General features: G+C 63.8%; 79 protein-coding genes (2 of these 79 cut by a window edge). 38 read left to right on the forward strand and 41 right to left on the reverse strand.

The genetic code is table 11. From position 1 onward, the window contains the following. Both ACIQH5_RS10255 and ACIQH5_RS10260 read left to right on the forward strand, forming a co-directional pair. A protein-coding gene (locus ACIQH5_RS10255; RefSeq protein WP_400403083.1) for an ATP-binding protein crosses the window boundary here: on the forward strand, positions 1 to 258 show its 3' end. The gene continues 1,443 nt to the left of window position 1, outside the view; the window shows 258 of its 1,701 coding nt (coding positions 1,444–1,701); the start codon falls outside the window, past its left edge; the stop codon is at positions 256 to 258. Next, positions 251 to 910, forward strand: a complete 660-nt coding sequence (locus ACIQH5_RS10260; protein WP_105694288.1) for a response regulator — start codon at positions 251 to 253, stop codon at positions 908 to 910. Before ACIQH5_RS10255 ends, ACIQH5_RS10260 begins: the two co-directional genes overlap by 8 nt. A 21-nt stretch (positions 911 to 931) precedes the next feature. On the opposite strand, the gene ACIQH5_RS10265 is transcribed toward ACIQH5_RS10260, so the two are convergent. Continuing rightward, on the reverse strand, positions 932 to 1,837 hold the full coding sequence (locus tag ACIQH5_RS10265) for a LysR family transcriptional regulator (protein WP_400403085.1): 906 nt from the start codon (positions 1,835 to 1,837) through the stop codon (positions 932 to 934). Between the two features lie 74 nt (positions 1,838 to 1,911). On the opposite strand from ACIQH5_RS10265, the gene ACIQH5_RS10270 reads away from it, so the two are divergent. Together ACIQH5_RS10270 and ACIQH5_RS10275 are read left to right on the forward strand one after the other, a co-directional pair. Further along, on the forward strand, positions 1,912 to 3,444 hold the full coding sequence (locus tag ACIQH5_RS10270; RefSeq protein ID WP_400402708.1) for an aminotransferase class I/II-fold pyridoxal phosphate-dependent enzyme: 1,533 nt from the start codon (positions 1,912 to 1,914) through the stop codon (positions 3,442 to 3,444). A 119-nt stretch (positions 3,445 to 3,563) separates the two neighbouring features. Further along, the gene (locus ACIQH5_RS10275; protein ID WP_400402711.1) at positions 3,564 to 5,012 is read left to right on the forward strand and encodes an amino acid permease; all 1,449 of its coding nucleotides are present in this window, start codon (positions 3,564 to 3,566) and stop codon (positions 5,010 to 5,012) included. 107 nt (positions 5,013 to 5,119) lie between these two features. Here the strand turns inward: ACIQH5_RS10275 and ACIQH5_RS10280 are convergent, their stop codons facing one another. Both ACIQH5_RS10280 and ACIQH5_RS10285 read right to left on the reverse strand, forming a co-directional pair. Then, positions 5,120 to 5,503, reverse strand: a complete 384-nt coding sequence (locus ACIQH5_RS10280) for a RidA family protein (RefSeq protein WP_400402714.1) — start codon at positions 5,501 to 5,503, stop codon at positions 5,120 to 5,122. A 57-nt stretch (positions 5,504 to 5,560) separates the two neighbouring features. After that, positions 5,561 to 6,073, reverse strand: a complete 513-nt coding sequence (locus ACIQH5_RS10285; RefSeq protein ID WP_400402716.1) for a GNAT family N-acetyltransferase — start codon at positions 6,071 to 6,073, stop codon at positions 5,561 to 5,563. 471 nt (positions 6,074 to 6,544) lie between these two features. Here ACIQH5_RS10285 and ACIQH5_RS10290 point away from each other — a divergent pair, with 471 nt between their 5' ends. Genes ACIQH5_RS10290 through ACIQH5_RS10310 form a run of 5 tightly spaced genes read left to right on the forward strand, consistent with a single transcriptional unit; the run spans position 6,545 to position 11,799 of the window. Continuing rightward, positions 6,545 to 7,693 carry an ABC transporter substrate-binding protein gene (locus ACIQH5_RS10290; protein ID WP_400402719.1) on the forward strand — a complete coding sequence of 383 codons (1,149 nt, stop codon included), beginning with the start codon at positions 6,545 to 6,547 and terminating at the stop codon, positions 7,691 to 7,693. Between the two features lie 2 nt (positions 7,694 to 7,695). Then, complete coding sequence (locus tag ACIQH5_RS10295; protein WP_400402722.1) at positions 7,696 to 8,652, forward strand: ABC transporter permease; 957 nt, start codon at positions 7,696 to 7,698, stop codon at positions 8,650 to 8,652. Continuing rightward, the gene (locus ACIQH5_RS10300) at positions 8,628 to 9,350 is read left to right on the forward strand and encodes an ABC transporter ATP-binding protein (RefSeq protein WP_400402725.1); all 723 of its coding nucleotides are present in this window, start codon (positions 8,628 to 8,630) and stop codon (positions 9,348 to 9,350) included. The genes ACIQH5_RS10295 and ACIQH5_RS10300 overlap by 25 nt, the downstream gene beginning before the upstream one ends. A gap of 47 nt (positions 9,351 to 9,397) precedes the next feature. Next, positions 9,398 to 10,765: an LLM class flavin-dependent oxidoreductase gene (locus ACIQH5_RS10305; RefSeq protein ID WP_400402729.1), complete on the forward strand. Its 1,368-nt coding sequence runs from the start codon at positions 9,398 to 9,400 to the stop codon at positions 10,763 to 10,765. Then, positions 10,765 to 11,799 carry an aldo/keto reductase gene (locus ACIQH5_RS10310; RefSeq protein ID WP_400402732.1) on the forward strand — a complete coding sequence of 345 codons (1,035 nt, stop codon included), beginning with the start codon at positions 10,765 to 10,767 and terminating at the stop codon, positions 11,797 to 11,799. Before ACIQH5_RS10305 ends, ACIQH5_RS10310 begins: the two co-directional genes overlap by 1 nt. A gap of 22 nt (positions 11,800 to 11,821) precedes the next feature. Here the strand turns inward: ACIQH5_RS10310 and ACIQH5_RS10315 are convergent, their stop codons facing one another. The 19 genes from ACIQH5_RS10315 to ACIQH5_RS10405 all read right to left on the reverse strand — a co-directional run bounded on the left by ACIQH5_RS10315 (position 11,822) and on the right by ACIQH5_RS10405 (position 49,954). Next, positions 11,822 to 13,030 (reverse strand): AAA family ATPase, encoded by a 1,209-nt coding sequence (locus ACIQH5_RS10315; RefSeq protein ID WP_400402735.1) that lies wholly within the window; start codon positions 13,028 to 13,030, stop codon positions 11,822 to 11,824. A gap of 55 nt (positions 13,031 to 13,085) precedes the next feature. Further along, complete coding sequence (locus ACIQH5_RS10320) at positions 13,086 to 13,910, reverse strand: inositol monophosphatase family protein (RefSeq protein WP_400402737.1); 825 nt, start codon at positions 13,908 to 13,910, stop codon at positions 13,086 to 13,088. After that, positions 13,907 to 16,177: an NAD-dependent DNA ligase LigA gene (gene ligA, locus ACIQH5_RS10325; protein WP_400402739.1), complete on the reverse strand. Its 2,271-nt coding sequence runs from the start codon at positions 16,175 to 16,177 to the stop codon at positions 13,907 to 13,909. The genes ACIQH5_RS10320 and ligA overlap by 4 nt, the downstream gene beginning before the upstream one ends. Positions 16,178 to 16,216: 39 nt before the next feature. Then, on the reverse strand, positions 16,217 to 16,873 hold the full coding sequence (locus ACIQH5_RS10330; protein ID WP_400402742.1) for a hypothetical protein: 657 nt from the start codon (positions 16,871 to 16,873) through the stop codon (positions 16,217 to 16,219). Positions 16,874 to 16,885: 12 nt separating this feature from the next. After that, the gene (locus tag ACIQH5_RS10335; protein WP_400402745.1) at positions 16,886 to 21,340 is read right to left on the reverse strand and encodes an FtsK/SpoIIIE domain-containing protein; all 4,455 of its coding nucleotides are present in this window, start codon (positions 21,338 to 21,340) and stop codon (positions 16,886 to 16,888) included. Further along, the gene (locus ACIQH5_RS10340; RefSeq protein ID WP_166843034.1) at positions 21,337 to 22,041 is read right to left on the reverse strand and encodes a hypothetical protein; all 705 of its coding nucleotides are present in this window, start codon (positions 22,039 to 22,041) and stop codon (positions 21,337 to 21,339) included. The genes ACIQH5_RS10335 and ACIQH5_RS10340 overlap by 4 nt, the downstream gene beginning before the upstream one ends. 44 nt (positions 22,042 to 22,085) lie before the next feature. After that, the gene (locus ACIQH5_RS10345) at positions 22,086 to 23,876 is read right to left on the reverse strand and encodes a protein kinase (protein WP_400402748.1); all 1,791 of its coding nucleotides are present in this window, start codon (positions 23,874 to 23,876) and stop codon (positions 22,086 to 22,088) included. Beyond that, the gene (locus tag ACIQH5_RS10350) at positions 23,873 to 25,858 is read right to left on the reverse strand and encodes an FHA domain-containing protein (protein WP_400402751.1); all 1,986 of its coding nucleotides are present in this window, start codon (positions 25,856 to 25,858) and stop codon (positions 23,873 to 23,875) included. Before ACIQH5_RS10350 ends, ACIQH5_RS10345 begins: the two co-directional genes overlap by 4 nt. After that, complete coding sequence (locus tag ACIQH5_RS10355) at positions 25,845 to 26,771, reverse strand: PP2C family protein-serine/threonine phosphatase (RefSeq protein WP_400402754.1); 927 nt, start codon at positions 26,769 to 26,771, stop codon at positions 25,845 to 25,847. Before ACIQH5_RS10355 ends, ACIQH5_RS10350 begins: the two co-directional genes overlap by 14 nt. After that, complete coding sequence (locus ACIQH5_RS10360) at positions 26,768 to 28,405, reverse strand: RDD family protein (protein ID WP_400402756.1); 1,638 nt, start codon at positions 28,403 to 28,405, stop codon at positions 26,768 to 26,770. The genes ACIQH5_RS10355 and ACIQH5_RS10360 overlap by 4 nt, the downstream gene beginning before the upstream one ends. Continuing rightward, complete coding sequence (locus ACIQH5_RS10365; protein WP_400402759.1) at positions 28,395 to 30,908, reverse strand: transglutaminase domain-containing protein; 2,514 nt, start codon at positions 30,906 to 30,908, stop codon at positions 28,395 to 28,397. Before ACIQH5_RS10365 ends, ACIQH5_RS10360 begins: the two co-directional genes overlap by 11 nt. Continuing rightward, positions 30,905 to 32,323 carry a DUF58 domain-containing protein gene (locus tag ACIQH5_RS10370; RefSeq protein ID WP_400402761.1) on the reverse strand — a complete coding sequence of 473 codons (1,419 nt, stop codon included), beginning with the start codon at positions 32,321 to 32,323 and terminating at the stop codon, positions 30,905 to 30,907. Before ACIQH5_RS10370 ends, ACIQH5_RS10365 begins: the two co-directional genes overlap by 4 nt. A 130-nt stretch (positions 32,324 to 32,453) precedes the next feature. Beyond that, positions 32,454 to 33,425 carry an AAA family ATPase gene (locus ACIQH5_RS10375; protein WP_400402764.1) on the reverse strand — a complete coding sequence of 324 codons (972 nt, stop codon included), beginning with the start codon at positions 33,423 to 33,425 and terminating at the stop codon, positions 32,454 to 32,456. Between the two features lie 67 nt (positions 33,426 to 33,492). After that, on the reverse strand, positions 33,493 to 39,579 hold the full coding sequence (locus tag ACIQH5_RS10380; RefSeq protein ID WP_400402766.1) for an Ig-like domain-containing protein: 6,087 nt from the start codon (positions 39,577 to 39,579) through the stop codon (positions 33,493 to 33,495). A gap of 241 nt (positions 39,580 to 39,820) precedes the next feature. Then, positions 39,821 to 45,964, reverse strand: coding sequence for an Ig-like domain-containing protein (locus ACIQH5_RS10385; RefSeq protein ID WP_400402768.1), 6,144 nt, complete (start codon positions 45,962 to 45,964; stop codon positions 39,821 to 39,823). A 310-nt stretch (positions 45,965 to 46,274) separates the two neighbouring features. Beyond that, positions 46,275 to 47,453: an adenylate/guanylate cyclase domain-containing protein gene (locus ACIQH5_RS10390; RefSeq protein ID WP_400402771.1), complete on the reverse strand. Its 1,179-nt coding sequence runs from the start codon at positions 47,451 to 47,453 to the stop codon at positions 46,275 to 46,277. Then, a complete protein-coding gene (locus ACIQH5_RS10395; RefSeq protein ID WP_400402774.1) occupies positions 47,443 to 48,036 on the reverse strand; it encodes a PH domain-containing protein in 594 nt (197 codons plus the stop codon). The genes ACIQH5_RS10390 and ACIQH5_RS10395 overlap by 11 nt, the downstream gene beginning before the upstream one ends. Further along, complete coding sequence (locus ACIQH5_RS10400; RefSeq protein WP_400402776.1) at positions 48,029 to 48,982, reverse strand: biotin--[acetyl-CoA-carboxylase] ligase; 954 nt, start codon at positions 48,980 to 48,982, stop codon at positions 48,029 to 48,031. The genes ACIQH5_RS10395 and ACIQH5_RS10400 overlap by 8 nt, the downstream gene beginning before the upstream one ends. 81 nt (positions 48,983 to 49,063) lie before the next feature. Continuing rightward, positions 49,064 to 49,954: an SDR family oxidoreductase gene (locus ACIQH5_RS10405; RefSeq protein WP_400402778.1), complete on the reverse strand. Its 891-nt coding sequence runs from the start codon at positions 49,952 to 49,954 to the stop codon at positions 49,064 to 49,066. A 217-nt stretch (positions 49,955 to 50,171) separates the two neighbouring features. On the opposite strand from ACIQH5_RS10405, the gene ACIQH5_RS10410 reads away from it, so the two are divergent. The 9 genes from ACIQH5_RS10410 (at position 50,172) to ACIQH5_RS10450 (ending at position 62,167) form a co-directional block, all read left to right on the forward strand. Next, the gene (locus ACIQH5_RS10410; protein ID WP_400402781.1) at positions 50,172 to 51,755 is read left to right on the forward strand and encodes an acyl-CoA carboxylase subunit beta; all 1,584 of its coding nucleotides are present in this window, start codon (positions 50,172 to 50,174) and stop codon (positions 51,753 to 51,755) included. Then, on the forward strand, positions 51,752 to 51,997 hold the full coding sequence (locus tag ACIQH5_RS10415) for an acyl-CoA carboxylase epsilon subunit (RefSeq protein ID WP_400402784.1): 246 nt from the start codon (positions 51,752 to 51,754) through the stop codon (positions 51,995 to 51,997). The genes ACIQH5_RS10410 and ACIQH5_RS10415 overlap by 4 nt, the downstream gene beginning before the upstream one ends. 66 nt (positions 51,998 to 52,063) lie before the next feature. Beyond that, on the forward strand, positions 52,064 to 53,746 hold the full coding sequence (locus ACIQH5_RS10420) for a DUF885 domain-containing protein (RefSeq protein WP_400402787.1): 1,683 nt from the start codon (positions 52,064 to 52,066) through the stop codon (positions 53,744 to 53,746). A 306-nt stretch (positions 53,747 to 54,052) separates the two neighbouring features. Next, on the forward strand, positions 54,053 to 55,486 hold the full coding sequence (locus ACIQH5_RS10425; protein WP_090819561.1) for a dicarboxylate/amino acid:cation symporter: 1,434 nt from the start codon (positions 54,053 to 54,055) through the stop codon (positions 55,484 to 55,486). A gap of 93 nt (positions 55,487 to 55,579) precedes the next feature. Continuing rightward, positions 55,580 to 56,071, forward strand: coding sequence for a YbjQ family protein (locus ACIQH5_RS10430; RefSeq protein WP_400402791.1), 492 nt, complete (start codon positions 55,580 to 55,582; stop codon positions 56,069 to 56,071). Positions 56,072 to 56,208: 137 nt separating this feature from the next. Then, complete coding sequence (locus ACIQH5_RS10435; RefSeq protein WP_400402794.1) at positions 56,209 to 56,934, forward strand: TetR/AcrR family transcriptional regulator; 726 nt, start codon at positions 56,209 to 56,211, stop codon at positions 56,932 to 56,934. Between the two features lies 1 nt (position 56,935). After that, positions 56,936 to 59,461: an MMPL family transporter gene (locus ACIQH5_RS10440; RefSeq protein WP_400402797.1), complete on the forward strand. Its 2,526-nt coding sequence runs from the start codon at positions 56,936 to 56,938 to the stop codon at positions 59,459 to 59,461. Positions 59,462 to 59,580: 119 nt separating this feature from the next. Continuing rightward, entirely contained in the window at positions 59,581 to 60,237 is a 657-nt protein-coding gene (locus tag ACIQH5_RS10445) for a Maf family protein (protein WP_400402801.1), read from the forward strand. A gap of 118 nt (positions 60,238 to 60,355) precedes the next feature. Then, positions 60,356 to 62,167: an acetyl/propionyl/methylcrotonyl-CoA carboxylase subunit alpha gene (locus ACIQH5_RS10450; protein WP_400402804.1), complete on the forward strand. Its 1,812-nt coding sequence runs from the start codon at positions 60,356 to 60,358 to the stop codon at positions 62,165 to 62,167. 69 nt (positions 62,168 to 62,236) lie between these two features. Here ACIQH5_RS10450 and ACIQH5_RS10455 read toward each other — a convergent pair whose 3' ends face one another. After that, positions 62,237 to 63,646, reverse strand: coding sequence for an MFS transporter (locus ACIQH5_RS10455; protein ID WP_062067194.1), 1,410 nt, complete (start codon positions 63,644 to 63,646; stop codon positions 62,237 to 62,239). Between the two features lie 295 nt (positions 63,647 to 63,941). On the opposite strand from ACIQH5_RS10455, the gene ACIQH5_RS10460 reads away from it, so the two are divergent. From ACIQH5_RS10460 to ACIQH5_RS10475, 4 genes are all read left to right on the forward strand, one after another. After that, on the forward strand, positions 63,942 to 65,348 hold the full coding sequence (locus ACIQH5_RS10460) for an MFS transporter (protein ID WP_400402807.1): 1,407 nt from the start codon (positions 63,942 to 63,944) through the stop codon (positions 65,346 to 65,348). Further along, positions 65,349 to 67,562: a molybdopterin oxidoreductase family protein gene (locus ACIQH5_RS10465; protein ID WP_400402810.1), complete on the forward strand. Its 2,214-nt coding sequence runs from the start codon at positions 65,349 to 65,351 to the stop codon at positions 67,560 to 67,562. Beyond that, complete coding sequence (locus tag ACIQH5_RS10470) at positions 67,559 to 69,121, forward strand: FAD-dependent oxidoreductase (protein ID WP_400402813.1); 1,563 nt, start codon at positions 67,559 to 67,561, stop codon at positions 69,119 to 69,121. The genes ACIQH5_RS10465 and ACIQH5_RS10470 overlap by 4 nt, the downstream gene beginning before the upstream one ends. 120 nt (positions 69,122 to 69,241) lie before the next feature. Then, positions 69,242 to 69,982: an MBL fold metallo-hydrolase gene (locus tag ACIQH5_RS10475; protein WP_400402816.1), complete on the forward strand. Its 741-nt coding sequence runs from the start codon at positions 69,242 to 69,244 to the stop codon at positions 69,980 to 69,982. A gap of 104 nt (positions 69,983 to 70,086) precedes the next feature. Here ACIQH5_RS10475 and ACIQH5_RS10480 read toward each other — a convergent pair whose 3' ends face one another. After that, on the reverse strand, positions 70,087 to 71,496 hold the full coding sequence (locus ACIQH5_RS10480) for an NAD(P)H-quinone dehydrogenase (protein WP_062068590.1): 1,410 nt from the start codon (positions 71,494 to 71,496) through the stop codon (positions 70,087 to 70,089). A gap of 121 nt (positions 71,497 to 71,617) precedes the next feature. Between ACIQH5_RS10480 and ACIQH5_RS10485 the strand changes: the two genes are divergently transcribed. From ACIQH5_RS10485 to ACIQH5_RS10500, 4 genes are all read left to right on the forward strand, one after another. Next, complete coding sequence (locus tag ACIQH5_RS10485) at positions 71,618 to 72,418, forward strand: purine-nucleoside phosphorylase (RefSeq protein ID WP_400402820.1); 801 nt, start codon at positions 71,618 to 71,620, stop codon at positions 72,416 to 72,418. A gap of 546 nt (positions 72,419 to 72,964) precedes the next feature. Further along, positions 72,965 to 74,563, forward strand: a complete 1,599-nt coding sequence (locus ACIQH5_RS10490; protein ID WP_400402823.1) for a glycoside hydrolase family 68 protein — start codon at positions 72,965 to 72,967, stop codon at positions 74,561 to 74,563. A 92-nt stretch (positions 74,564 to 74,655) separates the two neighbouring features. Continuing rightward, positions 74,656 to 76,275 (forward strand): glycoside hydrolase family 32 protein, encoded by a 1,620-nt coding sequence (locus ACIQH5_RS10495; RefSeq protein WP_400402826.1) that lies wholly within the window; start codon positions 74,656 to 74,658, stop codon positions 76,273 to 76,275. 102 nt (positions 76,276 to 76,377) lie between these two features. After that, positions 76,378 to 78,123, forward strand: a complete 1,746-nt coding sequence (locus ACIQH5_RS10500; RefSeq protein WP_400402829.1) for a phospho-sugar mutase — start codon at positions 76,378 to 76,380, stop codon at positions 78,121 to 78,123. A gap of 5 nt (positions 78,124 to 78,128) precedes the next feature. Here the strand turns inward: ACIQH5_RS10500 and nirD are convergent, their stop codons facing one another. Continuing rightward, a complete protein-coding gene (gene nirD, locus ACIQH5_RS10505) occupies positions 78,129 to 78,497 on the reverse strand; it encodes a nitrite reductase small subunit NirD (RefSeq protein ID WP_400402832.1) in 369 nt (122 codons plus the stop codon). 281 nt (positions 78,498 to 78,778) lie between these two features. Between nirD and nirB the strand changes: the two genes are divergently transcribed. Genes nirB through ACIQH5_RS10520 form a run of 3 tightly spaced genes read left to right on the forward strand, consistent with a single transcriptional unit; the run spans position 78,779 to position 83,623 of the window. Beyond that, positions 78,779 to 81,409 (forward strand): nitrite reductase large subunit NirB, encoded by a 2,631-nt coding sequence (gene nirB, locus ACIQH5_RS10510; RefSeq protein ID WP_400402835.1) that lies wholly within the window; start codon positions 78,779 to 78,781, stop codon positions 81,407 to 81,409. A gap of 9 nt (positions 81,410 to 81,418) precedes the next feature. Next, the gene (gene cobA, locus ACIQH5_RS10515) at positions 81,419 to 82,453 is read left to right on the forward strand and encodes a uroporphyrinogen-III C-methyltransferase (protein WP_400402838.1); all 1,035 of its coding nucleotides are present in this window, start codon (positions 81,419 to 81,421) and stop codon (positions 82,451 to 82,453) included. Between the two features lie 12 nt (positions 82,454 to 82,465). Then, positions 82,466 to 83,623, forward strand: a complete 1,158-nt coding sequence (locus ACIQH5_RS10520) for a uroporphyrinogen-III synthase (protein ID WP_400402841.1) — start codon at positions 82,466 to 82,468, stop codon at positions 83,621 to 83,623. 28 nt (positions 83,624 to 83,651) lie between these two features. Here ACIQH5_RS10520 and ACIQH5_RS10525 read toward each other — a convergent pair whose 3' ends face one another. From ACIQH5_RS10525 to ACIQH5_RS10545, 5 genes are all read right to left on the reverse strand, one after another. Further along, entirely contained in the window at positions 83,652 to 84,950 is a 1,299-nt protein-coding gene (locus tag ACIQH5_RS10525) for a Y-family DNA polymerase (RefSeq protein ID WP_400402844.1), read from the reverse strand. A gap of 167 nt (positions 84,951 to 85,117) precedes the next feature. Beyond that, positions 85,118 to 86,158: a hemolysin family protein gene (locus tag ACIQH5_RS10530; RefSeq protein ID WP_400402847.1), complete on the reverse strand. Its 1,041-nt coding sequence runs from the start codon at positions 86,156 to 86,158 to the stop codon at positions 85,118 to 85,120. Further along, positions 86,151 to 87,512, reverse strand: a complete 1,362-nt coding sequence (locus tag ACIQH5_RS10535; RefSeq protein ID WP_400402850.1) for a hemolysin family protein — start codon at positions 87,510 to 87,512, stop codon at positions 86,151 to 86,153. The genes ACIQH5_RS10530 and ACIQH5_RS10535 overlap by 8 nt, the downstream gene beginning before the upstream one ends. A 196-nt stretch (positions 87,513 to 87,708) precedes the next feature. Further along, positions 87,709 to 88,140: a LexA family protein gene (locus ACIQH5_RS10540; RefSeq protein WP_400402853.1), complete on the reverse strand. Its 432-nt coding sequence runs from the start codon at positions 88,138 to 88,140 to the stop codon at positions 87,709 to 87,711. Positions 88,141 to 88,218: 78 nt separating this feature from the next. Then, positions 88,219 to 88,821 carry a dihydrofolate reductase family protein gene (locus tag ACIQH5_RS10545; RefSeq protein ID WP_400402856.1) on the reverse strand — a complete coding sequence of 201 codons (603 nt, stop codon included), beginning with the start codon at positions 88,819 to 88,821 and terminating at the stop codon, positions 88,219 to 88,221. 117 nt (positions 88,822 to 88,938) lie between these two features. Between ACIQH5_RS10545 and ACIQH5_RS10550 the strand changes: the two genes are divergently transcribed. The 5 genes from ACIQH5_RS10550 (at position 88,939) to ACIQH5_RS10570 (ending at position 92,632) form a co-directional block, all read left to right on the forward strand. Next, the gene (locus tag ACIQH5_RS10550; RefSeq protein ID WP_400402859.1) at positions 88,939 to 89,370 is read left to right on the forward strand and encodes a hypothetical protein; all 432 of its coding nucleotides are present in this window, start codon (positions 88,939 to 88,941) and stop codon (positions 89,368 to 89,370) included. A gap of 139 nt (positions 89,371 to 89,509) precedes the next feature. Further along, the gene (locus tag ACIQH5_RS10555; protein WP_400402861.1) at positions 89,510 to 90,397 is read left to right on the forward strand and encodes an FAD-dependent oxidoreductase; all 888 of its coding nucleotides are present in this window, start codon (positions 89,510 to 89,512) and stop codon (positions 90,395 to 90,397) included. 115 nt (positions 90,398 to 90,512) lie between these two features. Further along, a complete protein-coding gene (gene deoC, locus ACIQH5_RS10560; RefSeq protein ID WP_400402864.1) occupies positions 90,513 to 91,205 on the forward strand; it encodes a deoxyribose-phosphate aldolase in 693 nt (230 codons plus the stop codon). Between the two features lie 53 nt (positions 91,206 to 91,258). Then, a complete protein-coding gene (locus ACIQH5_RS10565) occupies positions 91,259 to 91,486 on the forward strand; it encodes a hypothetical protein (RefSeq protein ID WP_179019162.1) in 228 nt (75 codons plus the stop codon). Positions 91,487 to 91,495: 9 nt separating this feature from the next. Continuing rightward, a complete protein-coding gene (locus ACIQH5_RS10570) occupies positions 91,496 to 92,632 on the forward strand; it encodes a right-handed parallel beta-helix repeat-containing protein (protein ID WP_400402866.1) in 1,137 nt (378 codons plus the stop codon). 12 nt (positions 92,633 to 92,644) lie between these two features. Here ACIQH5_RS10570 and ACIQH5_RS10575 read toward each other — a convergent pair whose 3' ends face one another. Then, positions 92,645 to 93,454: a metal-dependent hydrolase gene (locus tag ACIQH5_RS10575; RefSeq protein WP_024820162.1), complete on the reverse strand. Its 810-nt coding sequence runs from the start codon at positions 93,452 to 93,454 to the stop codon at positions 92,645 to 92,647. A gap of 4 nt (positions 93,455 to 93,458) precedes the next feature. Continuing rightward, the gene (gene mfd / locus ACIQH5_RS10580; RefSeq protein ID WP_400402869.1) at positions 93,459 to 97,091 is read right to left on the reverse strand and encodes a transcription-repair coupling factor; all 3,633 of its coding nucleotides are present in this window, start codon (positions 97,089 to 97,091) and stop codon (positions 93,459 to 93,461) included. Positions 97,092 to 97,200: 109 nt separating this feature from the next. On the opposite strand from mfd, the gene ACIQH5_RS10585 reads away from it, so the two are divergent. The 4 genes from ACIQH5_RS10585 to nhaA all read left to right on the forward strand — a co-directional run bounded on the left by ACIQH5_RS10585 (position 97,201) and on the right by nhaA (position 100,964). Continuing rightward, complete coding sequence (locus tag ACIQH5_RS10585; protein ID WP_400402872.1) at positions 97,201 to 98,727, forward strand: SDR family oxidoreductase; 1,527 nt, start codon at positions 97,201 to 97,203, stop codon at positions 98,725 to 98,727. Between the two features lie 47 nt (positions 98,728 to 98,774). Further along, positions 98,775 to 99,272, forward strand: a complete 498-nt coding sequence (locus ACIQH5_RS10590; RefSeq protein ID WP_105692840.1) for a DUF2505 domain-containing protein — start codon at positions 98,775 to 98,777, stop codon at positions 99,270 to 99,272. A gap of 1 nt (position 99,273) precedes the next feature. Further along, the gene (locus ACIQH5_RS10595) at positions 99,274 to 99,495 is read left to right on the forward strand and encodes an SCO4848 family membrane protein (protein ID WP_024820158.1); all 222 of its coding nucleotides are present in this window, start codon (positions 99,274 to 99,276) and stop codon (positions 99,493 to 99,495) included. Positions 99,496 to 99,644: 149 nt separating this feature from the next. Continuing rightward, entirely contained in the window at positions 99,645 to 100,964 is a 1,320-nt protein-coding gene (gene nhaA / locus ACIQH5_RS10600) for a Na+/H+ antiporter NhaA (RefSeq protein ID WP_400402877.1), read from the forward strand. A 22-nt stretch (positions 100,965 to 100,986) separates the two neighbouring features. On the opposite strand, the gene sufU is transcribed toward nhaA, so the two are convergent. From sufU to glmU, 9 genes are all read right to left on the reverse strand, one after another. Further along, positions 100,987 to 101,439 (reverse strand): Fe-S cluster assembly sulfur transfer protein SufU, encoded by a 453-nt coding sequence (gene sufU, locus ACIQH5_RS10605; RefSeq protein ID WP_062067093.1) that lies wholly within the window; start codon positions 101,437 to 101,439, stop codon positions 100,987 to 100,989. Positions 101,440 to 101,506: 67 nt separating this feature from the next. After that, positions 101,507 to 102,832 carry a SufS family cysteine desulfurase gene (locus tag ACIQH5_RS10610; RefSeq protein WP_400402880.1) on the reverse strand — a complete coding sequence of 442 codons (1,326 nt, stop codon included), beginning with the start codon at positions 102,830 to 102,832 and terminating at the stop codon, positions 101,507 to 101,509. A gap of 89 nt (positions 102,833 to 102,921) precedes the next feature. Further along, positions 102,922 to 105,483, reverse strand: coding sequence for an ATP-binding protein (locus ACIQH5_RS10615; RefSeq protein ID WP_400402883.1), 2,562 nt, complete (start codon positions 105,481 to 105,483; stop codon positions 102,922 to 102,924). Between the two features lie 471 nt (positions 105,484 to 105,954). Beyond that, positions 105,955 to 108,615: an AAA family ATPase gene (locus ACIQH5_RS10620; RefSeq protein ID WP_400402886.1), complete on the reverse strand. Its 2,661-nt coding sequence runs from the start codon at positions 108,613 to 108,615 to the stop codon at positions 105,955 to 105,957. A gap of 41 nt (positions 108,616 to 108,656) precedes the next feature. Continuing rightward, entirely contained in the window at positions 108,657 to 111,389 is a 2,733-nt protein-coding gene (locus tag ACIQH5_RS10625; protein ID WP_400402888.1) for a LuxR C-terminal-related transcriptional regulator, read from the reverse strand. Positions 111,390 to 111,530: 141 nt separating this feature from the next. Next, positions 111,531 to 112,115: an aminoacyl-tRNA hydrolase gene (gene pth, locus ACIQH5_RS10630; protein WP_400402891.1), complete on the reverse strand. Its 585-nt coding sequence runs from the start codon at positions 112,113 to 112,115 to the stop codon at positions 111,531 to 111,533. 120 nt (positions 112,116 to 112,235) lie between these two features. Next, positions 112,236 to 112,811 carry a 50S ribosomal protein L25/general stress protein Ctc gene (locus tag ACIQH5_RS10635; RefSeq protein ID WP_400402893.1) on the reverse strand — a complete coding sequence of 192 codons (576 nt, stop codon included), beginning with the start codon at positions 112,809 to 112,811 and terminating at the stop codon, positions 112,236 to 112,238. Between the two features lie 319 nt (positions 112,812 to 113,130). Continuing rightward, positions 113,131 to 114,111, reverse strand: coding sequence for a ribose-phosphate diphosphokinase (locus ACIQH5_RS10640; protein ID WP_011774071.1), 981 nt, complete (start codon positions 114,109 to 114,111; stop codon positions 113,131 to 113,133). 2 nt (positions 114,112 to 114,113) lie between these two features. Further along, a protein-coding gene (glmU, locus tag ACIQH5_RS10645) for a bifunctional UDP-N-acetylglucosamine diphosphorylase/glucosamine-1-phosphate N-acetyltransferase GlmU (RefSeq protein WP_400402895.1) crosses the window boundary here: on the reverse strand, positions 114,114 to 115,343 show its 3' portion. Its footprint extends 264 nt past the window's final position; 1,230 of the gene's 1,494 nt are visible here — the last part of the coding sequence; its start codon lies off the right edge, out of view — the gene reads right to left on this strand; the stop codon is at positions 114,114 to 114,116.

Below are 115,343 nucleotides of genomic sequence, written 5' to 3' on the forward strand. Positions count from 1 at the left end.
CTGGAACCGGAAGAGGTTTTCGCGGAAGGATTTACGACGTCGGAACAACCGGTACGCTCGGGGGCTGGACAAGGTTTGGGGTTGGCGCTGGTGCGGCAGCTTGCGCGGCGGCGTGGCGGAGACGTCCGCGTCCTGGAGCCCGGGACCAGGGGTGGTCCGGGCGCCGTGTTCATGGCCACTATCCCTGGCGTCATGGATTCCGTGGAACCCACCGGAGTAAAGACCGACTCAACGTTGAGGGAGGACAGCAATGGCTGAGGATTTGCGGGTGCTGATTGTGGACGACGACTTCCACGTGGCAAGACTCCACGCAGCTTATGTGGATTCCGTGGCCGGTTTCATGGCGTTGGCGCCGGCGGGCTCCGTTTCCCAAGCACTGCAGGCCATCCATAGCCTGCGACCCGATCTGGTGCTGCTGGATGTGTATCTGCCGGACGGCTCGGGCTTGGACCTGTTGGGTCAGCTGGATGTGGATGCGGTGATGCTGACGGCTGCCTCTGATGCCCAATCCATCAAAGTTGCCCTGCGGCGCGGTGCCCTGGGGTACATGTTGAAACCCTTCACCGCCGAGTCCTTGTCTCAACAGCTCAGATCCTACGCACGGTATCGCCGCATTCTCGGTCAGCAAACAGCGGTTGACCAGATCACCATTGAGCGCGCCAAACGGTCTCTGATTCCGGGCGATGTCACACCGTCAGCGAAGCCCCGTTCAGCTACGGAAGCCGCAGTGCTGGAATCCTTGCTTCCCGGCGAACAGTATTCAGCAGCCGAGGTGGCCGAAAGGGTTGGCGTCTCCCGGGCCACGGCGCAAAGGTACCTGTCCTCGCTCGCGGACGATGGCGCCGTCGACATTCAACTGCGCTACGGAAGCACAGGCCGCCCGGAACACCGTTACGGCATCCCCGCCTAACCCGGACACGGAGGGGGTGCCTTAGGCTGAGACAGTTCCGGATGTCCGTTCCCGGAGCAGCTGTTCAAGCAGGGTGACCGCCCGCGGCACCCCACGGTTCAGGGTAATGAACGAGACCCGTCGCTTTCCGAGGTCCTGAACGGTGGGGCGCAACGTCACATCGAAACGTGTGTCAACAGCGGTCTCGGTGCTCAGCGCGAGCCCCAGTCCCTGCGCCACGAGCCCGTGGATCATATTGAGATCGTCCGTGCGCATCAGCTCACGCGGCCGATGGCCCACCAGGCTGCATGCTCTTTTCAAGACCCGGTCCGAGGCCTCATTGTCGTTCCTGCTGTGAATCCAGGCTTCGCCGTCCAACTGCGCGAAGTCCAGCACCTCATGCGCAGCCAAGACGCTGTTCCGCGACAGCATCACCCTGTAGGGCTCCAGCAGCAGCGGCACCACTGCGAGATCCGCGGAGCCGAAGGCGGGATCGTCCGCTGCTTCGTAGATGAGCCCGGCATGGACATCCCCGGCAAGGAGCATCCTCACCACCTCCGTGGGCTCGGCCTCAATGACCTCAACGCGCACCCTCAGGCGTTCCTGCAGTTCCGCGATGGCCGAGGGCAGCAGCCTGGATCCAATGGAGGCGAAAGTTCCCACGCGAAGGGTGACCAGGCCGGCCTCCCGCTGTTCTGCGACGAGCCGCTCCGCTTGGCCCACCTTTTGCAGGATCTGCGCAGCCTCTTCCGCGAAGGCCGTCCCCAGCGGCGTCAGATTGGCGCCGCGCCGGTCGCGTTCCACAAGGCGCACATTGAGATGGCGCTCCAGGGTATTGAGGTGGTGGGTCACGGTGGGAACCCCGTAGCGCATGGCTTCGGCGGCCTTGGTGAGACTTCCATGCTCCTGGATGGCTAGCAGGACGCTGAGTTGCTGGAGATTGATCATCACATACTCACTATGTTAGGAGGTACTAAAACATGATATTCCCTAGATGATGTGAACTGACTAACGTTCAAGTCATGCTCTTGATTTCCCCTCCCAGCGCCCGCGACGCAGCCGGCGCATCCGAATCACTTTCCCCGCTGCAGTCCACCACCCCGTACGCCGACGCCCTGCGTTCCTTGGCCAGTCACGACTGGCAACGCCTGCATGTCCCCGCCCACCAAGGGCGGGACCACAACGCCCCGGGCGTCGCATCCTTGGTAGGTCCGGAGGCCCTGGCGCTGGACTTCCCGATGCTGTTCAGCGGCATCGATCAGCATGACTGGCGGCTCGTGTCCTCCGGGCGCGAGACTCCCCTTGTCCAGGCCCAAGCCCTCGCCGCCGAAACCTGGGGGGCATCCAGGACCTGGTTCCTCACCAACGGCGCTTCCGGCGGAAACCACATCGCCACAACCGTAGTCCGCGCCCTCGGCAGGGAGTTCGTGGTGCAGCGCAGTGTCCACTCCAGCGTGATCGACGGCATCACCCATGTGGACCTGGAGCCGCATTTCGTACAGGGAGCTGTCGACGCCGGGCTCGGCTCCGCGCACGGAGTCACCGCTGAACAGGTCGAGGAAGCCCTGGCAGCCCATCCGGACAGCGCTGCCGTGTACGTGGTCAGTCCCAGCTATTTCGGTGCGGTGGCAGACATCACCGGGATCAGCGCTGTGGCGCACCGGTATGAGGTTCCGTTGATCGTCGATGAGGCCTGGGGGTCGCACTTCGGCTTGCACCCTGCCCTGCCCGTCAATGCCGTCCGTGCCGGCGCAGACCTTGTCATTTCCAGTACCCACAAAGGCGCAGGCTCCCTCACCCAGTCCGCAATGCTGCACTTGGGCCACGGACCGTATGCCCGGAAACTGGAATCCCTGGTGGACCGCGTGGTGCGGTCCTTTCAATCCACCAGCTGCAGCGCGCTGCTGCTGGCGTCGTTGGACGAGGCCCGTCGCCACTTGGTCATGGATGGCCCGGAGATGATCGGCAAAGCTCTGGAATCCGCCGAAGCCATCCGCGCCGCAGTGCGCGCCAGCCCCCGTTTCCGGGACGCCACCCCGGACATCCTGGCCAGCCGCGACGCCGTAGCCAACGACCCCTTCAAGATCGTGATCGACACCCGCGGCGCCGGGATCACCGGCACCGATGCGCAGTACCGGCTGATCCGGGACCACCGTATTTACTGCGAGCTTGCCACGCCCGCCGCGCTCCTGCTGTTGGTGGGCGCCACGGCGCCGGCCGACGTTGAACGCGTCCTGACGGCGCTGCACTCACTTCCCCAGGCGGAGAGCGAGCCGGAGCGGATGCGTGCGCTTCCTCCCGCCGGCGAACGCCGCATGGGCCTTCAGGCGGCTTTCTTCAGCACAGTGGAGACCGTCCCGTGGCAGGAGGCGGAAGGCCGCATCTCCGTGGATTCACTAGCCGCCTACCCGCCTGGCATCCCCAACGTGCTACCCGGTGAAGTGCTGGGTTCGGGGTCGATCACGTTCCTGCGCGGCACCGCAGCAGCCCCGTCCGGCTACGTCCGCGGAGCGCACGATCCCGCGCTGGACTACTTCCGGGTCGTCGCCCGCTAAGCGCGCCCGGCGCTCCTTCGAAGCACACCACAGCTGAATCCCGATCGTCACGGCGCGCACCTGCGTGCCGCGATCCGGCCTGCCCGGAAACAAGGAAATCCCCACCACAGGAGGACACTATGTCCGCATCAACCATCGCCCATGCCCCCCGCGACGAACTCGAACGGGGTTTGAAGAACCGGCACCTCCAGCTCATGGCCATCGGCGGCGCCATCGGCACCGGCCTATTCATGGGCTCAGGGAAGATGATCAGTGTCACCGGACCGGCGGTAATCTTCGTCTACCTGGTCATTGGCTTCATGATCTTCTTCGTCATGCGCGCCCTTGGCGAGCTGCTCCTTTCCAACCTGCATTACAAGACCTTCGGAGATATCGCCAAGGACCTGATCGGGCCGTGGGCTGGGTTCTTTGTCTCCTGGACGTACTGGTTCTCCTGGGTTGTGGCGTGCGTGGCCGACATTGTGGCCATCACCGGATACGTGGCCTACCTGGACCCCGGCATCCCCACGTGGGTTCCTGCGCTCATCGCCGCCCTGGTGCTGATCGTGCTTAATTTCCAGCCCGTGAAGTTCTTCGGCGAAACTGAATTCTGGTTCGCCGTGGTGAAGATTGTGGCCATTGTGGGGCTGATCGCCACCGGGGTGGTGCTGCTTTTCACCGGTTTCCAGAACCCTGATACCGGCACCCACGCGTCCCTCTCCCACCTTTGGGAGCACGGCGGCATGTTTCCCTTCGGCCTCAGCGGTTTCATCCTGGGCTTCCAGATGGGAATCTTCTCCTTCATCGGCGTCGAGCTGGTGGGCACGGCCGCGGCAGAGACGGAGTCGCCCAGGAAGAACCTGCCGCGGGCGATCAATTCCATCGTGGCACGGATCTTGGTCTTCTATGTCGGTGCACTGACCATCATCATGACCATCACCCCGTGGGACCAGATTGAACCGGGCAAGAGCCCCTTCGTGACTACTCTCGCCTACGCGGGCTTAGGGATCGCCGCCCTCGCCATCAATCTTGTGGTGCTCACATCCGCCGCCTCCAGCGCCAATTCCGGGCTCTACTCCGGCACGCGCATGCTCTACGGGCTGGCCAAGGATGGCCACGCCCCAAGGGGATTCGCATGGACCAACAGCCGGGGCGTGCCCGCCAAGGCGGTCTTCTTCACCAGCGTTTTCCTGTTCGCAGCCATCCCCCTGCTGTTCGCCGGGGACAACGTGGTGGCGGCTTTCACCTTCGTCTCCTCCGTCTGCGCAACATTGGTTCTGTTTACCTGGGGCTCGATCGTTGTGAGCTTCATCCTCTACCGCCGACGGTTCCCGGAACGCCATGCGGCCTCCGGGTTCCGGATGCCCCTGGCACGCGTGGCACCGTGGACGGTTCTGCTCTTTTTCGCCTTCATCGCAGCAACGCTTTTCGTCGGGGAGGACACCCGACTGCCGTTCTTGGCCACGCCGCTTTGGTTCGTGCTGCTGGCCGTATTGTGGCAGGTGAAAAAGCGCCGCCTCCAGCGCGCCGGGCTGCCCCTGACGTCACCGGTGCCCGTGGTACCCCACCCGCTCGATGACGAGCGATGAGCCGTTCCATTCCTCAAGCCCGGACATAGAGCTGAGGCCCTGGAATCGCCACGCTATTCCAGGGCCTCAGCTGTACATACGCAGTCCGATGCGGGCGTCGACGGAAGTTAGTCGGCGCTCTTCTGCGCCACGAGCTCGATCTCCACGAGCATTTCGGGGTCGAGGAACGGCAGCACGTGCACCAGGGCCAGCGTGGGGCGAATCTCGCCGAACACCTCGCCGTGTGCGCGGCCGGCGTCTTCCCACTTGCTGATGTCCGTCAGGTACAGCTTGGACTGGACCACGTCCTGGTAGGAGAATCCGGCCTCTTCCAAGACAGCGCCGAGCTTCTCGAGGATGTACTTGGTCTGGGAGTAGAAGTCGTCGCCAACGATGCCCTCCGGTCCTGATGCGGCCGTTGCGGAAATAAAGAGCGTGTTGTCCACCTGGACCGCGCGGGAGTAGCCAAGCGTCTGTTCCCAGACCGAACCCGTGCCGAATGTCCTGCGCATGCCGCGCCTTTCCTGTCGTTTCGTCCGGCCCGGTGACCGGCGTTTACGAAGGAAACTTTATGACTGCCCGAGCTCGAGCCTGTAAACGAACAGTTTTATGTCGGTGCCGGGAACGAACCAGTCCCGGTGCGGGGCACGGTCGAAGCCGGTCCGCGAGTAGAGGGCGTTGGCACTTTCCCAGGTTGCACCGGTGGTCAGGGACACAGCGTTGATCCCTTCCATGGCCTTGGCTTGGTCGACGACGGCCTGCACCAAAGCACGGCCCGCGCCGGAGCGCTGCACGGACGGGTCCACCACCAGGGTGCGCAGTTCCAGTTCGTCATCCAAGCCGATGTCAGAGAAGCCGCCGCCTGCCGGAGCGGCCGTCACGGAGCCGATGACTTCACCGTTGCGCTCTGCCACCAGGATCTCGGCGTGCTCCGCGCGGCCGGCCACGTCCTGGAGCTTCTGCAGGTACGGGTGATCGGCGTCGCCGTAGTACCCCGCGGTGACGTACGACTCCTGCGTAATGCGGGCAACGGCGTCGTAGTCTTCGGGCAGGGCGGGACGGACGGTAATCGGCGAAAGCACCTACCAATGGTAGTCGGGTTGCACATGCGCACCCTGCCAAACGGCCCTTTCCGTGATGGAACTATCAGTCACGTTGGAAACGCACGACGCCGCGTGGCCGGGTTGCGATGCTCCAGTAACTGGCCGCCGGGCTGCTTTTGTATTGCCTCCTGTGGCGTCCAATTGAGCCGCGTTGCGTGCCGTGAACCCCGGTTTCGCGCTGTTGCGGGCACATGTCGAAACGCTGGCGCGGGGCCTTGCGGGCGTGCTTGAGTTGCCACACGGCGAATGACTGATGCCATCACGCCATGGACAACCTCGTTGATAAGAACAGGAGGAACGATGCCCACGTCCGGTCTCTCTGCACACGCTACGCAGGCTCACCCCTGCTGTCCGTCCTGCCTTCAGTACTAAGCGATCTGCTCCGCTGTCACCCGTCTGATGCCCTCGGCTCCGGGTCTGCAGCGACCCCCGCACCCTGAAAGGCTTTTCATGTTTCCCGCGTTCCTTCGCGCCCAAAAACTCCCCACAACCCCTAACCGCCGCCGGGTCCTTGGCACCCTCCTGGCAGTTCCTGCCCTCGGCCTGTTGACAGCTTGCGGCGGACCAGCAGCCGCCGGCGGAGTAGCCACACAGGCCGCACAGGTCACCACACCTCTGGCCACCACCGTCCCGGAAGGCACCACGCTGGTAGTGGGCGACCCCACGGTCCAGGCCGCCCTGGAACTTTCCGGCCTGGACAAAGAGCTCAGCTTCCCCGTGAAGTTCGCCAACATCTCCGGCGGTCCCGCCACCACTGAAGCGTTCCGGGCCAACGCCCTGGACGTCGGCTCAGTGGCGGACATTCCGCCCATCCATGCAACATGGACCGGGTTGGAAGTCCGCATCATCGCCAGCACCTACCGCCAAGACGCGGTGAACCACCCGTTGTACGAACTGGGTGTGGCGCCCGGCGCGGGGATCACGGATCTCCAAGGCCTCCGCGGCAAGAAGATTGCCTACAGTCCGGGCCAGGCACAGGGTGCACTGGTGTTGCGGATCCTGGAAAAGGCCGGCCTCCAGCAGAGCGATGTTCAGCTCGTGGAACTGCCCAGCACCGGTGACACCTACTCCACAGCCCTGTCCAGCAAACAGGTTGATGCGGCACCGCTGGGCGGCGTCCAGATCAAGCGCTACCTGGCCAAGTACGGCGCCGACGGCGGAACAACGCTGCGACACGGTCTCCGGGACGATCCCGGCCACCTCTACTCCCCCGCCAAAGTGTTGGATGACCCGGCCAAGGCCGCGGCCCTTGCCGAATATGTGGAGCGGTGGGGACAGGCCCAACGCTGGATCCAGGACCACCCCAAGGAGTGGCTTGAGGGCTACTACGTCAAAAACCAAGGGCTTTCCGCCGAGGACGGACAGTACTTGATCGACGCCGCCGGCGAGCGCGACCTCCCTACCTCGTGGACCGAAGCCATTGCCCGGCACCAGGAGACCATCAACCTGTTGGCCCGCGAACAAAAGAAGCCGGAGCTGGACGCTGCCAAGCTGTACGACCTCCGTTTTGAGGCCATCGGCGGCACGGCGTACGCAGCCGCTGCCTCAGGCTCAGGCTCAGGCTCAGGCTCAGGCTCAGGCTCAGGGAAGGGAGCGTAACCATGACCACCACTGCTTCCCGGCGCGCGACGGCCGTCAACGCTCCCCCTTTTAGGGGCGCCACCAAGGGTGACGCCCTGAAGGAAGACACCATGAGGGGCGACGCCGGCACTCACCCGGGTGCCGGCGTCGAACCTCACCTTGACCCGGCCCTCACGGGAAGGCCGGATGTCCGCCCCACCAGCCGCCGCCTGGGCCCGGGCCAACGCCGGCGCTTTGCCGGGCTGGTGGGACCGGCCGCGCTGATCCTGTTGTGGGTTGTTGCCTCGGCCACTGGCCTGTTGGACCCGCGGATCCTGTCCGAGCCGTGGACCGTGGTGTCCACCGCGGGTGAATTGATCGCCGACGGCCGGCTTCAGGAGAACCTGGCCATCTCGGCCCAACGAGCGGGACTTGGCTTGTTCTTCGGGATTGTGGTGGGCGCCGTCCTGGCTGTCCTGTCCGGGCTGAGCAGGGTGGGTGAATCGCTGATCGACGGTCCTGTGCAGATCAAGCGCGCCATCCCGGGCCTGGCCCTGATCCCGTTGCTGATCCTGTGGTTCGGCATCGACGAGACCATGAAAGTCCTCACCATCACGCTGGGCGTCTTCGTCCCGATCTACCTCCAAACACATGCCGGGCTGCGGGGAATCGACCTTCGCTACGTGGAGTTGGCGCAAACCGTGGGCTTGAGCCGGGCCGGGTTCATCCGCCGGGTAGTGCTGCCAGGGGCGCTGCCAGGGTTCTTCCTGGGACTCCGCTTCGCCGTCACCGGCGCCTGGGTCTCCTTGGTGGTGGTGGAGCAGATCAACTCCACCAGCGGCATCGGCTACATGATGGAGCTCGCCCGCACCTACGGCCAAACCAACATCATCGTCCTGGGCCTGGCCGTCTATGGCGTCCTTGGCCTGCTCTCCGATGCGGCCGTCCGGCTCTTGGAACGAAAGGCATTGTCATGGCAACGCACACTAGCGGGCTGAAGGCGGCGGGCCCCTCAAACGAGGTCTCCGTCCGCAACCTCATCCGCAGCTTTGGCCCCAAAGGCGTCCTCAACGGCGTGGATCTCGATATCGCGCCGGGTGAGTTCGTGGCCCTCCTCGGCCCGAGCGGCTGTGGCAAGAGCACGCTGCTCCGCGCCCTCGCCGGCCTCGACCGTGACGTCCGGGGAAGCGGCGTGGTGAAGGTACCGGAGCAGGTCTCGGTGGTGTTCCAGGACTCCCGGCTCCTGCCCTGGGACACCGTGCTGGGCAACGTCACCCTGGGCCTCCGGGAGCACGACGCCGACGCCCGCGGCCGACGCGCACTGGCCGAGGTGGGGCTCGCCGGCCGCGAAAAGGCGTGGCCCCACGAGCTGTCCGGCGGCGAACAACAGCGCGTGGCACTGGCGAGGTCGCTGGTCCGTGAGCCGCGGCTGCTCCTTGCCGACGAACCCTTCGGCGCCTTGGACGCTCTGACCCGCCTGAAAATGCATGTCCTGTTGAAGGACCTCGTGGCCGCGCATCGTCCGGCAGTCCTGCTGGTGACCCACGACGTCGACGAAGCCATCACCCTGGCTGACCGCGTCATAGTCCTCCAGGACGGTCGGGTCGCTGTGGAGCGCGAGGCCGGAACCGCCGTCGACCTTTCATCGCTAAGGGGTGAGCTCCTCGCCGCCCTCGGCGTCCACGCTGCTGCCTGAACCCAACCTCGTCAACTGAACCCCTGACTGAATCAAGGAGAATCCCCATGTCTGAACCACAGCGCCACCTGCACCTCAACGCCTTCCTCATGAGCACAGGCCACCACGAAGCCTCGTGGCGGCTGCCAGAAAGCGATCCCCTATCCTCCACCAAGGTGGAGCATTACCAGCATCTGGCACGCACGGCCGAGCGCGGAAAGCTGGACTCCATCTTCTTCGCAGACTCACCGGTCCTTTTCGGCGAGGTAGGCCGCCGTCCCGCCGGAAAGCTGGAGCCCACCGTGCTGCTGACCGCCATCGCGGCGGTCACCCGGAACATCGGCCTGATCGCCACCGCCTCAACCACTTACAACGATCCCTTCAACCTGGCTCGCCGCTTCGCGTCGGTGGACTGGGTCAGCGGCGGCCGCGCCGGTTGGAACGTGGTGACGACGGCGGGACCGGACGCCGCGCGCAACTTTGGCGTGGACGACCAGCCCGCACACGCCGTCCGCTACGAGCGGGCCGCTGAGTTCATTGAGGTGGCCCAGAAGCTTTGGGACAGCTGGGAAGACGATGCAGTGCTGGCGGACAAGGCCGAAGGCGTGTGGGGTGATGACAACAAGATCCGCGCCATTGAACACGAGGGCAAGCACTTCCGTGTGCGCGGCCCGCTGAATGTCCCCCGCTCACCGCAGGGCCACCCGCTGATCGTCCAGGCCGGGTCCTCCGAAGACGGCAAGAAGTTGGCGGCCCAGTACGCGGAAGCCGTTTTCACCGCGCACCAGACCCTGGGCGACGCACAGGCCTTCTATACGGACCTGAAGGCCCGCACCGCCGCCGTGGGTCGTGATCCGGAGAGCATCAAGATCCTGCCTGGCATCGTTCCGGTGATCGGATCAACGGAGGCCGAGGCACTGAGGCTTGAGCGCGAACTCGACGAACTGATCAAGCCGGAATACGCCCGTGAACAGCTCGCCAAGACGCTGCGTTTGAAGCCGGAAGACCTCCCCCTGGACCGTCAACTCCCCGCGGACCTGCCATCCGAAGATGAGATTGAGGGAGCTAAGAGCCGCTACACGCTGATCGTGGAACTGGCCCGCCGCGAGCAGCTCACCGTCCGGCAGCTGATCGGACGCCTGGGTGGCGGGCGCGGCCACCGCACCTTCTCCGGGACGCCCGAGCAGGTTGCCGATGCCATCCAGGACTGGTTCTTCGCCGGCGCGGCCGACGGCTTCAACATCATGCCGCCGGTTCTCCCATCGGGCCTGGAGATCTTCGTGGACCAGGTGGTTCCGATCCTCCAGCAGCGCGGCCTGTTCCGCACCGAGTACACCGCCTCCACCCTGCGCGGACACTATGGGCTTGCCCGGCCGGAGAATCGCTTCTCCGGTTCCACGGCACAGCAGCTCACGTCCATCGGATCGGCGTTCTAATGACCGAATACCGCAATCTGGGACGGACGGGGGTCAAGGTCAGTCAGCTGACCCTGGGAACCATGATGTTCGGGGCCATCGGCAATCCGGACCAAGACGACAGCATCCGGATCATCCACCGGGCGCTGGACGCGGGGATCAACCTGGTGGACACGGCCGATGTGTACTCCCAGGGCGAGTCCGAGGAAATCGTGGGCAAGGCCCTGTTGGGTCGACGCGATCAGGTTGTCCTGGCCACCAAAGTCCACGGGCGGCTCGGCGACGACGTAAACCAGGCCGGCAATTCGCGCCGCTGGATCATCCGCGAAGTCGAGGACAGCCTCCGCCGCCTGCAGACCGATTGGATCGACCTCTACCAAGTCCACCGGCCGGAGCCTGATACGGACATCGACGAAACGCTGGGAGCACTGAGCGACCTCGTCACCCAAGGCAAGATCCGCTACATCGGTACGTCCACGTTCCTGCCCGGCCAGATCGTCGAAGCCCAGTACGTGGCCCGCGAACGCCATCGCGAGCGGCCCGTCACCGAACAGCCGCCGTACTCCATCCTGGCCCGGGGCGCTGAACGGGAAGTGCTGCCGCTGGCGCAGCAGCACGGCTTGGGAATCCTGCCGTGGAGCCCGCTCGCTGGCGGCTGGCTGTCAGGACGGGTCAAGCCCGACGGCGGCCATCTTCCGTCGAGCCGCGCAGGCCGCCAACCCGCCCGGCATGATCCGGATCTCCCCGAGAACGCCCTCAAGACGAAAGCTGTGCTCGAGCTGACCGAACTGGCCGAGCAAGCGGGGTTATCACTGATCCACCTCGCCTTGGCCTTCGTGCTGGAACACCCGGCAGTGACTTCTGCGATCATCGGTCCCCGCACGCTGGAACACCTCGAGGCAGCCCTCGGGGCGGACAAGCTCACCCTGTCCCCCGACGTCCTGGACAGGATCGATGAGATCGTGCCGCCAGGGACCACTCTGAATGCCGCCGACGCGGGGTACGAGCCGGTGTGGCTGACGGAGCCGGCCCGCCGTCGTCGTTCCTCGCGGTAAGTACCCCGGCGGAAAGCGTGTTTCAGCGCTTGGGCCAACTCCACACAGGACCTTCCAGCGAACCCAGGCCCTTGATCCTGGTTTCGCCCAGATCCTTATAGAGCTCATGCTCATGCGCGGCACCGCTCTCCCGCAGCGCCTTGAGCAGGGCTTCGGAGTGAGTCACCACAATCATCTGGCTGCTGGCACTGGCTTGGACAATCAGTCCAGCCAGTGCCGGCATCAGGTCAACGTGGAGGCTGGTCTCCGGTTCGTTCAGGACCATCAATTCCGGCGGTCGCGGTGTCAGGAGGGCAGCTGTCAGCAGAAGGAAACGCAACGTCCCATCGGACAGTTCTGCCGCCTTCATGGTCCTCAGCATGCCGGGTTGCCGTAACTCGACGCTGAAGCGGCCGTCGTTGACCGCGATCTCCAGCCGGCTTCCGGGAAAGGCATGATCGACGGCGGCATCCAATTCCCGCTCGAAGCCCACCTCCCGCAATGTCTGGAGCGCAGCCGCCAAATCCCTGCCGCTGTGGTGCAGCACAGGAGTGCGGGTGCCGATTTGAGCCTGCCTGGCCGGCGCCTCGGCATCTGTGCGGAAGTGATCGTAAAACCGCCAGGAACGCACCGAATCCCTGACGCGCAGGACTTCCGGGGCCCGGTCCTGGTCCGAAACTTCGGTCAGCATGCTCTGAAAAGTATCCAAACGCCGGGAGAGCTCGGCCCATTCGCCATCCGGTCCACGCAACTTTGCGAGGCTCCCTTTGCGGTCAACCAGCAATGAGCCCGGCCTTGCCACCGGTCCGGAGAAAATCTGCTCCCGCTTGATCTCAGGGTCCAGGCTGAAAGCGGACGGCCTCGGCCTTCCTGTCTCTTCATCAAAACCCGAGCCGCTGGGCACCGGCATGCCCAGATCCACCAGATACCCGAACTCATCACCGGAGTAGCCCAATTTCAAATTCACGGACTCCCGCCGAACCGTTCCCTGAACGGGAACGTCACCACGGCGCATGGCGTCGCTGATGGACTCCGGCCCGGCCCAGAGAGTGGACGACAATCCACCGTCCCTGGCCAGCGAACCCACCACGTTTCCCGAGTCGCCGCCGGCACACTCGGCCAGCAGGCGCAGCGCGCGGTAGAGCGAGGACTTACCGCTGCCGTTGGCCCCGGTCACGACGTCCAGGCCGTGCAACTCCATGGCAAGGTCCCGGATGGACCGGTAGTTCGCGATGGCGAGTGTTGTGATCACTGGCTGAAGGTCCCAGGTTTGACGGACACAGGTTTGACGGTCACAGGTTTGGGGGTCACAGGGGGAATTTGCCGGACAGTTCCAGGGCCCCGGCACACATCCACGCCGCCAACCGGTCCTCCGTGCTGGGACCGCCATCAAGGGGGCTTTCCAAGCGAGGACGGCGAACCCAGCAGCCTGCTTCTTCCGCGATCAGGGCACCCGCAGCGAAGTCGTGCTCGTTGAGGCCGCGTTCCCCGTAGGCATCAAAGGTACCGTCAGCCACGAGGCAGAGGTCCAAGGCAGCCGAGCCGAGGCGCCGAACGTCGGCAAACCCCTCCATGAGTGCGGCGAGGCCTTCCGATTGGCTGGCTCGGGTAGCGGGATCGTAGCTGAAGCCCGTGGCCAGAATGAGTCCTGTGCGCCCGGGAACGGGACCAGCCAGTGTGGTGGTCTCTCCCCCGGCGTCCATCCACGCACCAAGCCCGCGGGCTGCGGAATAGATCCGGCCCAGCGCCGGTGCGTGAACCACGCCGGCCTGCCATACGCCGTCGGAGTCCGCCACCGCAACAGAGGTGGCGTAGTAGACGATGTTGCGGATGAAGTTGGTGGTCCCGTCAAGGGGATCTATGGACCAGCGATATCCCGAGGGCTGCTCAGGCCGCGTAGTGCCATGCTCCTCCCCCGTGATGGCGTCGTTGGGCCGCTCGGACATGATGGCTTCGCGGACCGCGTTTTCGGCCGCGACATCGAAAGCCGTGACCCAGTCTCCGGCCTCGCCCTTATTGCTGGTTTCCAGGCCGTGGCCGCCAGTGCCGGTGGCAGAGCGTTGCGCGAGGACAGCAGCGCCCGCAGCCGCGGCGCGTTTGGCGACCTCCAGCAGCTCCTTAGCGTCCGTCATTCCGAGGCCTCTTCCACAGATGCTTCGTCCGTCCCGGTTTGCGCCGGCCCGTTGGCCAGGAGCTCGCGGAAGCCGTCCTCGTCCAGCACCGGAACGCCGAGTTGTTCGGCCTTGTCCAGCTTGGTTCCGGCGCTTTCGCCCGCCACCAAATAACTGGTGTTCTTGGAGACGGAGCCGGAGGCCTTGCCGCCACGGATGATGATGGCTTCCTTGGCTTCGTCGCGGCTGAAGTTGGGCAAGGTGCCGGTTACTACGACGGTGAGCCCTTCGAGGGTCCGCGGCATTGAGGTGTCCCGCTCGTCCGCCATGCGCACACCGGCAGCGGCCCAGGTGTCCACGATCTCGTTGTGCCAGTCCACGGCGAACCATTCCTTGAGGGCCACAGCAATGGTGGGACCCACGCCATCAACGTGCGCCATTTGCTCTTCCGTGGCATTGCGGATGGCATCCATGCTGCCGAACGCGGTGGCCAGTGCCCGTGAGGCCGTGGGGCCCACATGCCGGATGGACAGAGCCACCAGTACGCGCCACAAGGGCTGCTTCTTGGCTTTCTCCAGCTCCACAAACAGCTTCTCCGTGGTTGCCGTGGGCTTGGACGGAGATTTCGCTGTTCCCTTGGTGTAGAAGTACGGCACCAGCTCGTATTCGCCCGTACCCACACCCTTGGAACGCTTTTCCCGGCGGATCAGGACATCTGCCAGGTCCTCGCGCGTCAGGCTGAACAGTCGGGCCTCGCTGGTGAGCGGCGGCGTCTCCGGCTCTGCCGGCTGGGTGAGCGCAACGGCGGCCTCCCACCCGAGCGCTTCAATATCGAACCCACCACGGCCCGCGAGGTGGAACACCCGCTCCCGCAGTTGCGATGGGCAGGACTTGGCGTTGGGGCAACGAATGTCCACATCGCCTTCCTTCGACGGCGCCAGCGGCGTGCCACATGAAGGGCATTCGGTAGGCATCACGAATTCCCGGACCGGCGGATCCTGTTTGTCACGCAGCGCCAGCACGGGCCCAACGATCTCGGGAATGACGTCACCGGCTTTGCGGAGAATAACGATGTCGCCGATCATGACGCCCTTGGCCTTGACCACGTCCTGGTTGTGCAGGGTGGCCATTCCAACTGTGGAACCGGCAACCTTCACTGGCTCCATCAGGCCAAAGGGAGTGACACGCCCTGTGCGGCCCACATTGACCGCGATGTCCAGGAGTTTGGTGTGGACTTCTTCGGGCGGGTACTTGTAGGCAGCAGCCCAGCGGGGGACGCGGGACGTGTAACCCAGCGCCCGCTGCGTGGCGAAGTCGTCAATCTTGACCACGATGCCATCGATCTCGTGCAGGAGCTTATGCCGTCGCTCACCGTAATCGGCAATGTACTTCAGGACAGCGTCGAAGGTATCCAGCACCTTGAGGTAGGGGCTGACAGGGAGGCCCCATTCTTCGAGGAGCCTGTACGTTTCGGACTGGCTCTTGGCCTCCAGCCCTTCACGGGCGCCGATGCCGTGGACAAACATGCTGAGAGGGCGCTTGGCCGTTTCGGCCGGGTCCTTCTGGCGGAGCGACCCTGCGGCCGCGTTGCGGGGGTTGGCGAGCGGTGCCTTGCCGGCAGCCACCAGCGTTTCATTGAACGCCACGAATGCCTTGGAAGGGATGAACACCTCGCCACGAATTTCCACTTCCGAGGGGTATCCAGAGCCACTGAGCTGACGTGGGATCTCCTTGATGGTCAGGACGTTGTGGGTGATGTCCTCACCTGTGGTGCCGTCGCCCCGGGTTGCGGCACGGACCAGTTTCCCGTCCCGATACAGCAGATTGACGGCCAGGCCATCGATTTTCAGTTCAGTCAGCCACGCGATGGGCGGAACGGAATCACCGAGCTTCGCCACGGATGCTTCGGCCTTGCGCACCCAGGCTTCGAGCTCGTCCAAGGAGAAGACGTCGTCCAGACTGTACATCCGCTGCAAGTGCTCCACCGCTGCGAAAGCGGACGACACCTCGCCGCCAACCTCCTGGGTGGGCGAGTCATTGGAAACAAGTTCCGGGTGAAGTGCTTCCAGTTCTTCCAGCCGGCGGTAGAGTTCATCGAACTCAGCATCAGAAACCGTTGGCGAGTCTTCCTGATAATAGGCATAACGGTACTTGCGGACGAGGTCCGCTAATTGCTCGTACTCGTCCCGCAGGGTCTCCGACGGCGGAGTCCCCTCCTCAGCAACGATCGCCTCGACGGCGTCCTGACGTGTGGTCTCTACCGGATCCGGATTCTCTGGTGTGCTCACAGGACTATCTTGCCGTAACCCGCCGACATTAAAGAGCCGTTAGTGCGACGAGAGCCTGTTCTTGCTCCACAGTGCAAAGGCCAGCCCTCCGAGGCCCACCACCAGAACGGCGCCCAGAAGCCCGAACAGGCCCAGCATGTTGGGACCTGTGAATGAGCTGGAGGCCAGCGCTGCGGCCTGCGTCTCCTTGTTCTTGTCTCTCTCCCTGTCTTTGTCCACGGGCAGGTTCCAGTTGGAGGATGAGCTCGGGCTCGCACTTGCGGAGCTTGGACGCACCGATGCCGAAGCCGAAGCGGACGGCGTTGCTGACGCCGAGGCTGACCCCACGCTTGCGGTGGGAACGGAAGGGTCCGACGGCGGGGCGCTCACCTGGGGTGCCGCGGTGACGATCTGGGTCACTGCGGGCTGGGGTGGAACCTGGACAGGCGGCTGCTCGGCCTGAACCGGAGGCGCTTGCACGGGTAGTGCAGGGGCAGGAGCCTGTTGCGTTTCCCGGTCCTTGCCCGGCTCCGGATTGGGCAAGGGCTTCTTGCCCTCCTCCGGAGCCAGCTCGGGCTGCGTGGGCGTTGGATCCTCGGTTCCCTCACTGGGTGCGCAGGAGAATTTTCCCTCGCACGGCGCCGCTTGAGCGGTGGCAACGGGTGCGATCAGCAGGCCTACCGCAAGCACGGCAGCCGGAATGAGCGAGCGTCGCATCTAGGTAGCCTCCTAGCTACGGTTTTCAGGCGGCATGGCGATTTGGAGCTTGCGTACCTTTCCACGTCCCACAATGTAGCCGCGGCCCGGTATGAAGTCCTTGCTGATCCGGCCCAGGGAAGTATTGAGGAGGGTGTCGCCTTCCACATCCCCGGGGTTGAGCAGGAGCCCGCGGCGTCCCGACTTGAACGGCTGGGCAAGGGACCAGGCCTGGGACCAAGTGGAGGTCTCGGACTCGCCCACCACCCATTGATCGGCCTTGATGGCGGCCGTCACCAACCGTCCCACTCCGGACTCCGCCAAGGTGTCAGTGAACTCGGTGAGGCCCTCGATGAAGATGGCCATGGTGCCAGGGTTGTCCGTGGCTTTGTCGATCAGGTCATCCACAACGTCCGAGACCTCGTCCGGCCCCACCAATGACCTGCTCCAGATGTTGAGTGAGGCCACCGCAGAACGCCGGGATCCAATGTAGATCAGGTCAGTTCGCGGGTTCGAACGCCGCAGGGCGTAGGCCAAGGTGACCAGGGCAACTGTCCGTCCAGCACCTGGGGGGCCGGCGAGCAGCAGGGATCCCTTGGCGGCGATGGCCGCGGAACCCAGCGTTTCGTCGTCCACACCAATAACGGGATTGTCCGGGGCGCCGGTGGGCAGGATGTCCAGGTCCACCAGCTCCGGGAGCCGTTGGATCTGAGGAGCCTGCTCCAGGCCCTGGCGCAGCATCGCCTGGCTGAGTTTCGCCACTTCACGGGCCTGCAGCGCGAGGTTCGAGTTGCCCCCAAGCACGGCGAGCTGAACTTCGAGCCCGTCCAACAAGCCACGTCCCGGAGGCGAAGCTGCGTTGAGGACATCCTTGGGGACGTCCAGGGTCATGTAGTCGTCTTCGGAACTCAGGCGCAGGACCAGCCGCTTCTGGATGGAAGCAAGGAGCGACGCCGGAACGGAGTTGGTGCGGTCACCGCTGACTACCAGATGGATGCCCAAAGGACGACCGTCAGTTGCCAGCGTCAGGAAGATGTCCCACAGCGCGGACAGGTTGCTGTACTCGTAGGATTCACGGAAGGAGGACATGCCATCCACCAGGATGAAGATGCGCTTCTCTTCGGGCCGGTTGGCCAGTTGACGGTATTCGACGATGGTGGAGGCCCGGACCTCGGCAAACCGTGCGGCCCGGTCATCCGCCACTTCCTTGAGCCAGCGCAGCAGTCGCCCAACGCGCTCCACGTCATCCCCGTTGATGATTTCACCAACATGGGGAAGGCCATCAAGCATCTTGAGTCCCGAGGAACCACAGTCCACGCCGTAGACGTGCACGGGCCCACCACGCGGCGTGACAGCCGCTGCGATGGCAATCCCGCGCAGGGCCGCCGACTTGCCGGATCCACCCGTGCCGTAGACGGCCATGTTGCCATCCTTATCCGGCTCGTAGAACACGGTGGGCTGGTCCTGGTGGGCGGGGTCGTCCGCCACACCCAGCAGGAGCCGTTCGTCGGTCCTCGGGTTGGGAAGCTTGGAGAAATCGTAGGTGGTGGCGAGTTCGTTGAGCCAAGGCTTCCGGGGAGGTTCGATGGACAGGACGTCAGCTGCCCGGATGATGTTTCCGGTCATCCTCGCAATGTCATTGGGCCCGGCCGGTTCTTCTTCCACCTGTGACACCAGGGGCGGTTCCCAGGTGGGGCCGGATCCGAACGCCATCTCCACAATGTCAATCCTGGGACGCTGCGGCTTTTCGGTGGTCCAGCCACCTGCATAGCCGGTTTGGAAGCCCTGGATTCGGCCCGGACCGGTCTTGGCAGCACCACGGCCCGGAATGGACGGATCAAAGTAGGCCGCGGTGGGAACGCCCAGGATGTCGGTTGCGTCCACTTCGTCGGCCATGCGCAAGGCGACGCGGAGGTTGGTGTTGGCACGCAGGTTGTCTTTGATGACGCCGGCGGGCCGTTGCGTGGCCAGGATCAGGTGCAGGCCCAAGGACCGGCCACGGGCGGCGACGTCCACCACGCCATCAACGAATTCGGGAACTTCAGTTGCGAGGGCGGCGAATTCGTCCACGATGATGATGAGGTAAGGGGGCGCCTCAGGATCGGCTTCGCGTTGCAGGGCCAAAAGGTCCTTGGCTTTCTTACGGTTCAAAAGCCGCTCGCGGTAGTGAAGCTCAGCGCGCAGCGAGGTCAGTGCACGGCGCACCAAGTGCGGTGACAAGTCAGTTACCAGTCCAACGGTGTGAGGCAGATGCAGGCAGTCGGCAAAGGCAGCACCGCCCTTGTAGTCCACGAACAGGAAGCTGACGCGGTCCGGGCTGTACGCCGCGGCCATTCCCATCACCCAGGACTGCAGGAACTCGGACTTACCGGCACCCGTGGTTCCGCCCACCAGTGCGTGCGGACCTTCGTTCTTGAGGTCCAGGTAGAACGGTTCCACACCTTTGGAACCAACCAGCGCACGGAGGCTGCCGTTGTCCTTGCGGTTGGGCACGGCCGTGGCGTGGACGGAGTTGTTCTCCTGCCAGCGCTCGGCCACGGCCTGCGGGTTGTCCATCAGTTCTTTGCCGATCAACGTGGCGTAGGAAACGGCGCGCGGGAGGTCGGAGTCGTCGTCGAGCGGGTTTCCAACATCCACCAGCGGCGACATCATGCGCGCCAGTTGGGTGGCGAGTTCGGCATCGAGACTTTCGCAGCTCACCGGGTACGTGTGGCGGCCCAAGCGGACCTGGCCGGTGGTGGTGCCGTGATCGCCGTCGACGGAGAGGAAGTCACGGCAGGCGGCAGGAAGGGACTGCACGTTGGCGGCCACCCACATGATGTGCACCCCGTAGTCGGGGCCGCGTTCCACCAAGCGTGTGAGGCGTCCGCGGTCCACCGGGGCGTCGTCCTCAACGATTACCAGGACGGCAGGAACCACCGGACCTGGAATGTCCTCGTGCTCATTCTTGAGTCCGGGACGAGGGTGCGGTCCAGGCTCCTTGGCCATGGACTCGCGCTCTTCCACGAGGCTTTCGAGCTTGGACAACAAGGCGGCGCCAGCGCCGGGGCCGGCAGCCAGATGATCGCCGGAGATGGGGCTGTGGCCCGAACCAACGTGCGGGAGCCACTGCAACCAGTCCCAACGCTCACGCGAGCGTGCGGAGGTCAGAGACGTGAGGACAACTTCGGCCGGCGAGTGGAGCCCCACCAACTGGAGCACCATGCCGCGGGCCACGTCATCCACCACGCTGCGGTCCCCTGCCACGCCAAAGGAGCCCGAGGTGCGCAGCTGCGAGACGATCGGAACCCCTTCTATGACGCGGACCTGCTGCAGGCACTCCTGGATTTCCCGCATGTACTGCGGTTCCGTTTCGTTGGCGCTTGGCTCATCGAACTGGATGCGCGACGGCGCCGAGCCCAGCCCGAAGCGAACCCCCAGGAAGTGCTGGTGTTCGGGCCTGTGGGTCCAGAGCAAGGGCCCAAGTTTGTAAATGGCGTCAACAGTATCGCTGACGGACGACGCTTCCTGGAGCCTGACAGCGCGCTCAATGTTTTGCTGCTTGTCAATGTCCTCGCGGAAAGCCAGCATGGCGGCTTTGAACTGTTTGTGGCCTTCCTTGGCCTGCCGCTTGCTCTGCATCTTGTGATCCACATAGTGCCCCACGATGAACAGCGGCATCATGGCCATGAAGAGCACGGACAGCAGGTTCTGGGTGACGGCGAAGAGCACGCCACCCATCAGGAGCGGCGCCACCAGCATGATGTATGGGAAGGGCTGGTGTTCCGGGCGCTTGGGGCCGGCGGGCGGCACGCGCTTGGGCGACTCGAACCTGGGCAGTACCCGCGGCGACCGGTTGAAATCCACCAGCGGCGACGACGGACCGCCGCCATGGTTCCGGGACAACGCGACAACGCCCACGGAAGTGTCGCCCAAGGTAACGGTGTCCGAGGACTCGAGCGTCGCACGGGTTACCGGCAACCCGTCCATGAGGAGGCCGTTGGCGGAGTTCGTATCCACTATTTCCACGGTCTCGCCCACCGTGATGCGCGCATGGCGCTTGGAGGTCAGCGGGTCCGACAAGCGGATGTCGGCGTCCCGGTCCCGGCCGATGTAGCTGGTGCCGAACGGCAGCGAAAATTCGCGTCCGACGTCGGGCCCTGACATCACGCGCAACGTCGCCGCTGCGGGTCCCCGGCTATTGCCGTTGGCGTGGCCGTTGGACGCGAACTGCTCGCTGACCTGCGCGAGGGAAACCTTGGACCCGGGCCGCAACCCGGACTCCAGCAGGTTGTCCGTAGGCCGCAGCACGTGCCCGGAGAGCCCGCCGCCGACGAAAGCTTCGTCCACGCTGATGGACAGGTTCGACGGCGGCTCGGTTCCCTTTCGTGCGGGGTCGGCCGCCCACAGCTCGGTGGCAATATCGGCCACGGTGGCACGACCATCCACCGTTACGGCGAGGTCCTTTGCTTCCGCAGGGTCACGCCGCAAGGTCAGGCGGAACTTCATCCTTCGTCGACTCCACTCATTTTTTCAAGAAGGTGCAGGTCAGCCGGGGTCACCAGGTGCGAGGTCACGGCGTGTTCCACCAAGCGCGCCCGGCGGTTGGTGGCAAGTTTTCCCACCCCGCCGCGCAGGCCAACGACGCCTACCCGGTCCAGTTTGTCGCAGACGTTGTCCAGTTTGCGGTTGAAACGGGTAAGTGCCCAGCCCAGTCGCTTCGCGGCCTCGGCGGATGAGGGAATAGCACTAAAACCGGTGCCGTCCCGCCGCAACATGGGCTCGGCCAAGGCAACAATGAGCGCCTTTTGCGAATCAGTGAAGACCACGGGACCGATGGTGGTGTCCCCCGCCTGGTCATCGTCGCGGGCTTCATGCCGGAAAGACGGCGTCTTCAAGTGCACGGCAAACTCATAGGTTGTAGGTCCGGCAGTGAAAATCACGTTGGTGTGGCTGAACACCAGCGGGATCCGTGCGCCGGGCGCCAACCAGGCCTGCATACCGCCGGAACCGTCAGCCACAGTGGCGGATAGCATGCTGCCCACGTTGCTGAGCCACCACATGCCGTCGTAACGGGCTATCTGCAGGAAGCGTCGGTGCAGGTACGGGTTGTCATCAACTTCCAAGTCACCTTCGCGTCCAATGTCGAAGATGTCCTCGTCGGATGGTTCGTACCATTCACCACAGAAATCTATTGCTAGATCCCCCATGATCTGTGCCTCCTAGGTCGGCGGTAAGTAAATCGCATGTGCCGCTACTCCTCCAGGCAGGCGATGGAATCCGGCCCGCCCGGTGACGCGGAACCGTCGGCGCGAACAATGATGGCCTGCACGCAGATGGGCGGTTCATCAAACGCGGAGAGGAACGCTTTCCCAATGGTGGTGTTCTCGTAGACGCCTTCAGATTTGGCCGACTTAATACGCCACTTGAACGTGTCCCCGGCCATCGGCTGAGGGTTGGTCCAGGAAAAGATGATGATATTCCGGTCCTTGGTATCGCGCGCTGCAGCCAACCCCGCAACCTCAGGAACGCTGCCGTCGCTCAAAGCGTCGGCCGGCGGCTTGCTGGACGATTCCGTCGGCGCCACCTTGGGCTGAGCTTGAGCACCCAGGACCACGCCAACCACAATGGCCACTACCAGCACCGCCGCACCCGTTGCCGCAAGCCAAAGGTTTCGTTTGCTGTGATCTGCCGGCGGAGCGTCGTCCTGTGCTACCGCAGAGGTGCCCGTGGCAGATCGGCTGACCGTTGCCCCGAGATCGTCCTGTGGTTGCGAGGGCTGCCAGCCGCGAAGGACCGTGGACTCTGCCGTGTCAGGCTCGGCAGGCGCATACTGTGCGCCGGGCGGCGTGTATCCGGGCGCCGGGGCATGAAACTGGGGCGGGGCCGAGGGCCCGGCCTGCGACTGGACAGGTTGCGAAGGGTTGGTGAGTTGAGAAGGATTGGTGAGTTGCGAAGCGTCGGGGGTTTGCGGATCGCCGGCTGGCCGGATGAACGGCGGTGCCGGCCGCTGGGTACCGCCCGGAACCGTGGACGGGAAGGTCCGTGCCGGGAACGTGGGTGCCGATCCCGTCGTGGCTGTTCCAGAAGCGTCGGGATCGATCGAGGCGATGCTCCGGACCCGGGTTTCCTCGAAGTTGTCGTCCGGATGCTGATCGTCCCCGTGCCCGGGTTCTTCCAGCACCTCAAAAGGCGTCACGGACAGGTTCAGTTCAGCCTGGATCCGTTGAAGTGCCAACGCGAAGGCGTGCGCTGAGGAATACCGCGATTCCGGTGACTTGGCCATGGACGTGGCCAACACAAGCTCCAGGGACTCCGGAACGTCGGCACGGCCCAGCCTGGGCAGCGGCGAGTTGGTGATGCGGGAGATCAGTTCCCGCTGGGAGTTGTCCTGTCCCGGAAGGACAAAGGGAGAGCGACCCGCCAGGAGCGTGTACAGCGTTGCGCCCAGAGCCCAGATATCCACGGGAACACCGTCCACGGCCCCGCCGCGGAACTGCTCGGGCGGAGACCACGGGATGGACATTCCGGCGTCGTCCTCGGTGTCTGCGCCGATGGTGCCTGAGATGCCAAAGTCCGTCAGGGCAGGCCTGTTGTAATCGGTGACCAGGATGTTGGCGGGCTTGATGTCCCGGTGCACAATGCCGGCCCGGTGGGCGGTTTCGACGGCGGACGCCACCTGGATGCCGACGGCCAGTACCTCGTCCACACTGAATCGCTGGCGACGGTAGCGGACGTCCAAGCTTGGCCTGGAGCAGTACTCCATGGCCAGGTACGAGTGGCCGTTTTCGGTGATCTCGGCTTCGAAGATCGTCACGATGTAAGGATGCGATGACAACTGGGCCATCAGGTTCGCTTCGGACTCGAAGCGGCGGCGTGCCCCTTCGGTCTTCAGATCGGACAACAGCACCTTGACCGCTACTTTTCGGCGCGGGCGATCCTGCTCATATAGGTAAACATCCGAGAAGCCACCAGAACCGAGCAGGCTGATGTACTTGAAACCCGGGATGGGTGGAGGCGGCGCAGGGGGCCTCTTGGAACTCAAAGAATCTCCTCGAAACGCAGTGAAATGTTGTCACCCAGCTCGGCAATATCGCCGTCCAGCAGGATCGCCATTTCGTTTTGGGCAAGCCTGCGTGGTGCCTGGCCTTCCCGAATGAGCACTGTTCCGTTGGTTGCCTTCAGGTCGCACAGCATGACGTGCCAACCTTCCAGCCGGACTTCCACGTGGGAGCGGGAGATGTCCCCTCCCGGGCTGTCCACTTGGATCAGCCGGGGCATGGTGCCGCCTTGAACACGGGAGACCGACGGCTGCCGGCCAATGATGAGCGACTGGTCCAGGTCAATCAGCTCACCGGTGGAAAGCCGCATCCTGCCCAGACGGGGTCGCGGCACATGCACGGCGTCTCCTGTGACAGGAACCCCGCAGACCGAGCACTGCGGATACGTGGGCGGGTTGGCGTGGCCCTGGGAGCACATGCGTGCCAAAACGCTGGGCCCTGCGACGGCTGGGGTCTCTGGGCCACCCACAGCAGCCTTCGCGCCCCCGTCACCAACAGTGGGAAGGCTGCTCTTCATGATGGTCTGGCCATCATGATCCGAATCCTCGTCCACGGGGCCGTCCTGGGGAGCCGATAGCCAAGCCGCCGGTACCTGGGGTGAAGGAACGGCAGCAGGCCTCGGCGGCGCAACTTGCTGGTCGCTACCAGACTCAGGGGTGGAGGAGCCGTTGCGGAGCCACGGAACCGAGTCAATCAGTCCCGTGGACGGCGCTGCTGCAGACGCGTCTTCCGCCTGAACCTGCGGGGCAGAAGCAGGCGGGGCGGAAACGGGCGCGGCGGAAGCAAGCGCCGGCGTCGGAGGTGTTTGGTCTTCCGGTGCGGTCGAAGCAGGTGAGTCGTGGTCTTCAGAAGCATCGTCCGAACGGACAGCGGCATCCTCAATGTTCCGCATCACGGTTTTGTCCCACAAATGGTCGTAGCTGGTGGTGTTTTCCAGCGACGGAAGGATGGGATCGGTGCTGCTCGTGTGCACAGGTACACCGGAAGCGTCCGCATCAATCCCAGCAGCTGTTTCCTGCTCTGAGGCCGGTTCATCAGACTCTGCTGATTCGAAGAATTCTGCGGGTGCGTCGGATGCTTTAGGCTCTTCGGACTCCGCCGGTTTCTCATCAGCCGTTTCCTCTTCAGCGGGGGCCTTTTGGGCTACCGAATCCACGGGCGCTGCCGCCGCCGGCCGCACCTCCGCTTCATCGAGCACCTCCGCTTGCTCAGGAGCAGCCGGGCGGGCCGTGCCATGTACTTCGGCGGTCCCCGGCCCTTCGGCACCTGCATTCTCCGGGGTGGTGGACGAACCTATGGAGCTGATCATGTGGCCGGGCGCGATGGTCAGGCCAAGGTCCGCCTCCGTGTAGCCGATCATGGTCTCGTCGGATACTGCTGCGGAGCGGACTGCTTTCCCGGTATCAGATGCTTCGGGTGCACTCTCAGTGTGGCTGGCAGTTCCGGCCGAGGCGTCGAGCGAGGCAAGGAGGACCACGCCTTCTCCCAAGGGAAGGCTGTTCAGCGGCGAGCTGTTGAGTGGGAGGCTTCCACCCGCCGTCGGAACTCCCGTGGACACGGCAGTGCCGTCTCCGATTGTGACGCTGTAGGACGTGACATCTGCGAGGCGGCGTTCGGTCCACGTGGTGACGTCACGCCCCGTCAGGCGTTCCTCGCCACCACCTAGCTTGGATCCTCCACTCAGTTGGACCGCCAGTTCAAGATCTCCCCGGAGGAACACACGGAGGGCGTCTTTCGAGTCGATGATCCCGAAGGGCGGGATACGGCTGAGGGAAACGCCAAAGGCCTCCGTCACCTCATGGAGGACTTCGTGGGCCTCAGGTGCGGATGCCAGCAACTCCCAGACAGTATCGATCAGCGCGTGCGGGGTGTCGGGGCCAAGCAGAACCACGGTTCCGTTCCGCACAACGCCAAACCATTCACCGTGCTGGTAGCGGGTCAGCGAAAGGTGGTTACTGCTTCCCATCAACGCCTTCCTCCTGGTCAGCCCCGGCGGCCTCATCCGTGCCATTTACCCAAGCCCGGGGAAGGGTGTCTTCTTCAACCTCGGACGCTACCTCAGGACGAGGCGCAGTGATGGCGATTCCGGCATCGTTCAAGACGTTTTTGGCATCCACCACTATGACTGTGACGTTGTCCCTGCCACCGCTTCTCAAGGCGGCCTGAATCAGCGCATCCACGGCATCCTGCGGATGGGCGACGGTGCTCAAGACGCGGAACATGTGGTCATCGCCCAGTTCGCCGTTGAGACCATCCGAGCAGACCATGATCCGGTCCCCCTCCTGAATGGGAAGAAGCCAGAAATCGGCCTCGGTCTCATCGCCGGTTCCCAAGGCACGGGTAACAACATGACGGCGGGGGTGAACCGTTGCCTGCTCGGCAGTGATATCACCGGAATCCACCAGTTCCTGGACCTCGGAGTGGTCAACGCTTACCTGGGTAAACTCCCCTTGGCTGAGCCGATACGTCCTGGAATCGCCAATGTTCATCACCAGCCAGTAAGGCAAGCCCATCTGTTCCACCACCACCACACCGGACAGGGTGGTCCCTGCGCGGGCGCCGGTCGCGTCGCGGATGGCGGCGTCGGCCTTCAACAGGCAGGACTGAAGATCCGCTGCAGTTGCAGTGCGCACGCCAGTGGACAATTCAGGGGCACTGCCCAGGGCCCGGACACACATGCCGCTGGCGATTTCTCCCGCCTCGTGCCCGCCCATGCCGTCGGCAACGGCGAACACCGGGTCTGAGGCGATGAACGAGTCCTCGTTCAGTTCACGCCGCAGCCCACGGTCCGTACCGTATCCGTAGCTGAGGCGAAAAGCCGATCCGCCTGCAGCGGGACCCGCTTCGGCGTTGACGGGAGTAGCCGGCTGTGAGTTCATGCTTGTCCTAGGTGGAAGGAACGGTCCCCAAAGTGAACGGTGGAACCGGGACGGACAAAACTTGCTTCTCCCGGGTTGAGCCGGGTCTGCAAACCGTCCGGCGTGGTGACAGCGCTGCCGTTGGTGGAATGACGGTCAGTGACCCAGACACCGTCGCCATCGACGCGCAGATGTAGATGCGTTTTGGAAATGGACCGGCCGGGATCCGTCACGGGCAGCAATTGCTCCACGGCTTCCCCGGGCTGAGGTGCCGGATTGCGGCCGAGGAGTACTGACCCGCCCAACTGGATGTCCTGGCCGTCGTCTACCCGGATTCGCAGTACGGCCTGGGCGCGGGCAGCGCCCGGGCGCATCTGGGTGAGCTCCACGTCGTCGTCCGGGTGGGCGGTGACCGCAAGAGTGTCTTGGGGCGTGATCGTCACTGCCTGCGGCGCGGGAGCCTGCGGTGCAGGGGCCTGCGGTGCTGGCTCTTGCGGAGCTGTCGCCGTGCGGGGTGCCGGCGCGAAAGGCATCGACGGCGGACGCCACTGGTTTGGATCGTGGGAAGGCTGAACGGCAGGCGGCGCGGGAGCCGTGTGCAGCGGAGATGCCTGCGTTGGAGATGCTTGGACTGGAGTGGCCGGCGTGGATTGGGCGGTCTGGGTCGGAGGGGTCTGCCCGGAAGCCACCTGCACGCTGCCGTGTGGCCGGGAACCCGACGCCGGGCCTGACGGCACCGGGGAGGCCACGGGTTGAACCGGCGGGAGATCCATGGGGGCGAAACTGTACGGACCTTGAATGCCTCCGGTGGTCACCGGATTGCGGCCCGCATTGACATCAAAGACCAACGACTTTGCTGCTTTGTCCTGCCAGCCCCGCAGCTTGCCGTTCTTGTCCCAGGCGTTGGAGATGACCACCAGGACAGCCCAAACAACACCAAGGAACATCAGTGGCAAGGCGATCCAGAGGACCAGCCCGATCAATCCGAGCGCGGACAGGATGACGGCGACAATGGACCCGAGCAGCAAGAGACCGCCAGTGAGGATCCCGCGAACAAAAACAACACCAGCGCCCGGCGCATAGCCGTCGGAATCCGCACTGCGGATGCCCATGAGCTGGTTGCCGACGGTGTTTCCCGACTTCGCCTCGAGCCCGAGGATGACGAAGGTGTACACCACGGTCACACCCAGACCGATGCTCCCCAAGAGAACCAACAGGCCCGTGTCATAGACAATGAAGCCGTTCCTGCGGGTCTGCGTGATGCCGGCGATGCCAATAGCGAACGTGGTGGCAAGTACGGCAAAGGGTCCCAGCCAGTCCAGCACAGCGGCTCCCAGGCGTTTCCCGGCAGAGGCGGGCGCCAATTCGAGCTTGGTGGTCATTGTGGTCCCTCCCCCTGGCCCAGGCATACGGTCCGGCATGGTTTTTTGGCCGTGCTGCATCGGCGACGCCGGCGCCGACACTACCGAGATACTACCGGGATCGGAGAAACCCTGCCGGTTGGCGAACTCCAACGCCGCCTTCTGGGCGTGATTGATGTTGCCTTCCTTGCGGGCACCACGGTTATTCAGAGGTGAACCGCACTGCGTGCAAAACGTCGCGCCCGGACGGACCCCGTGCCGGCAAGCCGGGCAAAGTTCTGTCTCATTGCTCATCGGTGGTGTCCTTCTTGAACGGCAACGTAAAGCGGCGTTTCGCAGGCTCGGTGATGCTTTGTTGCCGGCGACGAAGGGCCGCGCGGCCATCGGAGAGCAACGAACGCGGCGAGAACCGTGCCTGCTGCCGTTTCCAGAAACCAACGCTGCCCGTGATGTCCGTCAATGACGTATCAACAATCTCCCAGTACTCCTTGACCTGGTCCTCACTGGGCTGACCAGCACCGAACACGGCGGCGTCGGCTCGGTGGGCAAGCAGGGTGGTGGTAGCTCCCGTGGTGGGGAATGCATCGGCGATGACCGTGGCCGATTCGCGCCTGGTGGACTTCGTGTCAATCGAGGCACCCATATCGGTGACCAGGCTGAGCACTTCGTTCCAACCAGCGCCAACCCGCTGGGCGGGGTGGCCATCACGGAAACGCGCCTTCCGGCGTCGTGATTTCAGCAGCAGAATCAACAACAACGGCAAGGCGAGGATCCCCAACGGAATCAGTGCCACACCAATGGCCGCGAGAAGCGGGCCCCAGAAGAGCCACGGGTTGTTCTTCTTCTCGTCAGCATCCAGGGCGTCCGGGGTGGAATCCGGCGGCAGGTCCGCGGGTTCCTGCGGCGGGGGCGGCGGCTGCAGCACCTGCGGCTTGGGTTTGGACTTGTTCTCGGGGTCCGGCGGGATGGGAACGTTGTCCTTGGGCGGGGTGGGATCGAAGGAAACCCATCCCACACGGTCGAATGCCACTTCAACCCAGGCGTGGACGTCCTTACCCGTGATCTTGATGTCGCCGGCGCCGTTCTCGGGGCTCTTGGGGTCCGGATAGAACCCCATGACCACACGGGACGGAATGCCAAGATGGCGGAGCATGAGGGACATGGACACGGCGTACTGTTCGTCATCGCCGAGCATCTGCTTGGCGGTCAGCATGTTGCGGACGCGCGCAGCGCTGTGACCGGGAAGGCTGGGGAGCTGTCCCTCGGCCACCAGGCCGTTGCTGAAAGCGCCACTTTTCTGGAAGTGCGCCTCGATCTGCCGCACGCGGTCAATGGCCGTGGGTGCATCCGCGGACAACTGATTCGCCTGCGACGCCACGATCGGCGGCACTTCCTCCGCCTCCGGCAGCGTGAGCTTCGCAAAGTCGTACTGGGTGAGTTGTCCGTGCTCCAGCGTCCCGGGGTCAGAAACCTGCACCGTATAGTTCTCGCCCTTGGACAGTCCCTTGGTGGTGACGGCCGTGTCCGTGCCGGCGTTGAAGTAAAGCCCGGAAGCTGCGCCGGAAGTATCAGCGAAACTCATCCCCGTGGTGTGCCGGCCGCCCGGTACAAAGTAGCCCTGATAGTCCTCCACGGTGATGTCCAGCGTGTAGTTGGTGCCCTGAACCGGGCTCCCGGAATCAGCCAGCGTGTTCAGCGAACGGGCGTCGCCCACCTTGCTGAAGTTGCCGGAGCTGTTGGGGTCCATGGTGTAGTTCAGGCCGTTGAAGGCGTCCAGAGCAGCCAGCCGGACGCGGGCATCCTTGGGCAAGCCCTTTACCGTGAACAGCGTGCTGTCCTTCTCGTCCTTGACGAAGCTGCGGAAACTCGCCAGCGGGGTGATGTAATCCCGGGGATCGAAGGGCGGGACGATCGTGTTGCGCAGAACCTTGCGGTCATCGCTGGCAGTGACCAAGGGCGAGGCGATAGCGGTGACGCCCACCGCAACGGCGATCACGGCTGCAGCAGTACCCAGGCGACGGAGCTGACCGCGCCGGGCGGTGGCGGCGTCGGAATTTGGCCTGTTGGCCGAAACGGCTTTGGTGCTGTTCCGGCGGAGCACGTCGCGGCGGAACGTCGCCCACACAATGGACACGATGGTCAGAGAGACGCCGCGCTCCACGTTGAGGAAGCCTGCGCTGGTACTGAAGGCGATTCCGGTGACGAACAGGACCAGCACAGGCAGCAACGGCCAGTACGGGCTCTTCAGACGCCATGTGAGCAGACCCGCGGCCAGCGCCGTCACCAGCGAGCTCAGGAACGGCACAATGAGCATGCCGTTCGCGGTCCCCACGGGAACGCCGACAGTCAGCATGTCCTTCCAGGCAAAGACGACGCCAAGCAGCAACGTGCGCAAGGAGTCAAGGCTGGGCAGGAATCCCACAACTGCCGAGTCCGGCACTGCAAGCGCCGATCCGAAGACCATATAGGCACCGAACGTCACCGCAGTGGTAATCAGCAGCCCCAAGCGGAGGTGCGCGTTGAGGACTGCGATCCCCAGCCCCAGCAGCACACCGCCCAGACCTGCAATGAGGTAATGGGGGTCTCCCCCGAAGCTCAGGGTGAACCCGAGGACGCCAAGGAACAGCAGCACCAGAAGCGCGCCGCAGTCGATGGCAAAATGCCACAGGGGCCGGCCGTCACTGAAGATCGATGCACCCGTGGCACGGGCCGCGGACCTGGCCCCTTGGGCAGCGCGGGTGCCCTTGGCTGCGCGGGTTTCCTTGGCGCGGGGACGAAGATTGGGCGCGGTGCTCATGCTGCCGCCTTTCGAAGAACAATGGCGAGATCGTCCAAGTCACCGACGGTCAGGACCGTCAAGTCCGCGATGTTGGCCCTCGACGGCGCCGCGCCGGGTTGAACCCGCACCGCCAGGCTCCGCACGCCGGGAGGAACGGAGGCAGCGCAGGTGCGCAGCTGGGTTGCCGTCACGTGGCTGCCTACGACGAAGAACACCACGGAGGCATTCGGGACGGCGTCTGACAGGTTCCGTGCGAGGTCGACGGCGGTCTTCCGCATGGGTGCCCCGACAACCCGGGTCATGTCGTCCAGCATGTTACGGCCCGTCTCGCAGCGGAGCGGCCCCTTCTGGGTCAGGACGTCCAGGTCACGTTGTTCACTGATCGCTTGGCGTCCGATGGATGCGGCCACGGAGACGGCCATTTCGAACTCTGCCTCGGAGTCGTACTCGTCGGTGTTGATGGACAAGGAGATGGCAAGGTGCGCGCGTCGGGTTTCCTCGAACTGGCGGACCATGAGCTTGTTGGTGCGGGCCGTGGTCTTCCAGTGGATGTGGCGCCGGTCATCGCCCGGGACGTAATCGCGCAAAGCGTGGAAGGACACATCCGCACTGGAGAGTTCCGTGGTGGGCATGCCCTCAAGGTCACGGATAAAGCCTGCCGCGGAGCTGCCCAAGGAAACGGTGCGGGGATGCACGAACAGGTCCACCGGATCGGTCCACATGACGCGACGACGCAACAAGTGGAGGGGGTCGGCGCGCACAGAGCGGACCGGGCCCACCACAATCACTGCACGCCGGGCCGTGGGAATGGTGAAAAGGTCCTCGTGAACCTGCGCCGGCTTCATGCGGGGCAAATGGAACACAGCAGTATTGGAACCCACGGGGAGCTCCAATGCAGCAGGCAACAAAGGCCTCGTGGAAACGTTGGACACAGCAATGCTGCCCACCGCGTCATCCCCTACTGCCACGCGGGTGCGGGCAAGGTCCAGGACCACACCATACGCCGAGCGTCCCACAATGAAGCCGATGGCCAGGAGGAACAGCAGGAACGCCACCATCGCAGCCGACTTGGCTTCCTGCCAACCCCACGCCTGCCCTGCCCACCAGAGCCCGACTGCCGCAGCCAACACAACCCAGCCCAACAGGCTCACCACAGCCAGGACAGGCCAGACAAACCTCAGCCACACAGCCCGGACCCTGCCCCACGCCGGCGAGAGGAAATCGCCCGCGGTTCCCGCAGCTTCGGACCATACCGCGGCGGGGTGGAGCTTACTTGACTGTCCGCGCTTGCTGGACGGGCCGCGCTTGCTGGACGGGCCGCGCTTGCCTGGCTCGCTGCCAGGAGAACGCAGGGAGCGCATCTTGTCGCCAAGCGCGGACGCACCGCGCTTGAGCGAATCAGCAGCCCTGTTCAGGGGTGTGCTGGAGGACATGTGGGGGCCTTTGTTTGAGCTGGTGCGATTGAGCAGGGTGCGGTGTGGAGGCGGGGTGCCAGTCGCTGGCGCCGGTCTAGGCGCTGGCGCCGGTCTAGGCGCTGGCGCCGGTCTAGGCGCTGGCGCCGGTCTAGGCGCTGGCGCGTTGCTGCGGTGCAGCCACGTCGGCGAGGACGCGGCTGAGTACCACCTCGGGCGTAGCCCCGGAGAATTCAGCCTCGGGGTCCATCACCAAACGGTGCGTCCACACCACGGGAGCGAGTTCCTTGATGTCATCCGGCAGCACGAAGTTCCGGCCCTGGCTGGCTGCCCACACCTTCGCGGCGCGGACCATGGCGAGGGCGCCACGGACGGATACGCCAAGCCTGGTTTCGCCGGCGCTGCGGGTCTCTTCGCACAAGCGGGAAATGTATTCCAGCACCGCAGTGTCCACGTGGGTTGTGGCTGCCAGGTCCGCCATGTCAGCCACGGCCTGGGTGGTGATCAACGGCACGAGGTCCTTCGAACGATCCTTCAAGTTGGCCCCGCCCAGCAGCCGGACGGTGGAAGCGTGGTCCGGGTAGCCGATGGAGGTCTTGATGAGGAAGCGGTCCAACTGGGCCTCGGGCAGGCGGTAGGTGCCAGCTTGCTCAATGGGGTTCTGGGTGGCCAGGACCATGAACGGGCGGCCTGCCTCGTACGTGGTGCCGTCCACGGTCACCCGGGATTCTTCCATGACCTCCAGCAACGCGGACTGCGTCTTCGGAGAGGCACGGTTGATTTCGTCAGCCAGGACGATGTTGTTGAATACCGGGCCCTTGTGGAACTCGAACTTCTGCGTCTTCTGATCGTAAATGGTCACACCCGTCACGTCAGAAGGCAGAAGGTCAGGCGTGAACTGAATACGGTTGTGCGAACCCTGGACCGTCGCGGCCAAGGCACGCGCCAGGGAGGTCTTACCCGTGCCCGGTGCGTCTTCAAACAAAACGTGACCTTCGGCCATCATGGCGGTGAAGGTCAGCCGGATGACGTGTTCTTTGCCCAACACGGCCTTGCCCACGTTGGCAACGAGCTTCTCGAACGTCTCTGCAAACCAGGCGGCCTGCTCGTTTGTCATGGTCATCGGTAGATCCTGTTCCTTGGGTATGGAGGTGTTGGTTTGTAGTTGCTGTTTGTAATCCGGCGATGGCTCAGCAGGGTGGCGGCACGCCGTTGCGGACGTTTACGGTGGTTGACTTCACGAACCAGCCATCCTTCGGGGAGCCACTGAGCTTGTACCAAGGCGTCCCGTTGCGGTAGATGTCCTGCCTGCAAGTGACATCAATCCAGCCCCAGCTGTTTTCCACCCAGCCGACTCCACATGTGGGCCCGCTCGGGTTGTACGAGTCTGTTTGACCGGGCTTGCCAGGGCAGGTGCTGTTGTGAGCCTGGATCTGCGATGGCGCGGGTGGAGGTGGCGGAGTGGGGTCGTCGCCGCTTGTCGCGTTGACCTGGCCGCTCTGGGCGCCAGCCACTATGGTGAAGGCCCGGACGTTGAGTTTCCTCGTCTTGTCCCACCCGCCCCCTGCGGCGTCGAAGCTCGTTGCCTTGCCCACGCTGGTCCAGCCACCGCCGTCGAGATTGACCTCGTAGTGGTCAAGGGCGCGGCCGTTCATGTTCGGTGGGTTCCAGTTCCAGTGCACCTGGCCGTCTCCCTTGGCGGACTTACCGCCAGAGACGTTCGGCGCGTTCGGGGGAGCATACGGATTGCCCGTGCCGATTGCCTTCGCATCACCGGCCACGCCATTCTTCACCGATGTGGCGATGATGTTGACCACCACGTCCGTTCCGTTCGGCTGCCCACCGATGGTTCCGCCGCCGCGGGCAATCGCGCCCGAGCCGTAGGCGGTCTGCCAGCGGTACGTGATTTCGTTGTCCTGTGAACCGTTGCGCTCTGCGGCGGTCAGCGGAGTAAAGGCGACTTGCAGCTGCCCGCTCGCTCCCGTTGCAGTCACAGAGCCACTACCCACCATTCCAGGCTTGCCAGCAGCACGGATGGGGGCCGACTGTTGGCTGACACCACTGACGCCGGCTTTGTTAGTAGCCGAGACGGTGAAGGTGTAATCCGCTTCGGAGTTCGCCACGGTGACATTCTGCGAGGTCGCTGCCACGGACTGGGTGCCCACGACGGCGCCGCCCATGTAGGTGGTCAGAGTGTAGGCGGACACGGCGTCGCCATTATTGTTCGGCGCTGACCAGCTGACCTGCAACTGGCTCTGCGTACCCACGGATCCGGCACCCGCAACTGAAGGAGCGGCAGGTGTTGCCGGCACGCCGGCCGGAACCTCGGCTGCGGAGTAAGTGCTCCACTCGGACGGTTCCTTGGCGTCGTTACGTGCCAGGACGCGCACCTTATAGGCCACGCCGTTGGTCAGTCCGGTCCACACATGGCTGTTGCCCGTGAGGTTCTGGATCTGCGGGTTCTGGCCTGCCGGAGCAGGCGAGATCTCAAGATCGTAGGACTTGATGGGCGAGCCCTTGCTGGCAGGAGCAATCCACGCCACGGAAAGCTGCTTGTCACCGAACTTCAGCGTCGGTGCCACCGGGGTGTCCGGCTTGACGTCCGGACGGACCTCGGCGGACACCGGGGAGCGCTCGGATTCATCAATCGCATTGGTTGCGGTGACGGCGAAGTGATACTTCACGTTGTTGGTCAACCCGGTCAACGTACATGTGTTCGCGGGGCAGTCCTGCGTGAAGCCGTTCTCCCCGTACACCGTGTACTTGGTGATGGGCGAGCCACGATCAGGCGGCGCATTCCACGTCAGCAACGCTGTCTGGTCCCCCACGCTTTGGGCCAAAGGCGTGGTGGGCGCGGCAGGCTTGTCCTTGACGGTCAAACGAATGCGGGCAGTGGCATACCGGGAGATCTCGCCGGTCTTGTCCTGCACGGTGTAGGCCACCACCATGGTGCCGGTGAAGCCGCCTGCAGGCGTGACGGTGACACTGTCTCCCCCGACGTCAGCCGTTCCCTGGCCCGTTTCGGTGATTGCTGAGACGATCTTCAGCGCAGTGTCCGGGAACGGATTGGAGTCATTTGCCAACACGTTGACGGTCACTGGTTTCCCGGATTGAGCATCCGGCTCAGCATCGTCGTTGGCCACGGGTTTGGGCCTGTTGGAGGCCGACAAGGACAGCTTGTAGGTTGCCACGGCTTCCAGACCGCGCCGGTCCTTGGCCTTTACCTGGACTGTGCCCGTCTGCCCGATCTGTACGGAATCGTCCGCGGAGACTTTGAGCGTCTTGCCATCCACGTTCACCTTGAAGCCGCCCGGGGCGTCACCCACCAGCTCGTAGCCCATGTTCTGCACGTCATCCGAGTCCGGATCCGAGGTCAGCTTCTCCAGGTCCAGGCTTGCAGAGTCTCCCTTGGGAACTTCCACGTCACTGCCCAAGAGGACGGGAGGGTTGTTCTTGTTGGGGTCGGGCAGCACCTTAGTACGGATGCTCAGCGTCGACTTCAGTCCGTTGGGGTCATCCGGGCCTGTCCCGTCAGTGACTTCAAAGCTGATGGAACCTGGGCCAACGTACTCCGCGCCGGCGGTGTACTTCAACGCTGTACCACCGTTGGCTATGGGATCGCTGCCGTCGGAACCGATGAGCTTGATGCGGTCAGTCTGGGTCAGGCGCGGCGAGCGTCCTTCCCTGACCTTGACCCACTCGGAGAGGCTCACCGTGACTGACTGGCCTGAGACAAGTTCCACCACCTCGTCCTTGGCGAGCGTGGGAACCTGCTGGCCAATCCCGGGAACCCAGATGATGGCCGTGGACTTCTGTCCATCCACGTCTTCCACCGTGTAGGGCACCAGTTGCGGCTGCTCGGTGAGGTCAACAATGACGTTGCCTTCAGGGCCGGGACGTGCGGTGTCCAAACCGGTGGCGACCTTGAGGTTCTCCCCCACGCCGTCCGGATCCTCATCGTTCTTCAGGACAGGAACGTCCACGGCTGTCTTGCCGAGTGTCTGTGCCGAGGTCACGCGGTCGTCGCGGGCAATCGGCGCCTGCAAGGGCAGGTCATTCTGAACTTCCACGCGGATACTGGCCTGACCCACCGCGTCGCGGTCATCAGCCACCGAGTAACGTACGTTGACGGTGCCCTCCGCTGCCGGGGCTGTTACCAGGATCCGGCCGCTGGTTTGGCTGACCTTGGCATCAAGTCCGGCATCAGCCTCGATGCTGTCAGTCAGGATACGGATGAGGTCGCCATCGGGGTCTGTGTCGTTGGCAATCGCGTCGATGGCGATCTGGCGGCCCGGACGGACCTTGACCTCGTCATCCACAGGAGCGGGTTTCTGGTTGTCCTCGCCACGCGGCGCAACGCCCACCGTCACCGTTCCGGTGTTGACCGCACCCTGGCGGTCGATCACCTTGTACCGGAAAGAATCCGTGCCCGCGCCATCACCGGCGGCGACGAAGTCGATGAAGCTGCTGCCCGTCGTCGCAGTACCCATGGTGGGTGTGCTGTCGATGCCGGTGAGCTGCACCGAGTCGCCGTCGGGGTCTATGCCGTCCAACGGGACCGGTATCCGGACGCTGCCGCCGGCCACGACCCGTGCCGTCAGGTTTTGCGGCTGCGGACGCGAGTTCTGGGTGCCTTCCAGCGGAAGGATGTGGATGGTGACCGCTGCGGCGCTCTTCTGGCCCTGCGGATCAACCGCGTTGTAGATGGCGCGCACGGTTTTTGGCGTGGGTCCGGCGATGAAGCGAAGGGTCTTCTCGGAAATAAACGCTTTGCCGTCCTCTTCCGGAATGCTCTGCGCCAGGACCGGATCAACGGACAGTTCCTCACCCTGCGGGTGGGTGTCATTGTCCAGGACCGGAATGGTCACGACGTCGTTCACGCGGACGTTGACTTCGTCGGGTTTGGGCTGGGGAGCCTCGACGACGGCGGGAGCCGGCACCGGGACGACGCCCACTGTGCCTGTGGCCGAGGCGCGGCCGTTGGACATGGTGTAGCTGAAGACGAAGGGTTCCTTGGCGCCGAGGACGTCCGTGACGCGAAGGACGCTGTGGTCGATCACGCTCACCGAGGCGGACGAGCCGTCGGGCACGGTCACGGACTGGAGGACCAGCACCCCGCCGGAAGGATCGGAATCGTTAGCCAGTGGATCGACCAGAACGCTGCCACCCACGGGAAGCAGAGCCACGTCATGAACAGCGACGGGAGCCCCGGGATCTTTACCGGACTCCACGTCCACGCGGATCAGTCCTTGGCTGCTCTGGGGGCCGTTGCTGGCAATGTACGTCAGGTAGATCGGACCTGGCGTGGTGCTCCGGAAGGTAAAGGTACCGCCGTCGGTCACCGGGCCCAGCTCAGCAGGGCCTGCGGCCTCAACGTGAGCCACACGAAGGGCTCCCCCGTTGGGGTCCACATCGTTTTTCAAAGGAGCGATGACCAGGTCCTGGCCAACCACAGCCGTGACGTGGTCAGCGTTGACCACGGGCGCTAGGGCACCCGGCGGTTGCACATTGACCACGATGCGGCCGGTGGTGGTGGCCCGGCCGTCCCACACGGTGATGGTGACGTTCTTCTTGCCCGGTGCTGCACCCGAATCCTGGTACGTCAGCAGGCCATCGCGGCGAACCTTCACCTGGTCCTGGTCGTTGTCCGACTTCGCATCCAACAGGACGAGGTCATCACCGTCAGGGTCCATCCAGTCAGTCAGAATGTTCTGGCTGACGGACTTGCCCTGCTCCACCAGCATGGTGGTGGGCTCGCCTCGTTTGAAGAGAGGGGGTTTGTTCTCTTCAGGAGCTACTACCCGCAAGGTGACCTTGCCTCCGGCGGACAAGTCACGGCCATCAGCGGCGTTGTAGTCAAAGACTTCCGTTCCCGGTTTGGCATCAGCCGGGACCTTGATCTGGAAGGCAGAGCCTCCGTAGATGTTTTCCAGCGCGCCCATCTTGGGGCCATTCGCGCCCACCGAGGCGGTGAGGACATCGCCGTCGGGGTCTGAGTCGTTATCCAACACGCTCAGGATGGAGGTCCGGCCGGGCCGGACACCGAACTCGTCCGGTTTGGTTTCCGGCGGCCGGTTGGGTTTGGTGCGGTCCGGGAGGACGTTGATGGTGTTGTTGTCCGCGGACTCCTGGTCCTGGTCATCGGACTGGTTCTTGGGCGGGACAACATCGTCCCAGTTGTTCACCAGCTGCATGTTCTGGTTGACCAGCCACACACTGCCTGAGTTGACGTCGTTAAGGACCACAAGGTCCCTGTTTACCCGGAAAACGTAGCTCGGAGAGGCACTGGCTTTGGGGACGTCGTTCTTCTTGTCGTCTGCGTCGTTGTCGCAGTCGCGGACGTACTTGTTGGCACCGGACCATGCCGAGTGCACACACTTGCTGACCTGCACGGGCGCCGCGGGGACGCCTTCGCCGTCAGCACTGACAGTTGCTGCCGTGGACCCGTCAAGGGGCTGTTTCAGCAGGTCCTTCTTCGTGGCAATGGCCACGTAATTGCTGTCTTCGCTGCTCTGCTGCAGCTTTGCTTCGCGGGCATCGGCCAGTTGGAGCTTCCGGCCGCCCGGGAGGAAGAGGTTTCCGGAAGCGGCGTCCAAGACCACCGGCTTATCGCCCACCACAGTCAGTTGAAGATCGCCGGCGCCCTTGAGCTCATCCACCTTGGTGATCTGGGAATCGGTCCGTTCACCGTTGGGATCCACAGTGGTGACAGTGATTTCGCCCTTGCCGGGGTCCGCCGTGTAGATCCGGTTGTCAGATCCCACTGCCGACACCATGCCCGGGGAACCGGTCAGAACGGGCTCGGTTCCTTCTTCGTCGAAGCCGTTAACGGTGGAGGGAGACAACGCCCAGACTTTGCCGCGGGCAGGATCGGTCACCGAAAGCACGGTGGAGCCATAGCTGACTTGCGACGATGACGGCAGCTGCTTGTCGCCGCCCAGCTTCAGATTCGCGGCAGAGACCTGGTTGATAGTGGAGCCGGACTCATCGTCCACGAAGACGTTGCCGTCATGCTGCAGCACATCAAAGGTGGTGGTAGCGGGGGTCACGGCACCATCAAGGACGCGGGACGGATAGTTCAACCGGCCCACGGCGTTCTTGGTTTTGCTCACCACCCACACACCGCCGTCGTTCAAGTCCACCTCGGTGGTCTTGAACCCCGGGTACAGAATCGCCCCGGTGATCAGCAAGGCGCCCGCTGCGGTGACAGCAGTTCCCGCTAGTATTTTTTTGTTTTGACGCTTACTCAGCCCCAGCTTGCCGAAGAAATTTCTCACAGCCCCAAAATTCCCTTTGTGTCCAGCCGCTCCCCAGTGGCTTCCGGGCCAACCGGCAGATGCCGACGGCCGTACATTCCGCAGTTCCCCCGTACGGCGGCGGAATTTTCAGTCCCTAAGACTATCCCACGCGCCCAGCGGTCAACCAAGGAAACCCGAGATCGGGCTATCCATTGGCTTTGACAGCGTACTGTCTCCCTGGCCCGGGGCGCGATGGGGACAACTGCCCGGCGCCCCGGCTTCACATGCCTAAACATTGCGGGATCTGGTGCGGTCCGGGCTCGCCCAGCGACGTGTTGCCTCGCGCCACGTAGCGGCCAGCGTTCGGACCGCTGGTCATGTGATACCAAGGTCCGAGGTTCTGGTACGGCGTACTTCGGTTGATGTAACAGTTGACCGTGAAGACGCCGTCAGTTTCGTAGAGCCAAGGGACGCCTCGGATACGACCATCGCAGGTGTGCTCGGACGGATTAGGGTTCCAGGATGTCTGCCCTGACGGTGCCGTGTCCGTGCAGGTTCGGTATCCGCCTGCTCGCACCGTCGCATCCCAGGACGTTTTCTGCGGCCCGCTCTGTGCACTCGCAGAGGCAACGCCACCGCCTGTGCCCACGGAGTTGAACGTCTGGACCTCAATGGTGCGCGGCTGGTTGTAGCCACCGGTGTTGACCACGCGGCTGCCGGACGCGGATTCGTTGATCCAGCCGGTATCAGTTCCACCGCCGGTGATCCTGATCTTGGTCACTGCGACGTCGTTGCTGCCCGTGGATGGCGAGGACCAGTTCAGCGTCAGCGTGGTCTGGTTTTGCCCGCCGTTGGCGCCCGAAGCAGATGGTGTACCGGGGGAACCGTACGGGGTGGTGGTTGCCGGTGCACTGGCATTCGAACTCGGCGCCACTGAGGACACTGCGGTCACCGTAATGGACGTAGCCTGCCCGTTGGCAAAACCAATGACCGTCTGACCAGGCGTGATGGGGCCGGACTGGCCGGTACTGGCCAGGTAGCGGTAGCTGACCTCATTTTGAGCAGAACCATTGCGTTGCTCTTGGCTGAGAGCCGCAAAGTTGATGGTGACCGCCTTGCCCGCTCCCCCGGTGTTGGCCGGTGTGGCAGAGACGTTCTCTACGGCACCCAGCTTGCCGGTGGCGCGACGCGGCGCCGAAGGTGCGCTGACGCCGCCCTTCCCAGCCTTATTTTCCGCTTGGACAGTGAAGGTGTAGCCGGTCTCGTTGTTCTGCGCGGTGAAGGTTGCTGATCGGACGTTTCCGGGGATGGTCTGCGTCTGCGGAACGCCGTTTCCGCCGCTCATGGTGACGTAGTACATCTTGATCGGGTCACCGTTGATATCCGGCTCAGCCCAGTCCGCACGGATCTGGTTGTTGGTTCCCACAGACTGCACCACAGCCGTGGTGGGGGCAGCCGGGGCTTCCGGAAGTCCAGCAGGGTTGTCCTCCAGGGAGTACATGCCCCAGTCCGATGGGCCGAGTTCATTGACGGCCTGGGCCCGGACCTTGTACTTCACGCCATTTGTCAGTCCCGGCCAGGTGTAACTCAGGCCGGTGACCTCGTTCTTCACGGCAATGCCGTTGGCTGGCGGCGGAGAAATCTCCAAGTTGTAGTGCTTTACCGGAGAGCCCTCGGTCTTGGCGGGGGTCCAGGTGATGGCCATGTTCTTGTCGCCGGCTTTAACGGTGGGGGCGTCCGGCGGCGACGGCTTCTCATCCGGCCGGATCTCGTTCGATGCGATGGACGCCGGTGAGTCCCCTACCTCGTTGGTGGCGAACACGGTGAAAACGTACTTCACATTGTTCGTCAGCCCGGACAAGGTGCACGTTGTTGTGGGGCACACCTGCTCAAAGCCTGCAGCCTTGACCGTGTACTTGGTGATGGCTGCGCCATTGTCCGACGGCGGCGCCCACTTGAGCACTGCGGTGCGGCTGCGGACGTCGGTAGCTACAGGTGCGGACGGGGCGTCGGGCTTGTCCCGGACCGTGATCCTGACGCGCCCCACCGCCTGCCGTGAGGGGTCCTTGGTCTTGTCCAGCACCGTGTACCGAACCACCATGACGCCCTTGAAGCCATCCGCCGGAGTGACCGTGATGGAGTCACCTGACACGGTGGGCTGCCCGACGGCGGAACCGGTTTCCACTGCGGCGCCTTCGATGGTGAGCGGCGAGTCATTGAACGGGTTGAAGTCGTTGGCCAGCACGTTGATGGTCTCGGAACGTCCGGCGTTGGCTTTGTCGACGGAGTCATCGTTGGCTACAGGCTTGGGCCTGTTGGACGAGACCACCGTAGCCGTCACCGTCGCCCGGACAGCGTCAGAGCGTCCGTCCGTGACCTTCAACGGGAAGGTGCCCACAGCACCCGGAGTGACTGAGAGGTCCGGAGTGACCCTCAGGACCGTTCCCTCCACCTTGGTTTGGAAGCCAGCAGGCTGCTGTCCGTCCAGCTCGAACTTCAGGTTTCCCTGGTCCCGCTCGTCCACGTCCTTGGCAAGGTTGGCCAACTCGAGCTCGGTGGTTTCACCCTTGGGTGCTTCGATGGACGCGCCGCTGAATGTAGGCGCATGGTTCGCATTGGGATCGGGGATCACCTTGGTAATGATGGTCAGCGTGGACTTCAGCCCTTGCGAGTCGTCCGGGCCGGATCCGTCGGTCACCTCGAAGGTGATGGATCCCGGACCAACGTAGTCTGTCTGCGCTGCATACCGCAGCGCATTTCCATCTCCGGCTATGACGTTGTTGGGATCTGCTCCCTGAACTCGGACCTTATCCGCAACCGTAGGGCGTGGTTGGCGGCCTTCCCGCACTCGGACGTATTCCTGGAGCGAGAGCGTGACTTCCTTGCCGGACATGACCTCAACGGGTTCGGTCTTGGCAAGGGTGGGGTACTGCAGGCCTTGGCCGGGTATCCACATCACGGCCGTGGCTGACTGCCCGTCCATGTCCGTCACGGTGTACGGGATCAGCTGGTCCTGGGGAGCGAGAGTCACCACAACGTTTCCAGCGGTACCTACGCGTGCGTTCGGATTCGCGTCGGGCAAGGTGATGGTCAGATCTTCGGCCACGCCGTCGGGATCGGAGTCGTTCTTCAACACCGGAACGTCAACTGCGGTTTTGCCGAGCGTCTCCGCCAGCGTGATGCGGTCATCCACCGCAATGGGAACGTGGAGGGCCGCCGTCGGGCTGGTTTGAACCCTGATGACGGCGCTGGCTTCGGCCTTTTTGTCGTCTTGGATCCGGTAGCTGATGCTTTCGTTTACGGTCACGCCCGGGGCGGTCAGGAGGACCTTGCCGCTGGCGGCTTCCACCTGCAGTTCCGGGTTGGCCTCGAAGGAATTCACCAAGGCAAGGGGATCGCCGTCGGGGTCTGAGTCGTTCTTGAGGGCATCCACCGCAATGCGACGCCCTGGCCGGACCTCAATGGCATCATCCACGGCGATCGGCTTTTGGTTGTTTGCCTCTGCCGGCGCAATGCCCACAATGACGGTGCCGGTGTTCTCCGCTCCGATCCGGTCCCGTACGCGATAGCTGAACGTGTCAGTACCCGCAGACGTAGCGGCAGCAGTGAACTCCATGTAACCGTCCCGGATTACGGCGGTCCCGAGCGCGGGTGCTTTGTCCACTCCGATGAGTTGGACGGAGTCGCCGTCGGCGTCAATGCCATCCAACGGAACGGGGATCTTGACGGTCATGCCGGCTACTACCCGGGCGGTCAGGTTTCGCGGCTCGGGCCGGGTGTTGGTGGCGTCATCGCGGGCACGGATGCGGATAGTGACTTGCTGGGAGTCGGTCTGGCCGGACGCATTGCTGACCTTATAGATGGCATAAACAGTTTTGGGAACTTCACCTGCGATGAAGCGCAGGGTATTGCCCGCGATGAACATCCTGCCGTCAGCGGCGTCGGGCTGCTGCGCGAGCTCGGGATCGAGGGTCAGTTCGCCGCCGTTGGGGTCCGAATCGTTGTCCAGGACAGGAATGGTCACCACGTCTCCGACGCGTACCGACACTTCGTCCGGCTTGGCCTGTGGTGCCTGCAGCTTGCTGGGCGCCGGTACTACCTGTACCGAGATGTCTCCCGTGGCGGACGCTTTGCCGTTAGAGATGGTGTACTTCAGGGAAAGTTGCCCGGTGGCGTGGATGTCGGTGACCTTGACTACCGAATGGTCCAGAACCGCTACCGTGACCGGGAGTCCATCCTCGGCCGTGACGGACTGGACCACCAAGACGCCTCCGGCCGGGTCCGAGTCATTGCCGAGCACGTCCACCACGGTGCTGCCACCACTGGGCAGAAGTGCGATGTCGCGGACAGCCACAGGGGTGCCGTCATTGTTGCCGGACACGACGTCTACGCGCACCAGCTGCTGCGCACTCGCCGGGCCGTTGGTGACCATGTAGGTGACGTAGTGGGGGCCCGTGGACGTCGAGTTGAAAGTAAACGTTTGCTGGTCCGGACCTATCACGGCCGTGGACTGCTCATCCGGTTGGGCCTGTGCCAGCCGGAGCGTGCCGCTTTGCGGATCAGTGTCGTTCTTGAGCGGTGCGATCACCGTGTCCTGGCCCGCTACGGCAACCACGTGATCGGCGTTCGCAATGGGCGGCAAGGCGCCGGGAGCGCGAACGTCCACACTGATGCGCCCTTCGGTGCTCAAGGTACCGTCGGAGACCGAAACGGCGATGGTCTTCTTTCCGGGTCCGGCCCCTGAGTCCTGGAACGTCAAGAGCCCGTCCGGCCTGATGCGGACTTGATCGGCAGGATCGCTGCTGACGGCAGCCACAGCAAAGATGTCGTCTCCGTCGGGATCAATCCAGTCGTTGAGGATGTACTGGTTGGCGATCTTCCCCGTCTGCACCACCAGGGCATTGTTCCTGTTGGGCTTCTGCTGGGGTGCGTTGTTCTCACCGGGAGGGACAATCCGGAGGTCGACGTTGGCCGCTGCGGTTCCACCGCGGCCATCATCCACGGAGTACTTGAACGTCTCCGCCCCGGTCTGGTCCGCAGGCACGGAAATTTGGAAGCCCGTCCCGCCATAAACAGGAGCCAACGCGCCCGATCTCACGGTTTGGTCGGCGGCAACCGTCAGGACGTCGCCGTCGGAATCGGCGTCGTTGTCCAAGACCGGCAGGAGGGTCGTCTTGCCGGCCCGCACTCCAAACGAGTCCGGTTTGGCCACTGGCGGCGTGTTCGGTTTGCTTCGGTCCGGGAGGACAGTCTGCTGGACTTCGTCCGCAGAGTCCTTGTCGGCGTCGTCCGATGTCTGTTGGGGCGGGATGACGTCATCCCAGTTGTTGACCAACTGCATGTTCTGGTTGACCATCCAGACGTTGCCGGAGTTGACGTCGTTCAGAACCACAAGATCGCGGTTGACCCGGAAAACGTACGACGGCGACGCACTCGCCTTGGGAACATCGGCGCGGCGGTTATCAGCCTCGTTGTTGCATTCACGGATGTACTTGTTGGCACCGGACCATGCCGCGTAGGTGCATGTTCCCAGCTGAACGGGCGCTGCGGGAATGCCTTCCCCGTCGGCTCGGACGGTCTTGGCTGTTCCACCGTCCAACGGCTGAAGGAGGAGCGCTTTGGTAGTGGCGATGGCTACGAAGTCCGCAGCCGGTCCCGGTTGCTGCAGCTTGGCATCGCGGGCGTCGTCAAGGTGAACGGTTGAGCCGCCCGGAAGAACGATGTTTCCCGAGGCTTCATTGAGGACCACTGCTTTGTCCCCCACCGCCGTCAGCTGAATGTCCCCGGCACCCTTAAGGGCATCGTCGGTGCGGACCTGCGAATCCACTGATTTGCCGTTGGCGTCCACCTTGGTGGCGGTGACGCTGCCGGACTCGGGATCCACGGTGTGGATGGTGTCGTCCACGCCTACCACAGAAACAATTCCGGGCGATTGCTCGAAGAGTGGTTCGGACTCATCACTGAACCCACCCACGGATCCTGCGGAAAGTGCCCAGACCTTGCCTTTGGACGGATCGGTGACTGCCAATACTTTGTGGCCGAAGCTCACATCCGCTGAGCCGGGCAGCTTTTGGTCCCCGCCCAAACGCATGTTCGCAGCACTGACAGGGTTGATGGTGGCGCCCTCGGGGTCATCAATGAAAACGTCGCCGGCCTGCTGGAGGACGTCGAAATCCTTACTCGCCGGAGTCACCGCCCCGTCCAGGGACTTGGAGGGGTAGTTGAGCCTTCCGGCGGCATTCTTGGACTTGCTGACTACCCAGACGCCGCCATCATTGAGGTCCACTTCGGTGGTTTTGAACCCCGGGTAGAGGATGGCACCGGTCACCAGGACCGCGGCAGCAACGGAAAATGCGGTTGCCGCCATGACCTTCCGCCGGCGATTCCTGGCACGGCGGTTTCCGGACCCGTCAGGCAGAGCCATCCACATTCCCCCACAATTTAGGCAGCACAAGGCAGCCGAAGCCGCACCCCACGGCCATACACGACACACAAACAACGCTAAGACTACCGGGTTAATCCAACGTTTTGCTAAGTCGTGACGCAGTTCTCAGCAACCGCAGACATTCCCAACGCTCTCTCATATAACAGCCCTTAACGCCGATCGCTCTCTCACTCTGGTGAAGAGAGTGAGGGAGCGAACGGCTGAAGCCCGAGGGACGTGAGAGAGCGAACGGCTGAAGCCCGAGGGACGTGAGAGAGCGTGCGGCCCAGACGGGCCGTCAGCAGGTTGCCTAGTCCAGCACCAAACCCTTGCCCCGGCCGCGGGCAAGCATCACAGGATGGATCTCACCGAAACCGCGGACGTTCTCCGACTTCTGGGGAACCAGGACGAAGCGATCGTCCTGGCCCAAAGCAGCAGCGGTCATAGCGTCCACAAGGACCGTTCCGGGCTGCGCCAGCGTGGTGAGCCGTGCGGCAAGGTTGACTGTAGGTCCGTAGATATCGCCGAGCCTGGACAGGATGCGGCCCCACACCATGGACACCCGGCACTGCGGGAGGATCTCGTCTTCAGTGAAGGCCTGCGCCAAGGCCAGGGAAATTTCGGCTCCGGCCGCCGGGGTCTCAGCGATGTACAGGACTTCGTCGCCGACGGTTTTGACCAGCCTGCCGCCGCCCACCGAGATGATTTCGGCGCACTTGTTTTCAAAACGCTGCACCAGTTGGGCGAGCGTTTTCTCGTTCATGCGCCGGGACAGGCTGGTGTACGAGACAAGGTCAGCGAATCCCACGGCCCGGGCGAGAGGCAACGGCGAATCGTCTTCGTCACCCTCCCGGCCCTCCTCGCTGGCCTGCAACCCGGCTTCGGCCCGAACGGCGAGGCGTTGGACCCCTGCGTTGAGCTGGCGGCGGTAGGAGTACACCAGGATTTCTTCGAGGGAATCCACCAGCGCGGGCAGCTGCCCCACCAGTTGCTTGCGGGCCACGGCATCAGGGATGCCCTGCTCGGACACCATGTCCTCAACCAAAGCCTCGATCTGCCAAACCACCATGCGGTCCGTCATTTGACCGATGGAACGGGTCACGGAGATAGCCGCTTCCTCGGTCAGGAGGCCGGCCCGGACCAGATCCAGGATGCTGGACAGAGCAGCCTGGTCACGTTCAGTGAACGCAACGTCCTCGTCACCAAAGTTGGGGAATCCCAGCGCGCGCCAGATCTTCCGTGCGGACAGGATGGATACGCCCGCGCCGGCGGCAACTTCACGACGCCGGAGCTTGCGTTCTCCGCCAAGGAGCTTCGCCTCAAGCGCTTTGATGGCCAGGCGCTCCGCGGACATCACACCAGTGGGCGGACCAGTGGGCACCGGTGCCGGAGCAGGCCCGGCTTCAGTGTCCTCGTCCACGGAAGGCTCCGGTACGGCGTCGAACTCCTGGTCCAGGTCCTCGCCGGACTGCTGATCCTCAACGCTCATCTCTTCCACCTTCTCTCAACTCCCACGGCAATTCTTCAAAATCCCTCAGTACTTCACCCTCAAAAACTTCACCTTGCGGGAGTTCGTCCATCGCGTCAAGAATGAAACCCCGGAACTTTCCCACTTCAGGAACATCGGTCAGGACGGCTGTTCCGGAGTGCCCGGTATCCAAGGATATATTCCCCGAGTGCAATGTCCGTTGGAGCATGCCCTGATGGACGCCCACGTTCCGGATGGCCATCAGCGATACCTGCCAATCATTGCGCCGAAACATTCCGTTCCTGGCAAGTACACGCCTGCTCGTCAGGATGTACTTGACCGAACGCCACCGCAACACCCGTTTGAGGCTGTACCCGGCAAGGAACCACCCCGCGAGGACAAGCACCGTGCCCACGAGCCACGGCGTCCATTCCACCGTAATGAATGGCGCAAGCCGCTGCGGGTTTTCCCTCACGATCCAAGCACAGGCAAAGCCTGCAACGGCAGGAACGGCGATGAAGGCCAGCAGTGGAAAGAAGAGAGAGCGGGCCTGTTGGCGCGTGATCGTGATGACCTGCTCCCCCGGGAGTAACTCTTTACGCATAACCGCTCTCTGTGGCGCGCAAGTGCACCACATCGCCGGCTGTCACAACGTGCTCCCTGCCACCGTGATCCACCACCAGCAACGAGCCGTGCTCGTCCAGGCGTGAGGCATGCCCCACCAGCTCGTGATCCCCTGGCAGGTGCGCCCGCACCTCGCGGCCCAACGTCACCATTGCCGACTCAACACGCTTATGCAGGGATGGGCCACCCACCAAACCGGCGGCGGGGTCCCCTTCGGAGTTGCAGAAGCTGCGGTAAAGCCGGGCGAAGCGTGACAGGTAGCTCTTCAGCAGCGCGGTGCGGTCCGTCGTCGTTGCACCTTCCAAGGCGAGCGAGGTTGCCGTGGGAACCGGAAGCTCTTCCTCGGCCAAGGACACGTTGAGTCCAACGCCGAGGATGACCGCAGGAACGGAACCGTCGCCCAAAGGAGTCATCTGCGCCAGGATGCCGGCCACCTTCCGGCCGTTGACCAGGACGTCGTTGGGCCACTTGATCTCAGCGGTGATGCCTGCCGTTTCCTGCAGGGCTTCCCGCAGGGCAACAGCAGCAAGCAGTGAAAGCCAGGAGTAGCTCTGCGTCGGGACCGGCATGCCCTCAGCCGTGACCGGCCGCAGCACCATGGAGACCGAAACCGCCGACTGCTCGGGTGATTCCCAATGGCGGTCGAGCCGTCCACGCGCAGCTGTCTGGTGTTCGGCGGTCAAGACGGAAAGGTCAGCCCACTTTTTGGGCTCTACCGTCACAGCACGCACGAGGTCCTGGTTGGTGGAGCCCGTGGATTGGACAATGTTCAGCTGGGAGATGCCCGTGGCCGACAGGAAGTCCGGCTGCAGCAAGGCTTCACGGTCCAGAGCTTCGCGACCTGGGGCAGTCCGCTCCGGACCGGAGGTGGGGACCATTCCGGACAAGGCTTGGGGTTCGCTGTTGTCTGGCTGTTGGGCATCCATAGCTGAATCCTATCCAGTTGCAGCGTCCCCGGGATGATGACTGCCCTGAAATGCGTCTGGGAATCCGCCCAGAGAATCTACTCAGAGGAAGATGTCCGGCACCAAACGGTCTTCGGACGCGCCGAGGCTATAGGGAGTGAAGTCCTGCACGCCGGCAGCCCGCAGCACCTCCTCGTCCGTGTAGAAGTTCCCTGTGGAGGCCGGGCCGGTCAGCACAGCGTGGGCCGCGTCAGCCATGATTTCCGGTCCGCGTGCCGCCTGCACCATCTGCTGACCACCGGGCATGTTCCGGATCGCGGCGGTGTCGATCAACGTGCAGGGCCAGAGTGAGTTGACGGAGACGCCGTCGTTCTTCAGCTCTTCGGCGAGTCCCAGGGTGGTGAGGCTCATCCCGTACTTGGCCATGGTGTAGGCAAGGTGCATCCCGGCCCATTTGGGATCCAGGTTCAGCGGCGGGGACAGGGTGAGGATGTGACCATGGCTGGACTCCCGCAGGGCGGGCAGGGCCAGTTTGGAGAGCAGGAAAGTGCCGCGGACGTTGATGTCCTGCATGAGGTCGTAGCGCTTCATGTCCACGGCGTCGGTGCGGGACAGGTCGATCGCCGAGGCGTTATTGACAACTGCGTCAATCCCCCCGAAACGCTCGACGGCGGCGGCAACTGCTGCGGCGACGTCGTCATCGTTGCGGACGTCCCCGACGAGCGGCAGGGCCTGGCCCCCTGCTTCCACCAGTTGTTCCGCGGCGGTAAAGACAGTGCCCTCGAGTTTGGGATGAGGATCGCCGGTCTTCGCCATGATCACAATGTTGGCGCCATCGCGGGCTGCGCGGGTGGCGATGGCCAGGCCAATGCCACGGCTGCCGCCGGACATGAGGATGGTCCTGCCCTTGAGGGAAGCTGTTGCCACGTAGGGGCTGGTGCGTTGCGTTTGACCCTCTGTGGAGGCGGAGGAAGCGCCGTTGCTTGAAGTCATGCAGACACTCTAACCCAACTATGTTACTGACGGGTAACATAGTGATGGCTTTGGCTTGGACGCGGAAAATTGTAGGGTTTCTACAGCGGTTCGCGGCAAAGGCGTCACTAGACTGGCCTGCGGGGCCTGTTCTTTGTACGGAAGCTACTTAAGTCAGCTTCTTGTCCGTACCCGGGATTGCGCCAGCGAATATCAGCTACAGAGCCGGAGACACTTGATGAGCCACGATCTGACAACGACAGCGGGAAAGATTGCCGACTTCCGCGACCGCCAGGCCCGTGCAGAGCAACCTTCCGGCCCGGAAGCGATTGAGAAGCAGCACGCACGCGGCAAGAACACAGCCCGCGAACGCATCGACCTCCTGGTTGACCCGGGATCCTTCGTGGAGTTCGACGCGCTGGCAGTCCACCGTTCCACGGCCTTCGGCATGGAGAAGAAGAAGCCGCTCGGCGATGGCGTTGTCTCCGGATACGGCACAGTGGATGGCCGACTGATCGCCATCTACAGCCAGGACTTCAGCGTCTACGGTGGCTCGCTGAGCCAGGTCAACGGCGAGAAAATCGTCAAGGTCCAGGAATTTGCCCTGCGCAACGGTTGCCCGGTTGTGGGCATCAACGACGGCGGCGGCGCACGAATCCAGGAAGGCGTTGCCTCCCTGGCCATGTTCGCGGATATCTTCCGGAACAACGTCCACGCCTCCGGCGTAGTCCCCCAGATCTCCCTCATCATGGGCCCGTGCGCCGGCGGCGCCGCCTACTCCCCCGCCCTGACCGACTACGTGGTCATGGTGGACAAGACGTCCCACATGTTCATCACCGGCCCGGACGTCATCAAGACCGTCACCGGCGAAGACGTGGATATGGAAACCCTCGGTGGGGCGCGGCAGCACAATGCCACCACCGGCACCTCCACCTACCTTGCTTCCGACGAAGCCGACGCCATCGAATTCGTCCGCGAACTCCTGGACTTCCTCCCCTCCAACAACCTGTCCGAAGCCCCGGTAGTGGAGCACGATCAGGAACTGGAACTCAACGAGGACGACCACGCACTGGATGCGCTGATTCCCGATTCAGCCAACCAGCCGTACGACATGCGCAAGGTCATCGAGCAGATTGTGGACGACGCACACTTCCTCGAAATGCAGTCCTTGTATGCACCCAACGTCATGATCGGCTACGGCCGCGTTGAGGGACACACCGTGGGCATCGTGGCCAACCAGCCCATGCAGTTCGCGGGAACACTGGACATCTCGGCATCCGAGAAAGCCGCCCGGTTCGTCCGCCATTGCGACGCCTTCAACATCCCCATCATCACGCTGGTGGACGTCCCCGGCTTCCTGCCCGGCAAAGACCAGGAGTTCCAGGGCATCATCCGCCGCGGCGCCAAGCTCCTCTACGCCTACGCCGAAGCAACTGTTCCCAAGCTCACCGTCATCACCCGCAAGGCCTATGGTGGCGCGTACATCGTGATGGGTTCCAAGAAGTTGGGCGCAGACCTGAACCTTGCATGGCCCACCGCCCAGATCGGCGTCATGGGCGCCCAGGGTGCCGTCAATATCCTGTACCGCCGCGATCTCGCTGCCGTCGCCGAAGCCGGAGGTGACGTGGAGGCCAAGCGCGCCGAGATCATCAAGGCCTACGAAGAAGAACTCCTCAACCCTTACCAGGCAGCGGAGCTGGGCTACGTTGACGCAGTCATTGCTCCCTCGGAGACCCGCCTGCAGATCATCCGCGGACTCCGCGCCCTCCGCGACAAGCGCGCGAGCCTGCCCACCAAGAAGCACGGAAACATCCCGCTGTGAGCGCGCCTAAGCATCGCGCCGACTCTGTGCCTGACCAGGAACCAGCCATTCCCCTGTTCTCGGTGGTTAAAGGAGAGCCGACGGCCGAAGAGCTCGCGGCGCTTGCCGCCGTCGTGGTTTCTCTTGGTGGCCAGCCGGAGGCGGCCTCGTCCACACCGAACGTCCGGCACTGGGTGCGTCGCCAGCAACTGCGCCTGGACCCCACTCCGGGTCCTGGCGCCTGGAAGCGCAGCCGGGGCTAATTCCCACGCTCGTAGAAAAGTTCAACAACCCTTTCACGTAAGCGGTCTCGCGGCTAGGCTCTGTGGGTGACTACTGCAAACACCCCCGTACGCCCGAAGTCCGCCATCGATGCCGTCGCTGACGCGTACACAGAAAAGCTGATCGAACTCAATCCCAGCTTCGCCACCACGCTGGGCCTGCCGGGACACGAAACCGAATACCAGGACTACTCGCCTGCCGGCCTTGATTCCCATGCGGAGGCAACCAAACTGGCCTTGGACGCTTTGGCGGGGCTTGAGCCTTCCGATGACGTTGACGCCGTCACCCTGGACGCCATGCGCGAGCGGCTCGGGCTGGACCTGGAGATCCACGAGTCAGGCTGGAATGCAGCCGACCTCAACAACATCGCCTCCCCCGCGCAGGACATCCGCGCCATCTTCGACCTCATGCCCACGGACACGACTGAACAGTGGGAGCACATTGCAGGCCGCGCCGCCAACGTTCCCGGCGCCATTGAGGGCTACATCGCGTCCTTACGCTCGGCTGCTGCCGCCGGAAAAGTATCCGCCGCGCGCCAGGTCCGGATCGTCATCGAGCAGACCGGCCGGTACGCCGCAGAGGACGGCTTCTTCGCGAAGATGGCCGCCAACGCTGCGGTTGATGGCTCGCCGCTGCCCGCAGATCTTCAATCCAAGCTCGACGCCGGGACTGCGGCCGCGCGTTCGGCGTACAGCGCCCTGGGCGACTTCCTCCGGGACGAGCTCCTCCCCGTAGCCCCGGAAAAGGACGCCGTGGGCCGCGAACGCTACGCGCTGGCCTCCCGTTCATTTGTAGGCGCGGAAATCGATCTGGAAGAGACCTATGCCTGGGGCGTGCAGGAGCTCGAGCGTCTCATCAGCGAGCAGGAGAAGGTTGCCAACCAGATCAAGCCCGGAGCATCCATCGAGGAAGCCAAGAGCATCCTCAATAGCGATCCCGCACGCCAGATCAACGGCACCGGAGCCCTCCAGGCCTGGATGCAGGAGCTCTCCGACCGCGCCGTCGCCGAGCTGGCCGACGTCCACTTCGACATCCCGGACGTCATGAAAACCCTTGAGTGCATGATCGCTCCCACCGACGAGGGCGGCATCTACTACACCGGCCCCTCTGACGACTTCTCCCGTCCCGGCCGCATGTGGTGGTCCGTACCGGCCGGTGAGGACACCTTCACCACCTGGTCCGAAACCACCACCGTGTTCCACGAAGGCGTCCCCGGCCACCACCTCCAAGTCGCCACGGCAACTTATCGCCGTGAACTACTTAACAACTGGCGCCGGAATGTCTGCTGGGTCTCCGGCCATGGCGAAGGCTGGGCACTCTACGCCGAGCAACTCATGTTGGAACTGGGCTACCTCAAGGACCCGGGCGACCACATGGGCATGTTGGATGGCCAGCGCATGCGGGCCGCCCGGGTGGTGTTTGACATCGGCGTGCACCTGGAACTTCCAGTCCCCGAACGCTGGGGCACCGGGACCTGGACACCGGAGAAGGGCTTCGACTTCCTCAAAGCCAACCTGGATATCAGCGAAGGCCAGCTCCAGTTCGAATTCACCCGCTACCTCGGCTGGCCGGGCCAAGCGCCGTCCTACAAGGTGGGGCAGCGCCTCTGGGAGCAGATCCGGGCCGAGCTCGAATCCCGCGAAGGCTTCGACCTGAAGTCGTTCCACAGCAAAGCATTGAACGTCGGCTCCGTGGGCTTGGACGTGCTGCGGCGGGCGCTGCTGGGCTAGAAAGTTGCTGCGCGCGGCGGGCTCCAGTTCCCTCCTCGCGCACCCCTTCGGGCCCTGGGGTCGCACCCGTTCCCGCGCTTCGCACCCGAGGTTACGGGTGCGATCCGCGGGAAAGGGTGCGCCAGCGGGTGAAGGGATCGCAGCGCACTCGGAGATCATCGCCACACTGTTTCCGGGAATAACTTCACAAAAACCCGCGCCGGGCCCGCAAAGTAGCGGCTCACGATCGAGGGCAGCACAGGGGGCGACGTAACATTTCTCAACGTTCGTTCGCTATGTTATTTGCGATGCACCTAACGTGTTCCGGTGAGCACCTCAACCAACACTTCCCCAGCAGCTGGCAAGACCGGCTTCCGGCTCCCCAAGTGGGCCGGTTCCTTCGGCGTCCAGATCATCGCAGCCCTCATCATCGGCCTGGTCCTCGGCCTCATCGCCAAGTACACGGGCAGCACCAAGACAGCCCCCAACGGCCTCGGCGCTACTCTTCAGACGATCGGTTCCAGCTACGTCTCGTTGCTGCAGACCGCCGTCGTTCCTTTGATTTTCACCGCCGTGGTGAGCTCCATCGCGAACCTGCGCCAGGTCTCCAACGCCGCGCGCCTGGCATGGAACACGCTGCTGTGGTTCGCCATCACTTCTCTGGTCTCGGTTCTGATCGGCATCGGCCTGGGCGTGCTCCTGCAGCCCGGCGCAGCAACCGGCATCACCGAGGAAGCGAAGTACGCCGGTAAGACCGGCGACTGGTGGGCCTTCCTGATCGGCCTGTTCCCCAAGAACTTCCTGGGTCTTGGCGCCAGCTCCACCGTTACTGAGAGCGCCAATGCTGCCACCACCGTCAGCACCGCCGTCAACTTCAACGTGCTGCAGATTCTGGTGATCGCCATCGCCATCGGCGTTGCGGCCCTCAAAGTGGGCAAGCAGGCGGAAGCCTTCCTGACGTTCAACGCTTCCGCGCTTGCAGTCATCCAGAAGGTCCTGTGGTGGATCATCCGCATCGCCCCGCTGGGCACCATCGGCCTCATCGGCAACGCTGTTGCGATCTACGGCTGGGACACCATCGGATCCCTGGGCAAGTTCACGGCTGCCATCTACATCGGCCTGGCCTTGGTGCTCTTCGTCCTCTACCCGATCCTGGTCCGCGTCCACGGCCTGTCCGTCAAGCAGTACTTCTCCGGTGTTTGGCCGGCAGTGCAGCTTGCCTTCGTTTCCCGCTCCTCCATTGGCACGCTGCCGCTCACGCAGCGCGTCACTGAACGGAACCTGGGCGTCCCCTCCGGCTACGCTTCCTTCGCCGTGCCGCTGGGCGCTACCACCAAGATGGACGGCTGCGCAGCCATCTACCCGGCCATCGCAGCGATCTTCGTGGCCCAGTTCTTCGGCATCAACTTGGACTTCAGCCAGTACCTGCTGATCGTGCTGGTCTCCGTCCTCGGTTCCGCAGCCACGGCGGGCACCACCGGTGCCGTGGTCATGCTCACCCTGACGCTGTCCACGCTGGGACTTCCGCTTGCCGGCGTCGGGCTCCTGCTGGCGATCGACCCCATCCTGGACATGGGCCGCACGGCCGTCAACGTGGCAGGCCAGGCTCTGGTCCCCGCCATTGTGGCGAAGCGCCAGGGCATCCTGGACGAGTCGTTGTACAACGCGCCCCGCAACGGTGCTGCGTTCGCTGACGAGTACGCAGCCGACAAGGCAGCAGCAGAAAGCAACGAGCGCGAACTGGCTGATTCGAAGGCCTAGCGACCGCCCCCTTGTGAACAGGCGCAAATCCCCCGGGGAGTTCTCCCCGGGGGATTTCCCCGATTAAGGGCCAAGTCTGGATAGGCTCTGACCATGTTGATCGTCACCTCCAACGAAATCCCGGGCCACCGGATTGACGCCGTCTTCGGCGAAGTCATGGGCCTCACTGTCCGTTCACGCGATATCGGCTCCCAGATGCTGGCCGGTTTCCGCTCCCTCGGTGGCGGCGAGCTGCCTGAAATGACCAAGGCACTCTACGAAAGCCGCCAGGAAGTCATGGCACGCATGGTCAACGAAGCGCAGCAGCGTGGCGCGAACGCCGTTGTGGCCATGCGCTTCGACACCTCGGAAATGGGCACCAACTGGACCGAGGTGTGCGCCTACGGCACCGCCGTATACGTCCTTCCGCTGGGTGAGGGCGAGCCGGGTGCCACAGGCCAATCGGTCTACCTGACCAAGACTGCCGCTCAGCAGCCGGCACAACCACAGCAGCCCACTCCACCGCAGCAGCCCACTCCGCAGCAACCCGAGCAGCCGCAGCAGTTCACCCCGCCCACTCCCCCGGCCCAGCCCCACCAGTTCTAATCTGAGGTTCCATGTCCCGCCCTGCTTGGGCACCCTCGCCGTTCATAGGCGGGAGTGCCCAACCAGGGCGGGACTTTTTTGCGTGCGCACAACTGGTCAAATTGCGCAGAGTGCAAACTTGCACTTAGTGTAAGTATGTGACCCAAACCAGTAGCCAAGAAGCCGCTGCGGAGTCGTCCCACACAGCTGAGCACTCAACGCCTTCACGGCGTGAGCTCAACAAGGCGGCCACCCGCAGCTCTATCGCGTCCGCAGCCTTGGACCTCCTGCGCAGCAACGGGCCCGGTAACTTCACCGTGGAAGACATCGCAGCCACGGCGGGTGTCTCGCGGCGAACTTTCTTCAATTACTTCCCCAGCCTCGAAGCAGCGCTGGCCTCCGTAGCCGATGGCTTCATGGACCACGCACTGGAGCAGTTCCGGCTGCGCCCTGCAGAGGAGTCAATCCTCGAATCCGCCCAGGCAGCCCTCATGGCGCTGGCCGATCCAATGTCCGTGGCACCCATGGCCGAGCTGTTCAGCCTGACGCAGGACAACCGCCAGCTTGCACGCTCCGAGCTCGAAGCCTGGGAGCACTGCACAGCGCAGATCATTGACGCCGCCCGCAGCAGGCTCGGCGCCGGGATCAGCGAGCTCTACCTCCACGCCTTGGCTGGATCCGTGATCTCCTGCGGCAAAGCGGCAATGACCGTCTGGTTCATCGAACGCGGCCCCGACCTCTCCGCCGAATCCCTCGCGGTCCTTCGCCAGCACCTCATCGATGCGATGGGCCTTCTCGGCGCCGGCTTCGCGCCGCCGTCGAACGCTCTCTCCACAGCGACAACAGCCTCCCCCTCCGTTCCAACCACCAAAGATCGGTTCTGACATGGCCTCGTTCCTCTACCGTCTCGGCAAGTTTTCGTATCGCCGCCGCTGGCTCGTCATCTCCATATGGCTGGCCGTCATGGTGGCAGTAGGCGGCTCGGCCGCAGCATTCCACGGCACCATGTCCAACAACTTCACCATCCCGGGCACCGAAACCCAGCAGATGGCGGACAAGCTCAAGGAAGCCCTTCCTGATTCATCGGGCGGCTCGGCCAGCGTGGTTTTCGACGCCGGAGATGCCGGTTTCGATCAAGCCAAGAAGGACGCGGTTGCGGCCGCGCTCACTAAACTGGAAGCCATGCCTGACGTTCAGGGCACGGTGAACCCGTTCACCACGCAGGAGCAACTGGACACGTCCGCTGGCGAGATCGCCGCCGGCGAAGCGAAAGCCGCAGAAGGCAAGGCCCAGCTGGACGCCTCCCGGGCGCAGCTGGAAGCGGGCGAGGCACAACTCGCCGGGGTTGAACAGCAGCTCGCCGCCTCAGGCCTCACCCCCGCCCAGATTGAAGCCCAGCTCGCACCGCAGCGCGCCGAACTTGCCGCCAATAAGGAAAAGCTCGACGCCGGAGCCAAGGAGGCCGCCGATGGCGCCGCCACGCTGGCACTTGGCAAGCGACAGCTCGAAGCATCACAGGGGCTCCGTTTCGTTTCCAGTGACAACAAAGCCGCTGTAGCGCAGGTCCAGTTCAAGACCTCCATCAACGCCGTTGACCCCGCTGTCCGCGAGGAAGTCCAGGAGATCGTCCACGGAGTCTCCTCCGCCGGCGTCACTGCCTACGCCAGTAAGGAAATCACCGAGGACGTCTCGGAGATCTTCGGCATCGCTGAAATTGTGGGTGTTGCTGTTGCGGCTCTGGTCCTGATTCTGATGCTCGGAACGTTGATCGCTGCCGGTCTGCCGCTGGTCATGGCGCTGATCGGTGTTGCCGTGGGTGTGGGCGGAACGTTCGCGCTCACCAGCGTGATCGACATGAGTTCCATCTCCCCCATGCTTGCCCTGATGCTCGGGCTCGCGGTCGGCATTGACTACTCTCTCTTCATCGTGAACCGCCACCGGACACAGCTCCTGGCCGGTATGGACGCCGAAGAATCTGCAGCACTGGCCACCGGCACCTCCGGCAACGCCGTGCTGTTCGCCGGCCTGACGGTCATCATTGCCTTGGCGGCCCTGGTCGTTCCGGGACTCCCCTTCCTCGCCGTCATGGGTGTTGCTGCCGCAGCGACAGTGGGTGTTGCCGTCGTCGTCGCATTGACCCTGACGCCCGCAGTCCTGGCGCTGATCGGCCGCCGGCTCATCTCCAAGCGCGCCTGGGCCAAAGCCGCGAAGCACAACGCCGAGCCCGGCCACGAAGCTGCCGATCGCGAACGCGAAGAGAAGCGCAGCAGCGGTGGCTGGGGCGGCATGGTCACGCGTCATCCGTGGGTTGCCCTGGTGGCAAGCGTGGTGCTGTTGGGCGCCTTGGCACTCCCGGCTTCACAGTTGCGGCTGGCACTTCCCGACGGCGGCTCCGAGCCGGTGGATTCGCAAGCCTTCAAGGCCTACGACCTCACGCGCAGCAGCTTTGGTGAAGGCGTGACCGGACCGATCGTCGTCGTGGGCGAGTTCCCCGAGGGCCTCAGCGAGAACGATGCCAAGAACAAGCAGTTCGACGTCGCGGACCAGCTCCGCAGCGTAGAGAACGTCATCGCTGCGGTTCCGATTGCCCTGAGTGAAGACCGCCGCACTGCAGTCTTCCAGGTCATCCCGAAGGAAGGCCCGGCCAGTGCCGGCACCGTGCAGGTGGTGTCCGATCTCCGCGCCAAGGGCACAGCTATTCAGGACGACCTGGACGTGCAGATCGGCCTCACCGGACAAACCGCCGGCAACATCGACGTCTCCAACAAGCTCGGCGCCGCCTTGCCGCCCTACTTGGCGATTGTGGTGGGACTCTCGCTGCTGCTGTTGCTTCTGGTATTCCGCTCCATTGTGGTGCCGCTGCTGGCTACCGGCGGCTTCCTGCTCTCGCTTGCCGCTGCTTTCGGTGCCGTGGTTGCCGTCTACCAGTGGGGCTGGCTGGGAGGCATCTTCGACGTCGCCAACCCCGGCGCTGTCCTGAGCTTCCTGCCCATCATCCTCATCGGCGTGCTGTTCGGACTCGCCATGGACTACCAGGTGTTCATCACCTCCGGCATGCGTGAATCGTTCATGCACGGCGAATCTGCCAAGCATGCCGTCCGCTCCGGGTTCAGCCACGCCGCAGCCGTGGTCACCGCGGCCGCGATCATCATGGTGAGCGTATTCTCCGGCTTCATCTTCAGCCATCTCACCATGGTCCGTCCGCTCGGCTTTGCCATGGCTTTCGGTGTGCTGATTGACGCCTTCGTAGTGCGCATGACCATTGTTCCCGCGGTCATGTATCTCCTGGGCGAGAAGGCGTGGTGGCTCCCCAAGTGGCTGGAACGCATTCTCCCTGACGTGGATGTTGAAGGCGCCAAGTTGGATCGGAGCGATCGTTCAAAGGCAGGATCCGAGGAACTCGTCCACTAACGCTCTCTCACATCACAGCTGATATATCCGAACGCTCGCTCACTTGCTTCAGGGAAGTGAGCGAGCGTTTGGTTTAAGCACGGGGGATGTGAGAGAGCGTCCGTATTAGGCTGGGGGACGTGACCCGATTGATTCTCGCCTCCCAGTCCCCCGCCCGCACCAAGCTGCTCACCGAGGCCGGGATCCGGCACGACGTCCTGGTCTCGGACGTGGACGAGGACGCGGTCCAGGCGAAATACGGCGTGACCGATGCCCATGACACCGCCCTGCTCCTCGCCCGGGCCAAGGCCGAAGCCGTTGCTTCCCTCCCTGAAGCTGAGGGCGCGCTGGTGATCGGTTGCGACTCCGTCTTCGAGTTCGACGGCGAGTCCCATGGCAAGCCCTACACCGCCGAGGTGGCGCGGGAGCGGATGCTTCGCATGAGCGGCTCCCAGGGTGTTCTTCACACAGGACACTGGTTGGTTGACTGCCGGGACACCGCCGCTGACGCGGACGACGAAGCAGCAGACGGCACGGGCGCCACCGTTGGAGCAGTATCCAGTGCCGAGGTCCACTTCGCCCGGATGAGCACCAGCGACATCGACGCCTACATCGCCACCGGAGAACCCCTTCACTGCGCCGGCTCCTTCACTATCGACGGCTTGGGTGGGGCCTTCATCCGCAAGGTGGACGGCGACCCGCACGCCGTCGTCGGGCTTTCCATCTCCACGCTGAGGGACCTGCTGGTCCACGCAAACGTGGGAATCACGGAGCTGTGGGCCGCGAACACACAGTAGAAGCGTTTTGTAGCAACCCTACAAAGGAACATCGCCTCACACACGGAATCCCCCATCAATATGGGCGGAACCCTCACAATCACGCTAGGCTCCCTGAAGGACAGAAGGAGTCAACAACTTGTCAGCTAACCCGGCGCAGCCCATTTCCAGCCCTCTTACCAAGGTCTTGATTGCCAACCGCGGCGAAATCGCGGTCCGCATCATCCGAGCCGCCCGGGACGAAGGCATTGCCTCCGTAGCCGTTTACGCCGACCCTGACCGTGAGGCCCTCCACGTCCGCCTTGCCGACGAAGCCTACGCCCTGGGCGGCAACACGGCCGCTGAGTCGTACCTCGTGATGGACAAGATCATCGACGTCGCCAAGCAGTCCGGCGCGGATGCCATCCACCCCGGTTACGGCTTCCTTGCGGAGAACGCCGAGTTCGCTGCCAAGGTCATCGACGCCGGCATCACCTGGATCGGCCCCTCACCGGCAGCCATCTCCGCCTTGGGTGACAAGGTGCAGGCCCGCCACATTGCCGAAAAGGTAGGCGCTCCCCTGGTTCCGGGCACGGCTGACCCGGTCCAGAACGCGGACGAGATCCTGAAGTTTGCCGAGGAATTCGGGCTTCCTGTCGCTATTAAGGCTGCCTTCGGTGGCGGCGGACGCGGCATCAAGGTGGCCCGCTCCATGGACGAAATCCCTGAGCTGTACGAATCGGCAGTCCGCGAAGCCGTAGCAGCTTTCGGCCGCGGCGAGTGCTTCATCGAGCGGTTCCTTGACGCACCGCGCCACGTGGAAACACAGTGCCTGGCCGATGCTTTCGGCAACGTGGTAGTTGTTTCCACCCGCGACTGCTCGCTGCAGCGCCGCAACCAGAAGCTTGTTGAGGAAGCCCCCGCTCCGTACCTCAGCGAAGAGCAGAACAAGCGTCTCTACGAATCCTCCAAGGCCATCCTGAAGGAAGCCAACTACCTCGGCGCCGGCACCTGTGAGTTCCTGGTGGGCCAGGACGGCACCATTTCCTTCCTCGAGGTCAACACCCGCCTCCAGGTGGAGCACTGCGTGTCCGAGGAAGTCACGGGGATCGACCTGGTCCGCGAGCAGTTCCGCATTGCACGCGGCGAAGCACTTGGCTATGACGACCCCGAAGTCCGCGGCCACTCCTTCGAGTTCCGCATCACCGGCGAGGACCCGGGCCGCAACTTCATGCCCGCCCCCGGCACCATCACCACGCTGAAAAACCCGACGGGACCCGGCGTCCGGATCGACTCCGGCGTGGAGCAGGGCGACGTCATCAGCGGCAACTTCGACTCCATGCTCTCCAAGCTGATCATCACCGGAGCAACCCGCGAGCAAGCGCTTCAGCGTTCACGCCGCGCCTTGGAGGAGATGGTGGTTGAGGGCATCCCCACCGTCATCCCCTTCGACCTCGCCGTGGTGACCGACCCCGCTTTCGCCCCGACGGAAGGCCCGTTCACAGTCCACACACGCTGGATCGAGACGGAGTTCGTCAACAGCATCCCGGCATGGTCGGCGGCAGGCTCCGCTGAAACGCCCGACGCCGGTGAGCGCCAGCGCGTCGTGGTCGAGGTTGGCGGCAAGCGCCTTGAGGTGGTCCTGCCGTCCGGCCTGGGTGGCAGCATCGCCGCGGTTTCCAGCGGTTCGGGCGCCAAGTCCGGCAAGTCCAAGAAGCGCTCCCGTTCGGCTGGTGCCACGGCTGCAGCTGCTGGCGGCAACGCACTGACCTCCCCCATGCAGGGCACCATCGTGAAGGTGGCAGCCTCTGATGGTGACGTTGTGGCTGAGGGAGACCTGATCGTGGTTCTCGAAGCCATGAAAATGGAGCAGCCGCTCACAGCCCACAAGGCCGGTACAGTACGTGGCCTCTCCGCCACCGCTGGTGAGACCGTTGCCGCCGGCGCGGTCATCGCCACCATCGAGGACTAACGTAAAGAACCTCTTAACGACGTCGGCCCCGCACCGTTTGGTGCGGGGCCGACGTCGTACTCGAACTACTTAGGCGACGTTGTTTTCGTAGTCCATGTCCTTGGTTTCGCGAGTCAACCAGAGGGCGATGAACGTCACCACAGCGGCGGCGGCCATGTAGGCGCCCACCAGCCAGGTGCTGCCGTTGGCTGCAGACCAGAGCGCAATGGCCACGAACGAAGCAGGTGCTGCACCGATCATCGAGGACAGGTTGTAAGCAACCGCCGACCCCGTGTAGCGGACGTTGGCCGGGAACAGCTCGGGAAGGATGGCAGCCATGGGTCCGAAGGTGAGGCCCATGAGCGTGAAGCCCACAATGAGGCCAACCATGGCTGCTGCCTGGCCGGGTCCGAACATGGTGAACCAGAGCGCACCGAACACGAAGATGCCAGCCGTTACGCCCAGCAGGAACTTGCGTCGGCCCCACTTCTCGGCGAGCGGTCCGGAGACCACGGTGAAGATGCCGAAGAAGACGACGCCGATGATCAGCATCCAGAGGAAATCGGAGCGCGTGATCCCCAGGCCGGGGACAAACGCGGCGATCTGGTCTGCCGTCATGGGCTTTCCGGCCTTCTCAGCGGCGGCCTGAGCGCCGGCCAGCGTGGGCTTGGTGCCGTAGGACAGGGTGAACGTGGTCATGATGTAGAAGAGCACGTAGGTGGCGAACATGATGAAGGTGCCCGCAACCACGGGGCGCCAGTGGCTCTTGAGGGTTGCCGCGAGGGGAACCTTCTGGACCTTTTCCTGCTCGATGACCTTGGTGAAGGAGGCGCTCTCCACCAGCTTCAGGCGTACGTAAAGTCCCACGATGACCAGTACGGCGCTGAGGATGAAGGGAACCCTCCAGCCCCAGGCCAGGAATTCTTCGGCACTCAGGGAGACGTTCATCCAGATGAAGATGACGTTGGCGATGATGAAGCCGATGGGAGCACCCAGCTGCGGGAACGTTCCGTAGATGGCGCGCTTGCCTTCGGGGGCGTTCTCGGTGGCGAGCAATGCCGCGCCGGACCATTCTCCACCCAAGGCCAGGCCTTGGAAGAAGCGCAGGATCACCAGCATGATCGGGGCGAGGATGGCCCACCCCGGCATGGAGGCCGTGGGTAGGAGGCCGATGAGGAAGGTTGCAATACCCATGGTCAGCAGCGATGCCACCAGGGTACCCTTGCGGCCGATCTTGTCACCAAAGTGTCCGAAGACCACGGCGCCAATGGGCCGCGCGAAGAAGGCAACACCGAAGATGGCGAACGCACTGAGCAGCGCATTGATGTCTGTGGCGTCCGGGAAGAAAAGCTTCGGGAAGACGAGTACCGACGCGGTGGCATAGGCGTAGAAGTCGTAGAACTCGATCGTCGTGCCGATCAGGCTCGCGAAGATCACCTTGCCCCGCGAGTTCACTGGCTTAGTGGACTCGCCTTCCTTGGATGGTGCGGTGGAAGACATGTGTTTGCAGCTTTCTTTCACGCCGGCCGAAGCCCCGAGAGCCTACCCGGCGAAGGATTATTCGAGAGTTCAATAATAGTTCCCGCTGTCCATTGACTGGACAACCAAGTCCAACATGCGGACCCACAAGAAAATCTCACCCTGTGGTCCGCGCCACATTACCTCACCACGGCCTCACGCGCCGGTGACCCCGCCGATAGGGAAATGTCACAGGGCGTTTACAAACGGCGACCGTCCACGAAATGCGCCAAACCTACCTTGGAAGAACAACGTCCCCCACCAAGGAGGCACTTCCGTGACTGTTGACCGCACCGCAGATGCACTGGCTCCCGCCCAGTCCACTGCCACTTCCACCCTTGAGCACCGCCCCGGCCGCTGGATCGCCAACTGGGATGCCGAAGACAAGGGCCAATGGGAGTCCGAAGGCCGGTCCATCGCCAAGCGCAATCTCAATTGGTCCATCTTCGCCGAATTCCTCGGCTTCGTCGTATGGCAGCTGTGGTCCATCGTGGTGGTCCAACTCCCCGCAGCAGGCTTCCAGTTCGACACCAACCAGATCTTCTGGCTCATCTCCATCCCCAGCCTCGTGGGCGCCACGCTCCGTATCCCCTACACCTTCATGGTTCCCAAGTTCGGCGGCCGGAACTGGACCATCGTCTCCGCGCTGCTCCTGCTGATCCCCACCACCGGGTTAGCGCTGTGCGTCTCCAACCCGGAGACGCCCTTCGGTGTCATGCTCCTCATGGCCGCACTCGCCGGCTTCGGTGGCGGCAACTTCGCCAGTTCCATGGCCAACATCACCTTCTTCTACCCCGCCCGTGAAAAGGGTTGGGCGCTGGGCCTGAACGCAGCCGGCGGAAACCTCGGTGCCGCCGTCGCCCAGCTTGTTGTGCCCATCGCCATCACGCTCCTGGCAGCCGGGACCGTCAACCTGCCGATGGCTGGCATCATCTGGATCCCGCTGATCATCATCGCCGCCTTCGGCGCCTACAAGTACATGAACAACCTCACCAGCGCCAAGGGTGATGTGGCCGGTTCCCTGGCCGCCCTCAAGGAACCGCACCTGTGGATCATGGCGTTCCTCTACATTGGAACGTTCGGTTCGTTCATCGGCTTCGCAGGCGTCTTCCCCAAGCTGATCAAGGACTACTTCCCGGACTTCTCCTCCATCCACGTCGGCGCCGTGGCACTGTCCTTGGCCTTCCTCGGCCCGCTGATCGGCTCCCTGGCCCGCCCCTACGGCGGACGAATGGCCGATCGCATGGGCGGCGCCCGCATGACCATCGCCTCCTTCGCCTCCATGGCCGTCATCACCTTGACCATGATCTGGACGCTGCCCCTGAAGAACTTCTGGCTCTTCCTCACCCTGTTCCTGCTGCTCTTCCTGGCCAGCGGCTTCGGAAACGGCGCAACGTACCGCATGATCCCGGTCATCTTCGCAACCTCCAGCCGGGCAGCCCGTTCAGGTGCCCCGAGTGCCACCACTGCACGGCTCGCTTCTTCCTCGCTGGGCCTGATCTCCGCGATCGGCGCCTACGGCGGCTTCGTGATCCCGCAGGTACTCAACGCCTCAAACTCGGCCAGCGGCTCCTACACCCCGGCTTTCTACGGATTCGTCGGAGCCTATGTCCTCATGCTCACCGTGTGCTGGGTGGTCTACATTCGCCCCGCACAGAAGCGCAACACGATCGGACACATCTAGATGCCCAACGGCGCCGATACCCACTGCCCCTACTGCGCACTCCAGTGCGCCATGACGCTGACCCCGGCTGCACCTGCCGTGGAAAAGACAGCGGCAGTGCCAGTAACTGACGCAGCACCGGCCGCACCCCTGGAGGTTTCCGGACGCGACTTCCCCACCAACCGGGGCGGGCTGTGCCGCAAAGGCTGGACATCGGCGTCGTTGTTGCGTCACAGCGGCCGGGTCACCGAGCCGATGCTCAAAGGGTCCGACGGCGTCCACCAGCCGATCTCCTGGGACCAGGCCCTCATGCTGATCACCTCAGCGGTGAAGGACACCCAACAGCAGTACGGGAACGACGCCGTGGGAGTGTTCGGCGGCGGCGGCCTCACCAACGAGAAGGCGTACCTGCTGGGGAAGTTCGCCCGCCTCGCACTGCGCACCTCGCGGATCGACTACAACGGCCGCTTCTGCATGTCGTCGGCTGCAGCTGCCGGCAACCGGGCTTTCGGCGTCGACAGGGGGCTCCCCTTCCCTGTCACGGACCTAAACACCGCGTCCGTGATCCTCATGCTCGGATCCAACGTTGCAGAAACCATGCCGCCGTTCGTCCAGCACCTGCAGGGTGCCCGCGACGCCGGTGGGCTGATCGTGGTGGACCCCCGCCGCTCGGCTACTGCTGCGTTCACGTCCGACGGCGGCGGCCTCCACCTGCAGCCGACGCCCGGCACCGATTTGGCGCTTCTTTTGGGGATCAGCCATGTGGTGGTGCACGAAGGCTTGGCCGACGCCTCCTACATCGAGAAGAACACGTCCGGATATGCCGCGGTGGTGCGCAGCCTGTCATCGTTCTGGCCCGAGCGTGTCCAGTCCATCACGGGCGTCCCGGCCAACCTCATCCGGGAAACCGCCCGCCGCTTGGCCCAAGGTGCCCGTAACGGTGGCAGCTATATCCTCAGTGGCCGGGGTGTGGAGCAGCACGTTGACGGCACGGACACCGCCACCGCGGCCATCAATCTCAGCCTCCTCCTGGGCCTGCCCGGCTCCGCGCGCAGCGGCTACGGCACGCTCACAGGACAAGGCAACGGCCAAGGCGGCCGTGAACACGGACAAAAGGCCGATCAGCTCCCGGGCTACCGCAAGATCACCGACCCCGCTGCCCGCGCCCACATGGCGCGTGTGTGGGGCATCGACGAGTCGCTGATCCCCGGACCCGGCCTCCCCGCCGTCGAACTTCTCAAGTCCCTCGGACAACCCGACGGCGTACGTTGCCTCTTCGTCCACGGCGCCAATGTGGTGGTGTCGGCGCCCGATACCAACGCAGTGATCCTAGGACTCCGCAGCCTGGACTTCCTGGTGGTTTGCGACTTCTTCATGTCCGAGACAGCGGCTGAAGCGGACCTGGTTTTGCCGGTGACGCAATGGGCCGAAGAGGAAGGTACGCTCACCAATCTTGAGGGCCGCGTGATCCGTCGCCGACGTGCACTCACTCCTCCCCCTGGCGTGCGCAGCGAGCTGTGGCTCATGGCCCGGCTGGCTGAGCTCCTTGAAGCTCCCTCCACGTTCAGCGATGATCCCGAGACGGTTTTCGAAGAGCTGCGACTGGCCTCTGCCGGTGGTTTGGCCGATTACTCGGGCATCGACTACGCCATGCTGGACCGCGGTGAAGCTGCTTACTGGCCGTACCCTGTGGGCAGCAGCGGCACCCCTCGGCTCTTCGCTGACGGCTTCGCCCATGCTGATGGCCGGGCCGCGATGATTCCGGTGACTCCGTCCAAGCGGGCCGTCCGTTCCTTTGCTGACGATTCGTTGGCCCTGGCAACCGGCAGGCTTCTGGAGCACTACCAATCCGGCGCACAGACCCGGCGCGTGAGCGAACTCCTCGCATCGCAGCCACAGGCCCGGCTGCTCATTCACCCCGGCACAGCGACTACCCGCGGCATTGCCGATGGCGACTACGCCACTGTGACGAACGAACGCGGCGAGGTGCTCTGCCGTGCCGAGCTCAGCACGTCGGTCCGCCCGGACACCGTCTTCCTGCCGTTCCACTTCCCCGGCCAGGAAAACGCGAACCGACTCACGGAAGCGGCTACAGATCCCATTTCCGGCATGCCGGAGTTCAAGACCAGCCGGGTGTGGGTCCGGAAGGCAGTTGCTGCGCAGGACGCTCCCTCGGTTTCTTCGAGAAATCCGGCTATGGCCGGGCTGCCAGTGCACGTCAAGGAGGCATCATGAGCGAGCGCATTGTTGTTGTTGGATTCGGCCCCGTGGCTGCCCGCCTGGTGGACGAACTCCTGCCCGCCGTCCGCACCGGACTGGTGCAGCTACTGGTAGTTGGACAGGAAACCGAGGCCGCGTATAACCGTGTGATGGTTGCCGAGCTTGGCGTCGGGCGCACCACGGCCGGGGCTTTGGCCATGGCTGATGCCGCCGAACTGGAAGCCGACGGCGTGAAAGTGCGCTTGGGCGTCAAGGTCAAGAGAATCGACCGCGCCCGCCAACATGTAGTCCTCTCCGACGGCACCACTGAACACTATGACCGGCTGGTGTTCGCCACCGGATCCCGTCCCGTGATCCCCAACCTGACCGGGCTCAACCCCGACCCCGCCGGGCCTGTCCTCCCTGCTGGCGTCACAACACTGCGTGATCTCAAAGATGCCGCAGTACTCCGTTCAGCCGTAGCTGATGGAAAGCGCGTGGTGGTGTTGGGTGGCGGCGTGCTGGGCCTGGAGACCGCCCTCGCCGCGGCCGAAGAAGGCGCACAGGCCACCGTGGTCCACAACGGGCCGTTCCCTCTGGGGCGCAGCATCGACCGCGGCAGCGGCGCTGTCCTCACCAACAGTTTGAGGGCGGGCGGGGTCCGGATGGCCGGCAACGCGCGTTCCACCGGCGTTGAAACTGCCGGACCTGGCGGCAGCTTCTCAGCCTTGCTGCTGGATGACGGCTCCGCGATCGACGGCGACCTGCTGGTGCTGTCCTGTGGTGTCCGCCCCCGCATTGAACTGGCCGAGGGATGTGGACTTCCCGTTGCTTCCGGCATTCTGGTGGATCATCATCTCCGCACGTATCACGAGCCCCACATGTTCGCGATCGGCGACTGTGCTGAAGTGCGCTGCCCTGACGCTGCATGCGTTGACTGCCGGAATGCCACCGGTCCTTCCGGTCTGGTCGGTCCGGGCTGGCGACAGGCCGAGTGGCTGGCCGAATACCTCGTGGTCCTGGCGCGGGATGGGCAGGACGCCGCAGACGCATGTGACCCCCTGCCTCAGGAGAAGCCGGGCGTCGTGGTTCTGAAGGCCCGCGGCATCAACCTGGCCGTGGCAGGCGACAACCAAGCCGATCCCTGGGACGAGGAGCTGTTGGAAGCCGGCGCCGTTTCCGGGCGACCCCGCCGGCAAATCTCCCAGTGGGCCGACCCCGAACACGGACGCTACGTGAAGATGACCACCCGTGGCGGAGTACTGGAAGGCCTCGTAGCCGTGGGCATGCCACGGACTGCTGCTGAACTGGTGGTGCTCTTTGAACGGTCCTCCGAGCTGCCCGCAGACCGTTCACTGCTCCTGCGGTTGGATGGCCCGGACCAACTCGACGCCGGGGCCACCAGCAACGATCCCCATCGGACCGTGTGCCGATGCGCCGGCGTGAGTGCGGCCAGCATTGAAGATTCCGTGGTTGAGGGCTGCAGCACCGTGGGTGAAGTCTCCAAGGCCACCCGCGCCGGGACGGGCTGCGGAGGGTGCCATGAGGACATCAAGGGGATCATCGAGAAGCACTTCCAAGCGGCCGCCGCGTAGCTCGGGCAGCGGGTGGGGCTCCCGCTCCGGGCAGCCCGGCACGGGGGTTCCCTGCCGGGGGTGCCGTGCGCACGGCATGATCCGCAGGGAACCATCGAATCGGGCCCTTAGACTGCTCGGATGAACGTATCCGAACCCGCGTCCGGCGTCTTTTTCGTGGAGGGACCGGCGTCCAACTGGCTCGTTGTCCGTGACGAGTCAGGATTCTTCCTGATCGACGGCGGCTATCCTGCGGACCGTGATCTGGTGTTGGAATCCGTCCGGGTGCTCGGGCTGGACCCGGCTGATGCGAAAGCCATGCTCATCACCCACGGGCACGTGGACCACACAGGATCAGCCGCCTGCTTCTCGCAGACTTTCGGCACGCCCATCCTCTGCTCTCCCGAAGAACTCGCGCACGTTCAGGGCAAGGAGAAGCATCAGGTGACCATCGGGCAGGTTCTGCTCCGGGCGTGGCGGCCCAGGGTGTTTCGCTGGATGGTCCACGTCATCAAGGCCAAGGCCCTCCAAGCGGAACCGGCTACGCGTGCCGAGGCGTGGACGTCGGCAAAACTCCAGGCCCTCCCGGGGCAACCGCAAGCCATCCTGTTGCCCGGACACACCCCTGGGAACGTGGCCTTACTGCTCCCCGGTGCGGGAGCCATCGCCGTGGGTGACACGTTGGTGAGCGGTCATCCGATCAGCCGGACATCAGGTCCGCAAATGCTGCACAGGATGTACCACTCGGACCCTGCTGCGGCGCTCGCCTCTGCAGGCTCCCTCGTTACAGTCCAAGCCAACGTGATCCTGCCGGGCCATGGCCCTGCCTTGCACATGCCACTGGCCGAGGCCCTCTCCACGATGCAAGCTTGGTCAGCCTGACGCATCCAGGCAGCCCTATACGGGGGTTCCCTGCTAGGAATGCCGTGCGCACGGCACGATCGGCAGGGAACCCCCGAAACGGGCGTCTGTGCTGGGTGGGGAAGCTACATGTGCACGTGCAGGCGCCGCGCAGCCTCCGAGATGGAGCCAGTGAGCGACGGGTACACCGTGAAGGCGCTGGCTACGTCGTCCACGTGGAGCTTCTGGGTCACGGCCACGGAGATCGGGAAGATGAGCTCTGAGGCGTTCGGCCCAACCACCACGCCACCGATCACGGTGCCGGATCCCTTGCGGGCGATGATCTTCACGAAGCCGTCCTTGGTGTTACGCATCTTGGCGCGGGCGTTGCTGAGCAAGGACAGCATCACCACGTCACCCTGGTACTTGCCGGACGCGAGGTCAGCCTCGGAGACGCCCACTGAGGCGATCTCGGGGGACGTGAAGATGTTGGAAGCCACTTGGTTGAGCTTCAGCGGCTTCACGCCATCGCCCATGAAGTGTGCGATCGCGATGCGGCCCTGCATGGCTGCAACGGATGCCAGGGCGAAGACGCCCGTGCAGTCGCCGGCAGCGTAAATGTTGGGGGCCGTGGTGCGGGAAACACCGTCCACCTTGATGTGCCCGGACTCCGTGAGAGTCACCCCGGCTTCTTCAAGGCCGATGCCGGCAGTGTTGGGGATGGAACCAACACACACAAGGCAGTGCGAACCTGTCACGACGGAACCGTCACCCAAGGTGACCTTCACGCCGTCGTCCGTTCGCTCCACTGCGTTGGCGCGGGACTTGGACAAAACGTTGACTCCGCGACGCTCGAAAACGCCTTCCAGCAGCTTGGCGGCGTCCGTGTCCTCGCCAGGGAGGACCTGGTCACGGCTGGAGATCAGGGTGACCTTGGAGCCCAAGCCGTTGTACGCGGATGCGAACTCAGCACCAGTGACGCCCGAACCAACAACAATGAGTTCCTCGGGAAGTTCGTCCAGGTTGTAGATCTGGGCCCAGTTGAGGATGCGTTCACCGTCCGGCTTGGCCGTGGGGAGTTCACGCGGGTGGGCACCGACGGCCAGAAGGATGGCGTCGGCGTCGATGGTGCGGGTGCCATCAATGGTGAGGACTTCGATGGTGTTGTTGTCCAGAAGTTTGCCCGAACCGATGACGATCTCCACGCCCAGGCGCTCAAGACCGGCCCGGATGTCCTCGGACTGTCCGTGGGCGAGGTTCAGGACGCGATCGTTGATGTGCTTGAGGTCGGCACGGGGCTTGGAGGCCGTGCCGTCGCCGTCGAACTTCACGCCGAGCTCGTCCGCCTCACCGACGCGCGTCATGAGGTCGGCGGTGGCAATAAGGGTTTTGGAAGGCACGACGTCGGTCAGAACCGCGGAGCCGCCGAGGCCTGCCCGCTCGATGATCGTGACGTGCGCGCCGAGTGAGGCGGCCACCATGGCAGCTTCATATCCGCCGGGACCACCTCCCAGGATCGCGATACGGGGGGCACTGAAGTCAACTTGGGTGGTCACAATCCTCAATTCTCACTCATTGCCACGCTGGTTGCCACCCAGCCGAACCTCACTCCGGCGCCATCCCTACCAAAGTCCAGCAGGTGCAGGGTAGCTTGTACCAGTGAGTAACACTGAGCTGATGAACACTGACCCTTTCGAGGCCGCGAAGGCCGCCGCAGACTTCATCGCCGCGGAGACCGGCGTCGAGTCCCATGACGTAGCACTGGTGCTCGGATCCGGGTGGGCGGAAGCCGCCGATCTGATCGGGGAAACCACCGCCACCCTCAACGCATCCGAGGTTCCCGGTTTCCACAAGCCAGCAGTGGTGGGCCACGTGGGCACCATCCGCTCCGTCCTCACCAAAGAGGGCAAGCGGGCCCTGGTCCTCGGCGCCCGGACGCACTACTACGAAGGCCGGGGAGTCCGCTCGGTTGTCCACGGCGTGCGCACCGCCGCGGCCGCCGGATGCAAGACACTGGTCCTCACCAACGGCTGCGGCGGACTCAATGAGGACTGGACCCCGGGCACCCCCGTGCTCATCAGCGACCACATCAACCTCACTGCTACCTCGCCTCTTGAAGGCGCAACGTTCGTTGACCTCACCGACCTCTACTCCTCACGGATCCGAGACCTCGCCCGCGAAGTGGATCCGTCGCTGCAGGAAGGCGTGTACGCGCAGTTCACGGGCCCTCACTACGAGACACCGGCAGAGGTTCAGTACGCCCAGCGGATCGGGGCCGACCTGGTGGGCATGTCCACGGCGCTGGAGGCAATCGCCGGCCGCCATGCAGGGATGGAAGTTTTCGGCATCTCTTTGGTAACCAACCTGGCAGCCGGCATCAGCCCGGTTCCTTTGAGCCACGCGGAAGTCCTGGAAGCCGGACATGCAGCGGGCAAGCGGATCTCCAAGCTTCTGGCCGAAATCATCGCCAAGCTTTAGTCGATTTCACCAACGCGGCACTTTCCCAGCTGCGCTGCTGCCCATTTGCACTGTCTCCCAACTTCACTGTTTCCCATCTCACTGCGGGGCCACCCTCACCGGCGGCCCCGCAGTGTCGTTTAAGTGGCCCCGCAGCACCGCTTGAAAGGTGCGCGCTAATAACCGCGTCCGGGAATTAAACGCACAGTAAATTCTCAGGATAAATCTGATGTGTGTCGAAACATTTGACCCGTCCTGCCCAAGAATGTCACGCGCGCACGTTGGCAATGTAAGCGCTTGCGCACTTACTGGGGAGTAGCCCCGGAGGCCCACGAAACTCCCTTTGATCTGAGACCTAACACGTGTCAGCGTGGAGAGTGCCCCGGTAAGTCGACGTGCCGGAGCCACCGCGGCGGAAAGCTGAAAAGCTCCCCCGCACCTCGAAAACGATGGCGTCCCTCGGTGACGCCTCGAGCGGATCGATGGACGCCTGAGTAGAGAACCCCCAACAAGGGTTCAGGGCATGCGCCCCACTCCACGAAGTCCAACTCCGCGAGAAGAGCAAGCATGAACACGCACTTACCCCCTCAACGGCCGCGCCGCCGGCTGCGACAGGCAGTAGCCCTCGCAGCAGCGGCCGGTGTGGCCGGCAGCATCCTGATGGTGACGCCAGCCGCGCAGGCCAACCTGCCGGCCGACCCGCCGTCGAGCACCATGCCGGCACCCACGCCCGGCTTCCCGCTGCCAACCACCCACACGCAGCAGGCCTATGATCCGGCGGCAGACTTCACGTCCAAGTGGACGCGAGCCGACGCCAAGCAGATCATGGCCCAGAGCAACCCCAACGTTGCCCCTGGACAGAACTCCATGAGCCCCGACGTCACCATGCCGGAAATCCCCAAGGACTTTCCTGCCATGAACGACGACGTCTGGGTTTGGGACACGTGGTCCCTGACGGACGAGAACGCCAACCAGATCAGCTACAAGGGCTGGGATGTCATCTTCTCCTTGGTTGCCGACCGGAACGCCGGCTATGGCTTCGACCAGCGCCACTGGAACGCAAGGATCGGCTACTTCTTCCGCAAGACCAACGCCGATCCCGCCAAGGACAAATGGAACTACGGCGGACACCTGTTCCTGGACAACACGTCCATCGGGAACACGGAGTGGTCGGGTTCCACGCGCCTCATGCAAGGCAACAAGATCAACGTGTTTTACACGGCCACCACGTTCTACGACGTCGCCGAGCGGAACGCGGGCGGCGGCGGCATCGCTCCGGACGCCGCGATAGCCAAGGCACTGGGCACCATCCACGCCACCAAGGACGGCGTGACCTTCGACGGCTTCCAGCACACCAAACTGCTGGAACCGGACGGAAAGCTGTACCAGAACAAAGCGCAGAACCCCGGCTTCGCTTTCCGTGACCCGTACACCTTCGCGGACCCCGCCCACCCGGGCAAGACCTTTATGGTCTTCGAAGGCAACACCGGCGGCACCCGCGGCTCCTACAAGTGCAAGCAGGAAGACCTTGGCTACGCCCCGGGCGATCCCAATGCCGAAACCGTGGCCCAGGTCAACAACACCGGGGCCTGGTACCAGACCGCCAACGTGGGACTCGCCGTTGCGGACAACAAGGACCTCACCAGGTGGAGCTTCCTGCCTCCGATCCTCTCCGCCAATTGCGTGAACGATCAGACTGAGCGTCCGCAGATCTTCATCCAGAACGAGAACGGCAAGAACAAGTACTATCTGTTCACCATCAGCCACCAGTTCACGTACGCAGATGGAATGCGCGGCCCGGACGGCGTCTACGGCTTCGTCGGCAACGGTGTCCGCTCCGACTACCAGCCGGTCAACAACAGCGGCCTGGCCCTGGGCTCCCCCACGGACCTGAACATGCCGGCCAACGCACCGGAGGGTCCGGACCCGCGCCAGAACGGCCGGCAGTTCCAGGCCTACTCGCACTACGTCCAGCCCGGCGGGCTCGTCCAGTCGTTCATTGACAACGTGGACGGCGTCCGCGGCGGCTCACTCTCCCCCACCGTGAAGATGAACTTCCAGGGCGGTGTGACCCAGGTGGACCGCAGCTTCGGCCAGAACGGCCTTGGGCCGTTCGGCTACCTTCCCACCAACGTCCGTGTTGGCGGCGAAGGCCTCTACAAGTAAGCAGTAACACCCCGGCCGTCAGGCCACGGCAGGGGTGCCTGGTCCAGCGAGGACCGGCACCCCTGCCACCCCCAACCCCCAGGATCTTCCCCATGACTTATCCCAGCCCCCACCTTTCGCGCCGCCAGATGCTGGCCGCAAGTGCCGCCGTCGTGGTCGCCTTCTCCGCAGCGTCCTGCACACAGGCTGAAAGCCCGACGCCGGTCCCCGCCCCGGGCGGCCACCGGCCGACGCCTTCAGACCCATGGCGGCCCGCTGCTCACCTGACGGCTGAGAAGAACTGGCTCAATGATCCCAACGGCCTCGTCTATCACGACGGCACCTATCACGCCTTCTACCAGTACAACCCCCGTGGGAACTCGTGGGGCAACATGTCCTGGGGCCACTCCACCAGCCAGGATTTGATCCACTGGGAGCAGCAGCCAGTGGCCATGGAAGCCAGCCCGGAGGAAGAAATTTTCTCCGGCTGCATCGTGGTGGACAAGAACAACGCATCAGGTCTCGGCTCTGCGGAAAACCCGCCCATGGTGGCCCTCTACACCAGCGCGTACGGGAAGAACGGCAGGCTGCCCCAAGGCTCGCAAGCCCAATCTGTGGCTTTCAGCGTGGACGGAGGTGCCTCGTGGCAGAAGTACCATGCCAACCCGGTTCTGAACCTCGCGCCCACTAACAACAACTTCCGCGACCCCAAAGTGACCTGGTACGGGCCCGGCCGCTACTGGGTGATGACCACCGTGGTGGCCGACGCCCAGGTGGTCAAGTTGTTCAAGTCCACGGACCTCCTCCGCTGGGAATTCCTGAGCGATTTCTCCGGCGTTGGCGCCCAGGGCGGGCTCTGGGAAGTGCCGGAACTCATTCACATGGACGTGGAGGACTCCACCGCGAAGAAGTGGGTGATGCTCCTGAGCATTAACCCCGGCGGCATTGCGGGCGGTTCGGGCATGCAATACTTCGTGGGCGAATTCGACGGAACGCACTTCACTGCCGAAAACGCTGCCGCTCCCGACGCGCCCCTTAGCGAATCCCAGTGGCTGGACCACGGAGCCGACTATTACGCCGCGAACTCCATCTCCAGCGCGCCCGGGGACAAACCCGTGCTCCTGGGGTGGATGGGCAACTGGGACTACGCCCAGGATGTGCCCACAACGCCGTGGCGCGGCTCCATGGCAATTCCCCGTGAACTCACCCTGGTCAAGGGTGGGGAGCGGTATGAGTTGCGCTCGGCGATAGCCGGCGTGGCACGGGAGACGCTGGAACGCTCCGGTGAGTTGAGGAGCAAAAATCTCACCGTCGGCTCCTCATCCATGGATTTGGGGCAGGACTTCCGGGGACGCACCCAGCTGATCGAGCTGGACATGGACCTCACGTCGGCGCGCGAAGCAGGCGTGCTGCTCCGTCAACCCTCCGGCTCCGGCCCCGGACTGCGCATCTCCTATACCAAGAAATCAGGCATCGTCAGGGTGGACCGTTCACAGGCCGGAACCCGTAACTTCTCCGCGAAGTTCAGCCCCTTTCATGAGGTGGCCCTGCCCTCTCCCGGGCGCAAGGTCCATCTGACTGTTCTCTTGGATTCGTCCTCTGTGGATGTCTTCGCCGGGGATGGAGCTGCGGTACTTTCGGAGACGTTCTTCCCGGACTGGGACCATGTGGGGACCTCTGCGTTCAGCACTGACGGCGACACGGACTTCAGTGTTACTTCCCGCACTCTTTAAGGCCCCCTGAGGGGCGGGATCTCACCCTTTACGACCACTCAAAGGGGCGGGATCCCGCCCCTCGTTGCCCGCGGAGGTCTCATTGAGGATAGTTTTGTCCCTATGACATCCAGCGATGCCGCATTTGAACAGCTGATCACCGACGCCCGCCAATGGGCTTCCCAGGACCCGGACCCGGCGACGGCGGCTGCTCTCGTCGAGCTGACCGAGCTCGCCGAAAACGGTGATGCGGGAGCAACACAGGAATTGGGCGACAGCTTCAACGGCACCCTGCAATTCGGCACAGCCGGCCTTCGTGCGGCACTCGGTCCAGGCCCCAACCGGATGAACCGCGTCGTCGTGCGCCGGGCGGCGGCAGGACTCGCCGCGTTCCTCACCGAGACCGTAGCCGCAGCTGCGCCCGGAACCCGGCCGCGCGCCGTCGTCGGCTTCGACGCCCGCTACAACTCGGACATCTTCGCGCAGGAAACCGCGGCGATCTTTACGGCAGCGGGCATCGACACCTTCCTGATGCCGGCAGCACTTCCGACGCCGTTGCTCGCCTTTGCGGTCCGGTCACTGGACTGCGACGGCGGCGTGATGGTCACCGCGAGTCACAACCCGCCGCAAGACAACGGGTACAAGGTTTACCTCGGACGGCATGCAGTTTCCGAAAGCGGACGTGGTTCGCAAATCGTGGCGCCGTACGACGCGGAAATCGCAGCCAAAATCGAGGCTGTAGGTACGTTGGATTCGATCGTGCTGGCAGAGGACGGGTGGACCGTACTGCCCACCTCCATCGCGGCCGATTATGAAGGCGCCATGGCGGGCTTGGTGGATAGGGAACATTTCCCGGCCCGGGACCTCAAGATCGTCCTGACACCCATGCACGGTGTCGGTGGCGAAACGGCTGTCTCGGTCCTGAACGCCGCAGGTTTCACGGATGTCACCCTGGTGGCCGAACAGGCCGAGCCGGACCCGGACTTCCCCACCGTCGCGTTCCCCAATCCGGAAGAACCCGGCGCGCTGGACCTGGCCCTCGCGGCCGCCGCCGACTCGGACGCGGACATCGTTGTGGCCAATGATCCCGACGCCGATCGTGCTGCGGTTGCTGCCTTGGACCCCGCCACGGGAGCCTGGCGGATGCTGCGCGGCGACGAAGTAGGAGCGCTCCTGGGTGCGCACGTCGTGGCGCGCATCGCTGCCGCCGCCGGGGATGAGCCGCAAACGGGCGTCTTCGCCAACTCGATCGTTTCCTCACGCCTGCTGTCCCGGATTGCCGCTGCAGCAGGATACGCCCATGAGGAGACCCTCACCGGGTTCAAATGGATTTCACGGGTTCCCGGCCTCACCTACGGGTATGAGGAAGCCTTGGGATACTGCGTGGCACCGGATCTGGTGCGGGACAAGGACGGAATTTCAGCGGCAGTGCTGATCGCGGAACTTGCAGCAACAGCCAAGGCCGACGGTAAGACCATCTTTGACACCCTTGATGACCTCTATTTGGTACACGGGTTGCATGCGAGCGACCAGCTCAGTATCCGCGTAGCCGATTTGGGCTTGTTGGATGCCATGATGAACCGCCTCCGGGTCAACCCGCCGGAAGCGTTCGGAGGTTCCGCCGTCGAGATTTTCACCGATCTTGCCGAGGGAAGCGAAGCCCTGCCTCCCACGGACGGTCTGCTGTACCTGACGCGGGACCAGAGCCGCGTCATCATTCGTCCCAGCGGCACGGAGCCCAAGCTCAAGTGCTATCTGGAAGTCATCCAGGCCGTGGAATCCGCGGCGGAGCTTGACGCTGCGCGCCAAACAGCGCGAACGTCCCTGGATGATGTTCTCAGGGACGTCCGCGAAGCGTTGGGTTTGTAAAACTCTTAGAGCTCAACCTCAATGAAGCCATCCACCAAACGGGTGGCAAAGGCTTCGAGCCTGAGTTCGGGGTTGGTGAAGCATTCACCGGTTTCGAGGTCGTAGACCTCTTTGTGCAGCGGCGACGCGATGGTGGGCCTGCTTCCGCGGGAGCCGATGATTCCGCGAGCCATCACGTTGGCGAGCGTCGCCGGATCCTGCTGAGCCACAGCGAAAACCTCGGTGGGCGCCGTGCGGAACAGCGCAACCTGGCGACCGGCGATGAGCGCAGCTTCGCCCCAGGCAACTTCGAGTTCGTCCACCGGGCAAACGCGCTGCCACGTTGCGGTGGCGGTGGCGGTCAGATTTTCGGCACGGTCCAGAATTACGGTCATTTCAGCCCCTCTCACTGTGTCCGGGTGCTGGCAATGTCACCGTCACTCCCCCGGACCGGGCCACGCTTGCGGCCACTCCTCCACGCTAGGACCGGGGTGTTTCAACAGGGGTGCGCGTTTGTGTCCAACGCGTAAAAGAGACCTCACGCCCCGGGAAATGCGTTCGTGATGCAGAAGTTAAGATCACGAAACATAAGGGAAACTGAAGCGAAACTGCCCGTCCCTAGGCTGGAACCACAAGTTGCGGAGATCCGTCTGCAACATCTGCGAAAGGCCCACCAGTGACCGGACACACTTCAAGTACAGAGAACCTGCGCCGCGTTGTCGTCGTCGGCGGCGGCCCTGCTGCCCACCGCTTCGCCGATGCCATGGTCAACCGCGGACTTGAAGGTTGGCAGGTTACGGTGCTGACCGAAGAAGCGCACCTCCCCTATGACCGCGTGGCCCTGAGCAAGGCGCTGACGGAAACCGGCGTGGACCTCACCCTGGGCGACGCGTCCATGTGGGACCACGAAGCCCTCACCCTCAAGACCGGCGAGCGCGCCGTCAAAATCGACTCCGTTGCCAAGAGCGTCCTCACGGCTGCCGGCAACAAGTACGAATACGACCACCTGGTGGTTGCCTCGGGTTCGGATGCAGCCCGACTCCCTATCCCCGGCGCGGAACATACCCACGTTTACCGGACGCTCGAAGACGTATGGGCCATCAACAAGGCCATTGCCGGGCTGACGGAGAAGCTGGGCCGCAAGGTCAACGCCGTCACCATCGGTGGTGGCCTTCTGGGCCTCGAGTCTGCGGCCGGAACCGAGCAGCTGGGTGCTACCCCGATCGTGATCAACGGCTCGCCCTGGCTCATGAACACCCAGTTGGACGAAGGCGCGGGGCAGGCCTTGGGTCGGCTGATCGAGGCCAAGGGCTTCGAAGTCCACGGCGGCGTCTTCCCCTCCGAGGTTGTTACTGACGACGACGGCAATGTCACCGGAGTCCTCATGGCTGATGGCCGCACCATCGACGCCGACCTCGTGATCGTTGCCATCGGCGTCAAGCCCCGCGACGACCTCTTCCGGGCAGGTGAAGGCGAGGAACAGCTCTTCAGCCTGGGCCAGCGCGGTGGCGTGGTCATCAATGACTTCTGTGCCACGGAAGTGGATGGCATCTGGGCCATCGGCGAAGTGGCTAACTTTGAAGGCATGTGCCTGGGCCTGGTGGCTCCGGCCAACACCATGGCCGAGATCGTTGCCGACCGCCTGCACGGCGGAGAAGCCACGTTCCCGGGCTTTGACACTGCCACCAAGCTCAAGTTGTCCGGTGTTGATGTTGCCAGCTTTGGTGACGCCTTTGCCCGGACGGAGCATTCCCTGGAGATCGTCTACGCCGACCCCGCTCGTGGCGTATACCAGAAGATTGTCACCACCGATGATGCCAAGACCCTTCTGGGTGGCATCTTCGTGGGTGATGCTTCCCCTTACATGAGCCTCCGTCCGCTCCTTGGCCGCGAACTGTCCGCCGAACCGGGCGCCTACCTGAGTGCTGCCGGTGGTGGGGAGGCTCCTGAGACTGAGCTTCCGGACGATGCCATCCTGTGCTCCTGCAACAACGTAGCTGCCGGCACCATCCGCGACGCCATCAATGGTTGCGGCGCCTGCGAAGGAAACGCTCCAGTGCAGGAGCTCGGGGAGCTGAAGGGCTGCACCCGCGCCGGCACTCAATGTGGTTCGTGTGTACCCATGCTCAAGAAGCTGATGGAAGGCGAGCTGAAAAAGTCCGGCATCGAGGTCTCCAAGGCACTGTGTGAGCACATCAGCTTGTCCCGTCAGGAACTCTTCGACGCTATCCGCGTCCTTGAACTGACCTCCTTTGAAGAGATCATGGCCAAGTACGGCACGGGGGCGGGCTGCGATATCTGCAAGCCGACCATTGCCTCCATCCTGGCCAGCCAGCACTCCGCCTATGTGCTGGACGCCGGACGTGGCTCGCTGCAGGACACCAACGACCGCGCTTTGGCGAACATGCAGAAGGATGGCACCTACTCGGTGGTCCCCCGCATCGCCGGCGGTGAGATCACGCCCAAGGGCCTCGGAGTCATCGCGGCCGTGGCTGAGAAGTACAACCTCTACACAAAGATCACCGGTGGCCAGCGCATTGATATGTTTGGGGCCCGCCTGGAGCAGCTCCCGGACATCTGGAAGGAACTGGTGGACGCGGGCTTTGAATCCGGCCAGGCCTACGGAAAGAGCCTCCGCACGGTGAAGTCCTGTGTAGGCTCCACGTGGTGCCGGTTCGGCGTGCAGGATTCTGTGGCCATGGCCATCGCCCTGGAGCTTCGATACCGCGGCCTCCGCAGCCCGCACAAGCTGAAGATGGGTGTCTCCGGTTGCGCCCGCGAATGTGCCGAGGCACGCGGTAAGGACGTGGGCGTCATTGCCACGGCTGATGGTTGGAACCTGTACGTGGGCGGCAATGGTGGCGCCACCCCGGCCCACGCAAAGCTCCTCGCCAAGGATCTGGACGACGAAACCCTGCTGAAGTACATCGACCGTTACCTCATGTACTACATCCGCACCGCTGACCGTCTGCAGCGCACCGCACGCTGGCAGGAAGAGCTTGATGGCGACATCAAGCACGTCGAGGACGTAGTGGTCAACGACTCCCTGGGCATCGCCGAAGAGCTTGAGGCGGCCATGGCCAAGCACATCGACACCTACGAGGACGAGTGGGCCGAGACCCTGAAGGACCCGGAGCGCCTCCGCCGTTTCCGTTCCTTCGTCAACGCCCCCAACCAGAAGGACGAGTCCATCTCCTTCGTTCCGGAGCGCGGCCAGATCCGTCCGGCCACCAACGAGGAAAAGGGCGGCGTGCTCATCGCGTCCACCATCCCGGTCCGCAGCGAAACCGTCGGCGTAGAAAACTAGGGGTTCACCATGCAGCTCACCATTGATCTCACCGGCCGCGACGTCCTTGTCACCGGATCCGAAAAGTCTGCCCGCCAAGCAGTCCGCCGTTACCAGCGGGCCGGCGCCAAGGTGTACCGGCTCAGCACGCCGGAGGGCGTGCCGGGCGACGGCCAGCTGCCGGAGCGCCCCTTTCTGGTGGCGGTGGTGGACGACGGCGAGGCCGGCTGGTCGCCGCTGGTGGAACGCTGCCGGGAGGCAGGGATCCCCGTTGCCTTTGAACCTGCACCCGGAGCCGAGGGCCATGTGACCCTGGTGGGTGGAGGTCCGGGAGCCTTGGACCTGCTCACCGTGGGTGCCGTGGACGCCCTGCGGGATGCCGACGTCGTGTTGTATGACCGCCTCGCCCCCTACCAGGAGCTGGCCGGGCTGACATCTGCAGAGCTCGTGGATGTTGGAAAGCAGCCCGGGCTCCACAAGGTAACTCAGCGGGACATCGAGAAGCTCATGGTGGAGGCTGCACTGCTGGGCAAGAACGTGGTCCGGCTCAAGGGCGGCGATCCGTATGTGTTCGGGCGCGGCGGGGAAGAAGTGGCTGCCTGTGTTGCTGCCGGTATCCCGGTGAGGGTCATCTCCGGCGTCACCAGTGCCATCTCCGTACCCGCGGCGGCCGGAATCCCCGTGACGCACCGCGAGGTAAGCCACATGTTCACCGTTGTTTCCGGCCACGCCCCTTTGACGGAGAAGGAACACACCCACCTCGCAGGCCTGGGCGGGACGATCGTGGTGCTCATGGGCATCGGCACCCTGCCCCAGCTGGCGGCAGGCCTGCGCCGCGCTGGAATGAAGGCGGATATGCCCATGGCCGTGGTGGAACGCGGATACCGCCCGGGACAGCGCACCACCATCGCTGACCTCGGTACCATCGAAACAGCAGCCTCCGGCTGCAGCAACCCGGCCGTACTGGTCATCGGCGAGGTGGTGAGGGTTGCTGAAGCCAACCGGAACCATGCCGAAGCATCCGCTGAACTGAGCCGACTCGCGGCTTCGCTCCTTGAAGCCTGAAGGTAAGAACACATGACTGTTACACGTGCCATCGAAGTCCCGGACGCTGCTGCCGCGCCGGAAATTTCCGAAGCTGTGGAAGCGCCACTGGATGGTTTCCGCATTGGCGTCACTTCGCACCGCCGTTCCCGCGACCTCATCGAGGCACTGGAGCGCCGCGGTGCGAGCGTGTTGCACGCCCCTGCATTGAAGATTGCCCCGGTGCAGGAGGACATGGTCCTCATCGAGGACACCCGCACCATCATCGCGGCCAAACCGGACATCTGCATCGCCACCACTGCGTACGGGATGCGCCGCTGGTGTGAGGCTGCGGATTCCTTCGGTATTGGCGAGCAACTCCTGGACACGCTGTCCGCATGCCGCATGTTCGTGCGTGGGCCCAAAGCCCGTGGTGCCGTACGGGCGGCAGGTCTCGCCGACGTCGGAATCAGTAGTGACGAAACCACCGCCACCCTGGTGGACATGCTGCTGGCCGAAGGCGTGCGCGGTAAGACCGTGGCCGTGCAGCTGCACGGGTACACGGACGTCCGCCAACTTGAACGGCTCCGCATGTCCGGCGCCACTGTCCTGACCGTCACGCCGTACCGCTGGGTCAAACCCGACGGCGAAGACAAACTGCCGCGGCTGATCGAGGCAGTGGTGGGCGGGAATCTGGACGTCCTGACGTTCACCAGTGCACCCGCTGTGGACGCAATGTGGAGCACCGCCCACGAAATGGGCCTTTACCGTCAACTCATCGAAGCGCTCAAGGGTCCGGTGACGGTTGCCGCTGTTGGGCCAGTCACTGCGCAGCCCTTGGTTGACGCCGGACTGAGTCCGCTGATCCCGGACCGCTACCGCATGGGTGCGCTGATCAGGCTGGTCACCGAACATCTCTCGCTGAACCATGTGCGCAGGCTGGAGACCAAGAGCGCCACCATTGAGCTCCGAGGACGCTGCCTGCGGATCAACGGTGAGGTGGTTGACCTTGCACCGGCGCCACTGCTTCTGCTGCGAGCGCTGCTCGGAGCGGGTGGGGCCGTCCTGTCCAGGGAAGCTCTGTCTGACCTGTTGGACTTGCGCGGTTCTGTGCACGCGCTGGACATGACGGTGAGCCGGCTTCGGTCTGCGCTTCCAGATGGCAAGCTCGTGGAAACCGTGGTGAAGAGGGGTTACCGGCTGCGGGCCTAAGTTCTCCCGTAAGTAGTTTCCTGCCACGCTAGGCCGCCTTCACCAGGGGAAGTTCGTCCCAGTTGGTGGTGTAGCGGGGGCTGAGCATGTCCCGTTTCATGGACCAGTCCGGGCCGCCCTTGATGCCGGCGTGGCCCAGGCCGATGGAGCCGCGGCCATATCGCTTGCTGACTTGCTCCAGCAGGGGGCCGATCCCGCGTTCCTCGTGCCGGTTCTCGAAGATTTCCAAGGGTTTCTGGTTGCCGCTGGGGCGAAGGTCAGTGACCATGATCCCTGCTTTGGCGTATTTCACTCCTTCCTGGATTTTGGGGACCAGCGCGTGCGCGGCCTTGGTCAGCAGCACCGGGTCCGAGGTGGGCATGGGCAACTTGACGTTGACAGTGGGGAACGACTTGTCGTTGGGGTTGTAGACCGAAGTTGCGGCAAAGGCAGTCAGCAGTTTGGCCTGAAGATCATGCTTGGCCAGCCTGGCACTGGCCATTTGGCCATAAACGCTCAGCACCTGACGTAACTCCGCGGACGTGGTGATCGGCGTGGAGAAGGACCGGGAGAAGATCAATTGGTCCCGCCCGATCCGTTCCTCCTCCATGGGGATGCAGGGCGTGCCTTGTAGTTCCAGGACAGTGCGCATCATGACAATGGAGAATTTGTCCCTCAACGCCACGGGGTCCGCACTGACCAGGTCCAGGATCGAGAAGATCCCCATCGCATTCAGGCGTTTGGTGAGCCGGCTGGCTACGCCCCATATCTCGATCACGGAGAGCCGCGCCATGAGCGCTTCGCGCTGGCCCTCGGGGATGGAGTCCCAGCGGCACACCCCGTTGAAGGCCGGATTATGCTTGGCCCACTTATTGGCCAGTTTGGCGAGAGTCTTGGTGCGCGCAATTCCTACGCAAACGGGGACGCCCACATGCCGTTGGCAGGCAACCTTGATGGTACGGCCCAATTCCAGCAGGTCTTCCGGTTGCCCCTTCACTCCCAGGAACGCCTCATCAATGGAGTACACCTCCTGCCAGGCTGAGTACCGGGCCAGGAGCTCCATGACACGCGAGCTGATGTCTCCATACAGTTCGTAGTTGCTCGATAGGGCTATCAATCCCCATTCCTTGGCCCGTGGAGCGAGTTTGAACCATGGCTCGCCCAGCCCGATTCCCAGCTTCTTTGCCTCGGGCGACCGGGTCACGGCACAACCGTCATTGTTGGACAGCACTATCAAAGGCTTGCCCTCCAGCGCAGGGTTGAAGGCCCTCTCCGCCGAGGCGTAGAAGCAGTTGATGTCCACGTGGGCGATTTCCTGCATCCGATGCATGAGCGCTGGCTTGGACATTCCACTCCTTGGCTCGGCACTAGCACGCGAACCCCCATTCAGGTGCGGGACACGCCGTGCATTCGAACATATATTCGAATACCTCTACTGTACTGCCGAGGTCCGACAAGAAAGCATCCCGCCCGCCGTATGTGGAAAAGTCCGGCGGACGGGATGCAGCCACGTGGTCAGGCGCTGGTGGCGTCCTGGACTTCGCCGACGAGTTCTTCGATGATGTCCTCAAGGAAGAGCACGCCGGTGGTGTTGCCTTTGGCGTCGAAGACCCGTGCAACGTGGGAACCTGTACGGCGCATGGTCGCCAGCGCATCTTCGAGGTCGCTGCCGCTGAAGGCGGATGCGAGCCGTCGGATGCGCTTCGCGGGCACCTGGGTGGTGAATTTCTCCGCGGAGGTCAGGTCCATGACGTCTTTGAGGTGCAGGTAACCGGATGGGTCGCCGTCGTCATTGGTGAGGATGTAGCGGGAGTAGCCGTGCTCCGCCACGGCTGATTGAATGTCGGCCGGGGTGGCCGATGCGGGCAGCAGCACCATATCGCCGATGGGAACTTCGACGTCCGACACTTTTTTGGCAGTGAACTCGAAGGCCGCCGTGAGGGCGCCGGTGGTGTCGCTGAGCATCCCGTCCCTGGTGGACTGCTCCACGATGTTGGCCACTTCATCCAAGGTGTAGGCGCTGGTAGCTTCGTCCTTTGGCTGGACTTTGAACAGGCGCAGGATGGAGTTCGCGATCCCGTTCAGGGTCCAGATGACAGGCTTGACGATCTTGGAGACCACCACCAGGGGCGGTGCAAGGATCAGCGCGGCGCGGGTAGGAACGGAGAAGGAGATGTTCTTCGGGACCATTTCACCAATGACCACGTGCAGGAAAGTCACCAGGAGCAGCGCCGCGACAAAGGCGATGACGCCGATGGCTTCCCCGGAGAGCGAGGTCAGCCCCAAGGGGATTTCAAGCAGGTGATGGATAGCCGGTTCGGAGACATTCAGGATCACCAGCGAGCAGACGGTGATGCCCAACTGGCTTGTGGCGAGCATGAGGGTGGCGTGCTCCATCGCCCAGAGCGTGGTTTTCGCGGCTTTGCTCCCAGCCTCAGCCTTGGGTTCAATCTGGGAACGCCGGGCTGAAATGACGGCGAATTCAGCGCCGACGAAGAACGCATTGACAACCAGCAGCACGATGAGCCAGATGATGCCGGGAAGGTATTCACTCATGGGTCAGCTCCTGCGTGAGGTTCTCAACAATCCTGTCGTGGGCGCTCATGGGCGCTTCCCCGCTGTCATCAGGGGTGAAGCGGAGCCGTTCCACGTGCGTGCCCACCACGCGTTCCACACGCAAACTTCCGCCGTTGATGATGACCTCGTCGCCAAGTTCGGGGAGGCGATCCAACTGGTCGGTGATGAAGCCGGCCATAGTGTCGTATTCCTCACCGTCAGGGACCACGATTCCGGTCCGGTCGAGAAGTTCATCGGGGCGCAGGGAGGCATCAAAGGTGATGGAGCGGCCGGTCCTGACCACGCCCACGCGCGCCCGGTCGTGCTCGTCTTCCAGTTCGCCAACGATTTCTTCCACCAGATCCTCAAGCGTGACGATTCCGGCCGTTCCTCCGTGTTCGTCCGAGACGATGGCAACCTGCAGGCCTTGTTTGCGGAGCAGGCCCAGCAAAGTATCGACGCCCATGGATTCGGGGACCCGCAACGGATCGATCATGAGAGCCTGCGCGGTGATGGCCCCGCGGTCATCGAGGGGAACAGCGAAGGCTTGCTTTACGTGCAGCACACCCAGGACGTCATCGCGGTCTTCGCCGATCACGGGGAACCGGGAATAACCGGTGGCCGTGGCCAGGGCCAGGATGTCTTCGGCGGAGTGGTGGACGTTCACTGCGGCCATCCGGACCCGGGGTGTCATGACGTCAGCTGCGGTGTGCTCCGAGAAACGCAGGGTGCGGTGCAGCAGGACGGCGTGGTCAAGGTCCAGGGAACCCTCCAAGGCGGAGCGGCGGACCAGGGAACTGAGTTCTTCGGCGCTGCGGGCACCGGAGAGCTCTTCTTTGGGTTCGATGCCAAAGGAGCGGATGATGCCGTTTGCCGTGTTGTTGAACAGCAGGATCACCGGCTTGAACACTGTGGTGAACAGGGTTTGGAAGGGTACGACGACCTTGGCCGTGGCCAACGGAAGGGCGAGAGCGAAGTTTTTCGGGACCAGCTCACCGATGACCATGGAGAAGATGGTGGCCAGGAAGATACCGGCCACCGCGCCGATACCGGGCACTACAGCTTCGGGCAGCCCAATTGACAGCAGAGGGCCGCGGAGCATCGAGCTGATGGCCGGCTCGAAGGTGTATCCGGTGAGCAGGGTGGTCAGCGTGATGCCCAATTGCGCGCCGGAAAGGTGCGTTGAGGTGATCTTGAGGGCCTTGATGGTGGGCCCCAGGCGCTTCTCACCGCGCGCCTGGCGGGCTTCGAGGTCATTGCGGTCGAGATTGACCAGCGCGAACTCGGAAGCGACGAAGAATCCGGTGCCGACCGTGAGGACAAGGCCGATGCCGAGCATGATCCATTCATACATTCGGGCGCCCCTCTCCCGTGGTGGCCGGTGATCCGGTCAGAAGGTTGAGGGGCCTGGGCATATGTGAAGGAGGGTCATCCATAGTGCACTTGATTCTACGGGGCGTAGGAAGCGCTGTGCGGCGTGTGCGCTGTAGGCGAAAGCGGCAGGATCAGGGCAACGGTCAACACCAAATCCGCCCTGGCGACGCCAGTCATTAGATGTGATGCAGGCACGTTGTGGCCACGCCCCAGATGGTTAGCTCGGACAGCGCAGGCACCCGAATGTCCGGATACTTGGGATTGTCCGCCTGCAACACCACTCCCGACGGCGTGACGCGGAGCCTTTTGATGGTCAACTCACCGTCAAGGACGGCAACGACGACGGACCCATCCTTGGGCTCCAGCGCCCGGTTGACGATCAACTCATCCCCGTCACTGATCCCGGCGCCCTCCATGGATTGACCGGTCACCCTCACCACGAACGTGCTGGTGACATCCTTGATCAGGTGCTCATTGAGGTCAATCCGGCCGTCAAAATAGTCCTGCGCGGGCGAGGGGTACCCCGCCGCCACCGGAAGAGGAGCCAGCAGTACCGACATCAGGGAAAAGCCCGCATCTATCACGCGGGGGCCGACTATCACGCCCACAACACACCTTTATTCGAATATATGTTCGATAGTTCAGTGTACAGCCGATAGAGGCCGGGTTCCGTCAGGGGCGCAGTGTCACGCGCCAGCGCCCACACGGTACGTCACGTGCGTGACCAGTCCGGTGCCACTCACGGCGGTGGGTTCAAGGCGCAGGTTCCCCACGCCGTCGAGCAGGCGCTCGCCACCGCCCAGGATGATGGGCGCTATGTGAAGGCGTAATTCGTCGATCAACCCGGCCGACAGGAACTGGCGGGCAGTCGACGCACCACCAGCGATTGCGACGTCCTTGGCCCCCGCAGCTGCTTGCGCCTGGGACAAGGCAGCTTCGATGCCGTCATTGACGAAGTGGAACGTCGTTCCGCCCTGCATTTCCAGAGGCTCACGTACATGGTGGGTGAGCACGTACACCGGCGCGCGGTAGGGCGGCTCCTCGTCCCACCAGCCACGCCAGTCAGCGTCCCAAGGCCCGGGGCCCGGTCCGGCGAACATATTCCGGCCCATAATGAAAGCCCCTGCCGCGAGGATCCCCTCCACTTGGGCGGCGTTGGCCTCCCGCTCCTCGAATTGCCAGCGGTGCAGGGCTTCGCCCCGCTCCCCCAGAGGCTGCTGCAGGCTTTGATGGGGACCGGCAACAAATCCGTCCAGGGAAACGGTCAGATCACATGTGACTTGGCTCATGCGCTCATCATGCCACCACGGCCCCGGCGGCACGCTGAGACTCTGGAAAAAGGCCACAGCAGGGCGGACACTGTGGCTATGTCTTCGGGCACCTGCCCGGACCTTCAGGAGGATCCCATGACACGAACTTCGAACCTGGAGCAACTGAACATCCTGATCGGCGAGTGGGAAACCACCGTCCCGGAGCGGGGCGTGAAAGGCCGGACAACCTTCGAGTGGTTGGAGAGCGGCGGCTTCCTGATCCAGCGCTCTACGGTTCAAAAACCGGAGTACCCGGACTCGATCAGCATCATCGGTGCTACAGGATCCGATGGCGCCCTGCAGCAGCACTACTTCGACTCACGTGGCGTCGCCCGAATATACGACGTGACGCTGAAGGATAACGTCTGGATGATGTTCCGGGACGGCCCGGACTGGCCCCAAAGATTCGTGGGCCACGTTAGCGAAGACGGCAACACCATCAACGCCCGCCTGGAGCGGGGAAGCTATCCTGGCGGACCGTTGGAGCACGACTTCGACATGGTGTACACGCGGATCCGCGGGACCTGAGTGTGATCCACGTTATTACCGGCCGGTAAACACCACGCTACGGATAAGCCAGAGATGGCAACAGCGGCGAAACACCCGCGAAAAACCAGCCCCCTACGCTGATGATCAACAGCAGGTCATATGAGCGAAAGGGCCAAACATGTCCGCCATCCCGTCCGCACCTTCCCTCCACATCGTCATTGCAGGCGCTGGTCCAGCGGCCCAGGCTTTGGTGCGGCGACTTGCCGGAGGGTCCGACTCCCGGCAGCGCGCTTTCCACGGAACCATCACAGTTCTCAGCAACCGCGACGAGTGCCCGGAGGCCCTGTTGGAACTCGCTGAACTCCCCCGGGTCTCGGTCCGGTTCGGGCAGGCGGCCAGCTTCATCGACGCCGACGCAAAGATTGTCACCACCGTGGACGGCATGGAGTTCTCCTATGACCAGTTGGTCATTGCCACCGGCTCGGCCCCGGCCCTTCCTCCGGTGGCGGGCGCCGAATCGGGCCTGAGCTACTCCACCATCGACGACGCAGCAAACATTGGCGAAGCGGTGAAGGACCTCACCCGGTTGGTGGGCCGCCGTCCCCTGGGAATCCTGGTGGGAAACGGTCCTGCAGCGGGCCAGGCTGAGGCCGTGTTGCGGGCCCGCGGAGTCCGCCCCGTCCGCACAACCCTCCGCCCCACCGCCGTCGTGCCTTTCACTGGGACCGGCACCGACACTCAGGGTTCCACGCTGCCGGCAACCGGCATCCTCTTCGAAGATGGCAGCAGCATGAAGGGCGACCTGGTGGTCCTGGCCGAGGAACGCACTGCCCGCAACGAGCTCGCCGAAAGCGCGGGACTCACAACAGCTCCCGACGGCGGTATTTCAGTGGGGCGCGACCTCGCCACGTCCGTGCCGGGAATCTGGGCGGTGGGCGATGCCGCATCCTGCGACGGACTTCGCCTGGGCCTCCTTCTCTCCGCCGAGTCCTCTGCAATGTTGTGCGCCTCGGGCTTGCTCCTCAGTGCAGGGAAAGAGGATCAGCAGGCATTGCTGGCCGCCTGAGCTGCTGCTGGCGGGGGCCGGAGAGGCCCCCGGCGCATGTGGCAAGATGGTCCTTTGACGGGCAGTGACAACCCTGCGGCCACCGGGCCGGCCACGCCCTGCACGGAAGGATTCCATGAGCAACGAAGCCGTCGCCCCTGCACATATCGCCTCCTACATTGACCACACCCTGTTGAAGCCGGAGGCCAGCGAGGCTGACGTCCTCAAGGTGTGTGCGGAGGCCGTTGAGTACAAGTTCAAGTCAGTCTGCGTGAACCCGGTGTGGGTCAAGACCGTCACCAAGGCCCTCAAGGGTTCCGGTGTGCTCACGTGCTCGGTGATCGGGTTCCCACTGGGCGCCACCCCCAGCGACGTCAAGGCCTTTGAGGCCCGCGGTGCCGTGTTGGACGGTGCCGATGAGATCGACATGGTGATCAACATGGCTTCCGCGCGCGCCAACGACAAGGGCGCGCTGGTGGATGACATCAGGGCCGTGTCCGAGGTTGTCCACGCCGGTGAAGCCATCCTGAAGGTGATCATCGAAACATCCATGCTGAGCGATGAGCAGAAGGTCATCGCCTGCGAAGCGGCCGTTGAAGCGGGGGCTGACTTCGTCAAGACCTCCACCGGATTCAATGGCGGCGGCGCCACCGTAGAAGATGTTGCCCTGATGCGCAGGACCGTTGGACCTGATCTGGGGGTCAAGGCCTCCGGCGGAGTGCGATCCCTGGCCGATGCACAGGCTATGATTGCTGCTGGTGCAACACGTATCGGAGCGAGCTCCGGAATTGCCATTGTCAAAGGTGAACAGGGTTCATCTGCCTACTAAGGCTTCCGCTGCCGCCAGAGATTTTTGAGCCCTACGGGGCCGAGGAGGAATGAATGTCCAAGAACGCCACAAGCGCCCCCATTGAAAAAGAGAACAGTCTCGTCCAGAGCATTGTGCTGTTCGTGGTCATGATCGTGCTTTTCCTGGGTGCTATTTACTCGCTGTCGTTCCTCACGCTGGACAACCCGTGGCCGATGGCCGTCTGCCTGGGCCTCTTCGCTCTGGCGTTCTGGATCCCGCAGACCATTTTTGGTCGCTCTGACTCCGCCGGTGAAAGCTAAGCTCCGCTGATGACTCTGAATGGCCCGGGCTCCCGCCTGGGCCATTTCTTTTTCTTGCCGCTTTCCCTCGCCGCCACGCTGCTTCTGGCAGGGTGTGGTTCGTTGAGCGCCGTGGATCAACCGGATGCGCTGCAGCGTGCGGAACCCGGTTCCTGTGATGCCTATGGAAGCAAGGCCACCAGCGTGCGGGAGTGGGCGGTGGATGGCTCCCTGGACCCCCGGGGCACGTCCGCATCATTGCAACGGGCAATAGATTCGGCGTCCAGGAGCGGCGGAGCGATTGTTCAACTTCCCGAGGGTGTCTTCACGTTGGAGCGTCCCTTGGTGATCAAGAGCAAGGTACACCTCAGGGGAGTCGGGCCCACGACGGTCCTGAAAGCGGGCCCGGATTTTCTTGAGTTTGACGGGCCTTTCGGAGGCCACCCTTTGATCACCACCAACGGCGCACAGAACGTGACCATCTCGCAGCTCACCGCAGACCAAAATGGTGAAGAGCTGGACGGGAACCTCCCGGGACGCCTGCACGAGTACTTGGTGGATATCCGCCACTCCACCAATGCCTTGGTTGAGGGCGTCACAACCCGGAATCCCTACACGTATTCCATCGCGGTAGTGGCCAGCAGCAATTTCTGTGTGCGGGAGAGCCGGACGATGGTGACCAGCAGCGGCCGATACGACCAGTTGGACGGCATTCACATCACCGATTCCCATGACGGCCTCGTGGAGGGCAACACCGTTGACCAGCGGCAGGGAGGTGATGGCGACGACGGCCTCGTGGCCCAAACCCTGGGGGCACCGGTTCATGACGTGATCTATCGAAACAACAACGTCCGCGGCGGATCTCACGGTTCAGGCCTGCAACTGGCCGTCGGCACGCATGAAATCTTCAACATCACCGTGGATGGCAACCGTTTTTGGGGTTCGCCCGACGGCGTCAAAACCGGATACTACGACGGCGGCACCGCAGCGGTCCGCGGTGTAACGGTCAACAACAACGAATTCTTCAACCTTCAAGGCCCCTGGCTCAATTTCCACGGCGACCTGGAGGACATTGTGGTGACGGACAACGCCACCTGCCAGGCCGGCACCCTGATGCTCGAGGATGCGCCGGGAAATGTAGTGGCCAACAACGCGACCAGCTGCTGACCAGGAGTCACGCTAAGGCAGTTGTACTACCCCGCCCAGAGCCGCCAGAACGCCGGGCCAGTGCTGTTGCGCCAGCGTCCACGCGGCGGCGCCCATGCCCACCATGGCGTAGCCGCTGACGGGTATCAGGACCAACCACTCACGTCGGGAACCAGCCCGTCCCAGCAGGGGGATGGAGAAGGCACCGTTCGGGCGCCAAATTCCCCGGATCACGGATTTGCGCAGGAACTTCGGCGGCTTGATGACAATGGGCCACAAAAGTGGCACCCCGCCAACAGTGATCATGTCCCCCACAATATGCACCACCACACCCGTGAGCATGGACAGCGGCAACCAGCCCCATTGATCCGGCGCAAACCACGTCACCAGGCCTGCCATCACCACCGCGAACAGCCAGTTGGTAATCCAGCCGGACTTCGGGAAGAGGTTCAATGCCTTGGCCGCCAGGTTGATCATGAACATGCACAGCAGCCCGGCGCCGATGGAAAGCTTACCTACCGGCGTCACCATCTGGAACTGGGCCGCCATGGCTGCGAGCACCACGAACGCGGAAGCTCCCAACAAGGAGTGCGTCCCCTGCCGGTGCCCGCCGCTGGCTTTTTCTATTCCCACCGCAATCACATTGGACAGCGGCGGCAGCGAGTTCGCGATGGTGCTGTGCCGGTGGTCCCAGTCCACCACCAAAGCAGTTCCCGCCGTCGCCATGGCGCCAATCAAAATTCCGGTGGAATCCAAGGGGTACCAGCCCAGCGCGTACGGGCCTGTTGAGGCAATAGCTATCCACGCCGCGGCTCCCGACGCGGCGTGATGTCCTCCCATCATGCAGTTAGCCAGCCTTCACGGGTACATCAGCGAAAATCGCTTCAATGACGTTGTTGGCCCATTGAAGGATCTCCGCGTCCTGGAGGTCCCGTCCGCCGATCCTCGCGGTCTTGGGCTTGGGAATCAGCACCGCGTCCAAGGCAGGCTTCACCTGCGAGCCCGGATACATGCGGTTCAGGCGCATGGTTTTGGACTCGGGCAGTTGCGCCGGCGAGAAGCGGATGAAGTTGCCTTGGAGTGCGACGTCGGACAGGCCGGCTTCGCGCGCACCCACCCGGAAGCGGGCCACGGCAATGAGGTTTTGGGCGGGCAGCGGCGGCTCTCCGTAGCGGTCCACGAGTTCGGCCAGGACTTCGTCGATGGCCTCGTACGTGATGGCGGACGCCAGTTTGCGGTACGCCTCCAGGCGCAACCTCTCTCCGGGTACGTAGTCGTGCGGAAGGTGCGCGTTGACGGGCAGCTCGATTTTCATCTCGGCTGCCTTTTCCTCGGCCTCGCCGCGGTATTCGGCAACAGCCTCGCCCACCAGACGGATGTAGAGGTCGAAGCCCACGCCCTGGATGTGGCCGGACTGTTCGCCACCCAGCAGGTTGCCCGCACCACGGATCTCCAGGTCCTTCATGGCCAACTGCATACCGGCACCAAGCTCGTTGTGCGCTGCCACCGCTTTGAGGCGCTCCAATGCCACCTCGCCTAAAGGTTTCTCCGAAGGGTAGAGGAAGTAGGCGTAGGCACGTTCCCGGCCTCGGCCAACACGGCCGCGGAGCTGGTGGAGCTGCGAGAGGCCATATTTGTCAGCCCCATCCACAATCAACGTGTTGGCGTTGGAGATGTCCAGGCCGGTTTCGATGATGGTGGTGCAGACGAGGACGTCGAATCGCTTCTCCCAAAAGTCCACGATGATCTTCTCAAGCCGGCTCTCGGACATCTGTCCGTGGGCAACCTCCACGCGGGCTTCAGGGACCAGCTCGCGGATCTGCGCGGCGATGCGTTCAATGGACGAGACGCGGTTGTGGACGAAGAACACCTGGCCTTCGCGCATGAGTTCACGGCGGATCGCTGCGGAGGTCTGCTTGTTGGTGTACGGACCCACATAGGTCAGCACAGGATGGCGTTCCTCCGGGGGCGTAGCCAGGGTGGACGTTTCGCGGATACCCGTCAACGACATTTCCAAGGTTCGTGGAATCGGCGTTGCACTCATGGCGAGCACATCCACGTTGGTGCGCATTTTCTTGAGCGCTTCCTTGTGCTCCACACCGAAGCGCTGCTCCTCGTCAACGATCACCAGGCCGAGGTCCTTGAACTGGAAGTCCTTGGACAGGAGCCGGTGGGTGCCGATCACTACGTCCACAGCTCCGCTCTTGACGCCCTCAGCTGTTTCCTTGGCTTCCTTGCTGCTCTGGAAGCGGGACAGCGGCTTGACCCTCAGGGGGAAGCCGGAAAAACGCTCGGTAAACGTTTCGTAGTGCTGCTGGGCCAGCAAGGTGGTGGGCACCAGGACCGCCACCTGTTTCCCGTCCTGGACGGCTTTGAAGGCGGCCCGGACGGCGATCTCAGTCTTGCCGTAGCCAACGTCGCCGGAAACCAGACGGTCCATGGGGATCTCCCGCTCCATGTCCGCTTTGACCTCGTTGATGGTGGTCAGCTGGTCCGGCGTTTCAACATACGGGAAGGCTTCTTCAAGCTCGCGCTGCCAAGGGGTGTCTGCGGCAAAGGCGTGGCCACGGGAGGCCATACGGGCAGAGTACAAGCGGATCAGCTCACCCGCGATTTCCTTGACAGCCTTACGCGCCTTGGACTTGGTGCTGGCCCAGTCCGCGCCGCCCATCTTGCTCAAAGCCGGTGCGTCACCGCCCACATAGCGTGTCACTTGGTCCAGCTGATCGGTGGGGACGAAGAGCCGGTCCCCCGGAGCACCACGCTTGGACGGCGCGTACTCCAGCACCAGGTACTCGCGCAGCCCGGCATCGGAGGACGACGTACCGGCCACCTTGCGCTGGATGAGCTCCACGAACCGGCCAATTCCGTGCTGCTCGTGAACCACGAAGTCGCCGGCATGCAGCTGCAACGGGTCCACGGCATTGCGTCGCTTGGACGGCATGCGGCGCATGTCCTTGGTGGAGCTGGCCGTGGCCCTGCCCAGCAGATCAGCTTCGGTCAGCAGGCCCAGTTTGAGGCCGTCCAGGACAAAACCACGTCCGACGGCGGCGGTGGTCACCTCGATGATGCCCGGCTGGGGTTCTTTATCCAGCGAGTCAACGCGGGAACACGGAATCTCGGCGTCGTGGAACAACTCAGCCAAACGCTGGGCAGGCCCGGGACCATCGGTCACCACCACCACACGCCACTGCTCACGAACACGGGAGCCGATGAACTCCAGCATCTCGGCCACGTCGCCTTGGTAGCCACGAGGTTCGCGGGCACGCATGTTGAGCACATCGATGTCCAGGACCAGGTCCTCATCGGAGGCAAGGGACGTGATGGACCACCAGGACACGCCATGTTCCAGGGCTGCCGAGCGGGTGTCGGTGAGCGAACGGAAACTGGCAGCATGCAAGTCGGTGGATGCTTGGGAGGACAGGTCAAGGGGCGCCGCACCGCCGTCGGACGCAGTTGACCAGGCAGCTTCCAGGAACTCTTCGTTGGTGGCTGCGAGATCGTGCGCGCGGGTGCGCACCTTCTCCGGTTCGATGACCACTGACAGCGAGCCGGCGGGGAGCTGGTCCACGAACGGGACCATGGCGTCCACCAACACGGGGGCCAGGGATTCCATGCCTTCAACGGCGATTCCACCGGCGATCTTCTCCAGCATGTCGGCCGCAGCAGGCATGTCTGCCTTGAGCTTGGCCGCACGGGACATCACCGAGGCCGTGATGAGAATTTCCCGGCACGGCGGGGCGTGCAGTTCAGTGGGGTGGTGGATGCCGGGTGCGGACAGCGAGCGCTGGTCTGCCACGGCGAACCAGCGCATCTGGTCTACTTCGTCGCCGAAGAACTCCACGCGGATGGGGTGGTCCTCGGTGGGCGGGAAGACGTCAAGGATGCCGCCTCGGACGGCGAATTCGCCACGGTGCGTCACCATGTCAACGCGGGCATACGCGGCGTCGGACAGTGCCCTGACAACTTCCGTGAAGGATCGCTCCTGCCCCACCTGCAAGGTGACGGGGACCAAGTCACCCAAGCCCGCCACAATCGGCTGGACCACTGCGCGAACCGGGGCTACCACCACACGCAAGGGGGCCGCCGTCGAGCTTTCCGGGTGCGTCAGGCGGCGCAGCACTGAGAGTCGTCGCCCCACAGTGTCAGAGCGCGGCGAAAGCCGCTCGTGTGGAAGCGTCTCCCAACTGGGGAAAGTGGCCACGGACTCCACGGGGAGGTAGGAGGCGAGCGCCGCGGTGAGGTCCTCGGCTTCGCGGCCGGTCGCGGTGACTGCGAGGACCACGGGCGCGCCATCTTTTTCTGCCCCGGCGGAAGCCAGGGCGTCGGCCATTTCGGCCAGCAACACCGCGCGCATCCCTTGCGGGGCGCTGATCTGGTAGTCGGCGTTCCGGTCGCTGAAGGACCGCTGCGCCTCCGTGCGGACGCGCGCAAAAGTCTTGTCCTCCGCCAGTGCGCGGCGCAGACCGTTGAGGCTCATGGCAGAAACTCCTAGGGTGGGTCCAAGGGCAGGCAACACAAATGCCCGGAAATTCAGATGAATGCCGGGTCATTCCAGCCTACCTCTACCCCCAGCCACAGGAGTTCCTTTGCAGCCTTCGGAAGCTACGCATTCCAATACCCCGCAGGAGACCAAGACGGTGCTGGTCACCGGCGCCACCGGCTACATCGGCGGGCGCCTGGTCCCCCGGCTCCTTGAGGCCGGTCACCGGGTCAAGGTCCTGGTCCGCACACCACAGAAAATTGCCGATGTTCCCTGGCACGATCAGGTGGAGATCGTCCAGGACAGCCTCTCTGATGCCGGCAGCGTGGCAACCGCCCTTGCCGACGTGGATGTCCTCTACTACCTGGTCCACTCCATGGCTTCCGGCAGCGGATTTGAAGCCAAGGAAGAGTCCATGGCCAGGCTCGTGGCAGACGCGGCTGCGGAAGCGGGTGTGGACAGGATCGTCTACCTTGGCGGCCTGCACCCGGAGAACCAGGAGCTTTCCATCCATATGCGGTCCCGGGAGACCGTGGGCCGGGTCTTCCTTGAGTCGGCCGTTGACGCCATCGTGTTCCAGGCCGGGGTGGTCATCGGTTCAGGTTCGGCATCTTTCGAGATGATCCGGCACCTTGCTGAGACCTTGCCCGTCATGCCGGCGCCCAGCTGGGTTAATAACCGCGTTGAGGCAATCGCCGTACGAGACGTCCTGCACTACCTCGTGGCCGCGGCCTCAATTCCGGAAAAGCTCAACCGCTCCTTCGATGTGGGTTCCCGGGATGTCCTGAAGTATAAGGACATGATGAATGAGTACGCCGTGGAGCGTGGGCTCCCCCGGCGGCTGGTCATAGCCCTTCCGGTGCCCGCGCCCAAGCTCGCGGGCTTGTGGGTGGCCCTGGTGACTCCCATCCCCTTGTCCATGTCCCTGCCCTTGGTGCAGTCACTGCAGCACGACGCGGTGTCGCGGGAGCACGACGTCGACCGTTACATTCCACAGCCCGACGGCGGCCTGACCCCTTATCGGCGCGCCGTGGCCCTGGCATTAGGCAAGGAACGGGACGGCCAGGTTGAGACCACGTGGGCGAACGCCGGCATTGACGCTGATCCACTGCCCAGCGACCCCGACTGGGCCGGGTACAAAGTGTTCCTTGATGAACGGACCTTCCACAGCGAGGCCAAGCCTGAACATGTGTGGACCATCATTGAGGGCATCGGCGGGAAGAACGGCTGGTACTCGCTTCCTTTGGCGTGGCGGGTGCGGGGTTGGCTGGACAAGTTGCAGGGCGGCGCGGGGCTCCTGCGGGGACGCCGGCACCCCAAGATCCTGAACACGGGAGAGGTAGTGGACTGGTGGAGGGTGGAGGCGATCGACCGCGGACACCTGCTGCGTTTACGCGCTGAAATGCGGGCCCCCGGCGGAGCCTGGCTTGAATTGGCTGTGGAACCCGATGGTGAGGGCAGCCTCTACAAGCAACGGGCCATCTTCTTCCCGCGCGGGTTGGCTGGAAGGCTGTACTGGCTGGGCGTGTACCCGTTCCATGGGTTCATTTTTCCCTCCATGGCCCGCAACATTTCGGCGGCTGCGACTACGCTGCAAGAAGCCGGTTCAGGGGTGTCCACCGAGACCCCGTAGGATGTTGGGAGCTAAAAAGCTTCACCACAACCATCCACGGAGGACCCATGGCCCTGAGTGCATCCACTACCCTGCCCCACAGCGTTGACCGCGTAGCCGCAGTCTTCGTCAACGAAGATTTCCTGCGTCACACCAGCGAATACGTGGGCGGCTCCTTGGAATCGTTCACCGTTGACGGCGACACCGCCGGTGCTTTCACCACCACCACGGTCCGCACGCTGCCCACCACGCGCCTGCCGGACATCGCCCGCAAGTTCGTTGGCGAAACGTTGAAGGTTACCCAGACCGAGAAGTGGGAAGCCCCGGCTGCCGACGGTTCACGGTCCAGCACTATTGCCTTGAAGATCTCCGGCGCTCCGCTGGATGTCACCGCGGTTCAGCGCCTCGTGGCCGAAGGCGCCAGCACCCGGATCGAACTCGAGGGTAACGTCACTTCCTCGGTCCCGTTCCTCGGTGGCAAGATCGCCGATGCTGCCGAGCCCATGGTGGGCAAGGCTTTGGGCATCCAGTCCCAGCAGGCTCAGGCCTGGCTCGAAAGCCACTAGCGTGGAGATCCCCGCGATCCTTGCGGTTGTCCTGATCGTTGCCGGCGTCTGGTCCTTGGTGGTGTGGCCGCAGTTCCTCAAGCGTGTCATGAAGGACCCCCGGGCCCGCGACGCCGCAGGCAAGGCCACCAAGTTCCTCACGGTCCACGTTGTGCTGGTCACCATCTCCATGGTGCTCGGACTCGCGACGGCGGGCATAGGGATCGCGGGCCTGGTCGCCTAGGTTTCACCCAACTATGTAGCAGATCAGGTCGTTCTGAGCGTTCAGAACGACCTGATCTGCTACCCAGTTGGGTAAGATGGATAATGGTGTGCCGGGAAGTCTGGTCGGCGGAGTCATTTTCGTGCCCGCACACCATTGAAGGAGCCCTTGTGGCTGACCGTCCCAGACTGCCAAACAACTCTTCCCAGACAAGCAAAGTCTTCTCCCGCTCCAGCTACCCCGAGTACCGCAGGATCCTCGCGATCCTCCGCACGGAAACGGTTGGCGGAGCCCTCCTCCTGCTAGCCACAGTTGTCGCCCTCATCTGGGCGAACTCCCCTGCAGCAGATGGCTACTTTGCACTCCGCGACGTCAAGATCGGTTATGAACCGTGGCATCTTGAGCTGAGCCTGGGCCACTGGGCCTCGGACGGTCTGCTGGCGGTGTTCTTCTTCCTCGCAGGGCTTGAACTCAAACGCGAATTCGTCGCAGGAGAACTCCGTAAACCGGCCAAAGCCGTTGTCCCCGTGGCCGCTGCTGTTGGTGGCGTGGTGGTTCCGGCCCTGATCTACGTTCTCTTCAATCTGGGGAGCGTCGGCGAAACGCTCAAAGGCTGGGCCATCCCCACTGCCACGGACATCGCCTTCGCCCTTGCGGTGCTGGCTGTCATCAACACGCACCTGCCCGCCGCGCTCCGGACGTTCCTGCTGACGCTCGCCGTGGTGGACGACCTGATCGCCATTGGCATCATCGCTTTCTTCTACTCCAGCGGCATCCAGCCGCTAATGCTCCTCGCGGCCCTGGTGCCTCTTGGCCTCTTCTTCTTCCTTGTCCAAAAACGCGTCCGCAGCTGGTACCTGCTGGTTCCGCTCGCGTTGGCGACGTGGGGCTTTGTCCATGCTTCCGGGATTCACGCCACCGTGGCCGGGGTGCTGTTGGGCTTCGCCGTTCCGGTCCTGGCCAGCGGGAAAAAGGGAGAACCTGCAGAGGGATTGGCCGAGTACCTTGAGCACAAGCTTCGCCCGTTCTCGGCGGGATTCGCGGTGCCCGTTTTTGCGTTCTTCTCGGCCGGCGTGGCCTTGGGCGGACTCGACGGCATGGGCGCCGCGCTCACGGACCCTGTGGCCGTGGGCATCGTTGCGGCCTTGGTGGTGGGCAAGGCAGTGGGCGTCTTCGGCACCACGTTCCTGGTCACCAAAACCACCCGTGCGAGCCTGGATTCCAGCATTGCCTGGATTGACCTCTTCGGTCTGGCGCTGCTGGCCGGCATCGGCTTCACCGTCTCGTTGCTGATCGGCGAGTTGAGCTTCGGGGCTGGCTCCGCCCACAACGACCACGCCAAGGTGGCCATCCTGGCAGGTTCCCTGATCTCGGCGCTGCTCGCCGCCGTCGTGCTTAAAGCCCGTAACCGGCGGTACCGTCAGGTGCAGGCGGATGAAGAACGGGACGACGACGGCGACGGCGTGCCTGACGTCTTCGCCCGCGCCTGAGGCGGAGCTACTCCGGTAGCGGCTACGCGGTGGCCTGGTTGAGGGCGTCCTCGGCCGCCACCCAGGAAATCATGGCGCACTTGACCCGGGCAGCGTAACGGGCAACTCCTTCAAAGGCTGCGGCATCGCCCAGGATTTCCGGGTCTGCCTGCACTTTTCCGCGGGACCGGAGAACCTCCCGGAAATTATCGATGACCGAGTGGAGCTCCTCCACGGACATGCCCTCGCCAAGTTCGCTGAGCACGGAGGCCGAGGCCATGGAGATGGAGCAGCCCGCACCGTCCCAACTGATTTGCCGTACGGTTCCCTCGGAGACGGCAAGCCGCAGGGTCACCTCGTCTCCGCACACGGGGTTCAACTGGTGCGATTGACCGGTGGACGTACCGTCGGGCGCATCCGTTTCGGCAAGGCCACTGCCGTGCCGCTGCTTGGAGTGGTCCAGGATGATCTGCTGGTACAGCTGGTCAAGACTCATGATGCGTGGTGCCTCTTCTGGGGAATTCGTGGTTGACGGCTACGTGGCCAAAGGCCGGTGCCGCATGTCAGGCCTGGAAGTAGGCCCGGACACCCGAAACGGCGTCGAGGAAAGCGTCGACGTCATCGGTGGTGTTGTAAAGGTAGGTGCTGGCACGGGTGGTTGCCGTCAGGCCCAGGCGGCGGTGCAGCGGTTGGGCACAGTGGTGGCCAACGCGAACGGCGATGCCGCGGTCATCCAGGAACTGTCCGACGTCGTGCGCGTGGACGCCGGCGACGTCGAAGGCTGCCAGCCCGATCCGTTCGGTACCGGACGCCGGACCAACCACGCGAATACCGTCAATGCCCTCGAGCCCTTTGACCAGACGCTGACCCAGGGTGGACTCCCACGCGTGGATGCGGTCTATGCCGGTTTCGGTGAGGTAATTCACTGCAGTTGCCAAGGCAACCGCCTGGGAGATGCGCTGGGTTCCGGCCTCGAACCGCTGCGGTGCGGGCAGGTATTCCGCCCGTTCCATGGTGACCGTGGTGATCATGGACCCGCCCGTCAGGAACGGCGGCAGGACATCCAGCAGTTCCTGCTTCCCGTACAGGACGCCGACGCCGGTGGGTGCCAACATCTTGTGGCCGGAGAACACTGCGAAATCGACGTCCAGTCCCTTCACGTCAACGGCCATGTGCGGCACGGACTGGCAGGCGTCCAAGACAACCAAGGCTCCGACCCGGCGGGCCATGGATACGAGCTGAGCTACGGGGTTGATGGTGCCCAGGACGTTGGAGGCGTGGCTGAAAGCGAGGAGTTTAGTCCGATCCCCCACGATCTCCGCCGCTGCATCCAGCCTCAGGGAGCCATCGTCCGCAATGGGGATGTACCTCAGCGTGGCACCGGTCCGGAAGGCAAGTTCCTGCCAGGGAATGAGGTTAGCGTGGTGTTCCATTTCGGTGACCACGATCTCATCGCCGGGACCAATCGCAAGGTCCTTCAGCGCCGAACCGCCACGTCCCTGGGCTGCCCACAACGCGGCGTTGGACAGGGCGTAGCTGATGAGGTTGAGGCCCTCCGTGGCGTTGGAGGTCCACACGGTTTCCTCATACTGTGCACCGATGAAGTCCGCCACGGTCTGGCGCGCATCCTCAAAGACCTCCGTGGCTTCCACGGCAAGGTGGTGGGCGCCGCGGTGAACGGCAGCATTGCGTTGCTCGTAGTATTCCTGCTCGGCTTCGATGACACTGAGCGGGTTTTGAGATGTAGCGCCGGAGTCAAGGTAGATCAAGGGTTTGCCGTTGACCAGCTGGTCCAGCACCGGGAAATCATTCCGGATCCGCAACACCTCCGCGTTGTCCATGGCATGCATGGATCGCTGCAGTGAGGCGGGAGTTGATACGGCAGTCAAGGGACGCTCCTTGGAAATCCTTCAGGGACTCCTCATTATCCCACGGTGGCCCCTGCCGTGCGGTGCCGCAGGTGTGCCGTACAGCACGTTCAGCCGCCGGCCCTCCCGGGCACCCAGCCCAGCGGTGGAACGATTCCGCTGTCGAAGGCGCTCCGGAGTCTCTCAAGGAGCACCGAGGCCCGGCGGCTGGCGGCAGCCCGGGTCCTGGCCTCGTAACCCGCAGCGGCCCGCGAATAGCACAGGGCTGCATGGGCAAACTGCCGGTCCGCGGACAGGCTCCGGCCCGCCGCCTCAAGTGCTTTGGGGTCGTTGTCCATCAGGGCGGCAGCAAACGTCCCCAACGCTGCCCCGCCCGGACCGTGAACAGCTGCTGCCAGCACGCCAAGGCGGCGCTGGATCGCGGGGTCGTCGACGGCGGCACTGGCCGCGTTCAAGGCCAGGAGGGAGAGCGCCTCAGCTTCCATCAACGTGCTGCCCTGGGAGTGCAAATGGTCCGCAAGCGCCATCAGATGCCGTGACGTGCCGGCGGCTTGGTCCTGGGCGGCTGCGGCGTACACAGCGCTGAGCTGGGTCAACAAACCAGGCTGGGGCGACAAACCAGGCCGGGGCACCAGACCGGTCGGATCCTTGCCTGCGGGGTGGTCAGCGGATTCTGACGCGGATCCCTGCGCCGCTTCTTGCACGGCTGTGCTTTGCCGGACCCTCGCCATGGCCTGCCGGGTGTTCCCGCACAGCGCCTCCGAGTAGGCCAGCAGCGCCGCAGCCAGCGCAAGGACCTGCGGCAGTCCGGCGTCGTGCAGTTCTGCCAGGACCGGCTCCAGCGTGGCACGGGCTGCGCGTGGGAGTCCTTGGCTGAGCTGGACGTAACCGCGGGCCACGTCCAGGCACACCGAGAGGTGCGCGGGCATGGTGTAGTCGGCGGGAGTGCCCAGGAGCGGATCCACCAGTTCCCAGGCCAGGTTGTACCGCAGGCTCATCACGTGCCGGAGCAGGGCGCCCGGCAGGAACATGTCCAAGCTCGGGTTGGTGTTGATGGCTTCCATGGCAGCAGAGGATCGTTGCAACGCTTCCGGCGCCGCCCCGGACAGCAGCAGACGCTCCGCAGCGTGCAGGTTGGCCAAGATCAGTGCAGCAGGATCCAGTGCAGCAGGATCCGGCCCAGCATGGTCAGGGTCAAAAGCAGCAGGGTCCAGAGCAGCAAGATCCGTATCTACAGGTTCGGCCCCTGTCCCCCAAGGTGCGGCACCCAGCAGCCCCAGGGCCAACAGACGGTAGGCGGCGTCGACCTTCACTTCAGGGGGACCGCCCGCGGTTGCCAATTGCCGGAGTTCCGGACCTGCTTCCCGGATATGGCCCTCGGCGATCAACGCTCGTGCCCTGACCAGCCTGGCTTCGTCGTGATGATCGGCACCCGTCACTGCCGAAGCGGCCCTGAGCGCAAGTTCGGCGGTGGATGGCCGGTCAGCGGCGGGGGCGGCAGCGAGGAGAAGTTCGTCAGAGAGCGTCAGCCCGCAGTCCAGGGTCCACGTGATCCATCGCAGCATGGTGGGCGCCGTCTCGGTGGTCAGCCCGGGTTCCTCCACACCCAGCCGGAGGGCCAGGCTCCGGGTACGCGGTACGGACAGCCGGGTTCCTTCTCCTCGCAGCCACGAGCTTGTGCGGAGGAGCGGGGGCTGGCCGGGCAGCACCCTGATGTCGTGATTCGCCAGGAGATGTTCCACGGCTTTCCGGCCGAAGTGGTGTTCCACCACCTCAAGGGCCACGGGCTCCGAGAGCGCGATGAGTTCCAGGGCCTGGCGCTCTTCCGGCGGGCGCGAGATGTTCTCAGCCCGGACGTGCCCAACCACGCCGGGCCAGTCACAGCGCGCCCGGACATCGATGGTCCAGTAACCATCAATCCGGGCCAGGAAACCGGAGCGGCGTGCATCGTTGACGGCCAGGCACAGCAACCCCACGTTGAAGCCGCTCATGGCGGCGAGGAGGCTGCTCGCACGTCGTTGCACATGTCCGCCAAGGACGGACTCACACAGCGCGTGAGCCTCGCTGAAGGTAAAGGGTGGCAGGAAATACTGCTCCAGGAAGCCGTCTTCCCACAGTTGGTAGAGATCCGGCGGCAGGGGATGGCGGCTTTCGGCCGTGGCAACCAGGGTGGCACCGAAGCCGGGAATGAGTTGCAGCAGGACCGCCAGTGAGGCCGGATCGATGTAGTGGATGTCGTCCACCAACAGGACCAGCTGCGGCCGTGCCGGTTGAACATGCCGCTTGCTCCGGCGTCGTCCACGTGGTGGCTTGTACAGGTAGTCGGCCGGCCCCAGAGTAGTGGTCAGGGCCCTGAGAACGTGGAGCCCCGGCGCTACGGCCTCGTCCGCTTCAGCTGCGGAAATTGCGCCCAATGCCCCGAAATTCAGGGCCCTCCGTTCCGGTTTGCCGGTGAAGGTGCGGACATCCACGGATTTGGGGAGTCCTTCTTTGACGGAGAGGAGAAGGTGGCTCTTCCCGGAACCCCGCTCCCCCACCACCACGATGCCGCTGGTGGACGCGGAGGGTACGGCCGAAAGGATGAGGTCCAGAAGTTGCGCTCTATCCGGAAATGTTGATTGCCTCAGACCAGCTGCGACGGTGTCTTCGTCCAGCCAAGGGTCCGGCAACATGCACACTCCAATAGCAGCAGTCCCATGGTCCGGGAGGGGTTTGGGGTTCCGCGATACGCGGGTACCTGGCCTAGAAGCCGGCGGCGGCTGGGGGGAGAGTCTCGGTCTCAGAAGACTCTGTCGCCGCCGGCTTCGTACAGGGCCGGACCACCAATCGGTGGCCGGAGCATCGGCTCAAGAGACCTCCGATGCGGGTGATGCGATTTCCGGAATCCCGGTGATGCTTGGGGCTGAACCGTTCTTCCAAGATCAATACTGCCGGGACGCAACTTGCCGTACATCAGTAGTTGGTACTCGAAAAACAGGCCGCTTTTGCGCCCCCGGTACTCTGTTGTACTCAGTCCCCGGACAGGGCACTACTTGGTTGCGACACGAAATACCTGCGCATTACTCCATTGATTGGGTAAATTCCGCGTGATTCCAAGGGCGGGGATGTATGGCGAGGGTTTTGCGGGTACTCAGGTGCCTGTGTCACGGACGGACGGCAGCGCCCAGATCTTCCCGCCTGCGGATACCCAGTTTTGCGTAACTCCGGTACAAGTGGCCTTCCACGGTCCGGACTGACACCATGAGTTTCTCGGCAATTTGACGGTCGGTGAGGCCCGAGACAGCCAATGCAACAATGTCCTGCTCGCGTCGTGTCAGCGGCACGGACCGGTCGGCCTCGGTATGTGGGTCATGGACCAAGGCGTCGCCCAGGCTGGCCTCACTGACATCCCGCAGTACGGCTGCCTGCCGGGCTTCCGGGCGCTTGCCTTCGGCGTCAAAGGTCACAGCCGCTTTATCGAACGCCACCGCGGCCGGTCCGGGCATTCCGGAGGCGGCCAGCAGGTTACCTGCGTTCACCAATCCTTGGCCCTCACCGCTCAGCTGTGCCGCCGCCATTGACTCCCAGCCGGTTGCCCAGCTTCCGGCCATGGACGACGCCGTTTCCCGGAGGGACTCCATGGCTTGCACGTCCCCGAGCTCGGCCCTGAGCACCAGGTTCTGCAGCAGAATGCCTGGTAGCCGGTGGAGATGGCCCGATTCCGGTAGGTCACGCAATTTTTGCAGCCCCGTGCCAGTGGTGAGGAGTTCCTCCCCGGCGAGCCTGAACAGCTCCGCGAGGGCCTCCGCGTAGGCACCACCGGCGGCAGCGGGGACCTGCTCACTTTCCAACCGCCGTGCCAGCGAGGTGTTGCCGGATTTGGCCGCCGCGTAGAACGCCAGGGCGGTTCCGAGGCTTCGGAGCTGCAGCGGGTCGCTGACCCGCAAGGCTTCGACGGCGGGCGTCAGCAGTTCGCCGGCCTTTTCCAAGCGGCCCTGACGCAGCAATGACAGGCCTTTAAGCGCCTCGATGTCGCCGCCAAAGTAGACGAGTCCCCTGGCCGAAGCGGCGGCGTAGCGGTCAAGGCCGGTCCCGGCAGCCTCCCAATCTCCGGATTCCAAGGCGGCCAGGGTGTAGCGCAGCAGGACGAAGTCGCTGAGGTACAAATGCTCTTGCTGGTGCTCGTCCAACAGCAGCAAGGCTTCGCGGCCGGCGTCCAGTGCCTCAACGGCCTGACCTTCCACCGTCAGCAGTTCACACTGCATGGCACGCAGGAAGATCCGGTGTACCGCAAGATCCCGGCCATCGTTTGCGAACTCATCGGCGAAGCGGTCCAAACCCTCGCGGAGTTCCTCGTAGTGGCCATCGTTGGCGAGTGCCGCCACTTCCAAGGCCCGGACGTTCGCTTCGATGTCCAGGAGTACAGGGTCAGACAACTCCCGCTCGCCCATCAGGGCTTTTGCAGCAGTCTTGGCATCGGCCACAATGTCAGCCGGCGCGTCGCCCGCGGCGGCCCGCGCGGCGGCCCACAACAGGCTCGCACCCAGGGGTACCGATGCGTCAGCGTCCAGGAACCCGGAGCCTATTTCCAGCAGCTGGACGGCGCCGCGGTAGTCGCCGTCGATGTAATTGACCAGCGCCATGACGGCGCGTGCCTGCGGTCGCAGTGCGTCCGAGCGGACCTTGGCTGCCGCTGCCATTGCCAGCGGGTGCTGGAGCGTCTTGGCGGCAAGGAAGGCTGCTTGCAGCAGCTGTTGATCGTCGACGTCGGCGCCACAGTCCAGGGCCCAGCTCACCATCCGCAGCAGTCCCTCCTCCGTGGGCGGTTCCGCGGGCAACTGCGGTACCAGACGCTGGCGGATCTGGAGACTGCGGGCGGGCGAAACGATCTGCCGCAGCGCCTCGCTGTACATGGGGTGCCACATCTTCAGCGGTCCGCCGGGCCCGTTGGAGGAGACCACCAGCCGGTTGTCCATCAGCGCACGTACGGTGTCCCGGCCTACCTGCGTATCCAGCACGGCGGCAGGGACGGGCTCGGACAGGGCAATGACGTACATTGCCTCCCGTTCGGCTTCGCTGGTCCGGAGGACCCTGTTGCGGACCACCTCGGCAAGGCTTTCGCCGCTCCCGGCGAGCTCGCGCGTCAGGAGCCATACTCCATTCCGGCGGACCAGGTTTCCGTCAGTCTTGGAGTCCTCAAGCAGGCAGTGAAGCAGCAGGGGGTTGCCTTCGGACAGGGCGTGCAGGATCTCTGCGGCACTGGTCATGACCGCTCCCCCGAGGGTCTTTTCTGCCAGCTCCGTAACAGTTTCCTTGTCCAGCGGGTGGAGCTCCAGCCGCTCGGCCAGTCCGTCATACCAGAGCTGCAGCAACGCTGCAGGCAAGCCGGGCCTGGGCCTGCTGGTGGCTACCAGGCGCGCCCATCCGGCGGTGACCAGCTCGGCCAGGATCTGGGTGCTGCCTTCATCAAGGTCATGGGCGTCGTCCACGATCAGCAGCAGGCGCGCCCCTTCGCCGCCACGGCGTCTCTCGAACTGGGACCAGAATTCGCGGAGGATCGCCACGGGCGAGGTTGCTTGCTCCACGGGAAGATCCAGGAGATACGGGGCCAGGACGCCGTAGGGCACGGCGGACAACGCAGGGCTCCCATGAACCCTCATCACCACCATTTCTCCGGCCAGGCGGGCTGCGATTTCGGCTGCCAGGGCGGTCTTGCCAATGCCGGGATCGGCAACCAGAAGCACGGCTCCGGCGCCTTCCTGCCTCAAGATCTCCATGGCCAGGTCCAGTTCCGCGTCCCGGCCTACAAGGTGCTCAGCCTGCATGGGCAACCGATGCCAGGCCTACGGAAGTGTCTCGCTTTGATTCACAGCAGCCCATTGAGCTCGCCCCGAGACGATACGCCGAGCTTGGTGAACACCTGGTACAGATGGCCTTCTACAGTTCGCACAGACACCCCAATATCCATCGCGATTTCACGGTTGCTGACACCCTTTCCCGCGAGTTTAGCAATCTGACGTTCCCGTTCGGTCAATACCGGCGCGTCGCTGCGTGGCTGGATGGGTAGTGCGGGGACAGAATGCTCCAACCGTTCGAGCCTGAGCTGCGCCGTTCGGGCCGCCGTGGTTTCGCCGGCGTCCCGGGCGTAGTCAAGCGCCATGGCCACGCATCGGGCTTCAACCACCAGCAAGTCCAGGGATGCTGCGGCATCGGCGGCCGCGAGCAGCGAACGGGAGCTCTTGGTCAGTGCGCCGCGGGCGAGGTCACCGGAGATCTTGGCCAAGGGCCCTTGCCGGCGGCCGGCAATGTCTTCCAACAGCCGGTATTCCTCATCAGTGCCTTCCACGGTGGCCCCGAAAAGGTTGATGCCGGCCGTGGTGAACCGCTGCTGGTCAATGTCGTTGCGGACCCGGGCCAGCAGCCGCTGCTTCACCTCAGGATCCCCCATCCAGCGCCCGGCCATCTCGGCACAGAACTCAGCTACGGATTCGGAGAAGAACGTCCCCACTCCCCTGCATGTCCTGTAGAGGTCAAGGTATCGGCCGGCCTCCACGGAATTGCCCAATTGAGCGTAGGCAAAAGCTGTGGCGGCGTAGGCAACTTTGTTCATGTTCATGCTGGGCCGAAGCTCCAGCTGTGCAACGGCTGATCGCAGGGGTTCAATCGCGCTGGCCGGCTTGCCTGCATAGGCGAACGCGAGCCCGACGCCCAGTTCGGTAAGCGCACCCCGGTATTGAAGTCGCGAGGACCCCGAGGGCGTGCGGCGCATGAGTTCGATGCACTTGCGCCATTGCCCGGACAACAGGAGCACCAGGAATGCATGCTTGGCGAACGATTCTTCCAACTGTGCAAGGCGGCCCGCGTCCCCCAGGTGCCGTGAAACGGTTCGAGCGAGTTGTTGTGCCTCCAACTCCCTGCCCAGCATGCACCGTGCCTCGATCAGTAAAAAGGAGGACTTGAGCCAATGTTCGCGGTCCTCCGCCGGGTCCTTGGCCAGCTCGGCTTCCAAGTCATCAATCATTGCCGCGTACTCACCCGTGTAGGTTTTGTACTCGTAGCTGCAGAGCTGGAGGCGGTTGCGCGCCTTGGTCATGGCCTCTGCCGGATAATTCGCGGCCTTGGCTTCCAGCGCTTCCAGGCCGGCAGCGATCACGCCCGGCACCATTCCTGAACGCCCGTCAATCCACGTCATTGCCTGGCACTTCGCTGCAGTGACTTCCGCGAACTCCAACGGTTCCAGGGCCGCCATGTGGGACTCGGACACCTCATCCAGGGCCTGGACCGCATGCAACGGCAGGTCCAGCATGAGGTAGGCGGCAGCCTTCACTCGCTGCCCGGGCACCCATTCGCTGTTCTTCGGCTCCAACGACAGGGTGCATTGGATGGCAAAGTTGGGGTCGTAGTCATCCAGCGCCGCCCGCCCGGCCGCAAGTGCGTGCGCGGGCGACGGCGCGGGCTCGTCTTCGGAAGCATGCATCCACGCCGCGTAGCTCAGGAGATCCTGCGGCGCCAACGCGTGCAGTTCAGGCTCTGTGGGACCGTGCAGCATGAGCCGCAGCTCGCGCATACGTCGGGTGCTCAACCAGCCGCGGACCACTTCTCCCACGTAGGGGTCCCGGAGCGAGACCCAGTGGTCACCGGTCTTCCCAATAGTCAGCAGTGCCGACTCCTCCATGGCCACCAAAACCTCGGTGCCGAAGATCGCTGCCAAATCCAGCAATGGTGCGCGCTGCGCACAGGCAAGGATTTCGACGACGGTCCTGCTGGCTTGGGGTTCGCGCGCCAGCCTGGAGCGGACAAAGTCCTCCACAACCGTGGCGCCCTCCAGATGGATCCTGTCACGGAGCGTCCAGACGGAATCGTTGAGGACCAGGTTGCCCGTATGCCGCTGCTCCTCAAGAAGGGCATGCAGGAGCATGGGGTTACCACCCACAGCGGAATGCAGTGAGCCCACCAGCGTTGAGGAAACGTAGTGTCCAAGGACTGAGCCGAGGACTTGCTTGGTCTGTTCCTCGCTGAGCGTGTTCAGGTGGACCTCACCCAGCCCTCCTTCAAGGACCAGCCGGTGGAAATCGGCGGGGAGGTCGCTGGCGCGTTGAACGGTGGCGATGATTTTGGCGGTGCCTGTGGCCATGAGGTTCAAAAGGACGCCCGTACTCATCGGGTCCATACCGCCAGCATTGTCCACAATGAACACGGTGTCCCGGCCCGCGGCTTCTGTCCTGATCAAGTTGGTCACTGCGTGCAGGATGGCGGTTGGCGAGCCCACGGCTCCCGACGGCAAGCGGGCCAGCAGGAAGCCGAGGCATCCGTAGGGAGTCTGGCCGCTGGCTACGGTGTTGCGTAGTTGGAGGCTGTGGACTTTGGGGCCCAGGGATGACACCACTGCCCTGGCCAGGCCGGACTTGCCGATTCCCCGTTCTCCGGTGAGGACCACTCCATAGGAGTCAGGTGATTCGAGGTGCTTGCCTGCCTTGGATAAATCGTGGCTCCGTGCCAGCAGTGACCACGTTTGACGGTCTGTTGGGCCGCCCAAGAGATCGGGAGCCGCAGCCCTCGCTGCGCCTCCACCGCTCCTGTTTAGCAACTCCGCCGACATCCGCATCCTTAGCTACACATTCGCGGTAGACCCCCACCGCTTACCTGCGTACCATGCACACTACCGTCGGGCGCCCGCAGTTTGTAGGCCTAAAGGTCCTCGGGACTGTCAGGCTTTCATCAGGCTTTCCTCAAGATTTGCTCAAGCTTTGGCAGGGTGGTGTTTCTGTTGCGCAGCGAGCAGCCCTTGGTCCATCAGCAGTTCCACGGCGTCAGCCGCCTCGTCCACGAGGAACGGCAACTCCTTCTTCTCTGCGGTGGCGAAATCCCGGAGCACGTAGTCTGCCGTTTCCATTCGTCCCGGTGGCCGGCCCACCCCTACTCTGACGCGCAGGTAATCTTTGGTGGCAAGTGCTTTGGAGATGTCCCGAAGGCCGTTATGACCGCCCTCGCCGCCGCCGATTTTTAGCTTGACTGTGTTAAAAGGAATGTCAATCTCGTCGTGGACTGCGATGACGTGGTCCGGCGCGATGTCGAAGAAGTTGCACAGTCCTGCCACGGGTCCGCCGCTGAGGTTCATATATGTCATGGGCTTGGCGAGCACCACGCGGGGACCCCCGATACCCAACCGTCCCTCCACCACCTGGGCGCGGGCTTTGTGGACCTTGAACTTCCCACCCATGCGCGAAGCCAGTTCATCCAGCACCATCTGGCCAACATTGTGGCGGTTGTTGCTGTACTCACTGCCGGGGTTGCCGAGGCCTGCAATCAGCCAGGTGTCAGTCATGGTCTCATCCTAGGTAGCGTGCTTGGATTCAGCAGGAAGTGTGGGCGGTAACGAAGAAAGTGGCCGGGACCCAAGGGGTGCCCGGCCACTCAAAGGCGGAAGCCTCAAGCAGTCAGAAGACTACTCGGCGGCAGCTTCCGTGGTCTCTTCTTCTTCCGAGCTGGCAGCTTCAGCGATGCGGACCACCAGGGTGTCGCCTTCGGTGAGCAGGGTGGAACCCTTCGGCAGGACGAGGTCAGAAGCGTGGATGTTCTCGCCGGCCTTGAGGCCTTCGATGGTGACCTCGACGGCGGTGGGAACGTGGGTTGCTTCAGCCTCAAGGGAAACCGTGGTGGCTTCGAGGCTGGCGACAGCACCCGGAGCAACTTCGCCCGAAACGTGGATGGCGATGTCGACGGTAACCTTCTCGCCGGCCTTAACGGTCTGCAGGTCAACGTGCTCGATGATCTGCTTTACGGGATCGCGCTGGATGTCCTTGACGAGCGTCAGGTGCTGCTCGCCGTCGACGTCGATTGCGAGCAGGGCGTTGGAAACGCGCACAGCCAGGGTGGTTGCGCGGCCCGGCAGGTTGATGTGGATGGGCTCTGCGCCGTGACCGTAGATGACAGCCGGGATCTGGCCGGCCATGCGTGCACGGCGGGCGAAACCCTTGCCGAATTCGGTGCGCAGTTCTGCGGTGAGCTTCTGCTCAGACATGTGTACTCCTTGATTACTGTGGCACCCGGAAAGTCCGGGCTGGTCTATCAGCAAGGGCGGAGGTCTGGAGACCTTCTACGCCCGGCTGAGATCGGCCGCCGAGCAGCCGTTCCGCCTGTGTTGAAGGAGATGCAGACCCAGTCGATAACGGAGACCCGCAACCCTGGTCCACAAAATGCGAACCGGATGTGCTCTCCCTCGCCAAGGTATCCCCAAGAGTTTAGCAGCGCTACGCGCTCTTTCTGAAAACGGCCAACGAAAACGGGCCACCCGCACGCCCGAAGGCGGCGGATGGCCCGCTCAAATCAGCAGTCTGGCGCTACGCCTTGCCGTCGAACAGGCTGGTGACCGAACCGTCGTCGAACACTTCACGGATGGCGCGCGCGATCAAGGGTGCGATCGACAACACCGTCAGCGACGGGAAGCGCTTCTCTGCCGGAATGGGCAGCGTGTTGGTGACCACAACTTCACGGGCACCGGAATCCGCGAGGCGCTGCGCGGCAGGATCGGAGAAGACGGCGTGCGTGCAGGCGATGATGACGTCCTTGGCTCCGGCGTTCTTCAGGACCTGGACGGCGCCGGAGATGGTTCCACCGGTGTCGATCATGTCATCGATCAGAACACAGGTGCGGCCTTCAACCTGGCCAACAACGGTCTTGGAAACCGCCTGGTTGGGGACCGTGAGGTCGCGGCTCTTGTGAACGAACGCGAGCGGGGCACCGCCCAGGCGCTCGGCCCACTGCTCTGCAACCCGGACGCGGCCGGTGTCAGGGGAAACCACGGTGATGTTATCGGCTTCCACCTTGGTGCGGATGTAGTCAGCCAGCAGCGGGATGGCCATCAGGTGGTCAACGGGTCCGTCGAAGAAGCCCTGGATCTGCGAAGTGTGCAGGTCCACGGACATGATGCGGTCCGCGCCGGCGGTCTTGTAGAGGTCGGCAACCAGGCGGGCGGAGATGGGCTCGCGGCCGCGGCCCTTCTTGTCCTGGCGGGAGTACGGGTAGAACGGGGAAACAACCGTGATCCTCTTGGCGGAGGCGCGCTTAAGGGAGTCGATCATGATCAACTGCTCCATCAGCCAGTTGTTCAACGGAGCCGGGTGGGCCTGGATGACGAAGGCATCGGTGCCTCGCACGCTCTCAGCCGAACGGACGTAGATTTCCCCGTTTGCGAAGTCGTAGGCGTCGATGGGCAGGAGCTCGGTCTCCAGCTCCTTCGCGATTTCCTGCGCCAGCTCCGGATGCGCCCTTCCGGCGGCGAGAATCAGTTTCTTCTCGCCGTGTGCGGTAATTTCGCTCATGCCTATTTGCCCTCTTCTGTGGTTGCCGGGGATTGTGAGGATGTGGAGGCGGGCGTCAGCTCGTGCGCGGCCTCTGCCAGCTTTGCGGAGTCGGTGCCCGGACGGTTGGCGATGACCCAACCTTCAGCGTTCCGCTGCGCGGCCAGGCTGAGGGCCAGGGCTCCCGCGGGAACATCCTTGCGGATGACGGCCCCGGCGCCGCTGTAGGCACCGTCGCCAACCGTCACAGGAGCCACGAAGACCGTGTTGGAACCTGTGCGGACGCCCGAGCCGATCACCGTGCGGTGCTTCTTCTCGCCGTCGTAGTTGGCGGTGATGTTGCCGCAACCGATGTTGGTGTCTTCGCCGATCTCAGCATCACCGGCGTAGCCCAGGTGGGACAGCTTGGAGCCACGGCCGATGGTGACGTTCTTTGTTTCGTAGAACGCGCCGATCTTGCCGGTCTCGCCAAGGACCGTGCCGGGGCGAAGGTAAGTAAAGGGTCCAACGCTGGCCTTAGCCCCGATGGTGGCGCCGGAGCCGTGCGTGCGGATCACCTTGGCACCCTCACCCACCTTGACGTCAGTCAGCGTGGTGTCCGGACCCACGACGGCGTCGCGCGCCACAGTGGTGGCACCGTGCAGTTGGGTGTTGGGCAGCAGGCGGACGTCTTCGTCGAGGGTGACTGTGGAGTCGATCCATGTGGTGGCGGGATCCACCACGGTTACTCCTGCGCGCATCCAGGACTCGATGATGCGGCGGTTGTGCTCGGCGCCCAGCGCGGAAAGCTGGATGCGGTCGTTGGCACCCTCAACCTGCCAGCGGTCTTCAGTCACGACGGCGGCCACCCGACCGCCAGCATCGCGGGCCAAGCCGAGGACGTCAGTCAGGTACATCTCGCCCTGCGCGTTATCCGTGGTGACCTTCGCCAGTGCGGTCCGCAGCACGGCGGCGTCGAAAGCGTAGATACCGGAGTTGACCTCGCGGATGGCGCGCTCGGTATCGCTGGCATCCTTGTGCTCGCGAATACCGGTGACGGTGCCGTCCTCAGCGCGGAGGATGCGGCCGTACCCGGTTGCGTCGTCCAACACGGCAGTCAGGACCGTAACGGCGTTGCCTTCAGCCTCGTGCGTCGCCACCAGTTCACCAAGAAGCTGGCCGGTCAGCAGCGGGACATCGCCGTAGGTGACCACCACGGTGCCGGAAAGCTCGGCGTCGGCATCCAAGGCGTTGAGCGCTGCTTCCACTGCGCG

Source organism: Paenarthrobacter sp. NPDC091711, from assembly GCF_044756605.1.
In the GTDB taxonomy this organism is placed as follows: Bacteria; Actinomycetota; Actinomycetes; order Actinomycetales; family Micrococcaceae; genus Arthrobacter.

Excerpts from the sequence above, each read along its gene's own strand:
- ACIQH5_RS10260 (WP_105694288.1), top strand. The coding sequence starts at position 251 with ATGGCTGAGGATTTGCGGGTGCTGATTGTGGACGACGACTTCCACGTG.
- ACIQH5_RS10265 (WP_400403085.1), bottom strand. The coding sequence starts at position 1,837 with ATGATCAATCTCCAGCAACTCAGCGTCCTGCTAGCCATCCAGGAGCAT.
- ACIQH5_RS10270 (WP_400402708.1), top strand. The coding sequence starts at position 1,912 with ATGCTCTTGATTTCCCCTCCCAGCGCCCGCGACGCAGCCGGCGCATCC.
- ACIQH5_RS10275 (WP_400402711.1), top strand. The coding sequence starts at position 3,564 with ATGTCCGCATCAACCATCGCCCATGCCCCCCGCGACGAACTCGAACGG.
- ACIQH5_RS10280 (WP_400402714.1), bottom strand. The coding sequence starts at position 5,503 with ATGCGCAGGACATTCGGCACGGGTTCGGTCTGGGAACAGACGCTTGGC.
- ACIQH5_RS10290 (WP_400402719.1), top strand. The coding sequence starts at position 6,545 with ATGTTTCCCGCGTTCCTTCGCGCCCAAAAACTCCCCACAACCCCTAAC.
- ACIQH5_RS10295 (WP_400402722.1), top strand. The coding sequence starts at position 7,696 with ATGACCACCACTGCTTCCCGGCGCGCGACGGCCGTCAACGCTCCCCCT.
- ACIQH5_RS10300 (WP_400402725.1), top strand. The coding sequence starts at position 8,628 with ATGGCAACGCACACTAGCGGGCTGAAGGCGGCGGGCCCCTCAAACGAG.
- ACIQH5_RS10305 (WP_400402729.1), top strand. The coding sequence starts at position 9,398 with ATGTCTGAACCACAGCGCCACCTGCACCTCAACGCCTTCCTCATGAGC.
- ACIQH5_RS10310 (WP_400402732.1), top strand. The coding sequence starts at position 10,765 with ATGACCGAATACCGCAATCTGGGACGGACGGGGGTCAAGGTCAGTCAG.
- ACIQH5_RS10320 (WP_400402737.1), bottom strand. The coding sequence starts at position 13,910 with ATGACGGACGCTAAGGAGCTGCTGGAGGTCGCCAAACGCGCCGCGGCT.
- ACIQH5_RS10330 (WP_400402742.1), bottom strand. The coding sequence starts at position 16,873 with ATGCGACGCTCGCTCATTCCGGCTGCCGTGCTTGCGGTAGGCCTGCTG.
- ACIQH5_RS10335 (WP_400402745.1), bottom strand. The coding sequence starts at position 21,340 with ATGAAGTTCCGCCTGACCTTGCGGCGTGACCCTGCGGAAGCAAAGGAC.
- ACIQH5_RS10340 (WP_166843034.1), bottom strand. The coding sequence starts at position 22,041 with ATGGGGGATCTAGCAATAGATTTCTGTGGTGAATGGTACGAACCATCC.
- ACIQH5_RS10350 (WP_400402751.1), bottom strand. The coding sequence starts at position 25,858 with ATGGGAAGCAGTAACCACCTTTCGCTGACCCGCTACCAGCACGGTGAA.
- ACIQH5_RS10355 (WP_400402754.1), bottom strand. The coding sequence starts at position 26,771 with ATGAACTCACAGCCGGCTACTCCCGTCAACGCCGAAGCGGGTCCCGCT.
- ACIQH5_RS10360 (WP_400402756.1), bottom strand. The coding sequence starts at position 28,405 with ATGAGCAATGAGACAGAACTTTGCCCGGCTTGCCGGCACGGGGTCCGT.
- ACIQH5_RS10365 (WP_400402759.1), bottom strand. The coding sequence starts at position 30,908 with ATGAGCACCGCGCCCAATCTTCGTCCCCGCGCCAAGGAAACCCGCGCA.
- ACIQH5_RS10370 (WP_400402761.1), bottom strand. The coding sequence starts at position 32,323 with ATGTCCTCCAGCACACCCCTGAACAGGGCTGCTGATTCGCTCAAGCGC.
- ACIQH5_RS10375 (WP_400402764.1), bottom strand. The coding sequence starts at position 33,425 with ATGACCATGACAAACGAGCAGGCCGCCTGGTTTGCAGAGACGTTCGAG.
- ACIQH5_RS10385 (WP_400402768.1), bottom strand. The coding sequence starts at position 45,964 with ATGGCTCTGCCTGACGGGTCCGGAAACCGCCGTGCCAGGAATCGCCGG.
- ACIQH5_RS10390 (WP_400402771.1), bottom strand. The coding sequence starts at position 47,453 with ATGAGCGTTGAGGATCAGCAGTCCGGCGAGGACCTGGACCAGGAGTTC.
- ACIQH5_RS10395 (WP_400402774.1), bottom strand. The coding sequence starts at position 48,036 with ATGCGTAAAGAGTTACTCCCGGGGGAGCAGGTCATCACGATCACGCGC.
- ACIQH5_RS10400 (WP_400402776.1), bottom strand. The coding sequence starts at position 48,982 with ATGGATGCCCAACAGCCAGACAACAGCGAACCCCAAGCCTTGTCCGGA.
- ACIQH5_RS10405 (WP_400402778.1), bottom strand. The coding sequence starts at position 49,954 with ATGACTTCAAGCAACGGCGCTTCCTCCGCCTCCACAGAGGGTCAAACG.
- ACIQH5_RS10410 (WP_400402781.1), top strand. The coding sequence starts at position 50,172 with ATGAGCCACGATCTGACAACGACAGCGGGAAAGATTGCCGACTTCCGC.
- ACIQH5_RS10430 (WP_400402791.1), top strand. The coding sequence starts at position 55,580 with ATGTTGATCGTCACCTCCAACGAAATCCCGGGCCACCGGATTGACGCC.
- ACIQH5_RS10440 (WP_400402797.1), top strand. The coding sequence starts at position 56,936 with ATGGCCTCGTTCCTCTACCGTCTCGGCAAGTTTTCGTATCGCCGCCGC.
- ACIQH5_RS10455 (WP_062067194.1), bottom strand. The coding sequence starts at position 63,646 with ATGTCTTCCACCGCACCATCCAAGGAAGGCGAGTCCACTAAGCCAGTG.
- ACIQH5_RS10465 (WP_400402810.1), top strand. The coding sequence starts at position 65,349 with ATGCCCAACGGCGCCGATACCCACTGCCCCTACTGCGCACTCCAGTGC.
- ACIQH5_RS10470 (WP_400402813.1), top strand. The coding sequence starts at position 67,559 with ATGAGCGAGCGCATTGTTGTTGTTGGATTCGGCCCCGTGGCTGCCCGC.
- ACIQH5_RS10475 (WP_400402816.1), top strand. The coding sequence starts at position 69,242 with ATGAACGTATCCGAACCCGCGTCCGGCGTCTTTTTCGTGGAGGGACCG.
- ACIQH5_RS10485 (WP_400402820.1), top strand. The coding sequence starts at position 71,618 with ATGAACACTGACCCTTTCGAGGCCGCGAAGGCCGCCGCAGACTTCATC.
- ACIQH5_RS10490 (WP_400402823.1), top strand. The coding sequence starts at position 72,965 with ATGAACACGCACTTACCCCCTCAACGGCCGCGCCGCCGGCTGCGACAG.
- ACIQH5_RS10495 (WP_400402826.1), top strand. The coding sequence starts at position 74,656 with ATGACTTATCCCAGCCCCCACCTTTCGCGCCGCCAGATGCTGGCCGCA.
- ACIQH5_RS10500 (WP_400402829.1), top strand. The coding sequence starts at position 76,378 with ATGACATCCAGCGATGCCGCATTTGAACAGCTGATCACCGACGCCCGC.
- nirD (WP_400402832.1), bottom strand. The coding sequence starts at position 78,497 with ATGACCGTAATTCTGGACCGTGCCGAAAATCTGACCGCCACCGCCACC.
- cobA (WP_400402838.1), top strand. The coding sequence starts at position 81,419 with ATGCAGCTCACCATTGATCTCACCGGCCGCGACGTCCTTGTCACCGGA.
- ACIQH5_RS10520 (WP_400402841.1), top strand. The coding sequence starts at position 82,466 with ATGACTGTTACACGTGCCATCGAAGTCCCGGACGCTGCTGCCGCGCCG.
- ACIQH5_RS10525 (WP_400402844.1), bottom strand. The coding sequence starts at position 84,950 with ATGTCCAAGCCAGCGCTCATGCATCGGATGCAGGAAATCGCCCACGTG.
- ACIQH5_RS10530 (WP_400402847.1), bottom strand. The coding sequence starts at position 86,158 with ATGAGTGAATACCTTCCCGGCATCATCTGGCTCATCGTGCTGCTGGTT.
- ACIQH5_RS10535 (WP_400402850.1), bottom strand. The coding sequence starts at position 87,512 with ATGTATGAATGGATCATGCTCGGCATCGGCCTTGTCCTCACGGTCGGC.
- ACIQH5_RS10545 (WP_400402856.1), bottom strand. The coding sequence starts at position 88,821 with ATGAGCCAAGTCACATGTGATCTGACCGTTTCCCTGGACGGATTTGTT.
- ACIQH5_RS10550 (WP_400402859.1), top strand. The coding sequence starts at position 88,939 with ATGACACGAACTTCGAACCTGGAGCAACTGAACATCCTGATCGGCGAG.
- ACIQH5_RS10555 (WP_400402861.1), top strand. The coding sequence starts at position 89,510 with ATGTCCGCCATCCCGTCCGCACCTTCCCTCCACATCGTCATTGCAGGC.
- deoC (WP_400402864.1), top strand. The coding sequence starts at position 90,513 with ATGAGCAACGAAGCCGTCGCCCCTGCACATATCGCCTCCTACATTGAC.
- ACIQH5_RS10565 (WP_179019162.1), top strand. The coding sequence starts at position 91,259 with ATGTCCAAGAACGCCACAAGCGCCCCCATTGAAAAAGAGAACAGTCTC.
- ACIQH5_RS10570 (WP_400402866.1), top strand. The coding sequence starts at position 91,496 with ATGACTCTGAATGGCCCGGGCTCCCGCCTGGGCCATTTCTTTTTCTTG.
- ACIQH5_RS10575 (WP_024820162.1), bottom strand. The coding sequence starts at position 93,454 with ATGATGGGAGGACATCACGCCGCGTCGGGAGCCGCGGCGTGGATAGCT.
- mfd (WP_400402869.1), bottom strand. The coding sequence starts at position 97,091 with ATGAGCCTCAACGGTCTGCGCCGCGCACTGGCGGAGGACAAGACTTTT.
- ACIQH5_RS10590 (WP_105692840.1), top strand. The coding sequence starts at position 98,775 with ATGGCCCTGAGTGCATCCACTACCCTGCCCCACAGCGTTGACCGCGTA.
- sufU (WP_062067093.1), bottom strand. The coding sequence starts at position 101,439 with ATGAGTCTTGACCAGCTGTACCAGCAGATCATCCTGGACCACTCCAAG.
- ACIQH5_RS10615 (WP_400402883.1), bottom strand. The coding sequence starts at position 105,483 with ATGTTGCCGGACCCTTGGCTGGACGAAGACACCGTCGCAGCTGGTCTG.
- ACIQH5_RS10620 (WP_400402886.1), bottom strand. The coding sequence starts at position 108,615 with ATGCAGGCTGAGCACCTTGTAGGCCGGGACGCGGAACTGGACCTGGCC.
- ACIQH5_RS10625 (WP_400402888.1), bottom strand. The coding sequence starts at position 111,389 with ATGTCGGCGGAGTTGCTAAACAGGAGCGGTGGAGGCGCAGCGAGGGCT.
- pth (WP_400402891.1), bottom strand. The coding sequence starts at position 112,115 with ATGACTGACACCTGGCTGATTGCAGGCCTCGGCAACCCCGGCAGTGAG.
- ACIQH5_RS10635 (WP_400402893.1), bottom strand. The coding sequence starts at position 112,811 with ATGTCTGAGCAGAAGCTCACCGCAGAACTGCGCACCGAATTCGGCAAG.
- ACIQH5_RS10640 (WP_011774071.1), bottom strand. The coding sequence starts at position 114,111 with ATGAGCGAAATTACCGCACACGGCGAGAAGAAACTGATTCTCGCCGCC.